The organism is Haloprofundus sp. MHR1, assembly GCF_005155585.1.
Taxonomy (GTDB): Archaea; Halobacteriota; Halobacteria; order Halobacteriales; family Haloferacaceae; genus Haloprofundus; species Haloprofundus halophilus.
In genome coordinates this window covers 2719053-2829667 of record NZ_CP039833.1, presented here as the reverse complement: position 1 = coordinate 2829667, position 110615 = coordinate 2719053, and the positions used below count along the sequence as shown (strand labels likewise).

Genomic DNA, 110615 nt, shown 5'->3' with positions numbered 1-110615 from the left:
CGCCGCCACGCACAGCGCGAAAAACAGGTACGCGAGTCCTTGCGGACCCATCACCGCTTGGGTCCCCAGAAGCGAGGCGAGGTACTGCTGAATCCAAACTAACCCGCCTCGGAGGCTTTCGATACCCGTTCCGAGATGTGGAATCGTGACAACAGTCCCGTCGACCTGCAGGGCGACGGCGACGATTTTCGTCTCCGGAACCGGTGGTTCCTCGCCTTCTTGGTCGACGAACGGGTTAGCGTCACCCTTCGTCACGTAGCCTCGGTCGCTCTCGCCGATGACGCGGTGGGTGGTCAACCCGCCGCCGTGGAGGTCCTCCGCCCGGAAGGTGACGACGTCACCCTCTTCGACGGGACCGGAGAGTTCTGCCGGGATAGCGATGAAGCCGTCGCCGGTCTGTATCGTCGGCTCCATACTCCCGGTCTCGACGTAGCTCAAGAGTATCGGTTGTCCGAGCAGTTGCCCAGCGAGCAAGCAGATGACGACGACCAGCAGAAGGAGTTCAACTGCCTGCGAGAGACGTTTACGACCGGGTGCCATCGCTCACCTCTCCGGACCTTCCGACGCTAATTTTCGATTGGTCGTCGCTCCTCGGTACGGTTCGCCGACGGCGAGGAGCGAACAGACTGATTTGGGGTATCGAGAACGTGGCCGTTCTCGCCTCTGGCAGTCCAGCGTCGGTGTTGGTTCGTCTCATCGGTCCGAAACCCACCGGCGGAATCGAACCACCGTGACGCGGCGATGCCGCGACGAGTGCGTGTCGCGTGCGCGCAACGCGAGACGCGAGCACCAGCGTGGGCCACTACGACGGGTCAGCCGTCGTGTGTGTCGTTCGACTACCCCTGCGATGCGTCGGCCTTGACGTTAATCGAGGTTATCTCATCCAGGCCTCCTTGGCCGAGCACCTCCATGTTGACGTACACCGTATTGCCACTGCCGAGCGTGTACGCATTTCCGGGCCCTTCTATCGACGTACTGAAATCAGATGAGTTAGCATTCGCCGTTCCGTACCAGTTGACGTCATTGGAGTCGTCATCTATCCAGACACCGACCGACTGTTCGCCTTGGTTCGTGATGTAGAACAGGCTCGTGAAGGAGTAGTCAGAGTTCTCGTTGATTCCCATGCCACCCTGCGGACTCTCGAAGTTGAGCGAGAGAGTTCCACCAGAAGTGTCGGCGTAGTCACTCTCCGAATCGAGCGCGAGTAGCGCGTTTGCGTCGTCGACGACGTTCAGACTGACATCACGCTGAATGTTAGCGAAGTTGAACGCGCCAGTTCCCATTGCGGCCGCAGAGCCTGCGGCGAGCGATCCGAGTCCGACCAAATACTTTCTGCGCTTCATGATTGGTCACTTCCTGTACACCCTGTGTCGGATGCACACGACTGCCGACCGGAGCCATGGTATTTGTATTGACACGACAGACGGACGTTCCGGACCACTCTGACCCGGTTCCGGGTCGGTCTGAAAGCCCGAGTTCGGGAGAAACGGCGGATTACCTGTCGAAAGTGACGGTCCTGACGCAGGTGAGTTTTCGACGTATCGAACTGTTACCGGCAACTGTCAGAGAAAACGGTCTTTATGCTTTATGTAGGACACCTAAGGACTCTCAGTCGGCACTATGGGGGTCACGACGAAACCAGTGGATTCGGGTGAGTCCACGACGGACGAGGAGGGACCGTCCGAAGACGAACTGTTCGACGTACTGTCTAATCGGCGACGACGGTACGCGTTACACGCGTTGCTGAACGAGGGGACGTGCGAACTCGGCGACCTCGCGGAACTGGTCGCAGCGTGGGAGAACGGGGTTTCAGTCGAGGACGTCAGTTCTACGGAACGGAAGCGAGTGTATACGGCACTCCAGCAGTCACACCTGCCACGGATGGATGAGTGCGGCGTACTGACGTTCGACAAGCGCTCGGGGAGCGTGTCGCCATCGCCGTCGCTCGACGAGTTCGAGGTGTACATGGACGTCGTCCGCGGCAATGACATTCCGTGGAGCGAGTACTATCTCGGATTGGCGGGCGTCAGTGTGGTCGTTCTCTCGGCGGCGTGGGTCGATGTGTATCCGTTGTCAGCCGTCTCCGATCTCTCGTGGTTCGCGTTCGTCGTCGCGGCGTTCTCCGCATCCGCGCTCACGCACGTCTACTTCACGAGACGAATGAAGCTCGGGACGAGAGAGACTCCGCCGGGAGCCGGACCGTGAGCCCAACCAAGGTGCTCGTTGTCGCATTCGGAATCCTCGCCGTTCTCACGACGGTCAGCGGCACAGCCGGATTCGACACCGCGACGGTCGAACGCGGTATCGACATCCGCGTCGCCGACGACGACCAGGCGTACATCGGAGTGGACGCCTGCGTTCGCGATCGCGGCGGTTCCGGTTCACCGAGCAACGAGAGCCGGTCGGTGCTGAGAGTGGAAGTCACGAACCGGTTTGCGGAAGCGGTCACGGTTTCGGTACTCGACGCGCAACCGCGCGGAAGTGATACGCTCTCACCGGGAGAGACGACGTCGTTCACCCTGCCGGTCGACCGCCCCGAGAACGACGAGGTCCGCGTCTCGGTCGAAGGGCAATCGGTCGAAGCGACACTCGTGAGCGAGACGACGCCGTGCGGAGAGGCGACAACGGACTGAACGGGCAGAACGCTCATACTTCCGGGGCCGGAATCTGGTCACGATGCCCCTCTCGACAGCCGTACGCTTCGAGAGGGTCTCAAAACCTTTACTTCACACCGAGTAAATACCAGACCATGACACGAAACTACGCAGAGCTCCACGACCCGAACGCGGAGTACACGATGCGGGACCTCTCCGCCGAGACGATGGGCGTCACCGGCGAGCGGGGCGGGACTCGCGACGTCGAGATCACGGACGTTCAGACGACGATGATCGACGGCAACTTCCCGTGGACGCTCGTCCGCGTCTACACCGACGCGGGCGTCGTCGGCACCGGCGAAGCCTACTGGGGCGCCGGCGTCCCCGAACTCGTCCAGCGGATGACGCCGTTCGTCATCGGAGAGAACCCGCTCGACATCGACCGAATCACCGAACACCTCGTCCAGAAGATGTCCGGCGAGGGCTCCATCGGCGGCGTCACCGTCACCGCCATCTCCGGCATCGAGATCGCGCTGCACGACCTCGCGGGTAAGATTCTCGACGTTCCCGCCTACCAGCTGCTCGGCGGAAAGTACCGCGACGAGGTCCGCGTCTACTGCGACTGCCACACCGAAGAGGAGGCCGACCCCGACGCCTGCGCCGACGAGGCCGAGCGAGTCGTCGAGGACCTCGGTTACGACGCGCTGAAATTCGACCTCGACGTTCCGTCGGGGCTGGAGAAGGACCGCGCGAACCGCCACCTCCGCCCGGGCGAGATACGCCACAAAGCCGAAATCGTCGAGAAGGTGACCGAGCGCGTGAAGGACCGCGCCGACGTCGCCTTCGACTGCCACTGGACGTTCTCCGCCGGCAGCGCCAAGCGCCTTGCGCGGGCCATCGAGGACTACGACGTCTGGTGGCTCGAAGACCCCGTGCCGCCGGAGAACCACGACGTCCAGCGCGAGGTGACGCAGTACACCTCGACGCCGATCACCGCCGGCGAGAACGTCTACCGCAAGCACGGCCACCGCCGACTCCTCGAAGAGCAGGCCGTCGACATCATCGCCCCCGACATGCCGAAGGTCGGCGGCATGCGCGAGACGCGGAAGATCGCCGACATGGCCGACACCTACTACGTCCCGGTGGCGATGCACAACGTCTCCTCGCCCGTGGCGACGATGGCCTCCGCGCACGTCGGCGCGTCCATCCCGAACTCGCTGGCCGTCGAGTACCACTCCTACGAGCTCGGCTGGTGGGAGGACCTGGTCGAGGAGGACGTCATCGAGGACGGGTACATCGAGATTCCGGAGAAGCCCGGCCTCGGCCTGACGCTCGACATGGACGTCGTCGAAGAGCGCATGGTCGACGGCGAAGAGCTGTTCGACTGAGCGAAGCGAAGTCGAGCACGTGACGCCCTGCGTCACGACGTTCGACGAAGCATAGCATCGTCGAGCCAGCGAATCTCCGATTTGCGGTCTGCAAGACGCTGTCGCGACGACAAATACGCTTCAATCACGTTCGAACCGTCCGATTTCGCGCGTTCACCGTGCTATAGCCGGCTCAAATCCCGATACGGCGTCGAAGAAACCTATGAAACGCTCGATTCGGGGCCCCGCTCGTCGCTATAGTGCACATCCGTCGGCGGCGTCGCAGAACGGACAGGTGGTCTGAACGAATCCGGCCGTCCCTTCGCGGACACTGTCCCGATTCCCGGAGTGTATTATTTAGCTGTCCGACGCTACTGTCACTGTATGGCGCAGCACGACTACACCGTCGACTACGAACTGAGCGACGACGACGAGAACATCCACAACGTCTGGGACAACAGCCTCGACCCGGTGTTGAGAGTCGAACCCGGAGAGGTCGTTCGATTCGAGTGCCGCGACGCCCTCGACGGACAGGTGACGCAGGACTCGACGGCCGAAGACCTCGCCAACGCGAGTTTCGACCCGGTGCATCCGCTCACCGGTCCCGTGGCCGTCGAGGGCGCGGAACCCGGCGACGTGCTCGTCGTCGAACTGCTCGACTTCGAGCACAAGGGCTGGGGGTTCACCGGCTACATGCCCGGCGAGATGGGTCTCGGCCTCCTCCCCGAGGAGTTCGAGGAGGCGGGGTTGCACATCTGGGACCTCGGCGAGGAGACCGCCGAGTTCGTAAACGGAATTGAGGTACCGCTCGACATGTTCCCCGGTATCATCGGCGTCGCGCCGGGCGAGGCGGGTGAGCACGATACGCTTCCGCCGAGTGCCACCGGCGGAAACATGGACGTCAAGCACATGACCGCCGGGTCTACGGTGTACCTCCCCGTGGAAACCGAGGGCGCGCTGTTCTCGACGGCCGACTGCCACGCGGCACAGGGTGACGGCGAAGTGTGCGTGACGGGCATCGAAGCGCCGATGTTCGTCACCGCCCGGTTCGACGTGCGTAAAGACATGGACATCGAGCAACCGCAGTTCGAGACCGACGGCCCGTTCACGCCGACGGGACAGGACGAACGGATGTACGGGACGACCGGCATCGACAGCGACCTGATGGAGGCGACGAAGAAGGCGGTTCGACACATGATAGAGCATCTCCACACCGAACGCGACCTGACGCGCGGGGAGGCGTACATCCTCTGCTCGGCCGCGGTGGACCTGAAGATAAGCGAAGTCGTCGACGCGCCGAACTGGACGGTGACGGCGTACCTGCCCGAGAGCATCTTCCCGCAGTAGAGCGGTTCTCCGGCTACAGACCCAACCGTTCGGCTATCTTCCGCCCCATCGTTCGGGGGTCCGCTTCGACGATTTCGAGGTCGTCGCCGGCGCGAATCGTTCCCGGCTGGACGACGTCGGCGCAGATTCCCCCGCGCTTGTTCTTCAGCGCCCGCGCGACGCCCTCCTCGCCGGCGACCTGCTCGACGTGCGCACACGGTGGTCGCGGGCGCGTCCCCCGGAGGAACGCGTCGCCGACGCGGAACGTGGTGTGTAGCAGGTCGTGGACCTCCACGCCGCGGGTGACGACGTTTCGGCGGTGGCGGCCGTCGGTGAGGTCGATGCCGAACTCGTCGCGTATCTCGTCGACGGCCTCGGCTTCGATGAGGGTCACCTCGCAGACGTCGTACGGCGAGTAGTAGCCGCGGCCGGTCTGGTAGCGGTCGCCGCTGAGACCGCCCTCGACGGCGTCGACGCTGTCGAGTTCCTCCATCGGTGCGCTGTCCTCGGGGGCGACGAAGACGCGTTCGACGTAAGCCATACGTTCGGTAGCGCCTCCACCGACAAAGCGGTTCGTCGGCGGGGACGTCTCGGCGATCCGCCGGCGAGCAGTGGACGAATCTCGTCGTCGACGAGAATCGACTGCACGGAGAAGGCGCGAGTTGCACGCCGTGCCACCGCCCGTCGCGTTTTATGTGCCGCACGGGAGTATCGGGAGACGTGACACGGGTCGTACTCATCACCGGTTGCGACGAGGGTATCGGACGACGGGCGGCGCGGACGTTCGCCGCCGCCGACTGGACCGTCTACGCGACGGGCCTCGACGAGGAGGCGCTCGAACCGCTCGAAGACGACGGCTGCGAGACGGCAGTGCTCGACGTGACCGACGAGGGTGCGGAGTCGGTCGTCGACGACGTCGTCGAGGAGGCGGGCCGACTCGACTGCCTCGTCAACAACGCCGGCGTCGGCCACGTCGGAGCCGTCGAGGAGACCGAGGCCGAGGACGTGGCCGCTCTCCTGGAGGTGAACGTCGTCGGGATGCACCGCGTCACGAGGGCGGCGCTCCCGCACCTCCGCGACTCCGAAATCGGCCGCGTCGTGAACCTCTCGAGCGTCGTCGGCCGCTACCCGCTGCCGGGGATGGCCGCCTACACCGCCTCGAAGTTCGCCGTCGAGGGGTGGACGGAGGCGCTCCGCGCCGAGCTCGAACCGTTCGGCGTCGACGCGATACTCGTCGAACCCGGCGTCGTCGGCACCGGATTCGTCGACGACCTCTTCTCGGACGTGGAGAACCGAGCCGCCGAGGACGGCCGCTACGCCGACCTCTATCGGATGCTCGACTACTGGCTACCGGACCTCGAAGACCTCGGCGGCGACGCCGACGAGACGGCGAACACCATCGTCCGCGCGGCGAGTGCGCCGAAACCGCGCGAGCGGTACCCCGTGGGGACGCAGGGCCGCGCGCTCGTCCTCGGCGGACACCTCCCGGCGTGGGTGCGCGACGCCGGGTGGCGCGTCGCTCGCAACGTATCGCGCGTGTTCGGGAGGTGAGTTCGCGACTCCCGGAGAGTCTCCCACCGTCGAACTACCGTTCGGGGATTTATCTCTTCGTCCGACGAAGCGCGGGTATGCAGTTCGACCACGCAGGCGTCGCCACCCGCGACGCAGACGCGCTCGCGGAGTTGTTCGGTCAGTTGTTCGACGCCCCGGAAGTCCACCGCGAGGAGTTCGACGGGATGACCGTCGTCTTCCTCGAACTCGACGACGGCTACTTCGAGTTGCTCGAACCGCACGCCGACGGCGCTATCGCGCGCTACCTCGACAGCACCGGACCCGGACTCCACCACTTCGCGCTCGCGACGGAGGATATCGAATCGGCGCTCGACACCGCGAGAGCGGCGGGCGTCGAACTCATCGACGAGGAACCGAGACCGGGTGCGTGGGGCCATCAGGTCGCCTTCTTGCACCCGAAATCGACCGGCGGCGTCCTCGTCGAGTTCGTCGAGCACTGACGAACCGCTCGCTTCGTTTCGTCCGATTCGGTTCCGTCTCGCCGGGTTCCGGCTACGCGGCCGAACCGAGCGGTGCGACCGACGACACCGGGGGCGGCCGATGCAAAGACAGTTGTGCCCCGCCCGCCATCCCGAGGTATGCGCGATTGGCTCTCGCACCGGGCACGGACGTCTCCGACGGCGACGGCGCTCGTCGTCGCCGACTCGGAGGCCGAGTGGACCGTCGCCGAACTCGACGCCGCCGTCGAGGAGACGGCGGGCCGTCTCGCGGCTCTCGGCGTCGAAGCTGACGACCACCTCGGCGTCCTCATGGACAGTCGGGTGGCGTACGTGCTGTTCGTCCACGCCTCGATGCGACTCGGCGCGACGCTCGTGCCGCTGAACGACCGCCTCACCGCCGCCGAACTCGGACCGCAGATAGCGCGCGCCGACCTGACGACGCTCGTCTGCGGCGAGACGACGGAGGAGACGGCCGTCGACGCGGTCGAGCGGGCCGACTCGACGGCCTCCACTCCGCTGGTCTCCGTCGACGAACCGCAGCACGACGCCGTCACGTCGTTCAAGGACGTGACCGCCAGGGGGTTCGTCCCGGCCGAGTGGGAGCGCTCGGACCCGCTCGTGCTCCTCTTCACCTCCGGGACCACCGGCGACCCGAAGGCGGTGATTCTCCGGATGGGAAACGTGCTGTCGAGCGCCGTCGCCTCGGCGTTCCACCTCGGCATCTCGCCGGACGACCGCTGGCTGGTTCCGCTGTCGCTGTACCACATGGGCGGTATCGGCCCGATTCTCCGCGGCCCGCTGTACGGCATCACCGTCGTCCTCCGCGAGGAGTACGACCCGGGGTCGACCGCCGACGACATCGGTCAGTTCGACATCACCTGCGTCTCGCTCGTCCCGACGATGCTCACGCAGATGCTCGACACGCGCGGGACGCTCGCCGACTCGCTACGAGTCGTCCTCCTCGGCGGTGCGCCGGCCCCGCGGTCGCTCGTCGAACGCTGCCGCGACTACTCGGTCCCGGTACACCCGACGTACGGGATGACCGAGACGGCCTCGCAGATAGCGACCGCTCGCCCGCAGGAAGCGTTCGACCACCCCGGAACCGTCGGCCGCCCGCTCTACTGGACGCGGCTGACCGTCGTCGACGAGGACGGTGCCGAGCTCCCGCCGAACGAGGTCGGCGAGCTGGTCGTCGACGGGCCGACCGTCTCGCCGGGCTACTACGGCGACGAGACGGCGACGAACGAGGCGTTCGGCCCGAACGGCCTCCACACCGGCGACGTCGGTTACCGCGACGAAGAGGGTCGCGTCTACGTGCTCAACCGCCTCGACGACCGGATCATCACCGGCGGCGAGAACGTCGACCCCGGCGAGATAGTCGAGACGCTCCGCTCGCACCCCGATGTCGCCGACGCCGCCGTCGTCGGCGTTCCCGACGACGAGTGGGGCGAACGGGTCGCGGCGCTTCTGGTGCCGAAGAACCCCGACCTCTCCGTCGAGGACGTCGACGCGTTCTGTCGGGAGCGACTCGCGGGGTTCAAGCTCCCGCGAACCATCGAGTTCGACCACGAACTCCCGCGAACGGTCTCGGGCACCGTCGACCGAGGGGCGCTCCGTGACAGGTTGGACGACGGTATTCGCATCGAGGACGCCGAGTCGGCGGAACCGACGCGGAAACTCGACGACGCGACCGATGCGGAAGGTGAAACCGACGCGACGGAAGTCGACGGGACGGTGACGCACGAGGGTGACGATTCGGTCGTCGAAGAAGCCGAATCGGTGGACGTCACTCCCGGCGACGATGGCGACAGTAGCGACGAGAGCAACAATGTCGGCGAAAGCGACGAGAGCGACAGTGGCGACGAGAGCGACAGTGGCGACGGAAGCGATAACGGCCACAGCACCGACGACACCGACGAAACTGATAGCGGGAGCGTCGGTGACGACGCCGACGACACCGACGAAGCCTCGTTCTGGGACGTAGACGACGACGCGGACGACGCTCGGGAGTCGGACCTCGACGAGTGACGCCAGCGCGGATATCGAGAAACCACCCGAGTCGGGTTTACTTCGTTTCCGGGGCTCGGTTTCGACGTGAGACGGGTCGAATCCGGGAACGTCGACGGATAAACCTCGCCGGCGTCGTTCCCCGAGTAAACCTCGCGCACGTTAGTTACCGTTCCACGAGCTATTTTACCACGTGCCACCGACGTGTCTCCATGGACCTTCTGGACGACAGCGTCGTCCCGGAGCACGCCCGCGAGGTCAAGCGGGCGGCCCGGGAGTTCGCCGAGGAACACATCGAACCGAACGCGGAGGAGTACTTCCGCACGGGCGACTACCCGTGGGAGATTCTGGAAGCGGCCCAGGACGCCGGCCTCATCGCCCAGGACATCGGCGAGGAGTACGGCGGCAAGGGCTTCGACATGTACCAGGTGCTCGCGCTCGCCGAGGAGTTCTACCGCGCCGACGCCGGTATCGGCCTCACGCTCATGCTCGCCAGTTTCGGCTGTGAGATCGTCGAGCACTACGGCAGCGAGGAGCAGAAGGAAGAGTACCTCCGCCCCGTCGCCGAGTGCGAGCAGATTTCGGGACTCGCCGTCTCCGAACCCGACACCGGCTCCGACATGGCCGGCATGACGACGACCGCCGAGAAGACCGACGAGGGCTACGTCCTCAACGGCGAGAAGTACTGGGTCGGCAACGCCGTCGAGGGCGACTGGCTCACCGTCTACGCGAAGACCGGCGACTCCGAGGACCGCTACTCGAACTACTCGATGTTTATCGTCGAGACCGATACCGAGGGGTACGAGGCCGAACACATCCCCGAGAAGATGGGGATGCGCGCCTCCAAGCAGGGTCACATCGTCTTCGACGACTGCGTCGTCCCCGAGGAGAACCTCGTCGGCAGCGAGGGCGGCGGCTTCTACATGCTCGCGGACTTCTTCAACCACGGCCGCGTCGCCGTCGGCGGTCACGGGCTCGGCCTCGCCGCCGCGGCCATCGAAGAGGCGTGGGAGTTCGTCCACGACCGCGAAGCGTTCGGCCGTAACGTCTCGGAGTTCCAGGCCGTCCAGCACATCCTCGCGGACATGCGCATGGAGTTCGAGGCCGCCCGCGCGCTCAACTGGCGCGCCGCGCAGAAGGTCGCCGACAACGAGGACGCCGGCTTCTGGGCGGCGGCGACGAAGACGAAGTCGACCGAGGTCGCCAACTTCTGCGCCGAGCGCGGGATGCAACTGCACGGCGGGCGCTCCATCCTGACCGAGCGCCGCATCGCCCGCGTCTACCGCGACGTGCGCATCCCGGTCATCTACGAGGGCGCGAACGAGATTCAGCGCAACCTCATCTACCGGCAGTCGAAGTAAGCGACCGTTTCGGTTCCTCTTTTTCTCTCTGTCTCTCTTCGCTACCTTCCAGCGAGCGCGACAAAACGCTTAGTCGCGTCCGTGTCGTCTCCGGCCTCGCCGAACGGACGTGACTCCCCTCACGACCGACCTTCGGCGAAGGAATCCGACAGTGCCGCTCGAACTCACCGCCGCTGACGCCGCTCGCTACCGCCTCCGCTCGCAACGACTCGCGCCGCGCACCGACGACGAGACATCGGTTTCAGAACTGCTCGCGTCGGTCTGCGGCATCCAAGCTCAGGAGAAACCCGCGGCCGCGCTCGGCGTCCGCGCCCGAAGCGAGTCGCTGACCGAAGCGGACCTCGAACGAGCACTGTACGAGGACCGGTCGGTCGTCAGGACGTGGTGCATGCGCGGGACGTTCCATCTCGTCGCCGCTGCGGATCTTCCGCTCTATCTCTCGCTGTTCGGCGAGACGTTCGCGTCGCGCGGGCCGGAACCGAAGCGACTCGAATCGATGGGACTCGACGAGAGCGATATCGCCCGGGCGATGGAACTGATTCGCGACGCCCTCCGCGAGGACGGGCCGCTCACCCGAGGGGAGATAGCGGGGCGGCTTCGACGGGGCGGCGTCGACCTCGACCCCGAGAGCCAAGCGCCGTACGTTCTCGTTCGCCGGGCCGCGCTGCTCGGAATCCTCTGCGAGGTCGCGCTGAAGGAGGGAAAGCCGGCCTACGACCTGCTTGACGAGTGGGTGCCGGTCGACGAGCCGCCGGACAGACAGGTCGCGCTCGTCGACCTCGCCCGCCGCTACCTCCGGGCGTTTCAACCCGCCTCCGTAGACGACTTCGCGGCGTGGTCGGGATTGTACGTGCGCGACGTGAAACTCGCGTGGGGGCTCGTCGCCGACGAGACGTCCGAAGTCGTCGTCGACGGCCGCGACGCGGCGATGCTCACCGAAGACCTCGAAGCGTACGAGTCGGCGACGGAATCCAACACCGAGACCGCCGACCGCGTCCGGTTGCTCCCCGGCTACGACTCCTACCTCCTCGGCTACGAGAAGGAGGTCCGGCCCATCCCGCGGGGGTACGAGTCGCAGGTCTGGCCGGGTGCCGGAGTCATCCGCCCGACGCTCGTCGTCGACGGCGAAGTCGTGGGAACGTGGCGGCTCGACCGCAACCGAGCGACGACGGCGCTCGTCGTCGACCCGTTTGAGTCGGTCGGCCCCGAACTCGAATCGCCGCTGCGGACCGAAGTCGAGGATGTCGGACGCTTTCTCGACACCGACGTCGAACTCCGGTTCGCCAACCGAGCGCCGTAATCCGACGGACGCCTCAATCGGCCGTCGCCGTCGCGCCCGCCGCTCCGTTCTCGGCGGGCGTCACCCGACGCTCCAGCGCTAGCACGCCGACGGCGAGACCTATGCAGCCGAGCGCGAGCGTCGGCCAGAGCAGATGTCCGATACCGAAATCGAAGAACGCGCCCCCGAGCGCCGCGCCGATACCGAAGCCGAGCCGCTTGGCGATTTCGACGAGCGAGAGCCCCGACCCGCGCTCGGCTTCGGGGGAGATGTCGCTGGCGAGCGAGGAGACCAGCGGCGAGTGCAGAATCTCGCCGAGCGTCCGGAGGACGAGAAACGTGCCGACGAGCCCGACGCCCACGACGACCGGAATCGACACGCCGACGAGCGGTCCGAGCGCGACGACCCAGACGGCGAGCATCGCTGCCGCCCAGAAGCCCGCCGAGGCGACCAGTCCCCGCGTGCGCCGCCAGTTGCCGATAGCAGCGACCAGCGGCAGCTGGAGCGTGACGATGACGAGCGGGTTCAGGACGTAGAGCGTGCCGAGTTCCGCCGACGTGAGACCGAGCGTCTCGGTGGCGACGACCGGAACCGTCGCCTGCATCTGCGCGTACATCACCGCGAAGCCGACGTTGAGAACGGCGAGAAAGACGATCCGCGGGCGCGTGACGGCGCGTCGCCAGTCGGCGAGCGCGGACGCGAGCGACGATTTGGCGTTCGCCCCGGCTTCCGAACCGGCGTCGCCGCCCCGTCGAACGCGCGGAAGCGTCGCCCAGAGCAGCACGGCGACGACACCGCAGGTGAGGCCGTCGGCGACGAAGACGGCCAACTGCGCGACGCTGTACAGGACGCCGCCGACGACGAACCCGAGACCGAACCCGGCGTTGTTGGCGACTTTGAGGAGTGCGAACGCCCGGTCGCGCTCGCTGCCCTCGGTCAGGTCGGCTATCATCGCCTGACTCGCCGGGGGGAACAGACCCAAAGTGAGGCCCGCGGCCGTCGCGACGGCGACGAATCCGGCGCCATCTGTCGCCGCGGCGTAGGCGGCGAGCGTCACCGTCGACAGCGCCATGCTCGTCACCATCACCGGCTTTCTCCCCACTCGGTCGGCGGCGAACCCGCCGACTGCCGTGCCGACGGCGGTGGCGACGTTGTTGAGAAGCAGACCGAAGCCGACGACTCCGAGCGAGATGCCGACTTCGAGGTGGAAGTGAACGGTTGCGAACGGGTAGACGAGGCCGGAGCCGAACAGGTTGACCAGTTGACCGAGCGCGACGAGATAGACGGGGCGACGAAAACCGCGCACGGCGTCCAACGAGGGGGTTCGCACGACGCCCGATTCTCCGGCGGCCCTCGTGAACGGTTCGGTGGCGGCCCGCGTTTCCGCGAGTTCTCACTTCGCCGACGCGAACACGCGATAGCTCTCCAGCGTCGCCCGCATCTGTTCGTCCCCTTCGGTCCCTTTCTGCTCGGTTCCGTAGTCCATCCAGCGCGCGCCGTCGTTGTCGCGGGTGTAGCTGTACATCCGGTACTCGTCGTCGGTTTCGAGTACGAGTTCGATGATGGCCTCGTCGGGGCCGGGGTCGTCGTCTCGAAGAACTACGCCGCGCGTCGCGGGTTCGTGGTCCATCACGTGTACGGTGGTGACTTCGGCATCTACCAGATTTCGGGTCTCGTCGCCGGTCAGCGGGCGGTCGGGCCACCCCTCCGCCGCGGTGGGTTCGTCCATACCTCCGTATTCGACGCGCGAGGGCTTGGCCGTTACATCTCCCGGCGTGCTGAACAGTTATCGGCGGGCCGACCCAACAGACGGTATGGTTGACGCCAGCATCCACCTGCTCGACCGGGGTCGCGTCCGCGCGGACATGAACTACGTCGTCGACGGCTACGCGATGGGAAGCGCCGACAACCCCGACCCCGAACACGAGATGACGGAGTTCGTCGTCTGGAGCGCCGTCGTCGACCACCCCGAGGCGACGGTGCTGTGGGACACCGGCTCGCACCCGGAGGCGGGCGACGGCTACTGGCCCGCGCCGCTGTACGGCGCGTTCGAACACTACGACGCCGCCGACCACGACCTCGAATCCGACCTCGACGCCGCGGGCTACGCGCTCTCGGACGTCGACGCCGTCGTGACGAGCCACCTCCACCTCGACCACGCGGGCGGCCTCTATCACTTCGCGGACACCGACGTTCCCGTCTACGTCCACGAGGAGGAACTGAAGTTCGCTTACTACAGCGCGAAGACGACAGAGGGCTCTGTCGCCTACCTCGCCTCTGACTTCGACTACGACCTGAACTGGGAGATAGTCCACCGCCACCGTACGACCCTCTTCGAGGACTTCGAACTCCTCCACCTACCGGGTCACACCCCCGGCGTGATGGGCGCGAAACTCGACCTCCCCGACGAAACCGTGCTCGTCGCCGGCGACGAGTGTTACGTCGACGCCAACTACGCCGACGAGGTGCCGCTCGGTCCCGGCTTGCTCTGGAGCGACCGCGACTGGTTCGACAGCCTCCAACTCCTCAAGGAACTCCAGCGCCGCCACGACGCGGACGTGCTCTACGGCCACGACCTCGAACGGTTCCAGTCGTTCGACGGCGGGTGGAACCGGTAGCGCGACCGACTGACCGACCGCGGCCGACGTATCTATCTCTGTAAATCTGTAAAGCTATCCAGAAATATTTCTGAATAGCCAAGCGGACCACGACTCGTGAATCGCCCACGCACTCCCCTCACCGTGGCGCTTACACGCCTTCGGCCCGAAGAGCACTCGCAATGAAAAAGCAGGAACTCGTCCAGTTCCACTCCCTGCTCGTCCTCCTCGGCCAAGAGTACATCCGCCGCGGCGACGCCACGCGAGCGGACTTCGAACCGTACCGAAAACTCGGCGTGACGCCGATGTCGCTGCAGTCCTCGCGTGCCGACCACGAGGAGGCGGTGATGACGTTGGCTCGCACCCTCGCTTCGCTCTCGGTGTCGGAGGCGACGAGAGAATCGACCGTCGCCTTCGACTGAACTCGCGTCTCCCGGCGGCGAACGGGTATCACTAAGGCGCGTCCGCGTCAGCCACGACCATGCGACTGCAGGAGTACTGGGGAGTCGGACCGAAGACGAGCGAGCGACTACAGGAGACGCTCGGCGTCGCCGCCGCCGTCGAGGCCATCGAATCCGCCGACGTGCGAGCGTTGACCGAAGCCGGAATCCCCGCCGGACGCGCGACGCGCATCCTCCGGCGTGCCAACGGCGACGCTGGGATGGCGACGCTCGGGACGCGCGACGCCCGCTCGGTCTACGACGAGTTACTCTCGCTGGCGGGCGACCACGCGGTGACGCGCCACGCGGGCGACCGAATCCGCGTGCTCACGCCGCTGCCGGAGCGCGCCGCCCGCGACGCGCGACTCGACGAAATCGAGGCCGCGCGGGAGGTGTGGGCCGAGTTGGACGCCGACGCCCGCGACCGGGTGCTCGCCGCCTTCGCCGCCTACGACGAGTCGGGCGGCACCGAGCGCGCCGCCGTCGAAACCGCGCTCACCCTGCGCGACATCGGTCTCGACACCGGACCGTTCGCGCCGCTCGCCGACGTCGACGAAGCGGCGCTCTCGGAGGCCGTCGGCGCGCTCGGTCACGTCGACGGCGACGACGTACTCGACGGTACCGACGAGAAGCTCGACCGCCTCCGCGACCAGTTAGACGCCGCAGAGCGCCTCGAATCCGGCGCGTTCGACCTCCTGGAGACGGTCCGAGAGGCGGGCGCGCGCAACCTTGACGACTTCGAGCACGCGGTGGCGGACTACGTCGCCGCCGAGACGGAGCTCTCTCGCGAGGACGTCCTCGGCGCGGCGGCCGACGACCCCGTCGACGCCGCCGACTTCGTCAGCACCACCCTTCGCGCGCTCGCGGCGGACCTCCGCGAGCGGGTCGACGAGCGCGAGGAAACTGTCGCCGCCGACCTCCGCGAGACCATCGAGGCCGCCCGCGACGACATCGACGCCGCCGTCGAGGCGGTCGAGGACAGCGCGTTCGCTGTCTCGCTGGCGCGCTTCGCCGAGGCGTACGACCTCGTCCGCCCCGAACTGGGCGGGGACGACGGCCCCTTCGGCGTCGCCGCCGTCGACGCGCGGCATCTGTTGTTGGACGACGACGTGCAACCGGTGACGTACGCCGTCGGCCACCACACCCTCTCGGCGGAGCCGCAACCGCCCGCGGACGAACGGGTGACCGTCCTGACGGGCGCGAACTCCGGCGGGAAGACGACGCTGTTGGAGACGCTGTGTCAGGTGGCGCTTCTGGCCGCGATGGGCCTGCCCGTCCCGGCGAGTCGAGCGCAGGTCGGCGACTTCGACACCGTCGTCTTCCACCGCCGTCACGCGAGCTTCAACGCCGGCGTGCTGGAGTCGACGCTGAAATCTATCGTCCCGCCGCTGTCGGGCGAGGGGCGGACGCTGATGCTCGTCGACGAGTTCGAGGCCATCACCGAACCGGGTCGGGCGGCGGATCTGCTGGGCGGGCTCGTCGGACTGACCGTCGACCGAAACGCCGTCGGCGTCTACGTCACCCACCTCGCGGAGGACCTGAGTCCGTTGCCCGCTGCCGCGCGCATCGACGGCATCTTCGCGGAGGGACTGACGCCCGACCTGAAGCTCCGCGTCGACTACCAACCGCGGTTCGGCACGATCGGGAAATCGACGCCGGAGTTCATCGTCTCGCGACTCGTCGCGAACGCGAAGGACAACGTCGAGCGACAGGGCTTTCAGACGCTCGCGGCGGCCGTCGGCGAGGAGGCGGTCCAACAGACGCTGTCGGACGCGCGCTGGCGGGAGTGAGCGTCGAACCCCGAAGCGGAGGCGAACGGACCCGAAAGCGGGAGCGGAACTAGCTCCGGAACAGGACGTGATCTGACTGCGACAGGACGTGAGACGGGGAAAACAACTATGAACCGGATAGCCCATTCTCGGCCATGACCGCGTACGAACCGGTTGAATCACCGGACGAAACGACGGTGTTCTCCTACCACGACCTCACACCTCCGACGCTCGCGGACGTCTTCAGAGCGCGACGAGTCACCGACCGCCACCTCCCGAAGACCCCGCTCGTCCGAAGTCAGTATCTCTCCGACGAACTGGACGCGGACGTGTATCTGAAGCGGGACGATACCCTCCCGACGGGCGCGTTCAAAGTTCGAGGGGGTCTCAACCTGTGCTCCCGACTCGACCCCGAGTTCCGCGACCGCGGCCTGATAGCGGCGAGTACGGGGAACCACGGCCAGTCCGTCGCCTACGCCGGACAGACGTTCGATATCCCCGTCGTCATCGCGGTTCCCGGAGAGCCGAACGAGGACAAGGTCGAGGCGATAGAGCGGTTCGGTGCGGAGGTTCACAGGGTGGGCCGCGACTACGACGACGCCCGGGAGTGGGCCGAGAAACAGGCCAGCGAGCACGGGTATCGGTACGTTCACTCGGCCAACGAACCGCTCCTCGTCGCCGGCGTCGGTACGGCGGGGCTGGAAGTCCTCGACGACCTCCCGGACGTCGACGCCGTCTTCTGTCCCATCGGCGGCGGGAGCAGCGCGTCGGGGTACTGCCTGACCGTCGGCGACGTGGCGGACGCCGACGTCGTCGGCGTCCAGTCGTCCAACGCGGACGCGATGTACCGAGCGTGGAAGGAGGGACATCTCGACCCCCAACCGACTGCGGACACCCTCGCGGAGGGGCTCCAGTCGCGCGTGCCGTTCGCGCTGACCTCCGAGATTCTCGGTGAGAAGCTCACGGACATGGTGACCGTCTCGGACGACGCGATACGGAGGGCCGTCCGGACCATGGTCGAACGAGAGCACATCCTCCTCGAGGGTGCCGGGGCCGCGAGCGTCGCGGGAGCGTTGGCGTCGGCCGACGAACTCGCCGGGAAGACGGTCGTCCTCCAACTGTCCGGCCGAAACATCGCCAACGAGAAGTTAGCGTGGGCGTTCGACGCCGACGCTGACGCCGACGCCGACGCTGACGCCGACGCCGACGCTGACGCCGACGCCGACGCCGATGCCGGGGAACTCGACGATGAGTGACGTGCCCGTTCGGGACCGACTGCGCGAGCTTCGCCGGCAGTTCCACCGGTACCCGGAGCCCGCGTGGTGTGAGTACTACACGACGAGTCGCATCGTCGACGAGGTGGAACGAATCGGCGTCGACCGACTCCACGTCGGAACGGAGGCGTACGCGAGCGAACACCGGATGGCCGTTCCGGACGACGCGACGCTCCGAGAGTGGTACGACCGCGCCGCGGACGCCGGAGCGCGGCCGGACGTTCTGGAATCGACGGCGGGCGGACACACGGGATGCATCGTGGTCCTCGAGAAGGGCACCGACGGCCCGACGGTCGCGCTCCGCGTCGACATCGACGCACTCCCTCAACGGGAAGCGGACGACTCGGAACACCTGCCCGCAGTCGAGGGGTTCCGGTCGACGAACGAGGGCGTGATGCACGCCTGTGGTCACGACGCGCACATCACGCTGGGGCTCGGCGTGCTCGACGCCGTGAAGCGGAGCGACGAGTTCGACGGGACGTTCAAGCTCATCTTCCAGCCCGCCGAGGAGCGCGCCGGCGGCGGAAAGCCGATGGCGCTCTCTCGACACGTCGACGACGTCGATTACTTCCTCGCGCTCCACGTCGGTCTGGGTCACCCGACGGGGGACGTCGTCGGTGGAATCGTGAAACCACTCGCCGTCGCGAACTTCGAGGCCCGATTCCACGGCGAGTCCGCCCACTCCGGAAAGAACCCGAATCGGGGGCGAAACGCCATGCAAGCGGCGTCAGCGGCCGTCCAGAACTTGTACTCGATAGCCCGCCACGCCGAGGGGATGACCCGAATCAACGTCGGCCGCATCGACGGCGGAACCGCGCCGAACATCATCGCCGAGGAGGTGCGTATCGAAGGGGAGGTCCGCGGAGAGACGAACGAACTCCTCCAATTTCTGCGCGCGGAGACGGAACGAATCGTCGACGCGGCCGCCGAGATGCACTCCTGCGTCGGCGAGTTCGAGGTCACGGGCGAAGCGCCACGAGCCGACAGCGACCCCGATTTTAGCCGGAGTATCGCCGACGTCGCGCGGAAACACGACTCCGTCACGAACGCCACGGCGACGAGCGAGTTCGGGGCGAGCGAGGACGCCACGTACCTCATGAAGGCCGTCGAGGAACGGGGCGGGACGGCCTCGTACGCGATCGTCGGTACCGACCACCCCGCGCCGCATCACTCGAGCAGGTTCGACGTCGACGAACGAAGCTTGAGTATCGGCGTCGAGGTCGTCTCCGAGGCGGTGACGGCGCTCGGTTCCTGACGGTTCGGCGTCCGGTTCGAAACGCGCTGGCGCGGCGACGACCGGTTAGCGCATCTCTTCGAGGCCGACGAACGCGTCGCGGTCGGCGGTGAGCCAGACGGTCACTCGCTCTTCGACGGGCGTGTCGCGGGGGTAGATCGTACACCGGTCGGGACCGCTTCCGTACCGAACGGTGACGCTGTGGAGACCGAACGAGCGGCCGTCCAGTTGGTAGTCGTGCGCAGCGGGAACGTCGGACAGGTCGTCGCTCGTGTGTAGGCTCATGGAGAGGTTCCCCGTTACCGGGTGTCAAGAACTCCCACAGTCGGGTACATAACCGCTGCTAAGACCACTCTATAGTGAGCAATATCGGTGAATAGAGGCCCGGAGCGGTTCTCACGGGCGAGAACTCGACGCCTCTGCCGTCGGCGTCGTCGAGACCGTCGTCTTCCGGCGCTGACTCGATATCTCCGCACGGGCGTCGGTACCCGACGCGCGTTCTCCGTTGAGCGCTATCCACCGCGCATCCGTTATCTCGGTCGCCGACGTATCGACGCTATGAGTTCGACCACACCGTCTCGCGAGCAACTCGTCGACGAACTGACCGCCACCGTCGCGACGTGGCCCGGCATCGAAGTCGCGCCGCACCGCTTCGAGGGCAGCGAGTTCACGCTCGGCCCCCGCGAGGTCGGTCACGTCCACCGATTCGGTATCCTCGACATCAACTACCCAAGACGGCTCCGCGACACCCTCATCGACGAGGGACGAACGGGCGAACACCACGTCGTCCCCGACTCCGGGTGGACGACGTTCCGCATTCGGACCGGCGCTGACCTCGAACCCGCGCGGTGGCTCCTGCGACTCTCGTATCTGTACCACGTGGCGACGTTGCGTCGACGGCCCGAACTGGCCGGCGTCGTCGGCGACGTAGACGTCGAGGGCGAACTCGACGCGATGAGTCCGAGTCCACGCGTGCGAGAGAGCTTCGATCGCGTGCTGGACTGAAGAGGGGGTGAATCGACGCTCGTCCCTCTGTCGACCCCCCGAAGACGGCGACGAGTTTCAACCTGACGACGACACTCCAGACCGTTCACTCTTATAGCCGGACCCACTGAAACGGATGTGTTCGAGGAGCGCTCCGACTTACTCGCGACTAATCCGTCGTTCAAGGGGTACGGCGCTGCGGTCACGGTCGGACCGCAGGGACCGCTCACGTACGTCACCTCCAGCAGCGGTGCGAACAGGCTGCTCAGATGCGACGCGGACGGGGGAGGCGACGGCGCGCTCGTCGATATCGCCACCGGCATCATCGCCGACAGACAGCGACGCGGCATCGCCGTCGCCGCCGCCGATGTCGACGGCGACGGCCGCGAGGAGGTGTACGTTCAGAACGCGGGCGGCTACGGCCGGATGGGCGGCGCGGTCGACCGCCTCTTCGACTGCGACGGCACCGAGTGGATCGACGCCTTCTCGCTGGAAGTCAACGCCGGACGGAGCAACCGACGAGACGGCTGGTCGGTCGCCGCCGTCGACCGGCACGGCACCGGTCGGTACGGGCTGCTCGTCGCGAGCGACGGATCGCCGATGCGCTGTTACGAACTCGGTGACGACGGGGAGGTGACCGACATGGCGGAGTCGGTCGGCCTGGATGTCGAAGCGAACGTCCGCGCGCTCGCGAGCGGGCCGCTCGTCACCGAGCGGATGGACGTGTTCGCGGCGACCGAACGCGGCCCGAACCGTCTGCTGCGAAACGACGGCGGTCAGTTCACCGACGTGGCCGCCGAGAGCGGCGTCGCCGACGCCACCTGCGACGCTCGCTGTCTCTCCTTCGTCGGGTCGGGTGCCGAGCCGACCGGTGAGTTCGTCTGCGGCAACTGGGAGGGACCGACGCGGCTGTTCGCTCGAACCGACGACCGATTCCGCGACGTCGCGCCGCCGGAACTCGCACAGCCGACCCGTACTCGTTCGGTCGTCGCCGCGGACTTCGACAACGACGGGTCGCTCGAACTGTTCGTCAACGCCCTCGGCGCACCGAACCGGCTGTTCGAGCGGTCGGACGGCACGTGGCGACGCGTCGGTACCGGCGAAGCGCTCGAACCGAAGGGACTGGGGACGGGCGCGACCGCCGCAGACTTCGACGGCGACGGGACGCTCGAACTGCTCGTCGTCCACGGCGAGGCCGGGGCGCAACCGCTCTCGATTTTCCGCGCGCCGAACGACAACGACTGGCTCAGAGTCCGACCGCTCACCGAGGCGGGCGCGCCCGCCCGCGGCGCGAGCGTCACGCTGGAGACGACCGACGGCGTCCAGTCCCGCCTCGTCGACGCCGGAAGCGGCGGCCACAGCCAGTCGGAACCCGTCGCGCACTTCGGTCTCGGCGACGCGACGCCGTCGCGTCTCGTCACGCGGTGGCCCGACGGCCGCGTCCGCGTCGACGACGACCCCGTCCCGCGTACCGAGCAAACCGTCGCACACCCGGCCGGGTGATGCCTCCGACGAGCGAGTCACGCGCCGCGAGGACGACGACCGTTCTGGACGTGTCTGCGACGGAACCGGCTCACCGCCCCGACCAGAATCTCTCTAACCCGAACCCGAGCATGTCGGGGCTCACCGGCTGAAACTCCTCGCGTTCGTACCCGGGGAAGTACTCGCGTACGCCGTTCCACGACTCGCGAGCGTAACGCGCGTCGACGAACACGCGAACCCCGACTTCGTCGTCGCCGCGGATGACGCGGCCGACCGCCTGCCGCGCTTTCCTGACCGCCGGCACCGTCAGCGCCGTCTCGAAGCCCGACCCCTCGAAGGCGCGGTCGTACGCCGTCTTCACTGCCTTCGTCCGCGGACTCGACGTGTTCACGAGCGGAACGCCGCAGACGACCGCCGCCGAGAGGCGGTCGCCCCGGTAGTCGACGCCCTCCGTCAAGGTCCCGCGGAGGCTGGTGACGAGCACTTTCCCCCCGCCGCCGAAGAACTCCGCCTTCAGCGACTCGGTCGTCCCGTCGTCGCTCGACTCGTCGAGGAGCACGGGCTTGTCGACGCGGCGGTCGAGCACTCCGGCCATCCACTCGGCCTCGCCGTAACTCGGCATGCCGACGAGAACGTTGCCCGGCGAGCGTGCAACCTCCGAGACGGCGTCCTCGTACGCCTGTCGCGTCGGATTCTCCTCGTCGGGTGCGCCGCGGTTCGCGTAGGTGAACTTCGGCGCGTCGACGGCGAAACTCGCCCGGTTCTCCTCGGGGAACGTCAGCCCGTACGTCCGCTCTTCGACCGGGCGGCCGGACTCGGCCAGCGAGTCGAGTCCCGAGACGGTCCGAAAGATATCCATCGGCGCGAGCGTCGCACTCATCAGGACGCCGCCGCCGAACTCGGCGAGTCGCTCGCCGATAGCGTCGGAGGGGACGCAGTTGTAGAGCGCGAGGCGCGCGTTGTACGCCCGCCGCCACGAGTCCGGCGGCTCCATCTCGTCCCACGTCCGCTCCAGTTCGAGTTCGCGGAAGTAGCGCTCGTGGTCGCAGCGGTACCACTCGCCGAGCACGCGGCCGACGCCCGGCGCGGCCCGCTGCTTGTCGTCTTCCTCGGCCGAGTTGAGGATGCGGCCGACGACGGCTCCCACGGTTTCGACGCGCACCCACGTCCCGCCGTCGTAGCCGGCCTCCTGGGCCCACTCGCTTATCTCGTCGACCGCGGGTGATTCGGGGTCTCGGAGCGGGATTTCGGCGTCGTCGAGCCTCGTGAGGTCCGCCCTCCAATCGGGCATCTCGCCGTCGAGGTGCTCGACGACGCGGCGGTCGAGTTCCTCGCGCAGGTCGCGGAGGAACTCGCGCGTCTCTTTCAGCTCTCGAAGCGTCACGTCGCTCTTCTTCAGTTCGCCGCGGACGAGGTCGGCGTCGGCGGTCGACCCGCGCGTCTCTCTGCCCGCGTCATCGAACTCGACGGGTTGGATGACGCGCGTCACCTCGTTCTCGGCGTCGCGGAGGCTCCGGTCGCCGACGCCCGAACTGACGAGGTCGCGGACGCGCGGTTCGAGCATGTGCGCCTCGTCGCAGACGAGAAACGTCGTCTCGTCGATCAGGGAGGCCGTAAACGTCGCCACCGTCGTCGGGTCGAACGCGTGGTAGTAGTTGCCGAGGACGACCTCGACGTGGGGGAGCACCGCGCCCATCGTCGAGTGGGGGCAGGTGCCGAAGCCCGCGGAGAGCGAGACGAGGTCGTCCGGCTCCAGCAGTCCGGCGTCCTCGAAGTCGAACGGCACCGCCTCGATCGGTTCGCCGTCCTCGGGCAGGTCGTCGAGGAACTGCGCGTAGAAGGGGCAGAACTCGGTGTCGCCGTGCTCGGGCAGCTCGGGGAGGTACGGCGTCGGTTCGTCCGCCGTCTGGAGGTACGAGGGACCGCCCGCGCCGGTGTCGGCGAGGCCGGTCTGGGCGCGTCGCGCCTCGCCCGCCAGCGCCGACGCGGTGGTCGGCCCGCTCTCTGCAGCGAGGTTTCTGGTTCGTTCGCGGAGGCCCTCGCAGCGCTCGTAGACGTTCGAGTCGTCGACGCCCGCGACGCGCTCTCGGCTGTACGGGCAGACGTCGGACTTGCCGACGAGCGTCAGCCCCGACACCGGTCGCCACTCGTCGGGGAGGTTCGCGTTGACGGTCCGGAGGTCGTCTTCGAACTGCCGGAGTTGCTGTTTGACGCTGGTGAGGACGACGACGCGCTCGAACGGCGAGTCGGGGTCGCGCACCCGGTCGATGCCCGCCGTCAGCGCGAGCATCGTCTTGCCAGTTCCGCAGGCGCCTTCGACGACGGTGAATCCGCCGTCTTCGGCCGTCTCGACGGCGGTTTCGATGCCGTCGGCCTGCTCGGGATACGGCTCGTCATGTCCGAACACCTCGCGCCAGGTCACGTCCGACTCTCGCCGGGGCGGACGCTTATCGGTGTCGGAGGGAGGCTGTGAGTCTGGAGTCGACACGGTACGAAGGGGTGGACTCGTCTTCGCACAAAAAGTCGAGGTGGCGTCGGCGGACGCCACGGTATCGACGCGGCGGTGTCGACGCGGCGGTGTCGACGCGGCAGTATCGACGTGACGGTGTCGACGCCGACGTGGAGTCACTCGGTGTCGTGACACTGGAAGGAACGCCCGTCGGGACCGGGCCGCTCCGCGGCTTCGACCGCTCTCGTCGCCTCGACGACGGCGAACGAGTCCGGCGTGTATCGGTCGTCGGTCGCAGAGTTCCGAAGCAGTTCGACGAGTTCGCCGGGTCGCCGTTCTCGCGTGCACGTCGAGGCGACGAGCGCCGCCGTCCCGGCGACGTACGGAGCGGCGGCCGACGTTCCTTCGAGCGTTCCGGACTCCGTTCTGACGGTCGCCGGCCCCCACACGTCGACGAGCGAGTCGCTCCGCGAACTGTACGGCGCGATTCGACCGCTGTCGGTGTCGACGGCGCCGACGGCGACGACGCCCTCGCCCGTCGCCGGGGCGACGACGCTCTCGTTCGAGACGGCGTGTTCGAGCGAGTGGCGACTCGACAGTAGCCGAAGACGGGTCGCGCTCGCGTTTCGACTCCGATTTGCGCTCGCGTTCGAACGTCGGTCGACGCTCAGATTCGCACTCTCGTTCGCGTCGTCGACGGTGGTCGTTCGATTCGCGTCGTACGCGTCGACGGCGACGTAGTACCGGCCGCGCGGCACCGACGCGTCGACGGCTTCCCACGCCTCCGCGGAGTCGTTCTGCCGGCGGACGGACTTGGCGACGACGGGGTCCGGACCGTTCGCACGTTCGCGGTACAGATAGAGGTCGTAGTCGGCGGACGTGTTCCAGGAGAGCCGCAGCGACACCTCTCCGCCGGTGACCGCTCCGCCGGCCAATCGGTTGCCCTGCGTCTCGTTCGAGAAGTTCACCCAGCCGTCGGCCGGCCCGTCGCCGACCCACTGGCTGTTCGCGTAGTTGCCCGCCGAGGTGACGAACGTCGTCCCGTTGGCGGTAGCGCGCTCAGCCGCGGCGGTGATGCGCTCGTTGGTCTCCGGGTTCGAGGCGAAGTAGCTTCCGGCGTCGACCACGACGGTCACGTCGTTGGCGACCAGCCAGTCGAGAGCCCGCTCGTACTCTTCGGGCGTCGGGTCGTCGCCGACGGCCGCGAGATACAGCTCGGCGTCCGGCGCGGTTTCGGCGACGACGGCGGCGACGGCGGTGTCGTGTCGGCCGTCGGCTCGTCGCTGCGGGCCGACGGACACTTCACCGGTCCCGCGTTCGTCGGGCGCGCGTCGATGCCCGGCGACCTGACCGTCGAGAGACGTCCCCTCCGGTTCGAACGAGGCGCCGACGACGCCGACGGCGACGCCGTCGCCGGTGATACCCCGCTCGTGAACGCGTTCCGTCGAGACGATGTGACCGCCGGTCCGGCTCACCTGTCCGAAGGGAGCCGTCGTCGCCGAATCCTCTCCGGGAAGCAGCGGAACCGTCGCGGCGACGGACCCGGCCAGTGGCGCGCTCGACGCGGTGACGAGCACGCAGACGGCCAGCACGCACGCGACGAGTCGTCGGTTCATCGGCCAGAGTCAGTGTGCACGCTCGCGGTGCCGGTCGCCGGGTCTGTTCACCTATCGACGACCTCCAGCACGAGGACTGCAGCGAGGACGAGTGCACCGCCGGCCAGAAACGCGACGCCGGGGGGCAGCGTCCCGAGAAGCGGGGCGACTCCGCCGGCGACGCTGTCGCCGACTCGCGGGGCCGTCCCCGGTCCGCCGGCGTCGGAGACGGTCACCGCCGCCCCGAACAGCCACTGGACGAGCACCGCGCCGACGGCCAACAACGCGGCGACGCCGACGAACTTCCGCAAGGAGTCGAGCACCGACGCGCGGTCGTCCTCCTGGCCGGCGCAGACGACGAGCGGGCTGTCGACGGGCGCGTAGACGTTCATCTCGCGTCCCTTCACGGAGTACTCCGTGTCGACGACTTCGACGAGGCCGGCGTCCTGTAAGTTCCCGAGGTGGTGCCGGACGTTCTGCAGAGACGTGTCGACGGCGTCGGACAGCTCCGAAGCCGTCGCGTCGCGCTCGTACAGCTCCGTGAGAACCGACCGAGCGGTCTCCGAGGAGAGCGACGAGATGAGCTGCTCCGCGTCGTCGTCGTCGAGCCACAGGACGCGGGGGGTTCGAGCCTCCCGCTCTGCGTCTCTGTCAGACGGGAGCAGACCTGACATGGATTCTCATTCCATGGACAGGTTAGTAAACCCTTCGACAGATTCAGTTACGTGTTCCGGTCAATCGGTTCGACGGTCGGCGCCTCGAATCAGGCGGAAGTCAGTCGGTCACGACGTCGAGACGCCGCGTGTCGCTCGGGAGTCGCCCCGCGGCGTAGAGCGCCAGAAGTGCCGCGAGTTCGACGCCGAGCGCGAGCGCGAACAGTCGGAACACGCTGTCGAACGGAACGTCCGCCCCCGTGAGGAACCCGACCGCACCGCTCCCGCCCGACTCGATGAGGAGAGCGACGCCGCTGAAGACGGCGTAGGCGCTCCCGCGGTTCTCCGCCGGGAGCGCGCCGAGCATGTACGTGTCGAGCGCCGGAAACAGACTGTGGACGACGTACCCGAGCGTCGCCGTCACGACTAACACCGGAACGAAGTCGGATACGAGCGTCAGGGCACCTAAGCACGCGCCGAACGCAGCGACGATGCCGAGAACGTATGGCAGGTGCGGCAGACGGTCTGCGAGGCGGCCGCTGAACCAGAACGCGGGGACGCCGGCGGCGAAGACGACGGTCAGCATCGTGTTCGCCTGCGTCGGGGTGAACTCCTTCGTCGCCGTGAGATACGGGACGTAGAAGTTGAATAACCCCTGCCAGGCGAACCCCACGACGGCGACCATCGCTACCCCCGTGAGGATGACGTGCCAGTGCGACAGCGCTTCGCGGAAGTTACGGTCGTCCCCGGCCGACGAGGGGACCGTCTCCCGCGTGCGGACGACCACGACGAGGACGGCGGTGAGCATCGCAGTACACGCCGCGAGTAGCCAGAACACGTGTCGCCACTCGCCGGCGGCCAGAAGCGTTACGACGACGGGGGCGGCGACGACGGCGGCGACCTGACTCGCCGTCCCGTGGATACCGACGGCCTGCCCGACGGCGTCCGGATACAGTTCGCCGACGAGCGGAACCGCGGCGACGAAGTACGCGCCGGAGGCGATGCCGATGGCGAACGCGCCGACCTGGAGTGCGAGCAGGGTCGTCGCCGTCGCGGTGAACGCCGCGGCGGTCGTCAGCAGCGCTCCGGTTCCCAACACGACGCGGTGACGGGGGACGCGCGTGAGCAGGTAGCCGACCGGAATCCGGGGGACGGCGGTTCCGAACCAGACGAGCGAGGTGACGAGTCCGATGGCTGCTGGACCGACACCGAACGCCGCCTGCAACGGTTCGACTAACGGAGCGAACGCCGTCCGTCCGAGGTTGACGAAAAAGACGAGCCCGCAGAGCGTTCCGAACAGACGGCGTGTCACTGCCGCGGATTCGTCGGCTGCCGGGTCAAGCGTTACGAAAGCGGACATCGAAGGTCTCCTCGGCGCCGTCGACAGCGGTTCGACCCTATCGCTTTTCGCCCGCGGCGTCGAACATCGACGCATGATAACGTCCCGTCGAATGGCGGCCGTCGACGAGAACGCGGAGGCGCTCGGCGTCCCACGGAAACAGCTGATGGAGTCCAGCGGTAACGCCGTCGCCCGCGAAGTTCGCGCCCTCGTCGACGAGGGAGCGTCGGTGGCCATCGTCGCCGGCCGCGGCAACAACGGCGGCGACGCGTTCGTCGCCGCCCGATTTCTGCAGGCGTACGACGTGACGGTCCACCTTCTCGGTCGCTCGGAGACGATTTCGACCCGCATCGCCCGCGAGAACTGGGAGGCGCTGCGGAACGCCGAGTACGACACCGAAGTCGTCTCCGACTCGACGACGCTGGACCTCGGCGAACCGGATCTGGTCGTCGACGGGATGCTCGGAACCGGCGTCACGGGCGAACTCCGGGAGCCCGAGGCCTCGGCGGCGAGAGCCGTAAACGACGCCGATGCGACGGTGCTCGCCGTCGACGTTCCTTCCGGCGTCGACGCCGACACCGGCGAGGCCGAGGGCGTCGCCGTCGACGCCGACCGCGTGGTGACGTTCCACGACGCGAAACCCGGACTCGACACCCTCGATTCGACCGTCACCGTCGCAGACATCGGGATTCCGGCGGCCGCCGAGCGGTTCGTCGGCCCCGGCGACCTGAACGTCGTCGTCCGCGACCCCGAGAGCCACAAGGGCGACAACGGCGACGTGCTCGTCGTCGGCGGCGGGCCGTTCTCCGGCGCGCCCGCGCTATCGGCGCACGCGGTACTCCGGGCGGGCGCGGACCTCGTCAACGTCGCGTGTCCCGAGAGCGTCGCCAACTCGGTGCGCGGCTACAGCGAGAACTTCATCGTCCACGGCCTCGACGGCGACCACCTCCGTCCCGACCACGTCGACGAACTGCTCGGCCGCGCCGAGAGCAAAGACGCCGTCGTCCTCGGTCCCGGACTCGGCGGGGCGGACGAGACGCTCGACGCCGTCCGGCAGTTCCTCTCGGCGTTCGACGGCACCGCCGTCGTCGACGCCGACGCCTTACAGGTCGTCCCCGAAGTCGACACCGACGCGACGCTCGTCTGTACGCCGCACCAGGGGGAGTTGCAGAAGATGGGCGGTGAGACGGCCGACGACTGGGAAGCACGTGCCGACCTGGTCGAGGAGTTCGCAGCCGACCTCGGGCAGACGCTTCTGGTGAAGGGAGCGTACGACGTGATATCCGACGGCGAGCGGACGAGAGCCAGTCGAACCGGCAACGCCGGGATGACCGTCGGTGGGACCGGGGACGTGCTCGCCGGGGTAACGGGCGCGCTCGCGGCGACCCAGGACCCGTTCGACGCCGCGTGCGTCGCCGCGTGGGCCAACGGTCGCGCCGGTGACCTCGCCGCCGAAGAACGCGGCTACGGCCTCGTCGCGACGGACCTCCCCGACCGCCTACCGAAAGCGATGAACCGCGGCGGCGAGGTTGGAGAGGTATGACCGAGAAAGGACGACCGACCGGGCCCGCCGACCACAGCGACCCGGCCGAGGCCGCCGGCGACGCAGACGCCGACCCTGCGGACCACAGCAACCCCGATGAAGACGACCCCGAAGCCGAGACGTACCGAACGAGCAGCCGCTCCGAACTGACTCACACCGACGAAGGAGGCAACGTCCAGATGGTCGACGTCGGCGCGAAACCCGACACTGCGCGCCGCGCGGAGGCACGGGGCGAGATTCGGCTGCGCGAGTCCACCATCGACGCGATCGGCGGCGACGAAATCGAGAAAGGCGACGTGCTGGCGACCGCCCGCGTCGGCGCGGTGCAGGCTGTCAAACACACCTGGGAGACGATTCCGATGTGCCACCAGATTCCCATCACGAACGTCGACACCGAGTTCGACGTGCGCGACGACCGGGTGGTGTTGACCGTCGGCGTCGAAACCACCGGCAAGACCGGCTGCGAGATGGAGGCGCTCGAAGGCGTCACCACCGGCCTAAACGTCGTCTGGGACATGGTGAAAGCCGCCGAGAAGGACGACGACGGGCAGTATCCCGACACCTCGATTCGTGACGTCGAAGTCGTTACGAAGGAGAAGCAGACGCTGGGGTAGGGGGCGAGCAGACGGCGTACCGTACTCTCGACCGTTCCGCGACCGGGTCGCCGTACTCCCGCCTCGCCCGAATCGCGGCGCTACTCAGCGCACGCGGCGGGATGGTTCCGTCTTCGGTGATAAACGCTCGGGACGGGAACAAACGGAAAACAACTCGACGCGACTACGCCGGGTGCTCGTGTTCGCACTCGCGGCGTTCTTTCGTGATGTCGTACTCGCTGGCTCTCGCTCTAATCTCGTCAGCGTCGACGCGGACGTGCTCGCCGTCATCGTAGAGCACTTCGCCGTCGACCATGGTGAACCGCACGTCGTCGCCGTGCGCCGAGAAGACGAGGTGCGAGAGCACGTCGTGCAGCGGCGTCGCGCGCGTGAGGTCGGTGGTGAGGCCGACGACATCGGCTTTCCACCCCTTCTTCAGTTTCCCGACCCTCTCGAACCCGGCCGCTTTCGCGCCGTTTCGCGTCGCCATCTCGAAGATAACTTTTGCAGGCGTCGTCGTCGGGTCCAGCGTCTGCACCTTCTGGAGGAGGCTCGCTTGCCGCATCTCGGTGAACGCGTCGAGCGTGTTGTTGCACGGCGGGCCGTCGTTGCCGAGCGCGACGTTGATTCCCCGGTCGAGGTAGTCGACGATGGGCGCGATGCCCGAGGCGAGTTTCATGTTCGACGACGGGCAGTAGGTGACGTTCGTGCCCGTCTCTTCGAGGATTTCACGCTCGACTTCGTCAGTGTGGACGCAGTGCGCGAGGATGACGTCTTCGCCTGTCAGTCCGACCTCGTCGAGCCACTCGATGTTCCGCATCCCCGTCTCGCGCTCGACGGTGGCTATCTCGTCGCGGTTCTCGCTTGCGTGTGTGTGGATGCGGACGCCGTCGTAGCGGTCGGCGAGTTCGCGCGACCCGCGGAGGCACTCCTCCGTACAGCTGACAGCGAATCTGGGAGTCACCGCGTAGCGGATGCGGTCCCCGAAAGAGCCGTGGTACTTCTGGATGAGTCGCTCGGTTTCGTCGAGGGCGGCCTTCGTGTCCTCGACGAGCCCCGGCGGCGACTCCTTGTCCATGAGCACCTTCCCGATGCGGCCGCGGATGCCCACTTCGCCGGCGGCTTCGAACGCCTCCTCGGCGTGCCGAACCGAGAGGTGGTCGATGGCCGTCGTCGTTCCCGACTCGACGAGTTCGAGGTAGCCGAGTTCGGCGGCGGTGCGCATCCCCTCGGCGTCGAGGTTCGCCTCCATCGGGAGCACGTGGTCGAACAACCAGTCGAGAAGTGAGGTGTCGTCGGCGATGCCGCGGCCGAGCGACTGCACCGAGTGGATGTGACCGCCGACGAGACCGGGTAGCAGCACGTCGTACGACCGCCGCTCGTGGTCCGGGTGGGTGTCGAGGAGGGCCGCCCGCTCGCCGACGGCCGAGATACGGTCGTCGTCGACGACGACGGCCCCGTCCTCGATGACGGTCTCCGCGTCGACGACGACGGTTCCTGAGAGTAGCATTGTCCCCGACAAGGGAGGGGAAGCCGAAACAATAAACCTCCGTTTCGTCGGTGTGGCGGACGAGTCGAAAACGCGAGCGACCGAGTGTGGACACGGGCCGACGCGAGCAGACTCGGACCGACGTAGGCTCACTCAGACCGACGGGAGCAGCCTCAGGCCGACTCGACGGCGGTCAAATCGGCGGCTTTCGCGCGCGCCTGCTCGACGATTGCGGGTCGCGCTTCGAACTCGACGAGCACGTGGTCGTCGTCGTACTCCTCGGTCTCGACGTGGCCGTGGTCGTGAATCCACGAGACGACGCTCATCGTCTCGTCCACGAGGGGTATCATCAACCGCTCGCGCTCCCACGAGGGGAGTTCGGCCTCGATGCGCGCCTGCAGTGCTTCGATATTCTCGCCGGTCTGTCCCGACACGGCGACCGGGTTCGGCGCGAGCGCCGTCAACGCCGCTTTCTTCTCTTCGAGTTCGTCGTCGTCGATTCGGTCTATCTTGTTCAGTACCGTCACGATGGGCGCTTCGTTGCGCTCGTACAGCGTGTCGTGACTCGTCACGAGTTTCTCGCGCATCTCCTCGACGGGTTCGGAGGCGTCGACGACCAGTAAGACGAGGTCGGCGCGGTACACCGAATCGAGCGTCGACTTGAACGATTCGACCAGCCAGTGGGGGAGGTCCGAGACGAAGCCGACGGTGTCGGTGAGGAGGACGTTCCGCTTTCCGGTTTCGGCGCGGCGCGTCGTCGTTCCGAGTGTCGTGAACAGGCGGTCCTCGGACTCTGCGGTCGCCTCCAAGTCGGGATGGAGGTCCTCGTTCTCGTCGACGTCGAGTTCGGCGGCCAGTCGCCGAAGCAGCGTCGACTTTCCGGCGTTGGTGTAGCCAGCGAGCGCGACCAGGTCGAAGCCGGACTCGCGGCGCTGCTCGCGCCGCGTCTCCTCCTTGTCGGCGATAGAGTCCAGTTCGCGTTTGATGTTGGCTATCTGGGCCTTGATGTCCCGTTCGCGGCTCTCGTCGTACTCGCCGAGGCCCATGAACCCGGGCCGTTCGTCCCGTTTGGCGAGACTCGCCTTCGCCTCCGCGCGCGGGAGTTCGTATCTGAGTTCCGCGAGTTCGACCTGCAGTTGGGCCTTGCGGGTCTGCGCGCGCTGGCCGAAGATGTCGAGGATGAGCGTGAATCGGTCGACGACTTCGACGCCGTCCGGGAGTTTCTGTCCGATGTTGTACGTCTGGTACGGTCCCAGTCGGTTGTCGACGATGACCGTATCGGCGTCGCTGCGGCGGACCAACGCCGCGAGTTCGTCGACCTTCCCCTCTCCGAACTCGTACGCGGGGTCCTCCTCGCGGCTCTGTGTGAGTTCACCGACCACTCTGTACCCGGCCGCGCGCGCCAGTTCCGTTATCTCTCCGAGGTCGGCGCTCCCGGAGTCGACGCGCTTTGCGACCACGGCGGTCCCGTCTTCAGGGATGGGTGCTCTCCACCTCTGTTCGCATGTGCGGGTGTATGTCGTGCGCACTTTTGTACTTTCCTGGGTCGGGGGTCGGTTCGACCCGAGGTTCGTCTCGCCGTGCCGACACGTATCCACAAAGGTAATAAGTTAGTTGTGAGGACTGTCGGTCGTTATGGAAATAGACGTACAACAACTCGCCATGGAAGCCGGCACCGGCACCGTTATCGGTGCGATAATCGGCTTCGCGGCGAAGAAGGTAGCGAAGATTATCGCCGTCCTCGTCGGTCTCGAACTCGCGCTGTTCAAGTTCCTCGAATCGCGCGGGATTCTCTCCGTCGACTGGGACAAACTGAGCGCAGGCTTCCTGAAGACCGGAGAAGCCGCGACGACGGGCACGCCGCCCGACTGGATGATGACGATTCTCTCGACACTCTCCATCTCCGCCGGGTTCACCGGTGGCTTCCTCGTCGGCTTCAAGAAAGGGTAACCCAGCCGATTCGCCGCTTCTCGTCAGTACGTCGTTCGAGCGCTCAGCGGGTCGCTAAATCGTCTTTATCCTTGATTATCTGCGTCTCCGCTTCGCCGCTCGTGTGTTCGTTGACGAGGTCGTAGAAGTCGTTCTGCATCCCCGCGGGGAACGTCATCACGCCGACCCACGACCCGTCGTTCTGCCACTCTTCGCGCTCTAAGTCACCGAACTGCCGGACTCGCGCCTGCGCGCTGCCGGCGTACTGTGCGGGGATGTTGACCGCGATGGTCACCTCGGCGAACCGTATCGGAATCACGGGCCGGAGCGCGTCGAGGGCGTCGTCGACCTGGGTCTCGACGGGTTCCATCGGGTCGACGCGGAAGCCCGCTTCCTCCAGCGCGCGCTCGATGCGCTCGGGCGGATGCGGCGCGTCGTCCATCTGCGGGTTGACCGCGTTGCGCGCGATGCGATTGATGAGTTGGCGTCGCTTCTGTTCTTGCATCTCGCGGCGCTGTTCGGCCGTAATCTGTATCTCACCGCGTTCGACGACCTCCGGAATGATCTGCATCGGATCGGTCGTGTCGAACACCTTCTTCAGGTCCTCTTCGGCGGGTCTGTCGCCGCGGGAGGCGTCCTCGAAGACGTCTTCGGCGGCGATGACCTCCTCCAGGTCGCCGTCGAACTCGCCGCGTTTCATCGCAAGTGCGGCGTCGGGGTCGATGAGCACCTCGAAGCGCGCTCCGTGTGATTCGAGTCGCGCGGTCACGGCGTCGTCAAGCGAAATCATACCACGGGATACTGTCTCTGGGGTTAAAAGCACTGCTTGCGTTCCGGTTTCACCAGTTGGATTCTCCAAAACGACGAATGTCGTATTTGTCCTGTTTACACGACAATTTCTTACGGAGTAAGACAAAATTCAGTCCAACATAACAGAATAAAAGACACAATTAAGTGCTTTGAAATGGTATTGGAAAATGAATGTCAGAGAAATTGAGAGCATTCATCAGCGGAACGTTGTATTGTGGGGCCTTCTTCGGTGGACTTTGGAAAGAAGTAGGTGACCCCTTCAAAATGATTCTGATAGAATTGCAATCGTTCCAATCGCAGGGTCCTTATGCATTTGATGCGCTTCAGAGCTATCAAGACGCCAAATTCCTCCTTATGGTTGGGGGTATTGTTGGTGCCTTCGTATTCCTTCGATTTCTTGGAGTACTGGCTTACGGAATCGCTCATGCAGCAGGCTTAGTAATTCTCTCAAATCTCGGGTTGGGAGTTGCTTTACTCACTATTTCAAGCCTAACTGCGCTCTTTGCATATTCTAAGCAAAAATCAAAAGAAGAAGCAAAATCCCTTCGAACCTATTCGTCTCTCACCTCTTCGGGGGGTTTTCGATGAGAAAGAGAGCAAAGGCAGACAGCGGCTTTCTAGTTATATTGCTGATTGCGTTTATCTTCTCCACACTTTTTGTATATGAGGTCTTTCTACCTACTCTATGCGAAATATTCCAGAGTGGTCCGCCGTTGTGTTGATTTAGCCAAGCCGATTCTAATTTCACTGCCTTAACGATATTCGGCCTTAGAAAATCAGGTACAAAACGCTATACCCCCTCACCCCTTCTCCCATCGTATGAGCACGATAGACGCCGAAAAGAGCCTCGAAGACCGCATCGAGTTGTTCATGATGCGCAACTTCCCACAGATTCAGATGCACGGCGGTAGCGCCGCTATCGAAGCCCTCGACGAGGAGAGCGGCGAAGTGTGGATTGCACTCGGTGGCGCGTGCTCGGGGTGTGGTATCTCGCCGATGACCGTTCAGGCGCTGAAGAGCCGGATGGTCTCGGAGTTCGACGAGATTAGTGCCGTTCACGCCTCCACGGGAATGGGTGGCTTCGGTTCGACTCCGGACGACGACTTCTCCGACGTCCCGTTCTGAGCATCCGGTAACGTGCCTCTACCGGGGCCACAGGCACTGCTCGGGAGTTGGAGCGAGACGGATAACTATGCAGTGGGTCGCAGACGACGCCGTAGATGAACGAGCGGGCGTACCACGTCATCTGTCGTGCCTGCCGAACCGAGCATCTCACCGCGAGTGAGTCCGCAGCGTCGAAACTGTCGGTCGAGCACGGCGCTCGTCTCGGTCATCGGATCACCTACTGGAGAATTGCATAATCCTTTCACTCTCGCCTTCGACGGAACGATATGGACGACCTCGAAGTGCGCGAACGCCTCGTCGTCGATGTCGCACACGAAGGCGGCGAGCTCGCGCTCGATTCGTTCCGACAGGAACTCGCCGTCGAGACGAAGGCGGGACCGCTGGACGCCGTCACGGCAGTCGACCGAGACGTGCAACGCCACATCGTCGAGCGAATCTCCGAACGGTTCCCCGAAGACGACATCGTCGGCGAAGAAGACGACGCGGCAAAACGCGTCCCCGAAGACGGTGTCGCGTGGGTAATCGACCCGATCGACGGAACGAACAATTACGTCGCCGGGGACAGACGGTGGGCGACGAGCGTCGCACTCGTGGAGGACGGTGAACCGCGTGCCGCAGTGAACTACCTTCCGGCGCTCGGAGAACGTTACGTAGCGACGGGCGACGAGGCGAGACGAGACGGCGACCCGGTAGGCGTGAGTGGCGCGTCCGACTCGGAGACGCTCGTCATCGACCCTATCTTCGGGCTGAGCCGCCCCGAACGCCGGGCGCTCGCCCGCGTCGCGGAGAAAATCGTCACCGAGTTCGGCGACCTTCGGCGAGTCGGGAGCGGCCAAACGACGCTGTCGATGGTTGCCAGCGGCGAGTTAGACGCCGCGGTTTCGACGGTCGAACTATCCCCGTGGGACACGATTGCGGGCGTCTTTCTCGTCCGACAGGCCGGTGGCGTCGTCACCGACCCGTCGGGTGACCCGTGGAGACACGACTCAGAGGGGTTGATAGCCTCGAACGGGGCCGCTCACGACGAACTCGTCGACGCGTTCGGAGCGCTCGGAAAAGTGTAAAGTTCGACTCGGCGGGCTCGTTACGACGAGAGCTGCGAAACCATCGATTCGAGCGAGGATTTCTCCTGGACGCCGACGACTCGTTCGGCAGCCTCGCCGTTCGCGTAGAACTCCAGCGTCGGCACGCTCCGAACGCCGGCCGACTGGGCGAGTTGCTGGTGTTCGTCGATGTCGAGTTTTGCGACGACGGCGTCCGTCTCGGCGGCCAACTCTTCGAGCGTCGGTTCGAGCATCTTGCACGGGCCGCACCAATCGGCGTAGTAGTCGACGACGACGACGTCGTTTTCGGCGACGAGCGATTCGAGGTGGCTCTGGTCCTCGACGTGTACTGGCTTCTCTGCGCTCTCTGGTGTACTCATCACCTCTGGTTAGCCGTCCACCGCTCATAAGCGTTGAGCAGTTTGTCTCGAAGTTCGCAATACCGTTCAGGGTACCGAGTATCGGAGCAGGACGCCGTCGTCGACGCGGTCGACGGAGTCGAGCGAGAGCGCGGGAAACTCGTCGACGAACCCGTCGCCGTCGACGAGCGTCGGGGCGTCGCGGCCGCCGATTACCTTCGACCCGACGTAGACCGAGAGTTCGTCGACGAGCCCGGCCTCGAACAGCGAGAAGATGAGCTCGCCGCCGCCTTCGACCATCAGTCGGTCGACGCCCTCGGCTTCGAGTGTGTCGAACGCGGCCGAGAGGTCGACTCGGTCGTCGCCCGCGACGACGATAGTCGCGCCTTGGGCGCGTAGATCGTCCAGACGACTCTTCGACGCTGCCTCGGAGACGAGTAGGTAGGTGCGAGCTTCGTCGTCGAGAATCCGGGCTTCGAGGGGCGTCCGCGCGCGCGAGTCGGCGACGACACGAGCAGGGTTCTCCGACCGACCGCTCTCACGGCGCTCGGTTCGGCGACGCTCGGCGTCGAGGACGAGATGCGGGTCGTCCGCGAGAACCGTGCCGACGCCGACCATGACGGCGTCGTTCTCGGCGCGGAGGCGGTCGACGCGGTCGAAGTCGTCTTCTCCGCTGATGACGACCTGCTCGCGTCGCCGCGAGGAGAGTTTCCCGTCGACGCTCGTCGCCGCGTTGACCACCACGTGCATGTCGTGTCACTGGGGTGGCCGATAAGATGCTCCTTTCGATGCGCGTTTTCGACGCCTCTCAGACCCGGTCGACCGTCGACGCGCCGCATTCAGCAAAACACTAAGTATCGCCTCTGAGAATCGTGTACAATGCCACCACGCGTTCTCATGCTCGGTTGGGGATTTCCACCGAACGTCGCCGGCGGCCTAGACACCCACGTCGGTGCCTTGTTCAACGGCCTCGAGGAGACCGACATCGAGATCGAACTACTGCTCCCGGCGGAGTACGCCCCGGAGGGCCGCGAGAACATCGTCGGCGTGCCGACGGGCGACGGCGACATCGTTACGCGAATCGGTCGTATCAGCAAGCGCTTCGCCGAGCGCGCATCCGAGTTCGACATCGTTCACACCCACGACTGGTTCGGCTACGGTCCGGCCTCGCGCGCGAAACAGCAGACCGACGTGACGTGGGTGACGACCTTTCACTCGCTCTCGTCCGACCGCAACATCGACCCACCGCAGCGCGAACTGGAGACCGAACGCCGCGTCACCGACCGCTCGGACCACCTCCTGTCGGTGAGTCATCTCCTCGCTCGTAACCTGAAAGAGGAGTACGGCGGCGAGTCGACCGTCATTCACAACGGCTTCTCGACGCCGGACACCACCGGCCGCGACTACAAGCAGGAGTTGGGAATCGACGGCCCGATGCTGTTGTACGTCGGCCGCCACACGGACCAGAAGGGTATCGCTCACCTGCTTTACGCCATCAAGAAGCTCCGCGACCCCGAGGTGACGCTCGTCATCGGCGGAAAGGGTCACCTGACCGACCAACTGGAGCGGTTCGCCGAACTGCTCGGCGTCGAAGACCAGGTGATATTCGCCGGTTACGTGCCCGAGGAGGCGCTCGGCGACTACTACGCGTCGGCGGACGTGTTCGTCTCGCCGTCGCTCGCCGAACCGTTCGGCATCACTATCACCGAGGCGCTGGAGGTGGGGACACAGGTCGTCGCCACCGAGTGCGGCGTCGCAGAGATACTGCCTGACGACTGTCTCGTCGAGGTCGAACCGGACTCGGACTCCATCGCCGACGGCATCGAGGAGGCGCTCTCGCGCGACGGACCGCCGCAGTACGAGCGTCGCGGGTGGGACGAGGTCGTCGAAGAGACCGCGGAGTACTACCGGGAAATCGCCTGAAACGGCTCCGAAACGCTCGAACGCTCAGTCGTCGCCGCGGCTTGGCTGCTCAGTCGCCGCCGCGGTAGAGTTCGACGTGGGTGACGGGTTCGGGGTGTCGAATCCGCAGTCCGTCGGCGGTCAACGAGACGCCCTTCTTCTTCGGCGCGCTACTCCGCTGGTACGGACTGTCGGCGCTGCTCTGGTAGGGGCTATCGCTGTCGGTGCTGCTCTGGTACGGACTGTCGGCGCTACTCTGATACGGGCTATCGCGCGACTGGTAGGGGCTGTCGTCCTGTCGCGGTCGGTCGAACCCCTCGGGCGGGAGGTAGATACGCTCTCCCGACTCCGAGCGAACGACGACGGCGATGGCTCGGTCTCCGACCACGTCGATGGTCGTGTCGCCGTCCTCGTCGATGTGCGTCTCGAACGTGAACTCGTCCATAGCGCACACTCTCGGCGACGTTACTTAGGCGTTCGTCCGATTTTCGCTCCGTCAGCTCTCCTTCGTCGCTCCGGGCGGCCGTCGTTCATCGCGCCCGTGCGACCATCTGGTTCCATCGCGCCCGCGCGTGCAACGGTTTTTAACACAGCGGGTCGAAACCTTCCCCGATGCAAGTAGACGACCATGCCGAGGAGCTCGCCTCCGCTCTCGGCGTCGACAAAGAGGAGGTCACACGCGACTTGGAGAACCTGCTGCAGTACAGCGTCCCCATCGAGGAGGCCAAACAGAGCATCCGCCGAAAACACGGTGGCGGCAGCGGCGGTGGCGGTGCGACGCCCACCTCGAAGAACGTCGCCGAAATCACCCCCGAGGACGGCAGCGTCACGGTTACTGCGAAAGTGCTCACCGTCGGGACCCGCTCGATTCGCTACCAGGGCAAAGACCAGACGATTCGCGAGGGCGAACTCGCCGACGAGTCGGGGAAAATCTCGTACACGGCGTGGACCGACTTCGGGTTCGAGGCCGGCGACACCGTCACCATCGGCAACGCGAACGTCCGCGAGTGGGACGGACGACCCGAACTGAACCTCGGCGAGAGCAGCAGCGTCGCCGTGGCCTCCGAGTCGGTTTCGACCGACTACGAGGTCGGCGGCGACTCGACCCTCCTCGACCTCGAACCCGGCGACCGCGGCCGCAACGTCGAGGTACAGGTGCTCGAAGTCGAAGAGCGGACGATCGACGGACGCGACGGCGAAACCGAGATTCTCTCGGGCGTCCTCGCCGACGAAACCGCCCGACTGCCCTTCACCGACTGGAACCCCCGCGACGAGGTCACAGAAGGTGCGAACCTCCGAATCGAGGACGTGTACATCCGCGAGTTCCGCGGCGTGCCCTCGGTGAACCTCTCGGAGTTCACCACCGTCACCGAACTCGCCGACCCCGTCGAAGTCCGCGACGCGGCCCCCCGGCTCCCCATCGACGAGGCCGTCGACGCCGGCGGCATGTTCGACGTCGAACTCGTCGGCAACGTCATCGCCGTCCGCGACGGCTCCGGCCTCATCGAGCGCTGTCCGGAGTGCGGCCGCGTCGTCCAGAACGGCCAGTGCCGCAGTCACGGTAACGTCGACGGCGAGGACGACCTGCGCGTGAAGGCGATTCTCGACGACGGCACCGACACCGTCACCGTCGTCCTCGACGCCGAGGCGACGAGCGAGGTGTACGGCGGCGGTATCGACGACGCGAAGCAGGCCGCCCGCGACGCGATGGACAAAGAGGTCGTCGCCGACGACATCCGCGAGAAACTCGTCGGCCTCGAACACCGCGTCCGCGGCAACCTCTCGGTCGACGAATACGGCGCGAACCTCGACGCCAGCGAGTTCGAGGAGACCGACGACGACCCGGCCGAGCGCGCCCGGACGCTGCTCTCAGAGATTCCGGCCGCCGACGAGGAGGTGGCGCGATGAGCGCCGATGCCCCAGGACGACGCGAGGTCGCCTACCGGCTCTTCGCGGCCGAGTACGACGACGCGTCGCTGTCGTACTCCGAGAGCGACGAGGAGCGCGCGCCGAACTACGTGGTCACGCCGACGGGGGCGCGGGTCAACCGCCTGTTCGCCGTCGGCGTGCTGACCGAAGTCGAACAGGTCAACGAGGAGGTGCTTCGGGGCCGCGTCGCCGACCCGACGGGTGCGTTCGTCACCTACGCCGGGCAGTACCAACCGGAGGCGATGGCCTTCATCGACCGGACGACGCCGCCGGCGTTCGTCGCGCTCACGGGGAAAGCCAGAACGTTCGAACCGGAGGACTCCGACCGCGTGTTCACCTCGGTCCGCCCCGAGAGCGTCAACGCCGTCGACGCCGACACCCGGGACCGCTGGGTCGTCTCGACCGCCGAGGCGACGCTCCGTCGCGTCGCCGCCTTCGACGCCGCGCTCGCCGACGACCGACGTGGCGACGACCTCGAGCGCGCGCTCCTCGCCGCTGGCGTCGACGAGACGCTCGCCGCGGGCATCCCGCGCGCCATCGACCACTACGGGACGACGACTGCGTACCTCGAAGCGATTCGGCAACTGGCCGTCGACGCGCTGGAGGTCGTCGCCGGCGACCGCGACGAGGTCCGCCCGCTGACCGTCGGTCCCGCGGAGGGTGAACCGACGGAACTCGGCCCGCTTCCGGCGGGTATCGAGCGCCCCGACCTCTCGGACGTCGCCGTCGAGGAAGCCGGCGAAACGTCCGAAGCCGAGGAAGCCGAGGAAGCCGGGGAAGCCAGCGACCCCGAGAGCGACGACTCCACAGAACCTGCGGAGACCGTCGAAGCGACCCACAGCACCGAGTCGAGTACCGAAACTACCGCCGGTACCGACCCCGAGGCCGCCTCGACTGAGACGACCGAATCAACCGAATCGACCGAATCGACCGAATCGACCGAATCGACCGAATCGACCGAATCGACCGAATCAACCGAGCAGACTGAACCAGCCGCCGAGGAGTCGGCTGCCGCAGCGTCCACCGAGACGATGGTCGGCACGAACGAATCGACGGCTGACACCGCCGCCGAACCCGCCGAGGCGACCGCTCCCGACAGACAGGAGACGACCGCCGCGTCGACGGAGGCTGAATCAGACGCGACCGACTCCGGGTCCGCTGAAACCGTCGACACTGACTCTGAGACCGACTCCGAGCCGACCGAGACCGACAGCTCGGGCGGGCTCGGCGACTTCGACGACGCGTCGAGCGACTTCGACCAATCGACCGAGTCGACCGACGAAACCGAACCGACCGACGAAACCGGCGGAGAGAACCTCGACGACTTCGACGACGGGATGTACGAACTCGACGAGGACGAGCGCCAGGAGGTCGAAGAGGAGTTCGGCACCGAGTTCACGAGCGGCGCGGAAGTCGACGACCCCGGCGACGCGGATATCGACGTGCCGACCGACGAGGCGGGCGCAGAGAACGCCGAAGAGTCCGTCGCCGCCGAAACGAGCGCCGCCGGTTCGACCGGTTCGGTCGTCGACGAAACTGCCGAGGAGGCGGACGACGTCGCGGCCGAACCCGCCGAGGCGGCCGCCCCGGAGACGGACGCAGCGTCCACCGACACGGACGACGGAACCGACGCCGAGGAGGCGGACGAACCGCTCGACGAGGCGGACCTCAAAGCCGCGGCCGTCGACGCCATGTCCGAGTTGGACGACGGCGACGGGGCGGACCGCGAGAAAGTCGTCGCCGCCGTCGTCGACGAACACGGCGCGGACCCCGGAAACGTCGAGGACGCCATCCAGGACGCGCTGATGAGCGGACAGTGTTACGAGCCCGCCGACGGGAAGCTGAAAGCCATCTGATGACGCGACCCGCGGTCGAACCCGTGCCGGGCGAACCGGCGGCGACCGCCGACCTCGGCGACGAACGAGCGCTCGTCGTCGCCGACTACCACGCTGGCATCGAAGTCGGACTGCGTTACGAGCGCGGCGTCGAACTCGCGAGTAACGCCGACGCTCGCCGCGAGCGGCTGCTCTCGCTTCTCGACCGCACCGGGGCGAGCCGCGTCGTCGTCCTCGGCGACATCGGCCACCGCATCGGCGACCCGAAAGGCGAGGAACACAGGGAACTGGAGGCGCTGTTCGACGCGCTCGACTCTCGAAACGTGCCGCTGACGCTCGTCACCGGAAACCACGACGGCGGCGTCGCCGACGCGTTCGAGGACCGCATCGACGCGACGCCCGGCGACGGCGTACGGATGGGAGAGGTTGGCTTCCTCCACGGGCATACGTGGCCGAACCGGGCGGTGCTCGGCGCCGAGACCATCTGCATGGGTCACGAGCACGTGACGGTGAAACTGCAGGATTCGGTCGGCGGCGGGCGCGTCGAACCGGCGTGGCTCCGCGGACCGCTCCGCCGCGACGTGTTCGCCGAGCATCTCGGCGTCGAAGGCGACGATTCCGACGACTTCGAGTGGACGGACCCGGAACTCGTCGTCTTCCCGGTGTTCAACGAGCGCTCCGGCGGGACGTGGGTGAACGTCGAGGGGCAGGAGTTCCTCTCGCCGTTTCTGCCCGGGGGGTTGGAGTCGGGGGAGCTGTACCTGCTCGACGGGACGCGGTTGGGCGACTATCGGTCGGTGTGAGCGAGACCGGATTCCCCCACAAGCGTAGGCCTTAACCCCCTCGCGCCGCTAATCTGGTTAATGTCCGAGTCGGAGGCCGCGACGGGGATTCGGGCCTTCACCGCGCTCGGCGACGCCGTGCGCGAGGCCCTCTCCGAACGCGGCTTCACCACGCCGACGGAGCCGCAGCGCCGGGCGATTCCGCCGCTGGCCGCCGGGAAGAACGCGCTCGTCATCGCCCCAACCGGGACTGGCAAGACCGAGACGGCGATGCTCCCCGTGTTCGATTCAATAGTCGAGCACGGCGAGAAACCGTTCGGCATCTCCGCGCTGTACGTTACACCGCTCCGGGCGCTCAACCGAGACATGCGCGAGCGCCTCGACTGGTGGGGCGAGACGCTGGACCTCGACATCCAGGTCCGCCACGGCGACACGACGCAGTACCAGCGCGGCAAGCAGGCCGACGACCCGCCGGACGTGCTGGTGACGACGCCGGAGACGCTGCAGGCGATGCTGACGGGGAAGAAACTCAGAAAGGCGCTGGCGGACGTCGAACACGTCGTCGTCGACGAGGTCCACGAACTCGCCTCCTCGAAGCGCGGCGCGCAGTTGACGGTCGGCCTCGAACGCCTCCGCGAGGTCGCGGGACCGTTCCAGCGAATCGGGCTGTCGGCGACCGTCGGCTCGCCCGAGGAGGTCGCGAAGTTTCTGGTTGGGGTCGGCCCGTCGACGGAATTCGGCGACCGCGACTTCGAAATCGTCGAAGTGGATGTCGGAAGCAAAGTCGAGTTCACCGTGACGCGTCCGGAGGTAACGCCCGAAGACGAACGTCTCGCGGGGAAGCTCGCTACCGACGCCGAGATAGCGAGTCACGTCCGGACGATCCGTGACCTCGTTCGTGACCACGAGTCGACGCTCGTCTTCGTCAACACTCGACAGACCGCCGAGGCGCTCGGCTCTCGGTTCAAGACGCTCGGCGCGAACGTCGGCGTCCACCACGGGTCGCTCTCGAAGGAGGCGCGGATCGACATCGAAGACCGGTTCAAAGCCGGCGACATCGACGGGCTCATCTGCACGTCGTCGATGGAGCTCGGTATCGACGTGGGCCGGGTCGACCACGTAGTCCAGTACGGGAGCCCCCGAGAGGTCGCCCGCCTGCTCCAGCGCGTCGGCCGGGCGGGACACCGCCGCGACGCCGTCTCCCGGGGTACTATCGTCACCAGCGACCCCGACGACACGTTCGAGGCACTGGCTATCGCTCGCCGCGCCGTCGACGGCGACGTCGAACCCGCCGAGATTCACCACGGCAGTCTCGACGTGCTGGCGAACCAGATCGTCGGAGTCGTCATGGACACCGGCGAGGTGAGCGCCCGCGGCGCGTACGAGTTGGTTCGGCGGGCGTACCCCTTCCGCGACTTGGAGGAAGAGCAGTTCCGGCAGGTCGTCCGCGAACTGTCGGGCAACCGTCTGCTGTGGGTCGACGAGGAGAAGGACCTCCTGGAGAAATCGGGCGGGACGTGGCAGTACTTCTACGCGAACCTCTCGATGATTCCCGACCAGGAGACGTACGAGGTCCACGACATGAGCTCCCGAAAACAGATCGGGACGCTCGACGAGCGGTTCGTCGTCAACTTCGCGCAACCCGGCGAGGTGTTCATCCAGCGCGGCGAGATGTGGCGCATCAACGACATCGACGACGAGGAGACGCGGGTGAACGTCGCGCCCATCGAGAACCCCGCCGGAGAGGTTCCCTCGTGGACCGGCCGCGAGATTCCCGTGCCGATGGCCGTCGCCCAGGAGGTCGGCGAGATGCGCGCCGTCGCCGGGCCACAGTTCGAGTCCGGCGCGTCGGTCGAGTCGGTCGCCCGCGATTTTCTCGGACGCTATCCGACCGACGAACACACGGTGACGGAGGCGATGACGCTACTCGACCGTCACGCGGAGACGGGGGAACCGCTGCCGACGGCCGACCGAATCGTCGTCGAAGGCCAGGGGAGAAGCGTCGTCGTCAACGCCTGCTTCGGCCATCAGGTCAACGAGACCCTCGGGCGGCTGCTGTCGGCGCTCGTCGGCCAGCGAACCGGGTCCTCCGTGGGGATGGAGGTCAGCCCGTATCGCATCGAGTTCGAGGTACCGCCGAAGGTTCGACCGGCCGATTTCGTCGAGGTGCTGGAGTCGACCGACCCCGACCACGTCGAGGGGCTGTTGGAACTCGCGCTGAAGAACTCGGACACCCTGAAGTTCACGCTCGCGCAGGTCGCCGCGAAGTTCGGCGCGCTCAAGCGCTACCAGGGGAACAACCGCTTCGGCGCGGACCGCCTGCTCGCTGCGCTCGAAGACACGCCCGTCTACGACGAAGCCGTACGGGAGGTGTTCCACCGGGATTTGGACGTCCCCGGCGCGGTCGAGGTGCTCCGGCGCATCGAGTCGGGCGATATCGAACTCGCCGTCGCCCGTGAGCGAACCCCCGTCGGCGCCGCCGGACGGTCGAGCGGCCGCGAGTTCCTCGTCCCCGAGAACGCCGACGCGAGCGTCATCAAGGCGATTCGGGAGCGTATCCGAAACGACCGCGTCATCCTCTTCTGTCTGCACTGCACCGAATGGCACCGCAAGACGAAGGTGCGACGCGTCGCCGACCAACCCGAGTGTCCGAACTGCGGGTCGACGCGCGTGGCCTCGCTGAACCCGTGGGCCGACGAAGTCGTGAAGGCGGTTCGCTCGAACGACAAAGACGAGGAACAGGAGAAGATGACGCGACGAGCGTACCGGTCGGCGAGTCTCGTCCAGAGTCACGGCAAGCGCGCCGTCGTCGCCATGGCCGCCCGCGGCGTCGGCCCGCACAACGCCGCCCGAATCATCGCCAAACTCCGCGAGGACGAGGACGACTTCTACCGCGACATCCTCGCCCAGGAGCGCCAGTACGCCCGGACGCAGTCGTTCTGGGACTGACTCCGAACTCCGTCTCGGACCTTCGTTTCTCGTCTCACCTCTCAGGTTTGCAAACTGGCCCCGTCGAATCAGACGGCGATAACCGCGGCCGGAGGCCGCGTAACCGTCTCAGACCCAGTCTTCGAGAACGGGCTCGACGGCCGCCGCGAGCGACTCGAAGTCCTTCATCGTGATGCCGTCGGTAGTGATGAACACACCCGTGTTCTCGGTGGTGATGCGGACGAGAAAGCCGTTGTCGAAGACGCGAATCGTGTATCGATACTCGCCCAACTCGGAGTTGTGGTAGGCGTCCTGCGTCGTCTTGAAGTCGTGCCACTCGTTGCCGATGAACGAACTCAGGTCGGCGTCCTGCTCCAAGTCACTTCGGAGATACACTTGCTCGTAGTCGAATCGGCTGAAGAACGTCACCGACCGCAAACTGTCGCCGACGGCCGTTCGACAGGTCGTCGTGAGTCTGTCCCGCGCTTTTTCGGTGAGCAAGCCATCACTCATACCCGCCTCTGTGACACCAACTCACAAATAAGCGACGACGAGCGCAATCGACCGGCGCGACCACGGGAGCCGGTACCGAATCTCGTTGCGTATTTATCACAGATGGTAGTCTGTGACATATTGTGACGGAACGCGATTCGAGCCCTGCGATGCCCCTCGACGGAGTTGACGAGCAACCGATCGAGGCCGACCCTCTCGGACGCGCGATGCTCGACTACCGACGGGGTGGCCTTCGCGGCGTCTGCGAGTACGTCGACGGCGCGGAGCGGACCGACGCGCAGGTCGCCGACCACTACTTCGCGCCGCCGACGGAGTGGCCCGAGAGATGGCAATCACTTCTCGACTCGCTCGACGGTCCAGTGCTCGATGTCGGCTGTGGTGCCGGACAGTACGCGCTGTTTCTCCAGGACGACCGCGAAGTCGTCGCCGTCGACGCCAGTCCGGGAGCGGTCGAAGCCGCCCGCGAAGGCGGCGTCGTCGATGCCCGTGTGATGGATATGTTCGCGCTCGACTTCCCCCGCGACCGATTTCGGTCGGCGCTGGTCAACGGCACGCAACTCGGCCTCGCCGGGTCGTTTGCAGGTATCCGAGCGTTCCTCTCGGACCTCGCGGGCGTCACCGACGAGTCGGGCGTCGCTGTCGTCGACAGCTACGACCCGACCCGTCTCGACGCCGAGTCGTTCTTCGGCTACCGGTCGGACCCGAGGCGGGGCGTCGCTCGACGGGCGTTTCACGTCGAGTACCGAGACAGCGAGAGCGGAGAGTCCAGCGGGGCTATGCGAGAAGTCGGCCGGGCGCTCTCGTTTCTGCTCTTTTCACCCGACCGACTCGCCGACGCGCTGGTGGGGACGCCGTGGCACGTCGTCGGGGTTCGTCGCCGCGACGGCGACCCGTACTACAGAGCGGTGCTCGAAAAGCGAAGGTAGTGTTCGATGCTCACCGGAGAGACGGTTCGACCGTTTCCAGCGCCGCGTCGAAGTGGTCGTCGGTGACGAGCACCTCGTCGGCGTGTTCGTTCGCCTCCGCACCCTCGTACCGGTCGGCGACGTCTCGAATCGCCAACAGCGTCGCTTCCCGACAGACCGCCGCGATGTCCGCGCCCGTAAAGCCGTCCATCCGCGAGACGACGGCGTCCAAATCTACCTCGTCGTCGATTGGCTTGTCTCGGACGTGGACGTCGAGAATCGCGCGCCGACCCGCCTCGTCGGGCGCGGGAACCTCGACGTGCGACTCTAGTCGGCCCGGTCGGAGCAGCGCCGGGTCCAGCGAGTCGCGGCGGTTCGTCGCCGACAGCACCACCAAATTCGGGTTGTCGCTGAGGCGGTCGAGTTCGGTCAGCAGTTGCGAGACGACGCGCTCGCCGACGCCGGAGTCGCCGCCCGCCATGTCTCGGTCGCCGGCGATGGCGTCGATCTCGTCGAAGAAGACGATGGCCGGGGCAGCCTGTCGAGCGCGTTCGAACACTTCTCTCACCGACTTCTCGCTCTCGCCGACGTATCTGTCGAGGAGCTCCGGCCCGGCGACGTGGATGAAGTTGACGCCGCTCTCTCCCGCAATTGCCCGTGCGAGAAGCGTCTTCCCGGTCCCCGGCGGGCCGTAGAGGAGGACGCCCGACGGCGGCGCGGTGTTGGCCGCCTCGAACAGCGGGGCGTACGTCAGCGGCCACGTCACCGCGCGTTCGAGCACGGCTTTCGCCTCGTCGAGACCGCCGACGTTCTCGAACGTCGTCGTCGGCGTCTCGGCGACGTACTCGCGCATCGCGCTCGGGTCGACGGCCGCCATCGCGCCCTCGAAGTCCGCGCGGGTGATTTCGAGGTCGTCGAGTGCGACGGGGTCCGTCCCCTCCCGCGAGCGACGGAGCGCGATCATCGCCGCCTCCTTGCCGAGCGATTCGAGGTCCGCGCCGACGAAGCCGTGGGTCCGCGACGCGATGCGGTCGAGGTCCACGTCGTCGGCAAGCGGCATGTTCCGCGTGTGAACGTCGAGAATCTCGCGCCGACCCGTCTCGCCGGGGACGCCGATTTCGATTTCCCGGTCGAACCGCCCGCCGCGGCGCAGCGCCGGGTCGAGGTCGTCGACGCGGTTCGTCGCGCCGATGACGATGACCTCGCCGCGGGCTTCCAGTCCGTCCATCAGCGAGAGCAACTGGCCGACGATGCGGTCCTCCACGTCGCCGCCCTCGTCGCGTTTGGGGGCGATGGAGTCTATCTCGTCGAAGAAGACGATTGCGGGCGAGCTGTCGCGGGCCTCCTCGAACGTCTCGCGGAGGCGCTCCTCGGACTCGCCTTTGTACTTCGACATTATCTCCGGGCCGGAGATGGTGACGAAGTGCGCGTCCACCTCGTTGGCGACGGCCTTGGCGATGAGCGTCTTGCCCGTTCCGGGCGGGCCGTACAGCAGGACGCCCTTCGGCGGTTCGACGCCGAGGCGAGTGAACACCTCCGGCTCGGAGAGGGGGAGCTCTATCATCTCGCGGACGAGTTCGAGTTCCTCGTCCAGCCCGCCGATGTCCTCGTAGTTGATTCCGGTTGCCGGCTTGACAGGCGCGGGTGCGGCGCTCGCGCCGGTGTCGGAATCCGCGTCGGAGCCGGCTCCGGCTCCCGAACCGGCTGTGCGCCCGGCGTCGCGGTCGGTAGGACGGTACACGTCGCTTCCGCTCTGGTCAGCTTCGACGTCGACGCGAACGGTCGTGGAATCGGCGATGCGGACGGTGCCGTCGGGACTGGTCTCGCTGACGACGAACGGCGCGTCGCCGAGCTGTTCGACGTGCACCTGCTCGCCTTGGAGGAGGGGGCGGTCGAGCAGTGCGCGCTTGAGGATGCGGCGGAGGAGGTCTTCGTCGTCGGTACCGACGCTCGCGGCGGCGGTGATAGTCACCGAGCGGGCCGTCTCGACGGCGACCTTCCGTACGCGGACGGTCTCCCCGACTTTCGCACCGGCGTTGGTGCGGGTGTCGGCGTCGACCTGGACGGTGCCGGCGGGGGCGGTCGGACCGGCGGGCCACACTTTGGCGACCGTCTCGCGTTCGCCTTCGATGACGACGGTGTCGCCGCTGAGAACGCCGAGCGTCCGTCGAGCGGAGTCGGGAAGGCGGGCGATGCCACGGCCGGCGTCGCGCTTCTCTGCGGCGCGGACCGTGAGTTCGATGCCCGAGTCGTCGCTCATGTAACCGCCTTTGCAGTGACGGCTCTTTACCCTTCCTCACGGGTGGCCGTCGAAACGACCGGTCACCGGCGTCGTCGGCGCCGACGGCGGGACTGTCGCGCCGCGGTATCGTGACTCCCGCCGAGTAACGCATTTGTCTATTGCTACCCTCTCTCAGCGTATGGTCGCCACGACAGAACGCGACGAGATGACGTGGTACGAATGCGAGATGTGCGGGTTCCTCTTCGAGAACGAGACGGACGCGAAACAGCACGAGTCGAGTTGCGACGCAGAGGAACCGTCGTACCTGCAGTGAACCGCCGTACCTGCAGTGAACCGCCGTACCTGCAATGAATCGCCGTACCTGCAGTGAACCGCCGCGCCTGCAGCGAACCGCCGCAGCTCCGGTTGTCGGGCCGACTACTCCTCCGAAACTAACTCGAAGCTCTGCTCGCCCCAGTCGTCCTCGACGAAGACGAAGACGCGGCCGCGGGCGACCTCCGGGTCGGCCTCGACCTCGGTGCGCATCCCGCCGACGCGGCGGACGACGACGCCCGGGAACAGCTCCTCCTCGTCGCCGTCGCCGAGGATGATTCGACCGACGCCGCTGTCGTCGAGGATGTCGTCGTGCGTCTTCAGGTCGTTGACGTACATCATCACGCCCTCGGTCTCGGTGGGGTCGGTGACGAGGACGTGCGTCTCCTTTCCGGGACCGGTGCGGAGCGGCCCGCCGTGTTTCTTCGGGACGCCGCGGTACAGCGTCGTTCGGCCGTCGAGATACTCCACCTCGATGCCGATGTCGAGGAGTTCGACGCCGAGCGTACTCGGAGGGACGTCGTTTCGCGCGCTCATACCCGAGGTAGAGACGGAGGTGGGAAAAGCGTCGCGCCTCGGCGGCGCGGTTCCCCCGGATAGAAGCGAAATCAGCATCGACCGCCACACCTAATGCGGTTCGTCGCCGCCTCTCGCTATGCACGGCCGTGCGTCCGCCCTCGGGGCGGGAACCGTCCTGAACGCGCTCGCGACGGGTGTCGGCTCCGCGTTCGCTATCGACGTCGAGACGCGCGCGTCCGTCGAACTCGACGACTCCGGCGTCGTCCGCGGAGCCGTCGCCGAGGACCCCGACGCCGACACGCGACTCGTCGAGCGCTGCGTCGAACGCTGCGTCGACGGGTTCGGCGACGGCGAGGGCGGAACCGTCCGCACCGAGAGCGACGTTCCGATGGCCGCCGGACTGAAGAGTTCCAGCGCCGCCGCCAACGCGACGGTGTTGGCGACGCTCTCGGCACTCGATGTCGAGGTCGACGACGGTGGCGACGCGGATAACTCGACGGTGACACGGCTCGAAGCCTGCCGAATCGGCGTCGAGGCGGCCCGCGACGCCGGTGTGACGGTGACCGGGGCGTTCGACGACGCCTCCGCGAGCATGCTCGGCGGCGTCACCGTCACCGACAACCGCGAGGACGAACTGCTCGCCCGCGACGAGGTGGACTGGGACGTTCTCGTCTGGACGCCGCCGGAACGCGCCTACAGCGCCGACGCCGACGCCGACCGCTGTACCCGAATCGCGTCCGTCGCCGACACGGTAGCCGACCTCGCGCTCGCGGGCCGGTACACCGAGGCCATGACCGTCAACGGCCTCGCCTTCTCGGCGGCACTCGGATTCTCGGCCGAACCCGCGGTGGAGGCGCTGCCCGACGCGGCCGGCGTCTCTCTGTCGGGGACCGGCCCCAGCGTCGTCGCCGTCGGCGACGCGGCGGCGCTCGAACGCGTCCAGAAGCGGTGGGAGGAACGGCCCGGAACGACGATTTCGACCGGAACACGACCTGACGGAGCACGCATCCATGACTGACGAACTCACAGAGACCGACCCGACCCGACCGCAACCCGACGAGATGAACCTCGACGAACTCCGCGAGGAGATAGAGGATATCGACCGCGAACTCGTCGAACTCATCGCCCGGCGAACGTACGTCGCCGACACCATCGCGCAGGTCAAAGACGAGCAGAATCTGCCGACGACCGACGAAGCCCAGGAGGACAAGGTGATGGAGCGCGCCGGCGAGAACGCCGAGACGTTCGAGGTGGACGCGAATCTGGTGAAGGCGATCTTCCGGTTGCTCATAGAGCTGAACAAGGTTGAGCAGCGCGAGAGCAGGTAGCATATAACAAAACGTTCGCCCGATTCTCGAATCTAGCCGAAACGGTACCGCGACGGCGGTCAGAGTACGCCTAACTAACGCAGTAATCGTCTCGAACTTTGTTCAAAACGGGCGGTATAGTGATTCAATTTTAAGGTATCTACTCTCGACCGCTAGTGCATGTTAGAACCAAGCACCGTCCTTGCGTTCATTTCCGTCGCAATCGCTCTCATCGTTTCACCCGGGCCAGATAGTATCTACACGCTAACTCGGAGTATCAGCGACGGACGCACCGCCGGTGTCACGGCCGCGCTCGGGTCTTCGACGGGGAGTATCGTACACACGGCGGCCGCCGTGCTCGGGCTTTCGGCAATTCTGCAAACGTCCGCGTTGGCGTTTACTGTCGTCAAATTCGTCGGTGCGGCGTATCTCGTTTATCTCGGCGTTCAGGCGTTCAGGAGTTCGGAAGAATTCGAAATTACACCAGACAGCACCAGCTACACGCCGAGCGAGTCGTTCCGAAGCGCCCTGCTGATTAACGTCTTGAATCCGAAGGTGGCAGTGTTTTTCCTCGCCTTCCTTCCACAGTTCGTTCAGCCGGGAAGTTCTTCCGCCCTACAGATTTTCTCGCTTGGCGTGTTGTTTGCGAGTCTCGGATTCGTTTATCAAGCGATACTCGCGGTCTTCTCTGCGCGAGCACGACGAGTGATTACTGAGCGTGAATTCGTGAAAACTGTCCTTCGCGTGGCCAGCGGCAGCGTTCTCGTCGGATTTGGAGTTAAACTGGCGCTCGAACGGCGAACCCCATCGTAGGTTCCAGAGAGAACTTGCGTTACCCACCGTCATTTCGGACGCTGGGAAGAAAGCGGCAAAATAGCTAAAATCTGTAACACCAGTTGAGAACCTGAACAAGGTGGAGCAACGGAGCAGTAGGTAGCCGAACGCGAGCGTTTCGTATCCTCCGACACCGGGTGATTGGCCGATTCTCCTTCCGGCTGTCGTCTTTCCGTTCCTCGGTTGGTGAAACGCAGTCACTGACGGAGTTATCCCCACCGGCAACCTACAACTCGGATGGAAGAACAGAACCTCGGCGCCGAGACGGAACGTGTAGGGAATCGTCTTATCGAGAGCTCTGCTACAAGCGAGTCGGGAACTGTTCGAACGAACGACATCGAGACGTACTACGTGCGTCGCGGGGACGGTCCTCCCATCGTTTTCATCCACGGCATGGCGATGAGCGCCAGCGAGTGGGAACCGCAGATGGAGGCACTCGGTGACGAGTACACCGTGGTCGCGTACGACGTGCGCGGTCACGGGCACACCGGTGGCTCCGACCGCGACTCGTACACCATGGAGTTGTACGCGGCGGACCTCGATGCGCTTCTCGCGGCGCTAAACGTCGAGAACCCGGTTCTCTGTGGGCTCTCGATGGGCGGCTGTATCGCCCAGATGTACGCCGCGACGTATCCCGAAAAGGTGGCCGGCCTCGTGGTGTCCGATACGTTCACCGCGGCCCCGCTCCCGTTTACGGGTCGGCTGATATTCGCCAATCTCCGATTCTTCGGCCTGCTCGACCGGTTTATTCGGTACACGACGCTGAACCGGTTCCAAACCTGGGTGGGCAATCGTTTCTCACCGGGGGTCGCCGGTGACGGCACGACTACGCAGCGGCTCATGGAAGCAGCGCCGACGATATCTCACGGGGAGTTCGTCAAAATCGCCAATTCGATGGCGCGCTTCCCGAACAGTGACCTCGACGCGTCACAGATTACTGTCCCGACATTAGTTATGCACGGAGAGGATTTGCCAGCGGTGCTTCGGGACATGCACGGGAGACTCGCGGAGGAACTCACCAATGCAGACGTCGAGTTCACCGTGATTCCGGACGCTGGTCACGCTTCCAACATCGACAACCCCGACTTCTTCTCGACGGCGGTACGGGAGTTCCTCGCCCGGATCGCCTCGAAACGTAGCCAGTAGCGGCCCGACTTCGGCTCCGCTCTCGTTGCAGGGGAGTCGCGTACGGTGGAACGCGACAGTCTCGACGGGCCACGACGCTGGTTCACCCGCGGAACGACGGGAGGTTCGGGTCGTCCGCGAGGGGTGTCGCTCATCCGTCGACTGTTTAGATAGTTTTTGTCCTTGGAACGAGATACGTAGCTATGGACACGCTACAATCGAACAGCAGTACGTTCCGGAGGCCCCGATGGTAGACGTCGTGCTCTCGGTGACACAGCTCGTACTTGCGCTGCTTCTCGTGGTGCTGAACGGCTTTTTCGTCGCCGCCGAGTTCGCCTTCGTTCGGATTCGAGGAACCTCGGTCGACCGGCTCGCCGAGGAGGGACGGGCCGGTGCTGGGACGCTCCAAGAAGTGATGACGAACCTCGACGACTACCTCGCGACGACGCAACTCGGCATCACCATCGCCTCGCTCGGACTGGGGTGGGTCGGCGAACCCGCCGTCGCGTCGCTCATCGAACCCGTGTTGGAACCGGTTCTCCCGGCGGGTCTCATCCATCTCGTCGCCTTCGCGGTCGGCTTCAGTTTCATCACGTTCCTCCACGTCGTCTTCGGGGAACTCGCGCCGAAGACGCTCGCAATCGCCAAGACGGAGCGACTCTCGCTGTTCCTCGCCCCGCCGATGAAGTTCTTCTACTACGTCCTCTATCCGGGGATCGTCGTCTTCAACGGAGCGGCCAACGCGTTCACGCGGTCGATCGGTGTACCGCCCGCCTCCGAAACGGACGAGACGCTCGGCGAGCGGGAGCTTCTTCGGGTACTCACCCGGTCCGGCGAGGAAGGAAACATCGACGTGGCGGAGGTGACGATGATCGAGCGCGTTTTCGACCTCGACGACATCGTAGTACGGGAGGTCATGGTCCCACGACCGGACGTGGTGAGCGTTCCGGCGGACGCCTCGTTACCCGAACTTCAGTCGATCGTCTTCGAGGCCGGTCACACGCGTTACCCGGTTCTGGACGCCGACGACGGCGACCAAGTGGTCGGATTCGTGGACGTCAAGGACGTGCTGCGAGCGGAGGTGGACGGCGGGGACGCCGAGAGAGTCGGCGACATCGCCCACGAGATTCTCATCGTTCCGGAGACGATGACGATCAGCGACCTCCTGAGACAGTTCAGGGATGACCGCCAGCAGATAGCCGGCGTCATCGACGAGTGGGGAGCGTTCGAGGGGGTTGCGACCGTCGAAGACATCGTCGAGGCCCTCGTCGGGGACCTCCGGGACGGGTTCGACCTCGACAAGCGCGAGCCTTCGATACGCCCGCGCGACGACGGGGGGTACGACATCGACGGGGGCGTCCCGTTGTCGAAAGTCGACGACGCTCTCGAAGGGAACTTCGAAAGCGAGGAGGTCGAAACGATCGGAGGGTTGGTGCTCGGACGACTCAACCGCGCGCCGGCGCTCGGCGACCGCGTCGAGATCGACGGCTCCGTCGTCGAGGTGACGAGCGTCGAGGGGGCCCGTATTTCGACGGTACGAGTCCACGGAAAGGATATCGATGATTCGACCGTCGACTGAGTGAAAGTCGGGAACGAAACGTCCACCCTCGAACCCGAAGAGTCCGCTTCGGAGGCGTTCGACCTACGAGGCGTTCGACGAACTCCGAACGGGGACGAGCCACGCCGGGACGGCGCGCGTGAGCACCACCATTCCGACTAGTTCGACGAGCGTCTGCGTCACGACGACGGCCGGTGCGAGTCCGTAACCGGCCGGGAGCGCGAGCGCGAGCGGCAGTACGACCAGCGAGTTACGGGTGACCGACGTGAACACGAGCGCCCGGCTCTCGCCGACGTCCATCCGGAGGCCCTCCGCCGCGAGTCGTCCGAGTACCGGCATAATCAGAAGGAAGACCACGTACACCGGAATTACGGACGCAATCTGGTCGATGGAGTTGCGCACCCGAGGCAGTTGCGAGGCGATGACGACGAACAGCGTCGCGCCCATCATCGGCACCGGCAACCACCCCATCGTCTCCTGCCATACGGCTCCCTTCGACGACCGTTCCGCCCAGAGTTCGGTGAGCCACGCGAGCGTCAGCGGGAGCGCGATGATGACGAGAAACGCCTCGACGAACGGCCCCGGTTTGATGACCTCCGCGACCTCCTCTCCCATGAACAGCCACAGGAACGCCGGGAGTAACAGCAGTTGGACGAGCATCAGGGCGGGCGTCGTCGCGGTGATCTGCTCGGCGTCGCCGCCGGCGAGTTCGGTGAAGGTGATGACGTAGTCGATACACGGCGTCAGAAGTACCATAAACACGCCGACGAGGACGACTGGCCGCTGCGGGAGGAATCGAGTCAGTCCCCAGACGACGACAGGGACGACGAGGAAGTTCAACCCGAGTGCCGCCGCGACGAATCGGCCGTTCCGAAACGCCCGCCGGAGCCGAACGAACGGGATTTCGAGAAACGTCACGTAGAGCAGGAGGGCCAACACCGGGTCGATGAGCCGTTCGAGGAACGGAACCGAGTCGGGGCGACCGAGTCCGACGGCGACCGCGAGGAGAACGAACACCGCGTAGACGGCGACCTGATTTCGCTGGAGCCACCGTTTCGAGGACATCTACCCCCTACTCCGCACGTCCCCGGTAAATCGCCGTCGCTCTTGACGTGCGTGAGCGCGAGCCTGCCGCTACGCCGGCAGGCCGAAACATACCCGTTCCGCCGCACGTGTGCCGGAGTCGGTCGTACTCAGTACTCCCACAGACGGTCGATACGCGATTCGACGTCCGGATGCTCCCGTTTGAGCGTCTCGACGTCCGTCTCGCCGTCGACGTTGACGACGTGGACCTCGCCGCGTCGTTCCGAGTAGACGTCCTGGAAGTCGTAGACGACGCCGACGACATCGACGCTCTCGGGCACGTCGTCGCTCTCGACGAGGAACTCGACCTGTCTGTCGACGTTGTACTCGACGAGTCGGTTTATCGCCTCCGCGCGCTCGACGTCCGAGGGAAGCGCGTCGACGCCCGCTTCGAGGCGCGGTTTCAGAACGTCGAGGCAGTGTTCGATGCCGGGAGCGTCGGAGACGCCGTCGGTCAGGGCGTCGTACGTCGCCGTGACCGCGCCGCACCCGGTGTGGCCGACGACGACCGCGAGCTCGGTTCCGGTGTGGGCGATGGGATAGAGCACGTCGCCGGAGACGACGTCGCCGGTGTCGGTCCGCTGAACGACGCGGTTGCCGATGTTGCTGCAGGTGAAGATGTGGCCGGGTTCCTCGTTCCCCCAAATCTGGTCCTGGAGGACGCGGGAGTCCGAACAGCAGACGGTGACCGCCTCGGGGTGTTGGGAGTCCTGTACGTCGTCGAACCGTGACCGGAACGACTCCGCGTGGTTTGCGTTGCGCTGTAACAGGTGAACGAATCGCCGCTGCATACCGGTTAGTCGGATTCCGGTCCGAAGAACCTCGGACAATCCGGCAAACCGTGCCTGTGGTCGCCGTTGCCGAGAGCACATTCCGCCGCAGCCAGAACTGGTAACTACCGGCTCTCCGTCTCGTCCGCATGGAACTTCCGCCGTTCGAGTTGGAGCGTTGGCTCGACGAGTACGAACCGCAAGCTGACCTGATGCTCGCCGAGAGCGGCGTCAGAAGTCTCCCAGTCGACCGATTCGACCTCGACGTGGGCGAACTCGGCTACGTCATCCCCACCGACGGCGACCCGCAGTTCCGAGCCGATATCGCCGAGCGGTACGGCCGAAGCGCCGACGAAGTCGTCCTGACCTGCGGCACGCAGGAGGCGGACTACCTGACGTTCATGGCGCTGTTGGAGGAGGGCGACCACACCGTCGTCGTCTCGCCGACGTACCAGTCGCTCAAGAGCGTCCCCGACTCCATCGGGTCGGTGACCGAACTTCGAACCGAACCGCCGGAGTGGGACCTCTCCGTCGACGCCGTCGCCGACGCGATGCGAGAGGAGACTCGACTCGTCGTCCTGACGAACCCGAGCAACCCGACGGGCAAGTACCTCGGCTCGGAGACGATGCGGGCACTGTACGACCTCGCGGCCGACAACGACGCCTACCTGCTCGTCGACGAGGTGTACCGGATGCTCGCCGACGACCCTCATCCCCCGGCCGCGGCGCTCGGCCCGCGCGCGATCTCGGCCGCGGGCGTCTCGAAGTCGTACGGCCTCGCGGGAGCGCGACTCGGCTGGGTCGTCGCCCACCCCGAACTCGCCGACGCGGTCCGGAAGTGGAAGGATTACACGACCATCTCGCCGCCGATGCTCGGCCAGCACGTCGCCAAGCAGGCGCTCGGCGAACAGGAGGACGAGATTCTCCGCGAGAACCGCGAGCACGCGAGACGGAACCGAGAGCGCGTCGCGGCGTTCGTCGAGGAGTACGACCTGGAGTGGTTCGAACCGGTCGGCGTCAACGCGTTCCCGACGGTTCCGGACGGGTTCGAATCGGGCAAGGAGTTCTGTCGGTCCGTCTTCGAAGCCGAGAGCGTCGTTCTCGCGCCGGGTGACGTGTTCGGTTACCCCGACCGATTCCGACTCGGCTTCGGCCTGCACACCGACGAACTGGAGGAAGGGCTCGAGCGTATCGGCCGACACGTCGAACGCGTTCGAGACGAGTCTCTGTAGGCGCCGCCTCATCTGCCGCCTCAGAGTCGTCCAGGGATGTCACCGCCGATACGACACCGCTAACCCGTCGAGCGATTCGTGGCGTTCGGTCGTGTGCGGCGCGGTCAGCGGCGAGACGCTGACTTTCCCGTCGACGATGGCGCGCCGGTCGGTGCCGTCGGGGTCCGGAATGTCGTCGTTTCGCATCCGCGTCCAGACGTTGTCGGTGAGGGTGATGTGCCCGTTCTCGCTGTCGTGGTCGGCGGTCATCTCGTACATCGTCGACGGGCGGGTGACCTGCATCGGCGCCGGGTCGTCGCCCGGCAGCGGCGCGTTGACGTTCAGGTACTCGGCCTGTTCGAAGACGCCCGCCTCGGGCGCGTTCTCGACGAGATAGACGGCGGCGTCGGTCGCTTCCCGGAAGTCGTCGGGTTCCGTCGCAGCCTCCTCCCACGACACTTCGCCGGCGGGGATGTACAACGAGACGGCGATGGCCGGCACGCTGAAGAACGCGGCTTCGACGGCGGCGCTGACGGTTCCGGAGCGACCGAGGACGTACGCGCCGAGGTTCGCGCCCTTGTTACAGCCGGCGACGACCATGTCCGCGTCCGGACAGAGCGATTCGAGGCCGACGACGGCGCAGTCGGCGGGCGTTCCCTCGATGACGTAGCCCAGTTCGTGTTCGGCCACGTCGACGCGACGTGACAGTTGCCGACCGACCGCGCTCTGGTCGTCGGCGGGAGCGACGGCCGTGACGTCGGCGACCGTCGAGAGCGCGTCGTACAGCGCGACGAACCCGACGCTCTCGATGCCGTCGTCGTTCGTCAACAGGATGCGAGGCCTATCCATGGCGAACACTCACGCGGCGGTCGCAAAAGCCCTCCGCTCGTCGTTCTCGGCGTCATCGAGGGCGGGGAGACCGACGCGAGTCGGAACGCACACAAAGCAGCGGACGCATGAACACCGTATGGGACTCGGAAGTACGGCACGAACGCTACAGAAAGTCGCCGACATGGGTGAGGACGTGTACAAACGGCTCAACGAGGTCCGCGAACAGGTGAAAGCCACGCAGGACACCGTCGCCGAGACGAAGGCTCGCGTCGCCAGTCTCGAAACGGAAGTCGCCGAACAGCGCGCGATTCTCGAAGCGGTCGCCGACGAACTGGACGTCGACGTGGACTCGGTGACCGCCGAGGCGCACATCACCGAAGCCGAACGCATCGCAAACGCCGAGGCCGAGCAGTCCGGCGACGGGACGTCGGACTCCGACGAGACGGAAGTCCCCGACGACGACGCCTCCGCCCAGGAGAACGGCGCGACCACCTCCGACAGCGCGTGAGCCGTCCGAAGGCGTGACGCTATCCGAGGGTGCCACCCGTACGAAGGTGTCACTCTGCGCGTCGCCGAGCCGCCGCATCGCCGGACCCCCGTATCTTCGAACCGCCCCATCACCGGACCGTCGCACCGCCGCACTGCCGAACCGTGAGCGATAACAACACTAAGGTTCGGGGGCAACTTTTGCCAGCGCATGACGAACCACGCCGCTCCGCTCGATTCGGTGCTGGAGGCCATCGGCGAGACGCCGCTCGTCTCGGTGCACGCCGCGCCGGAGACGGTGCCCGTCTACGCCAAACTGGAGTCGTTCAACCCCGGTGCGAGCATCAAAGACCGCATCGGCAAGTACATGCTCGAACGGATGCTCGAACGCGGCGACGTATCCCCCGGCGGGACGGTCGTCGAACCGACGGCGGGCAACACCGGCATCGGCATCGCCGTCGCCGCGGGGCAGCTCGACCTGAACGCCGTCTTCGTCGTTCCCGAGCGCTTCAGCGTCGAGAAACAGCAGTTGATGCGCGCGCTCGGTGCGGAGGTCGTCAACACCCCCAGCGAGGACGGGATGGGTCGCGCCATCGACCGCGCCCACGAACTCGCCGAGGAACTCGACGACGCCGTCGTCCCCCAGCAGTTCTCGAACCCTCTCAACGCCGAAGCCCACTACGAGACGACGGGTCCCGAAGTGTACGACGCCCTCGACGGCGAAATCGGCGCTATCGTCGCCGGCTGCGGCACCGCGGGGACGCTCATGGGGATGGCCCGGTACGGTCGCGAGCTGCACCCCGACACGTACGTCGTCGCCGTCGAACCGCAGGGGTCGCTCTACCGGACGTTCAAAGGGATAGCCGCCGAGGAAGGCGAGTACAAAACCGAAGGAATCGGCACGCACGACCCGAGCACGAACGAACTGTTCGACCCCGAACTCGTCGACGACGTGGTCGCCGTCGCCGACCGAGACACCCACGCGGAGATGCAGCGACTCGCCGCCGAGGAAGGGCACCTCGTCGCCTCCAGCGCGGCCGCCAACTCCCTCGTCGCGCGCGACGTGGCCGAAGGAATTCGGTCGGGTGAAATCGACGCGCCGTACGACTCCGTCGTAACCGTCTTCCCGGACTCCAGCGAGCGCTACCTCTCGAAGGGCGTCTACGGGTCGTTCGAGGAGTGGGAAGGCTGACTCGCTGACCGTTCCGTTGTGTGGTTTTCTGCTGCTGACCTATCGGGGCGTGCGATTTACCGACTCGCCGTCCGTTGAGAACATTCATTCTTCTGGTGGGCGATTCTCTCTCTGGTATGACAGGACGTACTCTCCAACGACAGCGGAGGGTACAGTCGGTCTCCGCGCAGGAGTTGCCAATGTGTGACTTCGAGCGTGGCATCGAAGGGGATCTCGACGACGGACGCTTCGGACCGACTGCCGAATCGGAGCGACCCGAGGACGGCCGATGAGCCTCGTCACCGTCCTTCCGCTCGCAGTCGTGATGGTGGCGGGTCCACAGATACTCAGCGCAATCTTTCTGGCGACGAGCGAGCAGTGGCGACGAAATTCGGCGGCGTTCGTCCTCGGGGCGTCGCTCTCTATCAGCCTCGTCGTCGTCGTCGCGTACTTACTCGGAAGCAGGGTCAGCGGCGGTGGGAGTCTCCTCGGGACGGGAGCGCGGACCGTTCTCAACGTCGTCGTCCTCGCCCTCCTCGTGTACGTCGCGTTCGACACCTACCGAACGCGCCACGTGTCGGAACCCCCGAAGTGGATGGGGACGCTGGCGACTGCGACGCCGCGTTTCTCGCTGAAACTGGGGTTCCTTCTCTTGGGCTTCTTTCCCACCGACATCGTCACCTCGGTGACGGTCGGTACCTTCCTCGCGGCGAACGGCGCTCCGGTGACCGACGCGGCGGGATTCGTCGCGGTCACCCTCCTGTTGCTGGCGCTTCCGTCACTCAGCGTGCTCGCACTCGGCGACCGAGCGGAGACCGCGCTGCCGAAGGTCCGCGATTGGATGAACGACAACTCGTGGGTCGTCTCGGAGGCGGTGCTTCTCCTCTTCGTCGTCTTGACGCTCGACAATCTCCTCGGGTGAACGGGGAACCGTCGTCGGGTCGAAAATCGGCCGCGACGAGCGTCCGTATCGACCGACACGGAACGGCGACAGTCTCGAAGAAGTGGCAGATTGTTGATTGTTGTGGCCGACGTAGTGACGGCAACTACACAGACTTCGGTGGGACAGAATACGTGTTTCCCGGAATCTGGTGGAGGATACTCGTCGATGAGTCAGCAATTGCAACCGAACTGGTTCGTGAGAAGCACACGGGCGAACGCGATACTCGCGTGGCTGCTCGTCGGGCTTCTCGCCGTGACCGTCGTCGGAAGCGTCTTGCAGAACCTGTTCGCACAGGCAGCGATAGCCGGTGTCGCGGTCGCGGTCGCAGTAGTGCCCGCGCTCGTCGACCGCTCGTGGACGCACGCGATGCCGTGGCCGCTGGTGTTTCTCGCGTCGCTTCCGCAGGCGCTCGGCCTGTTCGGACTCGACTTCGTCGCAGACGTTCTCGTCGGCGTCGGTCTCGCCACACTCGCGCTGCTCGGCGTCGTGGCGCTGCAGATGACGACGACGCTTCGGATGACGCCCTCGTTCGCCGTCGTCTTCGTCACCATCGCCACGCTGGCGGTGACCGGACTCTGGGCCGTCGGGTCGGCGGCGTCGGCGTCGGTGTTCGGGACGGCGTTCGTCGACTCGAACGACCAGTTGATGACGGTTTTCACCGCCGCGGCGCTCGGTGGGGTTGGCACCGGACTGGCCTTCAGGCGGACGTTCCGGCGGCGACTCGGACGCGACCAGACCGACGCTGCCGAGACAGCCGTCGCAGATGCCGGCGGTGAGTTCGCATGAGCGTCCGGACTCGGCTGCACCTCTCGACGCGGAACCAAGGCGTTCTCGTCAGGGTACTCCAGTTGTGTATGGCACTCATCCTCGCGCTGGGTCTCTGGCTGGGGCACTCCGGCATCACCGTCAACGCAGGCGTCGGCCTCGCGGTCACGTTCCTCCCGGCGGCGCTGAACCGCCGGTACGACTTCACGATGGACGTCGCCCTGGTGCTGTGGATTACCGTCGCCATGTTCCTGCACGCGTTCGGGACGGTTCCCCTTCCGGCGCTTGACTTTCTCAGCCCCTACGGCGCGACGTGGTGGTGGGACCACATGACGCACGCGCTGTCGTCGTCGCTCGTGGCCGGTGCCGCCTACGCGACGCTTCGAGCGTTCGACGAGTACACCGACGCCATCAGCATGCCCTCTCGATTCCTGTTCGTCTACTTGCTGATGTTCGTCATGGCGTTCGGCGTGCTCTGGGAACTGCTGGAGTTCTACATCTCCGTCGTCGGCTACCTCCTCGGGGGTGGCACCATCCTCACCCAGTACGGCCTCGACGACACGGTGTTGGACCTCTTCTACAACACGCTCGGCGGCGTGCTCGTCGCCGTCTTCGGCACCGCCCACCTGACGGGTGTGAGCGACGAGTTGGTCGAACGTCTCGAACTGCGGTCGACGGAGTAGGAGGTCGGTAAAATAGGCGGTCGCCGGAGCGGTCAGTCGACGTGGGTCGCGTCCCGATACACGCCGTCGGCCCACCCGCGGAGGACGTCGCGCACCGCTTCGAGGTCTTTCGGGTCGTCGGCCCGTCGTTCGGTGACGACGGTCCACCCCTCCTCGGGGTCGTACCCGAGTCCGTACAGCGTCTCGTCTCGCTGGAGCGCGAGCAGTCTAATTCCGGGTTCGTGGGCGACGAGCGCCATCGGGGCCGCCTCGGTGATGGCGTCGCTCTCGCGGAGCGCTCGCAGTTCGGCGTCGGTCAGCGCCCGGTCTGGCAGCGACTCGAACGGTCTCATACTGGACGGTAGCGTCGGCGGGAAGATGAGCGCGGTGGTTCCGCTTCCGTCGCCCGCGGCCCGCGTTTACGCCACCAGTCTGCCGTGTTCGACTTTCATACAGCGGTCTTGGGTGATTTCGAGCCCCGCCGATTCGGCGCGGGCGGCCGCCTCGTCGTCGGTGATACCGAGCTGCAGCCAGACGGCTTTCACGTCGCCGCGTTCCTCCTTGCGGGCGACGACGTCGTCGACGATACCCGCGACTTCCTCGCTCGGGCGGAACACGTCGACGAGGTCGACTTCCTCCTCGACGTCTGCCAGCGAGTCGTACGCCTCCCGGCCGAAAATCTCGTCGGCGTAGGGGTTGACCGGAATCACGTCGTAGCCGTGGTCCCGGAGGTACGCCGGGATGTCGTGGGCGTCTTTCCCGGGCGTCGACGAACACCCGACGACCGCGACGGTGTCGTGTTCGAGTAGCCTTCGCAGTCCCTCGTCGTCGGTGATGGGCATAGATAGACGGTTGCCGCCCTGCGAGCAAAAGCCTTGGCGCAGAGGAGACGCGATTCAGAGACGGAGCGTCGGCGGTGCGTCCTCGCTGGTGACGACGATGCCGTCGAACAACTGCTTGAGCGTGTTCAGCGTCCGGTCGTCGTGAACCGTCGAGTCGATGCAGAACAGCCCCAGACCGTCGACGCTCTGAATTCGCCCGGTGAAGACGTGCAGGAAGCGAAAGACGGTCTGGAGGTTCGAGTACATCAGGAGCGTCGAGAGCGAGTGGACGCCGATGCGGTTTCGCTCGACGTGCTGGTCGGCGTAGAACGTCTGGAGGAACTCGGAGAGCTTGATACCGATGCCCGTCATGTCGACGGGCGAAGAGGTGTACTTCACCCGGCCGTCGTCTCGGACGTCACCGACGCCGCGCTGCCGGGTGACACAGTCGACGACGGCGACGGGGCGGTCCTCGTAGACGGCTCTGTCGCCGAACTCATCGAGGACCCGCGCGGCGCTGTCTTTGGTGGTCACGAAGATGCTGCCGTCGCCGGCGTCTGCACCGGCGGCGAGGATATCTAGCGTGAGCGCGCGCTTCCCGGTGAGTGGCGGCCCCGTAACCAACAGGTTCGTCCCCGGGTCGACGGCCCCGTCGAGTGCCGGTGAGAGGTCATACATCCGCGCCGCTCACCACCGGACGTTCGAGTCGGGGGTCGCTGTCGGCAGGGCGCAACACCTCACCCGGAGTCATAAGATGGTGAGACCATATAGTGTGCCGATATTATTCTTTTTGATTGGAACCACCGCCCCGCCGTTCACAGCAGCGACCCGGTCGCTCGTCCGGCGATGAACGCGCCGGCGGCCAGAAACATCCCGAGTTTCAGCCGTCGCTGTCCGGCGCTGGGGTCGCGAAACGACTGGAGCGCGGCCCCGAGCATGAGCGCGTCGGCCGGGACCACGAGCACGAGATAGACGATTCCGAGCGTCCCGGAGACGTACGGAACGGGGCTGGCCAAGATGGCGAGCGCTATCGCCGCGACGCCGATCCACAGCGCGCGCCGCTCGCCGACGACGATGGGGAGCGTCCGGAGCCCCTGCTTTCGGTCGCCATCGACGTCTTCGACGTCCTTGACGACTTCGCGGGTGAACGTCGCAACCGCGGCGAGCAGAAACAACACGAGGGCGTCGGAGACCCATCCGACGGACGCCGCGCCGAACAGGAACGTGCTTCCGGTGAGGTACGCGACGACGGCGTTGCCGACGCCCGGAAGCCCCTTGAACAGTTTCGTGTACGCGACGAGCGCCAGTAAGTTCGTCACCGCGATGGCGATGGCGACGAACGGGAGCGCGGCGGTGGCGACGACGGCGGCCAGAAACAGTGCGAGGCTGAAGACGAGCGCACCCCGGGGCGACACCGCCCCGCGCGGAATCGCTCTGTCGGGGCGGTTGATGCGGTCGATTTCGCGGTCGAAGTAGTCGTTGACGGCGTTGCCCGCGGCGGTCGCGCAGGCCGTCGCCGCGACCGCAGCCAACGCCTCTCGCTGCCCGCCGAGTATCGCTTCCGGGGCGGCGACGAACACGCCGGTCACCGTCAGCAGGGCGGCCGCGACGGTGTTGCCCGGTCGGGTAAGGTCGAGCAAACCGCGGAGGCGCTCGCCGAGAGACATAGCATGGACTGTTACACCGGCGCTGATAAATCGCGCGAAGTGAGCGTGACGGCAAACCACGGCATTTAAACACTCCGCCGTATTCGAGTAGAGTGAAGGGCGCTTAGCTCAGTCTGGACAGAGTGCTTGGCTTCGGACCAAGTTGCCGTGGGTTCAAATCCTGCAGCGCCCATGGTTCTTCCGCGAACGAAGTACGCGGAGAAGCATCTACCGCGAAGGGTTTGAATCAGGGAGTGAGCGAAGCGAGCGGAACGACCGTGGTTCAAATCCTGCAGCGCCCATCCACCGTTTTACTTCGTCGGGTCCCGCGAAGCGGGACCGCTCCTCGCAAAAAGCTGGACCGAAAACGGCCGCTCGTTCGGCCTTCGGCCTCACTCGCGGGACGACATCTCGGCGCTGAGTCGATTCGTTCGACAGTCGAGCGTGCGACCGCGGCGTACGGGATGTCGACCTACTGGTTTTCGAGGGCGTCGAGGATGCACGCGGAGGCGACGACCGCCTCTTTCGGAACGTCGCTGGCGTCGTCGATACTGACCGTGTAGGCGTCTCGCAGCGAGAACTTCCCCTCGATATCGCCGACGTGGTCGCCATCAGCATCGAATATCTCGTACTTGTTCGGGACGAGATTCGCGACGGAGACGAGGTGCCGGAGCGCCGAGAGGGGCTTGCTCTTCGACCGAATAGTCGCCAGAGCCTCCCCCGTGTCGGGGTCGCGAACCGTCCAGTTCTCCACGAACAGCGAGAAGTCCTCGTCGAGGACGACGACTTCCTCGCCGGTGCCCGCGTCCGTGATGGCGTAGTTCCCCGCGATATCGATGATGCCGCCGGCCTTCACGGTGAACGCGTCTTCGCCGTCGCCGGTGACGAACGGGAACTCCTCTTTCATCTTGAACAGTTTCTGCTTCCCGCGCAGGACGACATCGCCGGCGCTGTCGCGGACGACGTACTTGTTCCGAATCACCGACTGCGTGACTTCGTAGTGGTCGTCGTCGAGTTCGACCGTGGAGATATCGTAACGGTTCGACGGCGAATCGGACGCGGAGGGCTCAGACATCGGTAACACGTGGACCACGTTCCGGGAAAAAACTTCTGTCGACGCTACCGGACCACTCGACGGCAGGTGCCCCTCGTTCTGCTGGACGACCGAGTCGGACAGAGGGTGAAACGGTCGGCGAGACACGGTTCGAGTGCGTGGTGAGGGTACGAGACCGAGTCGGGTCGGGACGTGCGCAACTCAACCCCGCGTCCGAGCGACGTACTGACCGAGAACGACCACGGAAAACACCAGCAGCACCACCGAAACGCCCCACAGCGTCGGATACTGCAACTGGTTGACGAGTAGTTCGTAGCCGGCGTAGCTCGCGAGAAGCGTACCGAGTAGCCACAGCGTCGCGCCGACGTACGGCGCGTCGACGGGACGAAAACCGGAGGCCGCGGCGAGCGTCTCCGTCGGGTCGGAGGCGGTCATCTGTCGTTTCCGACTCCGAGAGTGCCGGTGTAGCTCTTTCGGTGTCCCCGTACTCCATCCCGTCTGACAGTATTCGCCCCACGACTCTCCGTTAAGTTGCGCATACTATTGCCCGTCGGTCGTCTCCACCGACCGGGGAACACAACATGCCCCGAGCACGAAATAGCGGAGACGGACGGAACGACGCCCGTCAGTCCGGTACCGCAGACAACCAAGCAAACGCCGACAAAACGGCCGATGCTCGCGCGTCAGCGACTACGGAACGACGGACGGAGCGTCCGGGTGCGCTCGAGCGCATGTCGTCGTGGTTCGCGGAGGCGGCACTTCGGAGCGGCCTCGCGATTATCGGCTTCGTGCTACTGCTGTTCGCACTCGGACAGGCGGTCGGGTTCGACCTCTTGGGGGTCGTCGCCGACGCCTTGACGTCGCAGACCGGCCAGTGGCTCGTCGTTGCCCTGTTCGCGGTGTTCATCATCGCGGCGTCGGCGCAGCGCGGTCTCCCGAGCCGGTAACACTCCCTGTTTCGGCTTTTTCGCGGCGAGACGACCGGCGGGAGACGGGACTTCGTCGGTTCTGAGACCTCGACGACTAATTGACACCCTGACGACTAAGAGCGCCGCCCGTGAGCGCGAGATATGGGAGAACGGCGAGACGTGCGAGAGGCCCGACAGAGACGAGACGCACTCGACCCCCAGGTCGAAGCCGTCGTCGAGGATATCGAGCGACTGGGCGTCCCCCGGTGGCACGCGATGTCGGTTGACCGCGCCCGCCGCGTCGAAGACGACCTGTTCACGCCCGACGGACCGCCGAACGACGACGGCATCGAGTTCGTCCGCAACCTGGGATTCGACGGACCTGCCGGGGAGATTCCGGTGCGCATCTACCGACCCGAGGGCGAGGGACCGTTTCCGACGCTCGTCTACTACCACGGCGGCGGGTGGACGCTCGGGACGCTGGACTCCATCGACGGCGTCTGTCGGGCGATCGCCCGGCGGGCGAACTGCGTCGTCGTCTCCGTCGACTACCGCCTCGCGCCGGAACACCCGTTCCCCGCGGCCGTCGACGACGCCTACGCCGCCGTCGAGTGGGTCACCGCCCACGCGGGGACGTTCGGCGGCGACCCCGACCGACTGGGCGTCGCCGGAACCAGCGCGGGCGGCAACTTGGCGGCGGTGACGACGCTGCGCGCCCGGGAGTTCGACGGACCCGAAATCGGCCACCAGACGCTCCTGTACCCGATGATATCGCGAGCGTTCGACCGCGGCTCCTACGCGGAGAACGCCGACGGGTATCTGCTCTCTACGCGGGACGTTCGCTGGTTCTGGGAACAGTACCTCCGAAGTCCGGTCGACGCGCACAACCCCTTCGCCGCACCGATTCGCGCCGCCGACCTCTCGGACCTGCCGCCCGCGACGGTCGTCACCGCCGGCTTCGACCCGCTGCGAGACGAGGGGGTCGCCTACGCCGACCGGCTCTCGGCGGCCGATGTCGACGTCGAACACCGCCACTACCCCGGGATGGTCCACGGGTTTCTCAGTCTGACCGACGACGTCGACGTCGCCGACGAAGCGATGACCGCGGTAGCGAGAGACGTTCGGCGGGCGCTCGGTCAGTAGCCCGGAATCGTCCCGGTAGCGACAGCGTTTATGTAATCGGCGCAGAGCGGGCTACTGTGACGAACGACGTTATCCACACGGCGCTTCGGGTCTCGGACATCGACGCGACGCTCGACTTCTACGTCGACGGCCTCGGTCTCGAACTGAACTGGGAGTTCACCAGCGACGGCGTTCGGAACGTCTACGTCGGCGGCGACGACGGCGAGTTCCAGTTCAAGTACGACCCCGACAGTGACGAGTCGGTCGGTCCCGCCGGCGGCTTCGACCACCTCGCCGTCGGCGTCGACAGCACCGACGAGACGTTCGAGCGTCTCGTCGACCACAGCGACCCGTCGGTCGTGACCGAACCGACGACGATGGAGGAGATCGGCCGCCGCGTCGCCTTCGTCGAGGACCCCGACGGCTACGTCGTCGAACTCGTCGAGCGGGTCTGAGCGGCGGTCGCCTCGCCGCTGCCCCTCGCTACTGCTCCTCCTCGGGCGACCACTCGCCGCCGACGCGGTCGGCACCCATCAGGTCGTGGCCCTCGTGTTCGGTGAAGACCACCTTCGCGTTCGGACGCGGAACGCCCCACGCCGCCTCCAGCCAGTCGACGACCGCGAGCGCGAACGCCCGACGGCGCTCGAACGAGCGACCGCGTCGGATGTCCGCGTTCAACACCGCTATCGGCCCGTCGACCGCGCGACCGAGTGACATCGCCGTCGGCGGGTGTTCCCTGACGACGACGGCGACGTGGCCGGCGGTCGTCGACATCTTCTCGGCGTACAGTTCCGTCAGCGACTCCGTGCAGGCGCGTCGTTCGTCGTCGGCCGGTTCGTACGTGGTGTCGAGTGCGAGAGACGGCATCGACGGTCCGTCACGCTCCGCCCGAATAACGCTTCTGCGGGTCGAGGTAGAGACTCAGTCCGCGGCGGCGGCGGCGACGTCCGCCGGCGGTTCGGTCCGGATGACCTGCACGACGAACACGGTCGCCGCGAGCGCGAGCGCCGCGAGCATGAGCCAACTCGCCCGGTAGCCGAACGTGTCGGCGAGGTAGCCGAACGCCGGCGGCGCGACGAGCGCGCCGGAGGTCAGTGCCAGCTGTCCGCCGCCGGTCGCTCCGCCCATCTCTTCGGCGGAGACGACCGTCGCCATGCAGGAGTAGTAGACGCCGGTGAAGCCGAGCACGAAGAAGCCGAGAACGACGAACGCGACGGCGGCGGCGGCCGTCGTGTCGACGAAGGCGACGACGACGAACAGCGCGGCGCTCCCCACCGTCTGGACGAGCAGAATTTTAGCGATGCGCCGCCGGGGGTCGCCCGAGAGCGCGTCGCTCAGCCACCCCGTGACGACGCGCCCGACGCTGCCGGAGACCTGTAACGCCGCGAGAACGAGACCGCCGAGAGCGATGGACGCCCCGATGGACTCCTCGACGTAGAGAATCGTGTACCCGGTCGTCGTGAACAGTCCCGCGCCGAGGAACGCGCCCGCTACCGTCAGCGAACGGTACGGTCGGTTGCGGAGTAGTCGACGGAAACTCGGAAACTCGGCGTCACCGCCGGTGTCGGCACCCCGGTAGACGAACCAGAAGAGCGCGGCGACGAGCAGGCCACCGCCGGCCGCGATATAGAACCCGGCCTCCCAGAAGAGCACGCCCGCGATACCCGTGACGAGTAGCGCGCTGACGCCGCTTCCGGCGGTCACGCCGACCTGCTTGACGCCGACGGCGAGGTTCTGTCTGCCGGTCGGAACGCTGTCGAATATCGCCTTGTTCGTCCCCGGCATCGCCGTCCCGTACAGCGACCCGAGCAGGAACGCGCCGACGAGCAGCGTCGCGTACGACCACGCGCCGGCGACGAGCAGCGCCCCCACTGAGAGGCCGAGGAGGCCGACCGTCAGCGTTCGACGCTCGCCGACGCGGTCGGTGAGCGCGCCGAGCGGGAGCAGAAACACCGCGTAGCCGAGCGTCAGCGACGTCACGACGAGGCCGACGGCCGTCCCCGAGAGGCCGAACTGGTCGCGGAAAAAGGGCGTCGCCGCGAAGACGGCGTAGTAGCAGACGCTCGCCGCTAGCTGCCAGAGGAAGACGAGCGAGACGACGCGGCGAACATCCATTTGGTCTCCGGAGATTCGGCGGCGAACTATAACGGTGGGTGTCGCGGCAACCGTCCGCCGCGTGTCGCCGCGCACCGTCACGTCTCTCACCTCAGTCGGACTCGCCTTCGGCGAACGCCTCGTACACCGCCCACGAGGGGTCGACCCGCGGGTGTTCGACCCGCTCGCCGTCGAGGTAGACACCCTCACCCGCCGACACCGTTCCGGCGACGCCGACGGGCGTTCCCCGCGCTTGGAGCGCCGAAACCACGTCGTCGACGGCGGACTCCGCGACGGTCACGACGAGCGTCCCCGAACTCGTCGCGTGCCACGGGTCGATGTCGAGATACTCGCAGGTCTCGGCGACGCCCGGCCGCAGCGGTACCGCGTCGCGCTCGACGTCGAGACGGACGCCGGCGCTCCCGGCGACTTCGCACAGCGCGCCCTGGAGGCCGCCCTCCGTCGCGTCGTGCATCGCGGTTACGCCGCCCACGTCGGTCGCGTCGCCGCTGTCGTCACCCGCGCCGCTCGCGTCGACTGCGTCGACGATAGCACGCGTGTCGCGCACCGTCCGCGTCTCGTCGAGCCGATTTCGGGCCTCGTCGAGCGTCTCCTCGGGCAGCGCCATCCGGTCGCCGAACAGCGTCGTGAGCAGTCCCGTCGCCTCCACGGCCGGCCCTTTCGTGACGAGTACGACGTCGCCGGGACGCGCGCCGTCGGGGCGAACGACGTCGTCGTGGTCGCCGACGGCCAGCGCCGTCGCCGCACCGACCCACGGGAACGAACACCCGGTGTAGCGGGCGGTGTGGCCCGTGACGATGCCGATTCCCAACTTCTCGGCCTCGTCGTCGATGGCGGCCCAGAGTTCGGCGAACTCCCGGTCGGACATCTCGGGCGGGAGCGAGAAACTGATGGCGAGGTGCGACGGCGCGAGCCCCGACACGGCAACGTCCGAGAGCACGATGTGGAGCGCGAACCGTCCGGCGCGCTCGAAGCCGAGGTCGGGGAGCACGGAGAGGGGGTCGGTGGCGAGGACGACGGCGGTGCCGTCGACGTCGAGCATCCCGAAGTCGACGCCGTGTTTCGGCCCGAGCGCGACGTCGTCGCGGGTCGCCCCGAGTCGGGGGTACAGGAACTCGTCGAAGAACTCCGGGTCTATCTTCCCGAGGTCGGACATACCGGGCGTGCGAACGCCGCGAGTAAAACTAATCCGATGCCGTCACCGGTTCGCCGCGGCCGTCCGGCTTTCCGCATCGGCCATCTCTATAGTCACTGACACACAGGTTCGTCCATGACCGACTTCCCGCCCCGCCGGACGGCCCGCGAGTTAGACCGCGACGACCCCCTCTCGCGGTTCGCCGACCGCTTCGAGATTCCCGACGGCCAGTACATGGACGGCAACTCGCTCGGTCCCATCTCCGAGGACGCCGAACGCAGCCTCGACCGCGTCGTCGACGAGTGGCGCGAACTCGGCATCCGCGGGTGGACCGACCCCGACGAACCGTGGTTCACCTACGCCGAGCGACTCGGGTCGATGACCGCGCCGCTCGTCGGCGCCGACGAGGCGGAAGTCGTCGTCGCGAACTCGACCACCGTCAATATCCACACGCTGGTCGGCACCTTCCTCGACGTCGTCGACTCGCCGACGGTGCTCGTGAACGACCTCGACTTCCCGACCGACCACTACGCGATTCGCGCGCAGGTGCGTCAGCGCGGCTACGACCCCGACGAGCACCTCATCGCCGTCGAGAGCCGGGACGGCCGAACAATCGAGGAAGACGACGTCGTCGCCGCGATGGACGAACACGACCCGGGTATCGTCTTCCTGCCGTCGGTGCTCTACCGAAGCGGTCAACTGCTCGACGTAGCGCGAATCACCGAGGCCGCTCACGACCGGGGTATTCTCGCCGGTTTCGACCTCGCGCACTCGGTCGGTGCCGTCGACCACGACCTCTCGGGCGTCGGCGTCGACTTCGCGGTCTGGTGCGGCTACAAGTACCTCAACGGCGGTCCCGGCGCTATCGCGGGGCTGTACGTCAACCGCGAGCACTTCGGCGAAACGCCCGCCCTCGCCGGGTGGTGGGGTCACGACAAGGAGACGCAGTTCGATATGAACCTCACGTTCACGCCCGCCGCAGACGCCGGCGCGTGGCAGATCGGGACGGTGCCGATGCTCAGCGCCGCGCCGTTGGAGGGTTCGCTCCGGATGTTCGAAGAGGCAGGTATCGAGACCGTCCGCGAGAAGTCGGTCTCGCTGACGACCCACCTCGTCGATCTCGTCGACGCGCTCTCGGAGGCGGGCTACGACTGCGACGTCGGCACTCCCCGAGACCCCGACCGCCGCGGCGGCCACGTCGCCGTTGAACACCCCGAAGCGTATCGGGTGAGCCTCGCGCTCAAAGAGCGGGGCGTCGTCGTCGACTACCGGCCGCCGAACGTCGTCCGAATCTGCCCCGCGCCGCTGTACAACAGCCACGAGGACGTCTGGGAAGTCGCCGACGAACTCCGAACGATTCTGGACGAAGCGGCGTACGAGCAGTTCGACCGACAGGACGGCGGCGTGACGTAGCCCTGTCGGTCGAACCCGATTCGACTGTGACGGGCGCCGACCGCTACCACCAATCGAGCGTCTCGTTGTGTTCGGTGAGGTGAGCCGCCGAGAGCCCTGCCGACTCCGGCACGTCGACTCGTTCGCCGTCTCTGTCCACGAGCGTTCGCCGGAGAACGTCGCTCTCGCTGGTGAAGTTCGGCGCGACGTGGAGTCGGTAGTCGCCGTTGAGGGTGAACAGTCCGGCGTCGAAGGCGGCGTGGTGCGTCTTGCTCAGGAGCAACGTGTTCTCGGGGTCGGTCCGAACCGATTCGTAGTCGCTCCACGGGAGGACGTGTGCGACATCGAGAAGCGCCGGCCGGTCGACGCCGGAGACGGGACACCGCTCCGCGTATCGTTCGAGAATTGCCTCGCGGAACGCGGCCGGCATCGAGCGTGCGCCGACGGTCGTCCGGTACGTTCGTGCCTCGTACGCCGGAAACTCGGCGTCGACGCCGTCGCTCGGCTCGGGGGTCGAAGCGGTCTCTTCCGCCGCCCTGCCGAGGTCGGCGACTCGGTAGACTCCGGGGGTTAGAAAGTCGACCTCCCCTCGGTCTCGCAGCTCTTGCATCACGCGGCTGAGCGTCTGTCCGGGCGTCGCGGCATCGGGGAACTCCGCTCGAAGAACGGGGAGCGATTGGTCAAGCAGGTCCTGCCGCGAGACGACGTCGGTTCCCGTCTGGTCGCGGTATCTGCGAAGCTCTCGTCGGACGACGCGTCTCCATCGGGACACGTCCGACCCCGACGGATCCCCGGATCTTGATCGTATCGGCTTCGCCGCCCCGTCCGCCGAATCAGAACGTCGCTTCCGGAATCGACGGATACAGCGACCGAATCTTCTCGTGCGGTTGGTACACCCCGACGGTGGTGTTCTTCGTCGACGCGGTCATGTCCGCGAGGTGGACGAGTCGCTGCAGCGGCGTCTCCGGTTCGGGGCCGTCGTACCACGGGCCCATGTGTCGCTCGACGGCGTCGGCGACGCGCGGGTCCAACTCCGTCTCGGCTCGGAGCAGATCGGCCGCCTGCACGTCGTGGTCGCGGTCGGCGCGGTCGCCTTCCTCGTACGTCTCGCCGTACTTCTTCACGTCGTGGAGCAGGCAGGCGACGCGACCGAGGTCCCGCTCGAATTCGCTGACGAGTCCCTGTTCGAGATACGAGTCGACGAGGCGCTCGTACGCGGCGAACACCATCTTCGTGTGGATCCAAAGGCCGCGCTCGCCGCAGCAGTAGAGGTTGTGGTGGGCGTGGCTGGAGGCGGCGGGCGCGGTCCAGAAGTAGTCCTCGTGACCCTCGAAGAAGGCGGCGGCGGCCTCGCGCATCAACTCCGTGTCGTCGACGAGCGCGAGTTCCGGCAGTCGCTCGCAGACCGCGGTGAACGCGTTCTCCTCGAATCGAATCGTCTCGGCCATCGGACAGTCGTCTCTCGAAGCGCGAATTATACGCGTCGGTTCGACCCGACCGGCGGCCGGAACTCGCCGCCTCTTTGAGGCCGCCCGTCGAGCGACGCGTATGAACGACTTCCTCGCGCTCGACGCGCCGATAATCGGCATGGTTCACCTCCCGGCACTCCCCGGAGCGCCCGAGTTTGCGGGCGACCGCGACGCACTCCGAGAACGAGCGCTGTCCGACGCGACGGCGCTCGAATCCGGTGGCGTCGACGCCGTCATGGTGGAGAACTTCGGCGACGTTCCCTTCTATCCCGACGGCGTGCCGAAGCACACCGTCGCGTCGATGACGGCGCTCGTCGGCGCGGTCTCCGAGGCGGTGTCGGTCCCCGTCGGCGTCAACGTCCTCCGCAACGACGCGGAAGCGGCGCTGTCGGTGGCGGCCGCGACCGGTGCGTCGTTCGTCCGCGTGAACGTCCATACCGGTGCGCGGGTGACCGACCAGGGCGTCGTCACCGGTCGGGCCCACGAGACGGTGCGCCTCCGCGAGCGACTTGACGCCGACGTGGCGGTTCTCGCCGACGTCGACGTCAAGCACTCCGCACCGGTGACTCCGAGGGAGACGGACGAAGTCGTCGCCGAAACGCTCGAACGCGGCCTCGCCGACGGCGTCGTCGTCTCCGGCGTCGGCACTGGCGAAGCGGTCGACCGCGAGGGCCTCCGCGACGTGGTGGCTCGTCGCGACGAGCTCGGTCTCGACGCGCCGGTCGTCGTCGGGAGCGGAACGACCGTCGAGAGCGTGGCCGACCTGCTCGCCGTCGCCGACGGGGCCATCGTCGGGACGGCGCTCAAGTCGGGCGAAGAGACGACGAATCCGGTGGACGAGAGCCGAGTCCGAGAGCTGGTCGAGGCGGGACAGTCGTAACTCGGCGCTTCGAGCGAGTGGGCGAACAGGCGGCCGTTCGAGCGGTCGACGACCCGCCGGCGGGTGGCCGCACACCCGCTCACCGCCGACGGCCGGTAGTCACGTCACCCGACGAAGTGGTCCCGGCATCGGGTATGAACTTTCGCCGACCGGGTCGGTTCCGGGTTTACGCGTCCAGTTCTTCTTCGACCAGTTCGGCCGCTTTCTCGACCGCCTTCACCGAACTCAGATAGCCGGCTCCGACGGTCGTCTTCATCGCTTTCGCCGCCGCCCCGGTGACGACCGTCGGTCCGACCTGCGCCACCGCGCCGTCGCCGACGGAGACGATCCACCCCGGCACCTCGAAGCGGTACGGTTTCAGTCGCGGGGCGAAGTCGGCGCCGTCGCCGTCGAGTTCGTGAGTCACGAGTTCCGCCATATTTCGAGCGGCCGCTCCGGCTTCTCGAATCGCCGCGGAGGCGCTGGCGGGGACGGCCTCGCCGTCGGCGTCGACGGCGCGGGCGGCGTCGCCGACGACGAACGTGCTCTCGGTGAGCCGGAGGTCGTTGCGGACGACCGGACGCTCGCCGCCCATCGCGTCCGCGCCGCGGATGCCGCCCGTCCAGACGAACAGGTCGTACGGCTGGGCACCTGCGGCGAGTTCGATACTGTCGGCGTCCGCCCGCTGAACCGGCGTGTCGGTCCGTATCTCCACACCGCGGGCTTCCAGTTCGTCGTGAACCGCCTGCTGGAAGTTCTCCGGGAAGTTCGGCGCGACGCTGTCGAACTGTTCGAGGAGGACGACGTCGACGCGGTCGGTCGCGTCGCGTTCGCCCGCGAGGGCGGCGAGTTCGCCCGCCGTCTGCACTCCCGACAGCCCCGCCCCGCCGACGACGACGGTGCCACCGGCCTCGCAGACGTCGAGGAACCGCGTGCGAATCGCCTCGGCGTGGCGGACGCGCTTCAGCGGCAGCCCGTGTTCTTCGACGCCCGGCAGGTCGTAGAAGTTCGTCTCCGACCCGAGACAGACCGCTCCGAAGTCGTAGTCGAGCTCCGTCCCGTCGGCGAGTTCGGCGAGGCCCGCCTCGGCGTCGACGTGCTCGACGCGCTCGGTGACTATCTCGGCGCGGTCGAGAGCGTCGTCCAGCGGGAGGGTGATGGCGTCGGCGACGCTCGGGCGGCGAATCACGCGGTGGACCTCGTGTTGGACCAGGTGCGTCGGCGACTCGTCGACGACGACGATGTCGACGGCCGCGGGGAGTCGACGTTCGAGACGCTGCGCGAGGACGAGACCCGCGTAACCGGCACCGAGTACGGCAACTCTCATACTCGGCGGTTGGGACCACGAAGCAAAGAGGATGTGGGCCCCTCGTGACCGTCCCCGGCGTCGAGTCGTTCGATGCAATCCGTGTACTGTTGTAATCTACACACGTTATCTCCGTGCGTGCCGTTACCACACCTTGGGGAGTGCCTATGGCCGACCGACAGTACACACACGTTTGTCGACACTGCGGTGTCGTGATGGCGACTTCGTCGCCCACCCCGCCGCGACGTTGCGCCGTCTGCGAGGACTCGAACTTCTCGACGCTCGCGACGGCAACGATATAGCGGTGCATCGACCGACCCGCTCGAACCCTCTCTCCTCGCTCTCCTTCCGTACCTCTCACTTCTCGTGTCGGCCCCGCCGTTCCGACGCTACGTTCGGCCGTTTCCTACAGCAGTTTCGGACAGTCACGTTCTTCAACCAACTATTATTTGCCCCTCGTCACGGTAACGTGAGACAATGATCGTCAGATGTGCCGAGTGCAAGAACCGCTTCGAGGTACCCGAGTACGTTCGCGCGAACGTCCAGTGTCCGAAATGCAACCACTACTTCCGACCCGGTCGGTTGACTCGTCGCCGCGAACGGTTCGTCTGACCGACGCCGCCCGCGCACAGATGAACGGACTACCGACCGATACTGGCGCACTCCTGCACGTCTCGTCTCTCCACTCTCGTCTCTCCCGCCCCTCGACCGACACACGTCTGTTCTCTCGCCTCTCCCGCCCCTCAGCCGACAAGCTCCAGTAGCAGAGTCGTCCGATAAAGACCACTCCGACTTAGCGGCTCTCGGCTCAGAACAGCGCGTCGGACTCGGGGAGAATCTCGGCGGGGCCGCCGACTTCCCACACCATCGTCTCGACGCCGCAGTCCGAAATCGCCCGCTCGACCTCGTCGACGTACTCTGCTTTCGTGTTGACGTAGACGCTCGCGCCGGTGTCCGTCGAGAAGTACACCGGAACGCCCTCGTCGCGGAGGTCGCGGACGGCGTTGAAGATGGCGATGGTCTCCGGTTGCCAGTACACCCACCCGGAGGGACCCGTCATCGTCGTCGCCGTCAGCGACAGCGAGTCGTGCTCGGCGAGTTCGAACGCGCGGTCGAACTCCGCGTTGCGGAGCGCGTCGCGCATCTCGGCGATCTGGCCGTGGATGTGGGCCATCCGCGCCTGGAACATGTGGCTCTCGGCGGCCTCCTCGTGGGCCTGTTCGGTCTCCTTGTACGCCGGCACGAGTCCCGCGACGATGCGGAGTTCGTCTTCCAGCTCCGTGTCGATACGCCGGGAGAGGCAGTCGTCGTCGTTCAGTCCCGTGTACAGGTGCGAGAACGCGCCCGTGACGGCGCGGGCGGCCGAGGAGGAGCCGCGGCGGGCGATGGTCGATATCTCGGGGCGCGTCAGGTCGAGTCCGGCGGCCTCAGACAGCGCCATCGCCGCGGCGGCGAAGCCCGAAGAGGAGGAACCGAAGCCCACGTTCGCGGGGAAGTTGTTCTCGCTCTCGAAGCGGACGGCGTGGTCGACGTCCGCGAGGTCGCGGACGTGGTCGACGACGGCCTGGATACGCTCGGCACCGCGGCCCTCGACTTCCTCGCCGTCGATGAGGAACGCGTCTTCGTCGGCGTCGGGGTCGAACTCGACGGTCGTCGTCGTGTTCGAGGGGGCGGTGCAGACGCTGATGCTGTCGTGGTACGGCAGTCGAAGTTCCGGGTCGCGCATCCCGTGGTACTTCACGAGGCCCTGAATCGGGTGTGCTCGCGCGGTGGCTTTCATGCCAGAAGGCGTGCGCGACTCCGGGTTAAACGTCCCGGAAGTCCGCTGCGTTCGACGCCCCCCGGTCGCGACGCTCAGTCCGCCTGTTGGGCGACGCGGTGGTACGGCGCGCGAGCGATGGCCTCGCGGAGCTCCGCCAGCGAGTGTCGTCCGCCGCTCGTCATCGCGCCGACGACGGCGAACACCTCCTGCCGGGACACTTTCACGCCGCGGCCGGTGAGCGCGTCCTCGGGGTTCGCCGACAGCTCGCGGAGCGTGCCGACGGCGAGGAGGAACGGAATCGCCCACGCGGCGAGGGTGTTGCCGTCGGTCGTCGGAACCGTCTCGAGGTACGTCTGCGCGTCGTCGAGGAACGACCTGGCGTGGTCCGCCGTCCGGCGGACGACGGTGGTCGAACCGGCTTTGTTCGCGGGGTCGACCACGTCGTCTTGGGGGATACCCTCGTCTTCGAGCCACTCCGCCGGGAGGTAGACGTTGTTCTCCTCGGTGTAGTCGTCGTAGACGTCTTTGGAGATGTTGACCAGTTGGAGGAGGAGGCCGAACTCCTCGGCGGTGTTGTAGAGGCGCTTGCGGCGTTCGGAGTCGATGTCGCCGCGGGTGACGAGATTCGTGATGAGGTTGCCGACGGTTCCGGCGGCGTAGTAGCAGTACTCTTCGAGTTCCTCGCGCGACTGGATGCGGAGGCCATCCGTGTCGGCGTAGCGTTCGACGAACATCGCCATCCCCTGGACGAGTTCGCGGGCGGGCGGCGTCACGGCTTCTCGGACGTCGGCGGGCAGCGCCTCGAACGTCCGGAAGACGCGGGGTGACTCGGCGACGACCTCCCAGTCGTCGTTTCGAGCGTCCGGAGCGGGCACCCACGGGCTGACCGCCTCGGTGAACTGGTCGATGGTCGTTTCGTCTGCGGGGTCGAGCGCCGCGTCGTACAGACGGAGCAAGCGGGCTTGCTCGTCGGCGGGGATGTGCTCGGCGTCCTCGACGGTGTCGGCGATACGGCAGACGAGGTAGCCGAGACAGATGTACGATGACATCGGCTCGTCGAGGACGCGCACGGTGAGTGCGAACGTCCGCGAGACGCCTTGGACGGCGTCGTGACACCACTGCAAGTCTGCGTCGTTCCCGGGCGGGCGGGCATCTGCGTCTTCAGGCATCCGAAGTAACCGTGCTTACGGAAGGAGACATAAAAAGCCTCGTGGCACTTCCGTCAAATGTGAACAGCTCACGCTCTACACCCGGAAAACCTAAACGGTCGACGGTGAAAAACCGGAGTATGGACTTTCAGCTCTCCGCGGAGCAGAAGCAGATCCGGGACATGGTCGCGGAGTTCGTCGACGAGGAGGTTCGGCCCGTCGCCGCCGACATCGACGAATCTGACGAGTTCCCCGCCGACCTCGTCTCCGAGATGGCCGAGCTCGGCCTGATGGGGATGCCGTTCCCCGAGGAGTACGGCGGCGCGGGCCTCGACTACCACTCCTACGCTATCGGCCTCGAAGAGATTTCACGCGGCAGCGGCGGCCTGGGAACCGTCGTCGCCGCCCACACGAGCCTCGCGGGCAACATGGTGTACGCCTTCGGCGACGAGGAACAGAAACGGGAGTACCTCACGCCGCTGAACACCGGCGAGGACATCGGCGCGTTCGCGCTCTCGGAGGCGGGTGCGGGCAGCGACGTGCCCTCGATGACGACAACAGCAGAAAAGGACGGCGACGAGTACGTCGTCGACGGCGGCAAACTCTGGATCTCGAACGGTTCGGTCGCCGACACGGTCACGCTGTTCGCGAAGACGGACCCCGAAGCGGGCAACAGAGGAATTAGCTCCTTCATCGTCCGTCCCGAGGAGGACGACGGCTTCGTCGTCGAAGGCACCGAGCACAAACTCGGCGACAAGGGCTGTCCGACCGCCGAACTCCGCTTCGACGACATGCGCATCCCCGAGGACCGCCTGCTCGGCGAGGAGGGCGACGGCTTCGTCCACGCGCTGAAGACGCTCAACGGCGGTCGCATCACCATCGCCGCGCGTTCCATCGGCATCGCTCGCGCCGCCCGCGACGACGCCCTGCAGTACGCCCAGGAGCGCGAGCAGTTCGACCAGCAGATCGCGCGCTTCCAGTCCATCCAGCACAAACTGGCCGACATGGACACGAAGATACAGGCCGCGAAACTCCTGATGCACCAGGCTGCCGACAAGAAGATGCGCGGGGAGAACTTCATCAAGGAGGCCGCGCAGGCCAAGTTGTACGCCAGCGAAATCAGCCGCGAAGTCGCGAACGAGGGCATCCAGATTCACGGCGGCTACGGGTACACCAAGGACTTCCCCGCCGAGCGCTACTACCGCGACGCGAAACTCAACGAGATTTACGAGGGGACGAGCGAAATCCTTCGTAACACTATCGCGGCGCAGATGCTGGACTGAGCGCCGCGTTTTCTCCCTCAGATATCCGTCTCTCTCAGCGGACACTCGTGTCAACTACAGATAATCCTTTTCAGCGGTCGCCGCGCACGCTAGTCGACGGAGACGAGTCGCCGACGGCCCTCGGTCGTCCGAGAACTGCTCGAAGTCAGGTCGTCAGCGCCCGGGAGACCACCGATGACACGACGCAACTCAGAACCGCCGTGTTCGCGGCCGAACCGACGTACCGCGCGACCGAGTAGAACCGCGACGGGTGGTGCGTCGGCATGAGTCTCGAAGAGTCACAGCCGGAGGCGACGACGCCCGCCGTCGAGCAGACCACTGAGGAAGAACTCGCCGACCTGCTCGGCGACCTCGTCGTCGACCGCGACGACCACAAGAACGCCCCGGCGTTCGTCATCCGGCCGGACACGGTCCAAGAGACGCTCTCGACGCTGAGGGACGAGGCGGGATTCGACCACCTCTCCTGTCTCTCCGCGCAGGAGTACGGCGACCGCTACGAGTCCATCTACCACCTCAAGAAGTACGCCGACCCGACCGACGAGGTGAGCATCGTCGTCCCGACGCCGAGCGACCGCCCGGTCAGCCAGTCGGCCGAACCGGTGTTCCGAACGGCCGACTGGCACGAACGCGAGGCGTACGACCTCGTCGGTATCGAGTACGAAGGCCACCCCGACCTCCGGCGCATTCTCCTGCCGGAGACGTGGCAAGGTCACCCGCTGTCGCTCGACTACGACCAGAACCGACCCCAGATAGTCACGCTCCGCGAGAGCAGGAACCCCCTACAGCCGGACCGCCGCGTTTCCGGCGAAGACGACCAGGAGACGGACACGATGCTGCTCAACATCGGGCCGCACCACCCGGCGACCCACGGGGTGCTCCACCTCAACTGCATCCTCGACGGCGAACAGGTCGCCCACGTCGACCCCGACATCGGCTACCTGCATCGGTGCGAGGAGCAGATGTGTCAGAACGGGACGTACCGCTACCAGATAATCCCGTACTCGGACCGCTGGGACTACACGGCGAACATCCCCAACGAGTGGGCTGTCGCCCGCGCCATCGAACACCTCGCGGACCTCGACGTGCCCGAGTACGCGGACGTCCTCCGGACGATGTCGGTCGAACTCGGGCGGATGCTCGGCCACTTCCTCGCCGTCGGCACGTTCGCGCTCGACGTTTACGGCGACTTCACCGCTATCTTCATGTACGCCGTCCGCGACCGGGAGAAGGTCCAGAACATCATGGAGGACCTCACCGGCCAGCGGATGATGTTCTACTACTTCCGTCTGGGGGGTGTCGTCTGGGACCTTCCCGAGCCCCGAGACGAATTCTTCGAGAAAGTCAGGGATTTCCTCGAAGAGCTCCCCCCGACGCTCGAAGAGTACCACGACCTCATCACCGGCAACGAGATTCTGCAGTCGCGCACCGTCGGTACCGGGGTGTTGCCGCCGGAGGTCGCCAAGGACTACGGCGTCACCGGTCCCGTCGCCCGCGCCTCCGGCATCGACTACGACCTGCGCCGAGACGACCCCTACGGGTACTATCCGGAACTCGACTGGAACGTCTGCGTCGAAGACGGCTGCGACAACTACTCGCGGTTGCTCGTCCGCCTGCGCGAGGTCGAGGAGTCGGCGAAGATCGTCGGCCAGTGCATCGACCTGCTCGAAGACTGGCCCGAGGACGAACGAAACATCCAGTCGAACGTGCCGCGGACCCTCCGTCCGGAGGACGACACGGAGACGTACAAGGCGGTCGAGGCGGCCAAGGGGGAGATGGGGATATACGTCCGCGCCGACGGCACCGACTCGCCCGCGCGGTTCAAGATTCGGAGTCCGTGTTTCAACAACCTCCACTCGCTGCCGGAGATGTCGAACGGCGAGTACGTCCCCGACCTCATCGCGTCGCTCGGCAGTCTCGACATCGTCCTCGGATCCGTAGACCGATAGGGAGCAAGAGAGCGCGGGCGGACGCTCCGACGCCGATTCAGTCGTCGGCGCTGGCCATCACGCGGTCTAACCCCTCGATGTCGAGAGAGCCGGAGAGGGTGCGGTTCGGGAACGGGATGTTGATTCCCTCGGCGTCGAACCGCTGTTTGACCGAGGTGACGTACTCGCCGCGGGTCTTCACGAAGTCGGCGCGACTCGGTTGCGAAATCCAGATGCGCGACTTGAGGACGACCGCCGAGTCGCCGAGTTCCGTCAGGCGGACCGACGGTTCGGGGTCGGCGAGGATATCGTCGCGCTTCCGGGCCTCTTCGAGAATGATCTCCGTCGCCTTCTCGATGTCGTCGCCGTAGCCGATGCCGAACGGCACCTGCAGGCGGAGTTTGTTCTTCGCGACGGGGTTCTTGATGACGCCGTCTGTGAGGTGGGAGTTCGGCACCGTCAGCAGTTCGTTGTCGAACGTCCGAACCCGAGTGACGCGGAAACTGATGTCCTCGACGATGCCGGAGTTGCCGTCCCACTCGATCCAGTCGCCGATGCGGAACGGTCTGTCGGTAAAGATGAACACGCCCGCGACGAAGTTGGCGATGACGTCCTGCATCGCGAACCCGATGGCGAGCGTCGCCGCCGCACCGATCGTCGCCAGCGCAGTGAGGATGTTGCCGAACCCGGCGGCGGCGAAGGCGACGCCGACGGCGACGAAGACGATGACGACGCCGAACAGTTTCCGCAGCGGTTTCTGGGCGTGCGCCTCCAGCCCTCGGTTGTCGAGCAGGCGGCCGACGACCGGCAGGAGGAGGAGTCGGCCGATGAGGTACACCGCGACGAAGACGATGAGAAACGTAATCGCCGAGTCGACGGTGTTGGCGTACGCGACACTCTCGTCGAGGCCGAACGTGTTGACGAGAAATCTCGAAATTGGCCCGCGCGGATCGACCTGCAGCGGGATTCCCATCAGTGGTACACCGCCGTGTTCCCCCGCGTCTCCACCAGTTTCGCGTTCACCGCCTCAGCGAGTTCGTCGGCGAGTTCGTCGGTCGACGTTCCACCGCGGGCCGCCCGCAGGAACTTCACCTTCACGAGTTTCCGGTCGTCGAGTTGGTCGCGCAGTTCCTCGGTCACCGCTTCGATGCCGCTCTTGCCGACCCAGACCGTCACGTCGAGGTCGTGGGCCTCTTTGCGTAACTCGTCGTCTACCATCTGTCCCGTCGTAACGACGCGGGAGGTTTGAACCTTTAGTTACGGACCGACGTTACCGGTCGCTGAAAGCCATCGAGACTGCACTCAGTCGCGGTACGGATAGCGGGCGATGTGACCGCAGTCGCAGCGAATCACCACGTGGCCGTCCTGGAGGCGGACGCGAGCGTTGACGCTCGGCACGAGATAGACGTCGCAGGCGTCACAGGAGAAGCGCTTGAACTCGCGGGGGAGGCCGCAGCGGTTCCGTTCGGAGAGGCGGCGAGCGAGGCGGACGTACTCGCGGGAGCGGTCGAACTCGCGCTCTTTGGTCGCCTCGCGGGCGAGTTCGTGTAATCGCGCGATGCGCTCCTCGGCGATGCTCGGCATTCGTCCTGTAGTGGGTCGGGGTTTTCTGAAAGGTGTTCCGAAGCGTTCGTCAACTGGTGGAACTGCACCCAATGGTGGTTCGTCCGGCAATCGCTGGTGGGATTTTCGAGGTCTCGTCAGAACGGGACTACTCCCTCGTACTTCCCGCTCCACCTCTCACCCACCCGAAGCCGCTACACTAAAAGCCGTCTCCAGCGAACCGACGGAGCAGTGCGCGTCCTCAACTACCTCGAACTCGCTTCACGACTCCACCGAAGCGGCATCGGCACGTCGACGGACCACCAGCGCGCCGCGCTCGAAGCGACCGACGTCGAGGTCGTCACCTCGCCGTGGCGCGGCGGGTCACCGGCCCGAATCCCCCTCAGCGCGCTCGGCGGTCGAAACCCCGTCGTGGAGTTCGACGTCGCCCACTGCAACCTCATCGGACCAGGGAGCCTCGCCGTCGCTCGGCACGCCAAACACTACGACAAGCCGCTCGTGCTCCACAGCCACGTCACGAGCGAGGACTTCGCCGAGAGTTTCCGGGGGTCGAACCTCGCCGCGAAGCCGCTGCGGCGTTACCTCCGGTGGTTCTACTCGCAGGCGGACCTCGTGCTCTGTCCCAGTCAGTACACGAAAGGTATCCTCGAATCGTACCCTGTCGACGCCCCCATCCGGCCGATATCGAACGGTGTCGACGTCGAATCGCTCGACGGGTTCGAGGGGTTCCGCGAGGAGTACCGCGAGCGGTTCGGACTCGACGGCCTCGTCGTCTTCACCGTCGGCAACGTCTTCGAGCGCAAGGGGCTGACGACGTTCTGCAGGCTCGCCGAGGAGACCGAGTACGAGTTCGCGTGGTTCGGCCCGTACGACTCCGGGCCGCAGGCGTCGACGGAGGTGCGGCACTGGACCGAAAATCCCCCGGAGAATGTCACCTTCACCGGCTGGGTCGACGACAAGCGCGGCGCGTTCGGCGCGGGCGACGTCTACCTCTTCCCGACGAAGAACGAGAACCAGGGTATCGCCGTCCTCGAGGCGATGGCCTGCGGGAAGGCGGTCGTCCTCAGAGATATCCCCGTCTTCGAGGAGTTCTACACCCACGGCCGCGACTGCCTGAAGTGCTCGACCCGCGCGGAGTTCCGCCGCGCGCTCGACCTCTTGGCGCGAGACCCCGACCTCCGGGAGCGACTCGGCGAGAACGCGCGAGAGACGGCGGCCGAACACAGTCTGGAACGCGTCGGCGAGGAACTCGTGCGAGCGTACGAGGACGTGTCGGCCGGGCGGGTCTGAGCGTCGCCGACGGCTCTCGGTCGACGGCGAAAAGTCACAACGACTTAACCGCGAGTCTCCGAATCTCGTGACAATGCACTCGGTCGTCGCGTTCACCGACACCTACCTGCCCACCGTCAACGGCGTCACCTACACCGTCGAGTCGTGGCGCGACCGCTGGCAGGCCCGCGGCGGGCGGATGGACGTGGTCTACCCCGGTTCGGACGGCTACGACCCGGGAGACGGCGAGTACCCCATCCGGAGCCTCCCGTTTCCCTTCTACGACGGGTTCCGGTTCGGACTCCCGCGCGTCCCCCGGGCGGTGCGAGACGTCGACGTCGTCCACGCGCACACGCCGTTCGCGCTCGGGCTCGGCGGCCTCCGCCTCGCCCGCCGCGAAGACCTGCCGTTCGTCGTCTCCTACCACACGCCGAGCAGCGAGTACGCCTCGTATCTCACCTCGCGCGAGCGCCTCGAATCCGGCATCGAGCGCCTCTCGGAGTCTTACGAGCGGTGGTTTCTCGGTCACGCGGCGGCCGTCGTCGTCCCGAGCGAGGCGACGAAGCGCGACCTACAGAGCCGTATCGCCGACGACGCACCCATCCGCGTCGTCCCCAACGGCGTCGACACCGACCGCTTTCGCCCCGTCGACGCGACGGCGTTCCGCGAGCGACACGGTCTCACGGATGCGGGGACGCTCGTCGGCTACACGGGCCGACACGGCTACGAAAAGTGTCTCAGCGACATCGTCGAGGCCGTCGACGGACTCGACGCGACGGTCGTCTTCGGCGGCGACGGCCCCGCGCGCGAGCACCTCGAAGCCAGGGCGCGCCAACGCGGCGTCGACGCCCGCTTCTTCGGCTTTCTCGACCGCGAAGAGCTCCCGGCGTTCTACAGTTCGCTCGACGCGTTCCTGTTTCCGAGTCCGGTCGAGACGCAAGGATTAGTCGCGCTCGAAGCCAACGCCTGCGGAACGCCCGTCGTCGGCGTCGACGAGGGCGCGCTCTCGGACACTATTGAGGAGGGCGTCACCGGCTATCACTACGACCTCGGCGACACGGCGGGGTTCAGAGCGGCTATCGAGCGGACGCTCGCCGAGGCCGGAGAGCTCGAACGGCGGTGTCTCGACCGCCGGGAGTCGATGAGCGTCGAGCACGCCGTCGACCGCCTCGCGGACGTGTACGACGGAGCCACGGCGGAGGCGTAGCGAGAAAAGTCGGCGTCGGAAGTCGGCCTACCGGTCTTCGAGCGCGTCGGCGATGCGCTGGAGCTGTCGGGTCTGGTCGCGGACCTCGTCGCGGAGCTGTCGAACTTCGCGGACGAGCGCCTCGTTGTCGTCACTTTTCTCCTCGGACCGACCGCCGGGGCCGCCGCCCATACCGCCCGGACCGCCGCCGCCCATCATGCCGCTCATCATCTGCGCGAACGGGTTGCCGCCGCCGCCCATGCCGCCGGGGCCGCCGCCCATACCGCCGGGGCCGCCGCCGCCCATCATCTCGGCCATCGGGTCCTCGCCCTCTTCCCCGCGCTCCTCTCGCTCCTGGGCGCGCCGCTCTCGAATCTCCTCGACGCGCTCGCGGAACGATTTCTCTTCCTCCTCGGAGTCGCCGGAGTCGGCGTTGACGTTCTCCTCGGCTTCGACGTTCACGTCCTCAGATTCTGTCGACTCGTCGGGTTCGTCTTCTGGCATGAGTCGCCGTTCGCACGCCACGCCGAAAAGCGTTGGCACTCGGGCGACGGAGCGGCGGCGTCTGGCGATTTCGACGGACCAAGAGAGCCGGTCGACGGCGGACACACTGACGCAGTTGGCCTCGGTACCCTCCGCAAAGGGGGACGAGAGAGCGAGTCACTGTTTGAGATGCGGCGACTCCCGGACTCGGGCCAGTTTCGGACGGTAGGCCGAGATGCCGCCGCTCGGTTTGAGTACGCGCCACGCGATCGCGGGTCGAAACAGCGTCGTCGGCGGTTGCTCCATCATCACCACGCGAAAGTGGGCGTCTCGCAATACGCCGTCGGTGTGAGCCCTCCGGAACAGCCGGGAGAGATACCGACCGACGAGGTCGTTTCCCCGAGGTTTCGGTCCGGTCGTCTCCGGGAACTGGAAGTCGCCGCCGACGGCCATCGTCCACGCGATGTCGACGACGTCGGACGCCCGCGCGAAGAAGCGTCGGGCGAGGTCGTCGCGGCCGCCCGCCGCGAGCGCGTGATGGAGGAGGACCGCCTCCAGCGAGGCGACCGACATTCCCTGCGCGTATATCGGATTGAAACTCGCGATCGCGTCGCCGACGACGACGAGGCCGTCGGGGAATCGGTCGAGGTCCTCGTACCGGCGTCTCCGATTTGACGGGAACCGGTAGTGGACGACGTCGTCGGCCGTCTGGTCGTGTTCGCGGAGTATGTCGGCTACGTCTGAGACGGGAAGCGTCGCCGCGTACGCCTCGAACTCCTCGAACGTCGTCGGGGGTCGCTCGCCGTGGACGCCGTACAGCGTCACCAGCCACTGGTCGCCCTCGATAGGGACCATCCCGGACCCACGGGGACACGCCGGCGAAGCCGCGACGACGTACGAACGACGCTCGGAGGGCGGCCGTTCGATGAGGGTCGTGCTGTACGCGAGGTCGATGTACACCTCGTCCACGGGAGGTGACTCGTACCCGATGCGTTCCAACCACGCCGGCGTTCGGCTCGTCCGACCGGAAGCGTCGACCACGAGGTCGGTAGCGAGCACCGCTCCGCCCGACTCCTCGTCTTCGACGGCGACGCCCGTCACGGTGGTCCCTCGGTCGTCGAGGCGGTAGTCGACGACTCGGCAGTTCGGTCGGAGTTCGACGCCGTCGAGGTCGGCGACGCGACGGCGGAGTAACTGCTCGTACAGCGAGCGAGTCGCCCCGTACTGGGGGATGCGCTGCGGACCGTCGGCGAGGTACTCTCCTTCGAGGTAGAAGTGGACGTCCCGAGAGCCGTCGAACACGACGCCGCCCGACGAGAGCAGCTCCTCGCCGTAGCCCAGGAAGAGGTCTTCTATCGTCGATTCGCCTCCTTTCAGGAGAACGTGGACGTGGCGCGCTTGCGGCACGCCGCGACGGGCGACCGGTTCGTCCGGGAGCGAGTCTCGCTCGACGACGACCACCTCGTCGAACCCGTCGGCGAGAACGCGCGCCGCGAGTAGTCCCGCGACGCCCGCTCCGACCACTACCGCCCGTTCGCCCCACTCGGGTGCCCGTTCTCCCCACTCGGACGCCCGCTCGCTGTCGTACCGTGGGACCGTTGCTAAGGTCATCGTCGTCACTCTCCAAAGCGTGAGTTCGCGCAGTGATGTGTTAGCTGTTACCACGCAGCACTAAAGGCGGGACATACCCGGAAAACGGCCGGTTCGCCTCTCGAACCGCCGGTGCGGTAATCACCCGAACGCGCCGAGGCTCGACTGTAGCTCTCGGTCGCTCTCGCCCTCGCGGAGCTCGTAGCCGACGAGGTCGCGCATGTCGACGGCGTACGTCGTCCTCGCGTTTTCGAGGACGAGCAGTCGCCCCTTCGTGCCGATGACGCGCCCGGCGGCGATGGTCTCGCCCATCGGTCGGCTGTCGAGGCTGAAGCCGTAGTCGAACGAGAAGGTGTCGAGCGGGTCGAACTCGGCGAGAAGCGATTCCCACTGCTCGGCGTCGACTCGTCGGTGGAGACCCGCCCGTTTCGTCGGGACGCGCACCCGGTCGGTCAGCTCTCGGGCGAGTTCGGACTCGATTTCGCGGGCGATGCGGCCGTTTTCGACGGTTCGGAGGTGGGCGGCCCTGTCGGCACCCTGCTCTCGAAGGCGGGTGTCGAGTCGCCACTCCTTGGTGACGCCGACCTTGAACACGTCCGGCGCGAACGCCGCGAGGTAGACGGCGTGGTCGTCGAAACAGTCCATCTCGTCTTTGAGACACGTCCCTCGGCAGCGCGCGCAGACCCACGTGCTCCGGTGGTACTCGCAGTGGGGGGCGTCGTCGTTCTCGCAGGCGTAGTGGCCCTCGTCGGCGACGGTGCCCGCGCAGTGTCGCCCCCCGAGTCGGTACGCGAGTTCGTCGCCGGCGTCGAGCGGGAGATACTCGACTTCGGTCGGGTCCGTCGGTGTCCCGTCACCGAGTGTCGCCCCGCCGCTCAGCGCGAGATAGAGTCCTCCGTCGAGTGAATCGTAACCGACGACTTGCACGGTTCCCAGTATCCGGTCCGACGGTAAAAGCGTCTCTCTCGGCGGCGCGTACCGTCGCACCCGACGCAGTTTCGGCCGCGTCTCTCTCCCTTCGATCAAGTCTCTCCCCCATCTGACAGTCTGGTGTCGGAGAGAGAACGGCCCTCACGACGGTCGTGTCGGTCGAAATTAGAGATAAGCGACAGTGGTCCGAACCACTCGAAGGATGTCGAGACAGTCAGCGGCGACGCGCAGAGGGGTGTTGCGGGCGGTCGGCGGGGGCGCGGCGACCGGACTCGCGGCGGGGGGCGCTCGGAGGGGAGGCGGAAACGCCGGTGACACCGCCGTGGTGAACGTCGGGATAGACGCGACAGTCGGAGCCCCCGGTTGCGACGTCGTCCGCCGGGTCGCAACCCGAGTCGTCCGGCAGTTCGCCTTCGACGCGCTGACGGTCGAACTGCCGCGGGAGGCCGTGGCGACGCTTCGGCGACGCCCCGAGGTCAGGTACGTCGAACCCGACAGGACGATGCGAACGTATCAGCAGTCGGCGTCTCAGACGGTTCCGGAGGGCGTCTCCCGTATCGGCGCGCGACTCGCCCACGAGGCGGGCGTCACGGGCGACGGCGTCGACGTCGCTATCGTCGACTCCGGCGTCGACTCCGACCATCCGGACCTCCGCGAGAATCTCGGGGACGGGCGGGCGTTCGTCAACTGCCGGGGTCGGCCGCGACTCTGCCGCGTCACCGGCAACGGGAACGCCTGCAAGACCAACTGGGACGACGACGACGACCACGGAACCCACTGCGCGGGCGTCGTCGGAGCCCTCGACAACGACGAAGGAGTCGTCGGCGTCGCTCCCGAGGCGACGCTCCACGCGGTGAAAGTGATATACTGCGCCGGGGTCGGGCTGGTCTCCGACATCGCCGCCGGAATCGAGTACGTCGCCGACAGGGGCTGGGCCGTCGGGAGCCTCAGTTTCGGCTCGCAGCGTCCGACGAACCTCGTCCGCGACGCCTGTCGGTACGCCGCCGACGAAGGGGTGTTACTCGTCGCCGCCGCCGGAAACGGCCGTTCACGGCCGAACACCGTGGGGTTTCCGGCGACGCTGCCGACGGTGTTGGCGGTGAGCGCCGTCGACCGTAACGGCGGGTTCGCGGGTTTCTCGTCGACGGGACCCCGAATCGACATCGCAGCTCCCGGCACGGGCGTTCGTTCGACGGTTCCGGGCGGCTACAGGACGTACTCTGGAACGTCGATGGCGTGCCCGCACGTCGCCGGGGCCGCGGCGCTTCTCGTCTCGACCGGGCTCTCGACGACCGAAGCCCGCGAGCGACTCGTCGGAACCGCCGACGACCTCGGGCTCGGACGGGTCGAACAGGGTGCCGGTCTGCTAAACGTCGCGGCCGCGCTGGACCTCGGTGACGACTGATTCCTCAGCTCAATACTGTTAGTAAATATCTACATCAAGAGTGTAATTTATCGGCAAAATAGTTCAATTCCTGAAGTTATAAAATAGATTAATTCTTCTGACTGTTCGCAATGTCGGATGATACCACGGGTGTAACTCGGCGTAACGTGCTGAAGACGACGGGCGTAGCGGTCGGTGTCGGCGGACTCGGCGGACTGGCGACGGCGAAAGGTAACGACAACCTCGTCGAAGTCAATCTCGGATATAGCGAGCGGAGCGGCAGACGAGCGGCTGAAAACGCCGCATCGAGCGTCGTCCGACGGTTCAACTTCGACGCGATGACCATCGAGGTCGACGAGAACGCGGTGAAGGGTCTCCGGAAACGCGGAGACGTTCGCTACGTCGAGGCCAACGGTCAGATGCACGCGTTCGCGCAGTCGACGCCGTACGGAATCGACCGCGTCGACGCGGACGTCGCCCACGACAGCGGCGAGACCGGCGCAGGTGCCGACGTGGCTATCCTCGACACCGGTATCGACTCCGACCACCCCGACCTGCAGGCGAACCTCGGCGAAGGCAAGGCGTTCGTCTCGGCGAAAGGGCCGTACGACGAGTCGTGGGACGACGACAACGACCACGGCACTCACTGCGCCGGGACGGCCGACGCTGTCGACAACGACGAGGGCGTCGTCGGCGTCAGCACGGAGGCGACCCTCCACGCGGTGAAGGTGCTCGACAAGCGCGGCAGCGGGTCGTTCTCCGACATCGCGGCGGGTATCGAGTACACCGCCGACCAGGGCTGGGACGTCGCCAGCATGAGCCTCGGCGCGTCCAGCGGGTCGCAGACCATCAAGGACGCCTGTACCTACGCCTACGACCGCGGCGTGTTCCTCGTCGCCGCCGCCGGCAACGACGGGCCGTGCAGCGACTGCGTCGGCTACCCTGCCGCCTACTCGGAAGTCGTCGCCGTGAGCGCCACCGACAGCAACGACGACCTCGCCTCCTTCTCCTCGACCGGGTCGGAGGTCGAGATCGCCGCGCCCGGCGTCGACGTGGAGTCGACGGTCCCCGGCGGCGGCTACGACGTGTTCTCGGGTACGTCGATGGCGTGCCCGCACGTCGCCGGCGCGGGTGCGCAGCTGATGGCCAACGGGTACACCAACACCGAGGCGCGCGACCGACTCGCCTCGACGGCCGAAGATATCGGTCTCGCGTCGAACGAACAGGGCGCCGGACTGCTCGACACCGCGGCGGCGCTCGGTCTCGACTCTTCCGACGACCTGTAAACCCGAACGTTATTCCTCGCTTTTTCGTACCCAACGTATGTTCACAGCAACGCTCACCGCGACGCCGCGAGACGACCTCGTAGAGTTCGGACTGACCGTCGAGAACCGGGGAGACGAGCGCGCGACGCTCTCGTTCCGTGACGCTCAACGCGCGGAGTTCGTCGTCAGCGACGCCAGCGGCGACGGCGAAGTGTGGCGCTGGAGCGACGGCCGCATGTTCGCGCAGATGCTCGGGAGCGAGACGCTCGACCCCGGCGAGTCGACGACGTTCGAGGGCCTCTGGAACGACCCGGAACCGGGCGACTACGTCGCCGTCGGCGAACTGACGGCCGTCGACGCCGACGCGGAGGCGCAGACGAAGTTTTCGGTGGAGTCGGTGTGACCGACGGGCCGACTACGACTCGCGCTCGGTGCGAAGTTCGTCGTACAGTTCCTCTGCGGCACGTTCGACCGCCTCGTCGCTGGCAGTCGACGGCTCCCACCCGAGCGCGGAGAGTTTCTCGATGGAGAGGCGCATCTTCGGCACGTCGCCTTTCCACCCGCGCTCGCCGCCGGTGTACTCGTACTCGGGGTCCAGTCCCATCACGTCGGCGACGATGTCGGCGATGCGGTTGACCGAGGTGGTCGTCCGCGTCCCCAGATTGTAGGTGTTCATCGATTTGTCCGCGTTTTCGACGACGTGACAGATGGCGTCGACGCAGTCCTCGACGTAGAGGTACGACTTCTCCTGGCGGCCGTCGCCGAGAATGGTGAGCGTCTCGGGGTCGTCGAGCAGTTTCTCGATGAAGTCCGGGATGACGTTGCCGCGCTGCTTCGGCCCGACGATGTTGGCGAAGCGGAACACCCACGCGGTGAAGCCGTGCGAGTGCGCGTACGTCGACATCAGCGCCTCGTCGGCCAGTTTGCTCGCGCCGTAGGCGCTGATGGGTTCGATGGGCGCGTAGTCCTCGGGCGTCGGCCGCGGGGCCTCGCCGTAGATGGTCGAGGAGGAGGTGAACGCGACGTCGTCGACGCCGGCCTCGTCCATCCGTTCGAGGACGTTGTACGTCATCTCGGTGTTCTCCTCGAACAGTTTTCTCGGGTCCTCGTAGTTCGTGTCGGTGTACGCCGCGAGGTGGAAGACGACGTCGACGTCCTCGGTGATTACCTCGGCCACGTCGGCCGATTCGCGCATGTCCGCCTGGACGAACTCGACGTCGTCGGGGACGCGTGACTCGGTTCCTTTCGAGAGGTCGTCGGCGACGACCACTTCGTTCTCGGTCGACAGTTTCGCCGCGAGGTGCGACCCGACGAGACCCGCCCCGCCGGTGACGACGACTCGCTTGTCTACGAGGTTCATACTCCAACCTCCGCCGACGGCAGTAAGTCGATTGTGGTCGCTCGCGCGTTACGAGAGTCGGTCGGAGCCGTCGTGGCGGCGTCGGGACCGTCGCGGGGGCATCGGAGCCGTCGTGGCAGCGCCGAAGTCGTCGCACCAGCATCGCAACTCGTCGAGTTCCGAAACCCCCTAACCGACGGCTCGCCTCGGACAGCGCATGCAAGACGAATCCGAAGTCGTCGTCCTGCGACTCGGGCACCGACCGGGCCGCGACGACCGGATGACGACGCACATCGGGCTGACGGCGCGGGCGCTCGGCGCGGACCGCGCGCTCCTCGTCGGCGACGCGAGCCAGTCGGAGACGACGGTGCGAGACATCACGACGAGATTCGGCGGCCCGTTCGAGGTCGAAGTTGTCGACTCCTACCGCGATATCGTCCGCGACTGGAGGGGGACGGTCGTCCACCTCACGATGTACGGCGAGCGCGTTCAGGACGTAGAGGACGACGTCAGAGCCGCGCACGCCGAGGAACCGATTCTCGTGGTCGTCGGCGCGGAGAAGGTCCCGTTCGAGGTGTACGACTACGCGGACTTCAACGTCGGCGTGACGAACCAACCTCACTCGGAGGTGGCGGCGCTGGCGGTGTTCCTCGACCGCCTGTTCGAGGGCCGGGAACTCGAACGGGAGTGGGAGGACGCCGAGCGCGAAGTGATTCCGATGGAGACGGGCAAGCGCGTCGAAGAGGTGGAGTGAGGCCGTCGGCGCCGACGCGCCCGGGGGTGACTCACCGCGTGAACCGAATGGCGGACAGCCGGCGCTGTAGGGTTCCGCGGCGGCGCGCCGGACACCCGCCTCGACCGACCGCGGACGGCGTTCAACTCACGGCGCGAACTGGTCCCGTCACCGCACAAAAACCTCGGCCCGGGCACCTCGGGGGCGTCTAAAACCGACGCGTCGCCGAAGCGTCCCGTCGACGCCGCTATCCGGTGCTTTTAAACGATTCTGCGACAGAGGATAGGGTAATGGCTTTTGAGGACCTGCTGGGAGACCCTGTCATTCAGAAGTACCTCCACGAGCTGGTCGGTCCGACGGGAATGCCCGTCGCCGCCGCGCCGCCGGACGGGGAGGTCACCGACGAGGAGCTCGCCGAGGAGCTCGGTCTCGAACTCAACGACGTTCGTCGCGCGCTTTTCATCCTCTACGAGAACGACCTCGCGACGTACCGCCGCGTCCGCGACGAGGACTCCGGGTGGCTCACCTACCTCTGGACGTTCGAGTACGACAACATCCCCGAGAACCTCGAAGAGGAGATGCACCGCCTGCTCGACGCGCTCGAAGAGCGCCAGGAGTACGAACAGACCCACGAGTTCTACCTCTGCGAGGTCTGTTCGATCCGCTTCGAGTTCGGCGAGGCGATGGACTTCGGCTTCGAGTGTCCCGAGTGCGGCTCCCCGTTGGAGTCGATGGAGAACAACCGCCTCGTCGACGCGATGAACCGACGAGTCGACGAACTCCGCGAGGAACTGAACGCCGACGTGACCGGCTGATGGTCGTTCTCGCAACCAAATGTTACGTCGAAGGTGACGCCCGCGAGCGGACGCTCGACAGTCTCCGGTCGCTCGTCGCGAACGAGATTGGCTCGCTGGACGTGGAGTTCACCGTCGGCGTCCGCCACGACGAGTTCGTCGCCGTCACCGTCGAAGGCGACGACGAGACGGTCGCACGCAACGCGCTCCGCGAGGAGTGGGGCGAAATTCCGACGCATCTCGACGCCGGAGAGACGTACATCGGCACGCTCGAATCGTGGGACGACGACGGGTTCGCCCTCGACGTGGGCGAAGAGATTCGCATCCCGAGCGCCGAGATCGGGCTCGGGCGAGGTACCCCCTCACAGATTCGCGAGCGGTTCGGACTGGTCCAGCACCAGCGCCTCAAATTCGTCTACGGCGGCGACGACGAACCGTCGCGGCTGGCCGACGAGACGCGCGACCAGTTGTACGACTGGCGGCGCGGGGCGGGGCGGGTCAACGTCAACAGCGCCACCCGCGGCGAGGTTCGCGCGACGGTGAACCGCGCCGGACACGCGAACGACATCGTCACCGTCGAACGACTCGGCCTCCTCGAGCAGAGCATCATCTGCGCCGAGGGGACCGACCCGCCGGGGCTTCTGGCAAGCATCGGCTCGTATCTGCCGTCGGAGCTGCGCTGTGTCATCCCATGAACCGTCGACTGCTTTTGGCCTCGGCCGCCGTCGTCCTGCTCGTCGCCACCTCGGGGTGTCTCGGCTTCTTCGGCGACAACGAGATTCCGCCCGACCGCCTCGACGGCAACGTCACCGGCGAGTACAACTGGGACGCCGACGCCGACGTTTACATCAACGTCTCCGAGCGGGCGACGTACCAGGCGGTGTACCGCTTCGAGGGCGACGAACTGAGCCTGTACCGCAACGACGGCCTCGGCACCGAGAGTCCCCTCTACGTCGAGGCGGTTCGCTACCGTTACCCGAACGGAACCGTCGTCAACGGGACGACGCTCATCGAGCGCGGCGGCTCCATCGAAGAGCAACGAGACGCCGTCGTCGTCGAACCGCCGGCGGACGCGCCGTCGAACGAGGCGGGCCAGTTAGCGTTCACGGGCCAGAGCACCCCGAAGCAGTTCTCGCTGCCGACGTTCGTGAAAGGCTCCTACGAGATCGTCCTGCCGGAGGACCGCCGCGTCGACGTACCGATTCTGAGTAGCACGCGGCCGAGTGCGGACCGACAGAGCCTCGAAGACGGTCGCGTCCACCTCCACTGGGACGACGTTCAGCGCGACGTGATCTCGGTCCGGTTCTACCTCGAACGCGACCTCTACATCTTCGGCGGCATACTCGGCGTCTCCACGCTCGTCGCGCTCGTCGGCGGTCTCTACTACCGCCGGCGTATCGCGGAACTCCGGCGACAGCGCGAGGAGCTCGGACTGGACGTCGACACGTCCGACGACACCGGTCGTCGCCCGCCACCGGGGATGTGACGCCGTCGCTGCGAAACTCCGGAACCCCGAAGCTCGCATCGACGCCGTCGCCGACGAGAACGCGGGACTTTTCGACGCGCCGCCCCTCTTTCGAGCGATGCGAATCGCAATCGTCAGCGTCGGCGACGAACTGCTCGTCGGCGACACGGTGAACACGAACGCCGCGTGGCTCGGCGAACGACTCGACGCGCGCGGCGCGACGGTCGAACGCGTGACGACGGTGCCCGACCGCCTCGCCGACATCGCCCAAGTGGTCAACGAGTCGCTGGCCGCCTACGACGCGGTCGTCGTCACCGGCGGTCTCGGACCGACGCACGACGACGTGACGATGGAGGGCGTCGCGGCGGCGGTCGGCAGGTCGCTGGAACCGCACGCGGAGGCGTCGGCGTGGCTCGCCGACCGCGGTGGCTACTCGGCGGACGACGGCGACCCGCGAACGGTCGAACTCCCGGCGGGCGCGCGTTTTCTCCCGAACGACGAGGGCGTCGCGCCGGGTGCCGTCGTCGAGTCGGTGTACGTGCTGCCGGGCGTCCCCGCGGAGATGAAGGCGATGTTCGGACGCGTCGAAAACGAGTTCACGGGAACCGAGACGTACGTCGAGCGCGTCCTCGTCGACGAACCGGAGAGTGCACTCGCCGACAGGTTAGCCGACTTACAGCGTCGCTTCGACGTCACCGTCGGAAGCCATCCGGGCGACGGCGTCCGCGTGAAAATCAGCGCTGCCGACGCGGGGGCGGCGAAGGACGCGGCCGGATGGCTCCGCGAACACGCGAACGTCATCGACGTCGACGCCGCGGACGACTGAGTCGCAGTCGCACACGGCGTCGGCTCAGCGGTAGAGGTAGAGCAGCCAGCCGACGGTGATGAGCAGGCTCAACAGGAGCACGACGCCGCCGGTTTCGGCGATGGGCAGCGACTGTTCGGACGCGAGTACGTACATGAGCGACACGTTATCAGGCACGCCGTTTAACTGTTCGCGGTTTGCACTCGTAGGTATCGGACGACACAGCCGTCGAGCCGAGACCGGGGACACGAACCCGAGAGTGTCGGATTCGAGCGAATCAGTCTACCGAGAGCCAACAGACATGGGAAACTTGAACTACGTTGCCGAGGTGCGCTACGACCATGGATGACCGTGCGGCGTCACTGACGGAAGTGGCCGTAAACGCCGCCTCGTGGGACGAGACGATGCCCCCGAGCACCGCCGCCGTGGTGGCCGTGGCCGAAGTGAAAGACGTCGACCCCCGCGAGATGCAACCGCTCTACCGGGCCGTCGACCCGGACGCCCTCGACGCGTTGTTCGCTAAGCAGTCGGCGTCGTCCGTCGCGTTCGACCTCTCGGGATACGAAGTGCTCGTCACGAGCGGCGGCCGAGTGCTCGTCTTCGAGAGCATCCCGGAGTACGGCCGATAGCGGGCGGAACGACGCGACCATCGGTTCGACATCGTAATCGTCGATTCGACATCGTAACCACCGATTCGATATCCGAGCGCCGAGTCGACATCGCGAGCGTCGATTCGCCAGTGCGGTAGACAGTCACCGATTCGTCCGCGGAGTCGACACGGTTCGTCCGCGAAATCGACACGACTCGTCCGTGGAGTCGGCGTGCTTTTGGCGTCGCCGCCGCAGCCTTCGAGTATGCGCATCGGCGTCGTCGTCAACCCGATCGCCGGGATGGGTGGGCGAGTCGGACTGAAAGGGACGGACGGGAAGGTCGCTGAGGCGAGAGAACGAGGTGCGGAGCCGCGCGCACCGGAGCGAGCGCGCCGCGCGCTGACCGAACTCCGCGAACGCGTTCCCGACGCGGCGCTCGTCGTCTACGGCGGCGAGATGGGCGAGGACGCCGCCCGGGCGGTCGGCTTCGACCCGGAGGTCGTCGGCGCGCCGAGCGACGAGGAGACGACGGCCGACGACACCCGGCGCGCCGTCGAAGCGTTCGTCGCCGCCGGCGTCGACCTCGTCCTCTTCGTCGGCGGCGACGGTACCGCGGCCGACGTCGCCGAGGCTCTCTCGGAGGCGGGGAGCGAGACGCCGATGCTCGGCGTCCCCGCGGGCGTCAAAGTGTACTCGTCGGTGTTCGCCGTCTCTCCGGAGGACGCCGCGGGTATCGCCGCCTCCTTCGAGCGCACCGAGCGCCGCGAGGTGATGGACATCGACGAGGACGACTACCGCGAGGGCGAGGTCCACCCCGAACTCCGCGCCGTCGCCGTCGTCCCCGTCGCCGACGACTTGCAGTCCTCGAAACAACTGGGCGGCGGCACCGTCGAGGCGCTCGCCGAGGGCGTCGCCGCCGACGTGAAACCGGGCGTCACCTACGTGCTCGGCCCCGGTTCGACCGTCGGCGCGGTGAAGGAGGCGCTGGGGTTCGAGGGGTCGCCCATCGGCGTCGACGTGTGGCGAGACGGGGAACTGCTCGTCCGCGACGCCGGCGAGTCGGAGATTCTCGACGCGCTCGGCGAGGAGAACGTCGTCGTCGTCTCGCCCATCGGGGGACAGGGGTTTGTGTTCGGCCGCGGCAACCCGCAGTTGTCGCCCGCGGTCGTCCGCCGCTGTTCGGTCGAAGTCGTCGCCTCGCGCTCGAAACTCGACGGTATCTCGGTGCTGCGCGTCGACACCGACGACCCCGAACTCGACGCGGAGCTGCGAGGCTGGACGAAGGTCCGCGTCGGCCGCTTCGAGCGCCGGATGATGAAGGTCGTCTGAGCGCCCGCGCTGCCTCCATCACCCGTCGAGTCCCGTCGCGACTCCGAGCCGAATTCTCCCGATTTATGATGTATTATCTCCCTATAGTGAAGATTAAGGTCATAGAAGGGATACGGAATGCCATGGAGACGCGGAAAGTCCAGCGGCTCGGTCCCTCGACGCTGGCGATGACGCTCCCGGCGGAGTGGGCGAAAGAACACGGCGTGAACAAAGGCGACGAGGTGTCGATTCGGATGGGCGGCAAGGGAACGCTCACCGTGTTGCCGGAGTCGGCGTCGACGGAGGACTCGGAGGCGGTCATCCACGCCGACAACCTCGACGCGGACGGACTCGAACGCGCTATCGTCGCCCAGTACGTTCTCGGGCGACGCGTGATTCACGTCGAGAAGTCCGAGGGCGCGCTCGACAGCGAACACATCAACGCCGTCTACAAGGCGGAGACGCAGCTGATGGGCCTCGGCGTCATCGAGGAGACGCCCGAGCGAATCGCCATCCGGTGTTCGGTCGACCCCGAGGACTTCACGCTCGACAACCTACTCGAACGCCTCGAAAACACCGGGAGCACGATGCGCGGCGAGGCGGTGAAGGCGCTGGCGCACGGCAACCCGGACCTCGCACAGCGGGCGCTCAACCGCGAGCGACAGGCGAACAAGATTTTCGTCCTCGTGCTCCGCCTCATCTTCACGGCGTACCAGAACCCGAACCTCTGTCGGGCGGTCGGCCTCGAATCGGGCTTTCCGCTCATCGGCTACCGCTCGGTGGCGAAGAACCTCGAACTCACCGCCGACAACGCCGAGGACATCGCCGAAATCGTCCTCAACACCGAAGGACACACCATCGACGTCGACTCGGCGACGATGCGCCGCATCCGCGAGTTCACCGACCAGGTCGACGACATCACGGTCAAAGCGGTCCGGTCGGTCGTCGACCGCGACTACGACCTCACCATCGAGGTGCGAGAGCAGTTCCGCGAACTCACCGACCGCGAGCAGGACATCCTCTCGGAGATTCCGGAGGTGTCGAACGAGGAGCTCCTTCGAATCCGCGAGGTGCTCGTCAGCCTCCAGCAGACCGCCCAGTACGCGATGCGAAACGCCGAAATCGCGGCGAACCTCGCGCTCAACGCCGAATCCGAACACGTCACGATTTCCTGAGAGACGAGACGGGGGGAGGTCGGCCGGGCTCTCTCCGGTCCCGCCGCGACCACCGACTCAGTCGGCCGTCGCGTCCGCCTCGGTCAACACGTCGCCACCGGCGTTTCCGGCGTCGGCATCGACCCGTTCGGCGGTCAGCGGATTCCGCCGGGTGATGCGGCAGTCGAAGGCGGGATGTTCGCCGAAGTGCCGAATCAGCATGTGGCGGCGCGACCCGGTGATACCGGTCCGACCGACGTCTTCGGCCGTGAACTCGCGGGGGAGACGGTCGTACAGGCGGCGCAGACTCTCGAAGCTCTCGAACACTTTCGCGTTGCCCGCCGACTCCGCGCTGCGCCGCGAGACGACGTAACTGCCGTCGTCGCGGTGCTCGCCCGCGGTGCGGAAGAACTCGCGTTTCTCGGTCAGCGCGGTCCCGATGCTGTCTTGCAGTTCCGCAGCGTCGGCTCTCGACAGTTCACACGTGCGGTCGCCGATGCGCAGCAGAATCGATTCGTCGTCGCTCGTCACCGAGACGGCGTTCTCATCGCGGGAGAAGAACTCGACCAGGAGAGTGGGTACTCCGTTGCATGTACTCGATACACGGACGGACGGGGTAAAAACGTTGTCGGCAGGTGCAGGTTTGGCGAGACGAACGCGACCAGCCCACCCTCGCCGGTTGGCGAGCGATTTCGGCCTGCGGTCGAGTGACTCCCGTCCGCGGTCGGACGATGCCCGTCTGCGGTCGCCAGATTTCTTTTTGCTTCGGTGCTGTTTCCGGTCGATCCGGTGCTGTTTCCGGTCGATTCGGTACCGTTCGACCGCCCGACGTTCGTCTCCGTTCCGAACACGTCGGTCTGAATCGTCTGCGTGTACCGGACGCCTTGGAGGGGGAGGTCGAGTCTCACACCGCCGGGCAGGCGGACGACGGCGGAGAAATCGATGGCGAGCGTCGTCACCTCCCCGCGGCGGACGTGCGTCACCCACCACTCGTCGAGTCGGTCGTTTTCGATGACGGCGGTCGCCTCGATACGCTGGGTCTGCTTCGGCCCGACGACGTACTCGCGGTTCGTCGACCCCCGTCCGACGCGGACGCCGTTCATGTGGATGTCGTAGCCGAGTTCGCTCAGCGTCAGCGGGACCGGCTTCGGGTTGTAGACGACGAACGAGGTGCGAATCGGCGTCGCCGACTCGTTGGCGTCGCCCCACCGTGCGCTCGTCTCGTTGACGTAGAGGACCGGGTCCGAGACGAGCGGTCGGTTCGCGTCGATGGCTCGGGTCTCCGTCGAGTTGAACGCCGAGACGATGTCGGTCCGGATATCGCGCTCGACCGTGGGCCCCTCGAAGGTGGCTTCGACGCCGCGGTACCCGGCGTCGGCGTCGACTCGGAGCGTCGTTTGCTCGCCGTTTTCGACGTGCGTCACCCACCACTCGGAGATGCGCTCGTTTCGCATCTCGGTCCGGAACGAGAGCGTCGTGTTGCCGCGGCCGATGCGGAGGCCGTTCTTGCGGTTCGAGGCCATCGGCACGTCGTTCATCCGCACGCCGTAGTCGATAGTCGCGCCGTCGATGCTGACCCCGAGCGGGTTCGGATTCCGGACGGTGACGTTCGTCTCGATAGTCGTCGTGTCGTTGTCGACGGCGACGATTCGATTGCTGATTTCGGTGACTTCGGGGGCGTCGACGAAGCCGAGCGCGGAGGCGACGACGAGGGCGACGGTCACGGCGACGAGCACGACGGCGATTCGACCCGACCGGCCCCTCGAAATGCGCGACCGCAACGTCTCCGGCACGCTCGTCGCGTCCGGACGGTCCGCCGCACTCGGTTCCATACGAGGCCAGTGTCCGCGGGCTACTTAGCCGATATGGCTCGGTGGGAGAGACCGACCACTGTCGAATAAACTAAGTGGACGCCACCGAACCGGGTGGTATGGCAACGCAGACGACTCAGACGGACATGGGCATCGGCGTGGCGATGCTGTTTTCGGTGCTCGCGCTCGTCGGCGCGGCGGTGATGCTCGTCGGACCCGATCAGTTGACGCAGGCGTGGGGATTCGCCGGCGCGATGGTCGCCGCGTCGCTGGCGGTCGTCGCCGTGCACGTGTACGCTAACTAACCTACCTAACTGCGGTTCGCTCGTCCGACCGAGTAACCGTTATTATCGTCAGACACGTAGGAGGAACGTCGATGACCGAATACACCGACGAGGAACAGCGGATTATCGCCTACCTCCGGGAGAGCGTCACTCGCGGTGAGCGGTACTTCCGGGCGAAGAACATCGCCGAGGCGATCGGCCTCTCGGCGAAGCAGGTCGGGTCGCGCCTGCCGCGTCTCGCGGAGAAATCCGAAGACGTCGAGATCGAGAAGTGGGGTCGCGCGCGCTCGACGACGTGGCGTGTCACCCGCAGTTAATCCACGGATTTTTGCCCTCTCCGCCTGATATGACCCCATGACTGTCAGGGTTACGCGGACCTTCGAGTTCGACCACCCACCGGAGGCCGTGTGGGCGTTCATCTCCGACCCCGAGAAACGTGCGGGCGCGATAAGCGTCGTCGAGGATTACGACGTTCACCCGACCGACGAGCGGAAAGCGACGTGGCACGTCGCGCTCCCGATTCCCCTCGTCCGGTCGACGATACCCGTCGAGACCGAAGACGTCACCCGCGACGCGCCGCGGTACGTGAAGTTCGTCGGCCGCTCGCGCGCGCTCCGCGTCACCGGCGAACACACCGTCGAGGGGACGGAGAACGGCTCCCGCCTCGTCAACGAGTTCGTCGTCGACGGCAGTTTGCCCGGGGTCGAGAGCTTCTTCAAGCGAAATCTCGACCGCGAACTCGACAACTTAGAACGGGCGCTGCGACGCGAACTCGCCGAGGCGGAGCGCTGACCGATGCGTCTCACCCTCGCCCAACTCGAACAGGACGCCGGAAGCGTCGAGAGCGCCCTCGAAGCCGCCGAAACGGCCGTCGAAGCGGCGGCCGCCGACGGGGCGGACCTCGTCGCGCTCCCGGAACTGTTCGCCGTCGGCTACTTCGCGTTCGAATCGTACGCCCGAGTCGCCGAAGGTCTGGACGGGACGACGTTCGGCCGACTCCGCGATATGGCGGTCGACCACGACGTCGGCCTCCTCGCCGGCAGCCACGTCGAGGACCTCGAAGCGAGCGCCGCCGCGGGCTACGACGTCCCCGCCGACGAGGGGCTGGCGAACACGACGACGTTCTTCGACCGCGACGGCTCGCTGCGGACGACGTACCGCAAACACCACCTGTTCGGATACGAATCCGCCGAAGCCCGTCTGCTCACGCCGGGCGAGCGTCTCGAACCGTTCGAGTTCGACGGCTTCACCGTCGGGACCTGTACCTGCTACGACCTCCGCTTCCCGGAACTGACGCGTCGACTCGTCGACGACGGTGTCACCTTACTCCTCGTGCCGAGCGCGTGGCCGTACCCCCGCGTCGAACACTGGCAGACGCTGACGCGAGCGCGGTCTATCGAGAACCTCTGGTATCTCGGCGCGATAAACGGCGTCGGCGCGTTCGAGTCGGCGACGCTGCTCGGACGGTCGACGGTGTACGACCCGTGGGGGACGGCGTTGGCCAGCGCGGGCGACCGTCCGGCGCACGTCACTGCGGACCTCGACCCCGACGAGGTGACGCGGGTCCGCGAGGAGTTCCCGGCGCTCGCGGACCGGCGGTGACGAGACGAGGGCCACGTTCCACGGTACCGTGAGACCCGTTAGCGGCATCAGTTCACCGTGTCGATGCCTTTATTGAGGCGTACTCCTTAGGCGAATTCGCCGACGATATCGACGCTTTTCTCGTCGACGACTCGGCACAAATCAACCGCCGCACCACGCTGCAGTGAGGGGTCCACTGTGGCCATCGCCGCACCGCTCCCCTAGCCCGGTGGGGGAGCGCTCCCGCCTCGTCTTCCGAAGTTCCTCACGACACCCGACTTACGAGTACCGTATCTCGACGCGTTCGCCGGTTTCCGCGGCCTCGTACGCCGCCGTCGTCACCTGTACGTCCCGCAGCCCCTCCTCTCCGTCCGGGCCGATCTCCCCGTCGGTCAGTATCGCGTGCGCGAAGTAGTCGAACTCCTCGCGTATCTCGCCCGTCTGTGGTCCGTCGACCGTCGTCCGCACGTCGTTTCGGTGGACGGTCACTCGTCGCGGGTCCTCCGTGCCGAACGCGGAGTCGCTCAGTTCGACGTAACCTTCGGTCCCCCGAATCGAGAGGTGGCTCCTGGTGTACCCGGAGAACCCGGCGGTAAAGGAGGCGGTGACGCCGTCGGGGAACTCCAGTTGGAACGCGATCTGCTCGTCCACGTCGGCGAAGACGCCCTCGCCGCGCGTCGTCGCGGTGACCGCCACCGGGTCGGCGTCGACGAGATACCGCGCCGCGTTCAGCGGATAGACGCCGACGTCCATCAGCGCGCCGCCGCCCGCGAGGTCGGCGTCGAGACGCCACTGGTCGGGGCCGCGACCGCCGCCCATCACGTCGAAGGCGAACCCGCCGTGCAGCTGGAGCGCGTCGCCGATACCGCCCTCGCCGACGAACTCGCGGAGGCGGCGAACCGCGGGGTCGAACTGCATCCGGTAGGCGACCATCAGCGGCACGTCGGCGTCCTCGCACGCGGTGACGGCGCGTTCGGCCCCCTCGACGGTCGCCGCCAGCGGCTTCTCGGAGAGCACCGCCTTTCCGTTCTCCGCCGCCGTCTCGATGGCTTCGGGGTGGAGCGCGTTCGGGGTGACGACGTAGACGGCGTCGTAGGCGTCGGTCGCCGCGCCGTCGTGGTACTCCTCGTAGGTGAGGACGCTTTCGATACCGTGTTCGCTCGCGGCGTCTTCGGCGTTCTCGGGCGACCCGGTGACGAGCACCGTCGCCTCGGCGTAGTCGGCGTCCGCGAGGGCGGGGAGCGCCGCCTTGCGGGCGAACCCGCCGACGCCGACGACGGCGAACCGAACGGTTCCGTCCGCGCCGGTGTCCCAATCGCGTCGTGCGAACTCGTCGAAGTACTCGTGAATCTGCATACGCCGCGTACGGGGGCCAGTACAAAAGTGATACTTCGAGGACCGGTCGGACCGACTCGGTTGTCGAGACGAACGACGCGTAACGCCGGAAAAATCCGGTCGGCTCGGTCAGAAGTCGGCGCGAAGCAGATTGTACGCCACCAGTAGCCACGCCGTCGCGTACGCGCCGACGAACAGCAGGCCGCCGAAGAGGCCGTTGAGTCCGAAGAAGATCGCCCCCTGCGAGATGGAGGGGCCGGTGCCGGCGAACGCGATGCCCGCGAGTCGGAGTTCGGGTGCCTTCGCCCACCCGCTCAGCAGCAGCGCGATGCCCAGCGGCAGCGACGCTCCGATGAAGCCGACGTTACCGGCGAGGAAGCCGTAGGCGGCGTACTGCGCGAGCGTCGCCATCCCGGCCATCTCGAAGGCGAACTGCGCGCCGGCGCTGGCGAGGCTGAACGCCATCCCGCCGCCGGTGCCGAGCACGCCCAACCACCAGTAGATGCCGCCCGCCTCCTCGTGGTACAGGACGAACCCGACGAGCGCGACGAACAGCAGGAGGATGCCCGCGACGAGCGCGAGTTGGTCGACGAGGAAGACGGTGTTCTGCACGTCGAACACGACGTCGCCACCGGCGGTCACGTCGGTGAGCGCCTGCTGGAGCAGGCCCGCGGTGACGAGGAGCGTGCCGAGCAACGCTGCGGCACCCCCGATGCGCCGCGACGTCGGATTCGACCGGCGGTTCTCCCTGTCTGAGATGGTTGTATTGGCCACGGTGTATCAACCGAATCACTCGGTGGGAACTACTCGAACGTTGGGCTGGTAGGACCATAAATCCGCGACCGATTCGCCCGGTCGGCGTGGTCGGCGCAGTCGGTGTGGTCGGCGCGGCCGGCGTGGTCGGCGCAGTCGGTGTGGTCGGCGTGTCGAACGTACGGTGAGACCTCAGACCGGACGCACCGAGAGACGGGCCGTCTCGGACGGCGCTCGACTTCGCGTCTCCGCCTTCGGTCGTACCGTCTCCGTCGCTACTCGTCTTTCGTCTTGATGTCGGCCGACAGCCCCTGCGCCATCTGGATGTCGTAGGAGTTGTTGAGCGTCCACGCGGTGCGCTCGGTGACGGCCTCGATTATCTCGCGGGCCGATGGGTAGCCGTTGCCGGACTTCTTGACGCCGCCGAACGGCAGGTGGACCTCCGCGCCGATGCACGGGAGGTTGCCGTAGGCGAGACCGACCTCCGCGTGGTCGCGGAAGTAGTTGATCTGGCGGTAGTTCTCGGAGATGATGGCTCCGGCGAGTCCGTACTCGGTGTCGTTCTGAATATCGACGGCCTCCTCGACGTCACCGTCGTACTTCAGGAGCGCGACGTGGGGACCGAACACTTCCTCGTGCGTGCAGCGCAGGTCGTCGTAGGGGTCCGCCTCGTAGACGAACGGTCCGATCCAGTTGCCGTCCTCGTGGCCGTCGGGAATCTCCGACTCGTCGAGTTCCGTGCGGTCGACGAGGACGTTCACGCCCTCCTCCTTCGCCAGTTCGTTGTACTTCGAGACCTTCTCTTTGTGCTCCGGTTCGATGAGCGGCCCCATGAACGTGTCCTCGCTCAGCGGGTCGCCGACGGCGACGTCCTCGGCGATGTCGACGAACCGCTCCTTGAACTCGTCGTACACGTCGGCGTGGACGACGAGGCGTTCGGAGGAGACGCAGCGCTGGCCGGTCGTCTTGAACGACGACATGACGGCGGAGTGGACGGCGGTGTCCATGTCCGCGTCCTCGGTGATGACGATGTTGTTCTTGCCGCCCATCTCGGCGGCGACGAGCTTACCCGGTTCGCCGCCGACCTTCGAGGCGATCTCGTGGCCGACTTCGGCGCTGCCCGTGAAGAGGACGGTGTCGACGCGCGGGTCGTCGACGATGGCCGCGCCGGCGTCGCCGAAGCCCTGCACCATGTTGAACACGCCGTCGGGAATTCCGCTCTCCTCGAACATCTCGGCGATGACCTGGCCGCACCACGGCGTCTGCTCGGCGGGCTTCCAGACGACCGTGTTCCCCTCGACGAGCGCGACGGCCATGTGCCAAAACGGGATGGCGACGGGGAAGTTCCACGGGGTGATACAGCCGATGACGCCGCGCGGCTTGCGGCGCATGTAGGCGTCTTTGCTCGGGATTTCGGAGGGAACGACGTCACCTTTCGGGTGCCGAGCGTCGCCGGCGGCCCACTCGACCATGTGGGCGGCCTCGACGACGTCGGCTTTCCCCTCCGAGATCTCCTTCCCGCACTCCTTCGTGATGATCTCCCCGAGTTCGTCGGTGCGCTCGCCCAGTTCGTGGTAGATGTCCCACAGGTACTCCGCGCGGTCGATGTGCGAGAGCGCGCGCCACTCGTCGAACGCCTCCTCGGCGGCTTCGAGCGCGCGGTCCACGTCCGCCTCGGTGCCGCGCCGGAACTCACCGAGCGTCTCGCCCGTCGCCGGGTTCGTGCTCTCGAACGTCTCCTCTCCCTCGCCGTCGGTCCACTCTCCGGCGATGTACTGCTGGCGGATGTCGCCCGTCTGTTGGCTCATACTGTGACAAAATTTGCGAAGGGACAGCTTAAAAATACACCCGGTCACGGAAGGGGTCGCCGGGTCGCCGGACGAACGGTCCGCCCGTCGGACAAGTCGGACAAGTCAGACAACGAACAAAGTTGTGCGTTGAACAGTCCTCTCGGCGGACGGATCGCGCACTGAACAGGCATAGCCGTCATACGTCTGGGCGACGACTGTCGGAACATGGACGAACACTCCATCGAAAACGCGCCGGACTCGCTCGACGAACCCGCCTTGAGACGGATTCGGGCGGTCGCTACCTTCCTCGACGAGTCAGTGAGGATTCCGGGAATCGGGTACCGAATCGGGGCCGACCCCATTCTCGGCGCGCTTCCGGTCGCCGGCGACCTCGTCTCGGCGGGGCTCTCGATCTACATCATCGCGGAGGCGGCGAACCTCGGCGTGCCGCTGAACCGACTCATCCGGATGTTGGCCAACGTCGCCGTCGACACAGTCGTCGGCTCGGTTCCGGTCCTCGGGACGCTGTTCGACGCGGTGTGGAAGGCGAACGTGAAGAACGTCGAGATAGTCGAAGACCACCTCGAATCGATGGCGGAGTCCTCGGGCTTGGACGGTCGTGGGCGCGACCCGGTGAAGATAGAGATCGACGAGGAGTAGTCGCGCTCGGCCGGACTCCTTCGAGTCGCCGTCGAGCGTCGAGGAGAACGGTCACAACGGTCACGACGCGCGTTTTTCGATCTCGCCTTTGACCGCCGCGGCGTCGAAGTCGTGGTCCGGGCGGATGTTGACGAAGTCCAGAAACTCCAGCGCCGCGAGCACGTCCTCCGTCGAGTACGCCGAGAGCGCGGCGTCGACGGTCTCCTGCGCGCCGATGAGCGGTTCCAGCGCGGCCAATCCACAGGCGATGTCGTACGAGCGGGCGTCGTCGCGGCCGTCCTCGCGGACGCTCGTCGCGTCGATGAAGTAGAGTTCGCCGTCGAGGATGAGCACGTTTTCTCCCCGCAAATCCCCGTGAGCGAGTCCGTTGTCGTGCAGTTCCTTCAGCGCCGCGAAGAGGTCCGGGGCGAGCGCAGCCTCCCGCTCGCGGTCCAGTTCGTCGAGCGACCGAAATTCGGGGAGATACTCGAGGACGACGACGCCGAGACCGTCGATTTCGAGCGCTTCGACGGGTTCGGGCGCGTTGATACCGATCTCGCGCATCCGCTTCGTCGCTTCCAGTTCGTGTTCGGCCATCTGGTACGGCGTCCCGAAATGCTCGAAGAATCCCTCCGTACCGCTCGAAAACGCGCCGAGATTTCGCCCCGTCGTGAAGATGGCGTGGACCAGCGAGTTCTGTCGGCTGATGACCTTGACGAACCACTCGTCGTCCAGAACGAACGGCGTCGACAGCCAGTTGTCCGCGTCGAGAAACCGGACGTGGACCTCCTCTCGGTCGAGTCGCTCCGCGAGCGTGCGGACGACCCCTTCGAGACGGTCCCAGTCGATTCGGCCGCGGACCAGACGGCGAAGTTCCATCGGCGTGTGAGACGCGGGCGAGCGCAATAAGTGGCGCCCTGTGTGCAGGCGAGACGGGACTGAATCGAGTAGCCGAGCCGACAGCTTCGAATTCCTCACGGTCGTTCGCTGACTTTATCACTCGTCTCCCCGCAGTCGTCGGTATGGACTTCGAACTCTCTGCGGAGCACCGGATGATTCGCGACAGCGTCCGGGAGTTCTGCGAGGAGGAGATCGCCCCCATCGCCCAGGAGGTCGAGAACGAGCACCGCTTCCCCGCGGAGGTGTTCGAGGAGCTCGGCGAACTCGACATGATGGGCGTCCCCATCTCCGAGGAGTACGGCGGCCTCGGCGGCGACCAGCTGATGTACGCGCTCGTCACCGAGGAGCTCGGCCGCGTCTCCGGCGGTATCGGTCTCTCCTACGCCGCACACGTCTCGCTCGGGTCGAAACCCATCGAGATGTTCGGCACCGAAGCGCAGAAGGAGCGGTGGC

General features: G+C 66.4%; 116 protein-coding genes and 1 tRNA gene (2 of these 117 cut by a window edge). 68 read left to right on the top strand and 49 right to left on the bottom strand.

From position 1 onward, the window contains the following. Both FCF25_RS14360 and FCF25_RS14355 read right to left on the bottom strand, forming a co-directional pair. Positions 1-540, bottom strand: the 5' end (the start) of a protein-coding gene (locus tag FCF25_RS14360) for a signal peptidase I (RefSeq protein ID WP_137049170.1). Its footprint begins 621 nt before the window's first position; the window shows 540 of its 1161 coding nt (coding positions 1-540); its start codon is at positions 538-540; the stop codon falls past the left edge of the window. A gap of 296 nt (positions 541-836) precedes the next feature. Beyond that, positions 837-1343: a DUF1102 domain-containing protein gene (locus FCF25_RS14355; protein ID WP_137049169.1), complete on the bottom strand. Its 507-nt coding sequence runs from the start codon at positions 1341-1343 to the stop codon at positions 837-839. Between the two features lie 298 nt (positions 1344-1641). On the opposite strand from FCF25_RS14355, the gene FCF25_RS14350 reads away from it, so the two are divergent. From FCF25_RS14350 to FCF25_RS14335, 4 genes are all read left to right on the top strand, one after another. Beyond that, positions 1642-2205 (top strand): hypothetical protein, encoded by a 564-nt coding sequence (locus tag FCF25_RS14350; RefSeq protein ID WP_254425863.1) that lies wholly within the window; start codon positions 1642-1644, stop codon positions 2203-2205. Further along, a complete protein-coding gene (locus FCF25_RS14345; RefSeq protein ID WP_137049167.1) occupies positions 2202-2633 on the top strand; it encodes a hypothetical protein in 432 nt (143 codons plus the stop codon). The genes FCF25_RS14350 and FCF25_RS14345 overlap by 4 nt, the downstream gene beginning before the upstream one ends. Before the next feature lie 116 nt (positions 2634-2749). Further along, positions 2750-3982: a mandelate racemase/muconate lactonizing enzyme family protein gene (locus tag FCF25_RS14340; protein ID WP_137049166.1), complete on the top strand. Its 1233-nt coding sequence runs from the start codon at positions 2750-2752 to the stop codon at positions 3980-3982. 363 nt (positions 3983-4345) lie between these two features. Further along, positions 4346-5308 carry an acetamidase/formamidase family protein gene (locus FCF25_RS14335; protein ID WP_137049165.1) on the top strand — a complete coding sequence of 321 codons (963 nt, stop codon included), beginning with the start codon at positions 4346-4348 and terminating at the stop codon, positions 5306-5308. A 13-nt stretch (positions 5309-5321) separates the two neighbouring features. Here the strand turns inward: FCF25_RS14335 and FCF25_RS14330 are convergent, their stop codons facing one another. Then, positions 5322-5828 carry an MOSC domain-containing protein gene (locus FCF25_RS14330; protein ID WP_137049164.1) on the bottom strand — a complete coding sequence of 169 codons (507 nt, stop codon included), beginning with the start codon at positions 5826-5828 and terminating at the stop codon, positions 5322-5324. A 179-nt stretch (positions 5829-6007) separates the two neighbouring features. Between FCF25_RS14330 and FCF25_RS14325 the strand changes: the two genes are divergently transcribed. The 5 genes from FCF25_RS14325 (at position 6008) to FCF25_RS14305 (ending at position 11967) form a co-directional block, all read left to right on the top strand. After that, the gene (locus FCF25_RS14325) at positions 6008-6838 is read left to right on the top strand and encodes an SDR family oxidoreductase (RefSeq protein WP_168191265.1); all 831 of its coding nucleotides are present in this window, start codon (positions 6008-6010) and stop codon (positions 6836-6838) included. A 77-nt stretch (positions 6839-6915) separates the two neighbouring features. Beyond that, positions 6916-7299, top strand: a complete 384-nt coding sequence (gene mce / locus FCF25_RS14320; protein WP_137049162.1) for a methylmalonyl-CoA epimerase — start codon at positions 6916-6918, stop codon at positions 7297-7299. 138 nt (positions 7300-7437) lie between these two features. Then, positions 7438-9327, top strand: a complete 1890-nt coding sequence (gene menE, locus FCF25_RS14315; RefSeq protein WP_137049161.1) for an o-succinylbenzoate--CoA ligase — start codon at positions 7438-7440, stop codon at positions 9325-9327. 191 nt (positions 9328-9518) lie between these two features. Then, positions 9519-10667: an acyl-CoA dehydrogenase family protein gene (locus FCF25_RS14310; protein ID WP_137049160.1), complete on the top strand. Its 1149-nt coding sequence runs from the start codon at positions 9519-9521 to the stop codon at positions 10665-10667. A 109-nt stretch (positions 10668-10776) separates the two neighbouring features. Continuing rightward, complete coding sequence (locus FCF25_RS14305) at positions 10777-11967, top strand: winged helix DNA-binding domain-containing protein (RefSeq protein WP_217353075.1); 1191 nt, start codon at positions 10777-10779, stop codon at positions 11965-11967. A gap of 13 nt (positions 11968-11980) precedes the next feature. On the opposite strand, the gene FCF25_RS14300 is transcribed toward FCF25_RS14305, so the two are convergent. Together FCF25_RS14300 and FCF25_RS14295 are read right to left on the bottom strand one after the other, a co-directional pair. Further along, a complete protein-coding gene (locus tag FCF25_RS14300) occupies positions 11981-13276 on the bottom strand; it encodes an MFS transporter (RefSeq protein ID WP_137049159.1) in 1296 nt (431 codons plus the stop codon). Positions 13277-13339: 63 nt separating this feature from the next. After that, positions 13340-13675, bottom strand: a complete 336-nt coding sequence (locus FCF25_RS14295; protein ID WP_137049158.1) for a hypothetical protein — start codon at positions 13673-13675, stop codon at positions 13340-13342. Positions 13676-13760: 85 nt separating this feature from the next. Here FCF25_RS14295 and FCF25_RS14290 point away from each other — a divergent pair, with 85 nt between their 5' ends. From FCF25_RS14290 to FCF25_RS14270, 5 genes are all read left to right on the top strand, one after another. Then, positions 13761-14564 (top strand): N-acyl homoserine lactonase family protein, encoded by an 804-nt coding sequence (locus tag FCF25_RS14290; protein WP_137049157.1) that lies wholly within the window; start codon positions 13761-13763, stop codon positions 14562-14564. A 161-nt stretch (positions 14565-14725) separates the two neighbouring features. Continuing rightward, positions 14726-14965 carry a UPF0058 family protein gene (locus FCF25_RS14285; protein WP_117591187.1) on the top strand — a complete coding sequence of 80 codons (240 nt, stop codon included), beginning with the start codon at positions 14726-14728 and terminating at the stop codon, positions 14963-14965. 59 nt (positions 14966-15024) lie between these two features. Then, on the top strand, positions 15025-16773 hold the full coding sequence (locus FCF25_RS14280) for a DNA mismatch repair protein (protein WP_137049156.1): 1749 nt from the start codon (positions 15025-15027) through the stop codon (positions 16771-16773). A gap of 134 nt (positions 16774-16907) precedes the next feature. Next, on the top strand, positions 16908-18008 hold the full coding sequence (locus tag FCF25_RS14275; RefSeq protein WP_137049155.1) for a threonine/serine dehydratase: 1101 nt from the start codon (positions 16908-16910) through the stop codon (positions 18006-18008). Next, positions 18001-19281 carry an amidohydrolase gene (locus tag FCF25_RS14270; protein WP_137049154.1) on the top strand — a complete coding sequence of 427 codons (1281 nt, stop codon included), beginning with the start codon at positions 18001-18003 and terminating at the stop codon, positions 19279-19281. Before FCF25_RS14275 ends, FCF25_RS14270 begins: the two co-directional genes overlap by 8 nt. A 45-nt stretch (positions 19282-19326) precedes the next feature. On the opposite strand, the gene FCF25_RS14265 is transcribed toward FCF25_RS14270, so the two are convergent. Next, positions 19327-19545: a hypothetical protein gene (locus FCF25_RS14265; protein WP_137049153.1), complete on the bottom strand. Its 219-nt coding sequence runs from the start codon at positions 19543-19545 to the stop codon at positions 19327-19329. A 273-nt stretch (positions 19546-19818) separates the two neighbouring features. Here FCF25_RS14265 and FCF25_RS14260 point away from each other — a divergent pair, with 273 nt between their 5' ends. After that, complete coding sequence (locus FCF25_RS14260) at positions 19819-20265, top strand: luciferase family protein (protein ID WP_137049152.1); 447 nt, start codon at positions 19819-19821, stop codon at positions 20263-20265. A gap of 117 nt (positions 20266-20382) precedes the next feature. After that, positions 20383-21747 carry a CRTAC1 family protein gene (locus tag FCF25_RS14255; RefSeq protein ID WP_137049151.1) on the top strand — a complete coding sequence of 455 codons (1365 nt, stop codon included), beginning with the start codon at positions 20383-20385 and terminating at the stop codon, positions 21745-21747. 70 nt (positions 21748-21817) lie between these two features. Here FCF25_RS14255 and FCF25_RS14250 read toward each other — a convergent pair whose 3' ends face one another. The 4 genes from FCF25_RS14250 to FCF25_RS14235 form a co-directional block, all read right to left on the bottom strand. Further along, positions 21818-24148 (bottom strand): ATP-dependent DNA helicase, encoded by a 2331-nt coding sequence (locus FCF25_RS14250; RefSeq protein ID WP_137049150.1) that lies wholly within the window; start codon positions 24146-24148, stop codon positions 21818-21820. Between the two features lie 203 nt (positions 24149-24351). Next, positions 24352-25791: a S8 family serine peptidase gene (locus FCF25_RS14245; RefSeq protein ID WP_137049149.1), complete on the bottom strand. Its 1440-nt coding sequence runs from the start codon at positions 25789-25791 to the stop codon at positions 24352-24354. 47 nt (positions 25792-25838) lie between these two features. Then, positions 25839-26444 carry a helix-turn-helix domain-containing protein gene (locus FCF25_RS14240; RefSeq protein ID WP_137049148.1) on the bottom strand — a complete coding sequence of 202 codons (606 nt, stop codon included), beginning with the start codon at positions 26442-26444 and terminating at the stop codon, positions 25839-25841. A 100-nt stretch (positions 26445-26544) separates the two neighbouring features. Continuing rightward, a complete protein-coding gene (locus FCF25_RS14235) occupies positions 26545-27735 on the bottom strand; it encodes an MFS transporter (RefSeq protein WP_137049416.1) in 1191 nt (396 codons plus the stop codon). A 121-nt stretch (positions 27736-27856) separates the two neighbouring features. On the opposite strand from FCF25_RS14235, the gene FCF25_RS14230 reads away from it, so the two are divergent. Both FCF25_RS14230 and moaC read left to right on the top strand, forming a co-directional pair. After that, positions 27857-29305 (top strand): NAD(P)H-hydrate dehydratase, encoded by a 1449-nt coding sequence (locus tag FCF25_RS14230; protein ID WP_137049147.1) that lies wholly within the window; start codon positions 27857-27859, stop codon positions 29303-29305. Beyond that, complete coding sequence (moaC, locus tag FCF25_RS14225; RefSeq protein ID WP_137049146.1) at positions 29302-29919, top strand: cyclic pyranopterin monophosphate synthase MoaC; 618 nt, start codon at positions 29302-29304, stop codon at positions 29917-29919. Before FCF25_RS14230 ends, moaC begins: the two co-directional genes overlap by 4 nt. A gap of 163 nt (positions 29920-30082) precedes the next feature. Here moaC and FCF25_RS14220 read toward each other — a convergent pair whose 3' ends face one another. Continuing rightward, positions 30083-31408, bottom strand: coding sequence for a 5'-deoxyadenosine deaminase (locus FCF25_RS14220; RefSeq protein ID WP_137049145.1), 1326 nt, complete (start codon positions 31406-31408; stop codon positions 30083-30085). A 152-nt stretch (positions 31409-31560) separates the two neighbouring features. Beyond that, the gene (gene hflX, locus FCF25_RS14215) at positions 31561-32847 is read right to left on the bottom strand and encodes a GTPase HflX (RefSeq protein ID WP_394347879.1); all 1287 of its coding nucleotides are present in this window, start codon (positions 32845-32847) and stop codon (positions 31561-31563) included. Between the two features lie 175 nt (positions 32848-33022). Between hflX and FCF25_RS14210 the strand changes: the two genes are divergently transcribed. Next, complete coding sequence (locus FCF25_RS14210; protein WP_232819684.1) at positions 33023-33337, top strand: FUN14 domain-containing protein; 315 nt, start codon at positions 33023-33025, stop codon at positions 33335-33337. A 43-nt stretch (positions 33338-33380) separates the two neighbouring features. Here FCF25_RS14210 and FCF25_RS14205 read toward each other — a convergent pair whose 3' ends face one another. Continuing rightward, positions 33381-34106, bottom strand: a complete 726-nt coding sequence (locus FCF25_RS14205) for a ribosome assembly factor SBDS (protein WP_117591201.1) — start codon at positions 34104-34106, stop codon at positions 33381-33383. Between the two features lie 191 nt (positions 34107-34297). Between FCF25_RS14205 and FCF25_RS14200 the strand changes: the two genes are divergently transcribed. The 3 genes from FCF25_RS14200 to FCF25_RS14190 all read left to right on the top strand — a co-directional run bounded on the left by FCF25_RS14200 (position 34298) and on the right by FCF25_RS14190 (position 36315). After that, positions 34298-34714 (top strand): hypothetical protein, encoded by a 417-nt coding sequence (locus tag FCF25_RS14200; protein WP_137049144.1) that lies wholly within the window; start codon positions 34298-34300, stop codon positions 34712-34714. A gap of 231 nt (positions 34715-34945) precedes the next feature. Then, a complete protein-coding gene (locus FCF25_RS14195) occupies positions 34946-35251 on the top strand; it encodes a NifU family protein (protein WP_117591203.1) in 306 nt (101 codons plus the stop codon). A 266-nt stretch (positions 35252-35517) separates the two neighbouring features. Beyond that, a complete protein-coding gene (locus FCF25_RS14190) occupies positions 35518-36315 on the top strand; it encodes an inositol monophosphatase (protein ID WP_117591204.1) in 798 nt (265 codons plus the stop codon). A gap of 20 nt (positions 36316-36335) precedes the next feature. On the opposite strand, the gene trxA is transcribed toward FCF25_RS14190, so the two are convergent. Both trxA and FCF25_RS14180 read right to left on the bottom strand, forming a co-directional pair. Continuing rightward, positions 36336-36674 (bottom strand): thioredoxin, encoded by a 339-nt coding sequence (trxA, locus tag FCF25_RS14185; RefSeq protein ID WP_117591205.1) that lies wholly within the window; start codon positions 36672-36674, stop codon positions 36336-36338. Positions 36675-36740: 66 nt separating this feature from the next. Further along, a complete protein-coding gene (locus FCF25_RS14180; protein ID WP_137049143.1) occupies positions 36741-37403 on the bottom strand; it encodes a 2,5-diamino-6-(ribosylamino)-4(3H)-pyrimidinone 5'-phosphate reductase in 663 nt (220 codons plus the stop codon). A 147-nt stretch (positions 37404-37550) separates the two neighbouring features. On the opposite strand from FCF25_RS14180, the gene FCF25_RS14175 reads away from it, so the two are divergent. Continuing rightward, a complete protein-coding gene (locus FCF25_RS14175; RefSeq protein WP_117591207.1) occupies positions 37551-38576 on the top strand; it encodes a glycosyltransferase family 4 protein in 1026 nt (341 codons plus the stop codon). Between the two features lie 49 nt (positions 38577-38625). Here the strand turns inward: FCF25_RS14175 and FCF25_RS14170 are convergent, their stop codons facing one another. After that, positions 38626-39000 carry a hypothetical protein gene (locus FCF25_RS14170; RefSeq protein WP_117591208.1) on the bottom strand — a complete coding sequence of 125 codons (375 nt, stop codon included), beginning with the start codon at positions 38998-39000 and terminating at the stop codon, positions 38626-38628. 167 nt (positions 39001-39167) lie between these two features. On the opposite strand from FCF25_RS14170, the gene FCF25_RS14165 reads away from it, so the two are divergent. From FCF25_RS14165 to FCF25_RS14150, 4 genes are read left to right on the top strand one after another with little or no spacing between them, the layout of a single operon-like run. Next, positions 39168-40463: a Single-stranded DNA binding protein gene (locus FCF25_RS14165; protein ID WP_137049142.1), complete on the top strand. Its 1296-nt coding sequence runs from the start codon at positions 39168-39170 to the stop codon at positions 40461-40463. Beyond that, positions 40460-42340 (top strand): hypothetical protein, encoded by a 1881-nt coding sequence (locus tag FCF25_RS14160; RefSeq protein ID WP_137049141.1) that lies wholly within the window; start codon positions 40460-40462, stop codon positions 42338-42340. Before FCF25_RS14165 ends, FCF25_RS14160 begins: the two co-directional genes overlap by 4 nt. Then, positions 42340-43122 carry a metallophosphoesterase gene (locus FCF25_RS14155; RefSeq protein ID WP_137049140.1) on the top strand — a complete coding sequence of 261 codons (783 nt, stop codon included), beginning with the start codon at positions 42340-42342 and terminating at the stop codon, positions 43120-43122. The genes FCF25_RS14160 and FCF25_RS14155 overlap by 1 nt, the downstream gene beginning before the upstream one ends. Before the next feature lie 60 nt (positions 43123-43182). Further along, positions 43183-46050: a DEAD/DEAH box helicase gene (locus tag FCF25_RS14150; RefSeq protein WP_137049139.1), complete on the top strand. Its 2868-nt coding sequence runs from the start codon at positions 43183-43185 to the stop codon at positions 46048-46050. A gap of 108 nt (positions 46051-46158) precedes the next feature. Here FCF25_RS14150 and FCF25_RS14145 read toward each other — a convergent pair whose 3' ends face one another. Then, a complete protein-coding gene (locus FCF25_RS14145; protein ID WP_117591214.1) occupies positions 46159-46542 on the bottom strand; it encodes a hypothetical protein in 384 nt (127 codons plus the stop codon). 149 nt (positions 46543-46691) lie between these two features. On the opposite strand from FCF25_RS14145, the gene FCF25_RS14140 reads away from it, so the two are divergent. Beyond that, a complete protein-coding gene (locus FCF25_RS14140; protein ID WP_137049138.1) occupies positions 46692-47468 on the top strand; it encodes a class I SAM-dependent methyltransferase in 777 nt (258 codons plus the stop codon). A 10-nt stretch (positions 47469-47478) separates the two neighbouring features. Here the strand turns inward: FCF25_RS14140 and FCF25_RS14135 are convergent, their stop codons facing one another. Next, positions 47479-49707, bottom strand: coding sequence for an AAA family ATPase (locus FCF25_RS14135; protein WP_137049137.1), 2229 nt, complete (start codon positions 49705-49707; stop codon positions 47479-47481). A 160-nt stretch (positions 49708-49867) separates the two neighbouring features. Here FCF25_RS14135 and FCF25_RS15950 point away from each other — a divergent pair, with 160 nt between their 5' ends. After that, positions 49868-50002 (top strand): hypothetical protein, encoded by a 135-nt coding sequence (locus tag FCF25_RS15950; protein ID WP_256360026.1) that lies wholly within the window; start codon positions 49868-49870, stop codon positions 50000-50002. Between the two features lie 104 nt (positions 50003-50106). Here FCF25_RS15950 and FCF25_RS14130 read toward each other — a convergent pair whose 3' ends face one another. Beyond that, complete coding sequence (locus FCF25_RS14130) at positions 50107-50538, bottom strand: DUF5796 family protein (protein ID WP_117591217.1); 432 nt, start codon at positions 50536-50538, stop codon at positions 50107-50109. A 118-nt stretch (positions 50539-50656) separates the two neighbouring features. On the opposite strand from FCF25_RS14130, the gene FCF25_RS14125 reads away from it, so the two are divergent. The 5 genes from FCF25_RS14125 (at position 50657) to FCF25_RS14105 (ending at position 55365) form a co-directional block, all read left to right on the top strand. Next, the gene (locus FCF25_RS14125) at positions 50657-51538 is read left to right on the top strand and encodes a shikimate kinase (RefSeq protein WP_137049136.1); all 882 of its coding nucleotides are present in this window, start codon (positions 50657-50659) and stop codon (positions 51536-51538) included. Beyond that, the gene (locus tag FCF25_RS14120; RefSeq protein WP_117591219.1) at positions 51531-51848 is read left to right on the top strand and encodes a chorismate mutase; all 318 of its coding nucleotides are present in this window, start codon (positions 51531-51533) and stop codon (positions 51846-51848) included. The genes FCF25_RS14125 and FCF25_RS14120 overlap by 8 nt, the downstream gene beginning before the upstream one ends. A gap of 159 nt (positions 51849-52007) precedes the next feature. Next, positions 52008-52640: a LysE family translocator gene (locus FCF25_RS14115; protein WP_137049135.1), complete on the top strand. Its 633-nt coding sequence runs from the start codon at positions 52008-52010 to the stop codon at positions 52638-52640. A gap of 372 nt (positions 52641-53012) precedes the next feature. Next, a complete protein-coding gene (locus FCF25_RS14110; RefSeq protein ID WP_394347888.1) occupies positions 53013-53807 on the top strand; it encodes an alpha/beta fold hydrolase in 795 nt (264 codons plus the stop codon). A gap of 226 nt (positions 53808-54033) precedes the next feature. Then, the gene (locus tag FCF25_RS14105; protein WP_137049133.1) at positions 54034-55365 is read left to right on the top strand and encodes a hemolysin family protein; all 1332 of its coding nucleotides are present in this window, start codon (positions 54034-54036) and stop codon (positions 55363-55365) included. A 63-nt stretch (positions 55366-55428) separates the two neighbouring features. Here FCF25_RS14105 and FCF25_RS14100 read toward each other — a convergent pair whose 3' ends face one another. Further along, complete coding sequence (locus tag FCF25_RS14100) at positions 55429-56409, bottom strand: arsenic resistance protein (protein ID WP_137049132.1); 981 nt, start codon at positions 56407-56409, stop codon at positions 55429-55431. 128 nt (positions 56410-56537) lie between these two features. Beyond that, complete coding sequence (locus tag FCF25_RS14095) at positions 56538-57218, bottom strand: carbonic anhydrase (RefSeq protein WP_137049131.1); 681 nt, start codon at positions 57216-57218, stop codon at positions 56538-56540. Between the two features lie 128 nt (positions 57219-57346). Between FCF25_RS14095 and FCF25_RS14090 the strand changes: the two genes are divergently transcribed. Further along, entirely contained in the window at positions 57347-58429 is a 1083-nt protein-coding gene (locus FCF25_RS14090) for an aminotransferase class I/II-fold pyridoxal phosphate-dependent enzyme (RefSeq protein ID WP_137049130.1), read from the top strand. Between the two features lie 39 nt (positions 58430-58468). Here the strand turns inward: FCF25_RS14090 and surE are convergent, their stop codons facing one another. Next, positions 58469-59257, bottom strand: a complete 789-nt coding sequence (gene surE, locus FCF25_RS14085) for a 5'/3'-nucleotidase SurE (RefSeq protein WP_137049129.1) — start codon at positions 59255-59257, stop codon at positions 58469-58471. Between the two features lie 118 nt (positions 59258-59375). On the opposite strand from surE, the gene FCF25_RS14080 reads away from it, so the two are divergent. From FCF25_RS14080 to FCF25_RS14055, 5 genes are all read left to right on the top strand, one after another. Next, entirely contained in the window at positions 59376-59747 is a 372-nt protein-coding gene (locus FCF25_RS14080; protein ID WP_117591227.1) for a DUF5798 family protein, read from the top strand. A 189-nt stretch (positions 59748-59936) separates the two neighbouring features. Further along, positions 59937-60917, top strand: a complete 981-nt coding sequence (locus FCF25_RS14070) for a PLP-dependent cysteine synthase family protein (protein ID WP_137049127.1) — start codon at positions 59937-59939, stop codon at positions 60915-60917. 268 nt (positions 60918-61185) lie between these two features. Beyond that, the gene (locus tag FCF25_RS14065) at positions 61186-61818 is read left to right on the top strand and encodes a GAP family protein (RefSeq protein ID WP_137049126.1); all 633 of its coding nucleotides are present in this window, start codon (positions 61186-61188) and stop codon (positions 61816-61818) included. 186 nt (positions 61819-62004) lie between these two features. Beyond that, positions 62005-62625: a hypothetical protein gene (locus tag FCF25_RS14060; protein WP_174786385.1), complete on the top strand. Its 621-nt coding sequence runs from the start codon at positions 62005-62007 to the stop codon at positions 62623-62625. Further along, entirely contained in the window at positions 62622-63287 is a 666-nt protein-coding gene (locus FCF25_RS14055; protein ID WP_117591231.1) for a hypothetical protein, read from the top strand. The genes FCF25_RS14060 and FCF25_RS14055 overlap by 4 nt, the downstream gene beginning before the upstream one ends. 32 nt (positions 63288-63319) lie before the next feature. On the opposite strand, the gene FCF25_RS14050 is transcribed toward FCF25_RS14055, so the two are convergent. The 4 genes from FCF25_RS14050 to FCF25_RS14035 all read right to left on the bottom strand — a co-directional run bounded on the left by FCF25_RS14050 (position 63320) and on the right by FCF25_RS14035 (position 65754). After that, on the bottom strand, positions 63320-63619 hold the full coding sequence (locus FCF25_RS14050; RefSeq protein WP_137049125.1) for a hypothetical protein: 300 nt from the start codon (positions 63617-63619) through the stop codon (positions 63320-63322). Between the two features lie 66 nt (positions 63620-63685). Further along, the gene (locus tag FCF25_RS14045; protein WP_137049124.1) at positions 63686-64108 is read right to left on the bottom strand and encodes a CoA-binding protein; all 423 of its coding nucleotides are present in this window, start codon (positions 64106-64108) and stop codon (positions 63686-63688) included. Positions 64109-64162: 54 nt separating this feature from the next. Then, positions 64163-64765: a recombinase RecA gene (locus FCF25_RS14040; RefSeq protein WP_117591234.1), complete on the bottom strand. Its 603-nt coding sequence runs from the start codon at positions 64763-64765 to the stop codon at positions 64163-64165. A gap of 137 nt (positions 64766-64902) precedes the next feature. Then, positions 64903-65754 (bottom strand): geranylgeranylglycerol-phosphate geranylgeranyltransferase, encoded by an 852-nt coding sequence (locus tag FCF25_RS14035; protein ID WP_137049123.1) that lies wholly within the window; start codon positions 65752-65754, stop codon positions 64903-64905. 97 nt (positions 65755-65851) lie between these two features. On the opposite strand from FCF25_RS14035, the gene FCF25_RS14030 reads away from it, so the two are divergent. After that, positions 65852-65926 (top strand) — tRNA-Arg (locus FCF25_RS14030). Positions 65927-66205: 279 nt separating this feature from the next. On the opposite strand, the gene FCF25_RS14025 is transcribed toward FCF25_RS14030, so the two are convergent. Continuing rightward, positions 66206-66808, bottom strand: a complete 603-nt coding sequence (locus tag FCF25_RS14025; protein WP_117591236.1) for an LURP-one-related/scramblase family protein — start codon at positions 66806-66808, stop codon at positions 66206-66208. A 180-nt stretch (positions 66809-66988) separates the two neighbouring features. Next, complete coding sequence (locus FCF25_RS14020) at positions 66989-67222, bottom strand: hypothetical protein (protein WP_137049122.1); 234 nt, start codon at positions 67220-67222, stop codon at positions 66989-66991. Between the two features lie 296 nt (positions 67223-67518). Here FCF25_RS14020 and FCF25_RS14015 point away from each other — a divergent pair, with 296 nt between their 5' ends. The 3 genes from FCF25_RS14015 to FCF25_RS14005 all read left to right on the top strand — a co-directional run bounded on the left by FCF25_RS14015 (position 67519) and on the right by FCF25_RS14005 (position 69272). Continuing rightward, positions 67519-67734: a hypothetical protein gene (locus FCF25_RS14015; RefSeq protein ID WP_174786384.1), complete on the top strand. Its 216-nt coding sequence runs from the start codon at positions 67519-67521 to the stop codon at positions 67732-67734. 123 nt (positions 67735-67857) lie between these two features. Beyond that, positions 67858-68838, top strand: coding sequence for an alpha/beta hydrolase (locus tag FCF25_RS14010; RefSeq protein WP_137049121.1), 981 nt, complete (start codon positions 67858-67860; stop codon positions 68836-68838). 56 nt (positions 68839-68894) lie between these two features. Continuing rightward, on the top strand, positions 68895-69272 hold the full coding sequence (locus FCF25_RS14005; protein ID WP_137049120.1) for a VOC family protein: 378 nt from the start codon (positions 68895-68897) through the stop codon (positions 69270-69272). A 28-nt stretch (positions 69273-69300) separates the two neighbouring features. Here the strand turns inward: FCF25_RS14005 and FCF25_RS14000 are convergent, their stop codons facing one another. The 3 genes from FCF25_RS14000 to FCF25_RS13990 all read right to left on the bottom strand — a co-directional run bounded on the left by FCF25_RS14000 (position 69301) and on the right by FCF25_RS13990 (position 72088). Then, positions 69301-69684: a tautomerase gene (locus tag FCF25_RS14000; protein WP_137049119.1), complete on the bottom strand. Its 384-nt coding sequence runs from the start codon at positions 69682-69684 to the stop codon at positions 69301-69303. 54 nt (positions 69685-69738) lie between these two features. Further along, the gene (locus tag FCF25_RS13995) at positions 69739-70932 is read right to left on the bottom strand and encodes an MFS transporter (protein ID WP_137049118.1); all 1194 of its coding nucleotides are present in this window, start codon (positions 70930-70932) and stop codon (positions 69739-69741) included. 91 nt (positions 70933-71023) lie between these two features. Continuing rightward, positions 71024-72088, bottom strand: coding sequence for an AIR synthase family protein (locus FCF25_RS13990; protein ID WP_137049117.1), 1065 nt, complete (start codon positions 72086-72088; stop codon positions 71024-71026). A 114-nt stretch (positions 72089-72202) separates the two neighbouring features. Here FCF25_RS13990 and kynU point away from each other — a divergent pair, with 114 nt between their 5' ends. After that, positions 72203-73480 carry a kynureninase gene (gene kynU, locus FCF25_RS13985; RefSeq protein WP_137049116.1) on the top strand — a complete coding sequence of 426 codons (1278 nt, stop codon included), beginning with the start codon at positions 72203-72205 and terminating at the stop codon, positions 73478-73480. 43 nt (positions 73481-73523) lie between these two features. Here kynU and FCF25_RS13980 read toward each other — a convergent pair whose 3' ends face one another. Next, positions 73524-74231: an HNH endonuclease gene (locus FCF25_RS13980; protein ID WP_137049115.1), complete on the bottom strand. Its 708-nt coding sequence runs from the start codon at positions 74229-74231 to the stop codon at positions 73524-73526. Between the two features lie 61 nt (positions 74232-74292). Next, positions 74293-74907: an HD domain-containing protein gene (locus tag FCF25_RS13975; protein WP_168191264.1), complete on the bottom strand. Its 615-nt coding sequence runs from the start codon at positions 74905-74907 to the stop codon at positions 74293-74295. Between the two features lie 100 nt (positions 74908-75007). Here FCF25_RS13975 and FCF25_RS13970 point away from each other — a divergent pair, with 100 nt between their 5' ends. Beyond that, positions 75008-75808, top strand: coding sequence for a BtpA/SgcQ family protein (locus FCF25_RS13970; protein ID WP_137049113.1), 801 nt, complete (start codon positions 75008-75010; stop codon positions 75806-75808). Positions 75809-75974: 166 nt separating this feature from the next. Here the strand turns inward: FCF25_RS13970 and FCF25_RS13965 are convergent, their stop codons facing one another. Continuing rightward, the gene (locus tag FCF25_RS13965; protein ID WP_137049112.1) at positions 75975-77114 is read right to left on the bottom strand and encodes an NAD(P)/FAD-dependent oxidoreductase; all 1140 of its coding nucleotides are present in this window, start codon (positions 77112-77114) and stop codon (positions 75975-75977) included. Between the two features lie 456 nt (positions 77115-77570). Between FCF25_RS13965 and FCF25_RS13960 the strand changes: the two genes are divergently transcribed. Beyond that, a complete protein-coding gene (locus FCF25_RS13960; protein ID WP_117591248.1) occupies positions 77571-77705 on the top strand; it encodes a zinc-ribbon domain-containing protein in 135 nt (44 codons plus the stop codon). 196 nt (positions 77706-77901) lie between these two features. On the opposite strand, the gene mvaD is transcribed toward FCF25_RS13960, so the two are convergent. Beyond that, complete coding sequence (gene mvaD, locus FCF25_RS13955; RefSeq protein ID WP_137049111.1) at positions 77902-78873, bottom strand: phosphomevalonate decarboxylase MvaD; 972 nt, start codon at positions 78871-78873, stop codon at positions 77902-77904. 74 nt (positions 78874-78947) lie between these two features. After that, positions 78948-80024 (bottom strand): phytoene/squalene synthase family protein, encoded by a 1077-nt coding sequence (locus FCF25_RS13950; RefSeq protein ID WP_117591250.1) that lies wholly within the window; start codon positions 80022-80024, stop codon positions 78948-78950. A gap of 119 nt (positions 80025-80143) precedes the next feature. Here FCF25_RS13950 and FCF25_RS13945 point away from each other — a divergent pair, with 119 nt between their 5' ends. Both FCF25_RS13945 and FCF25_RS13940 read left to right on the top strand, forming a co-directional pair. Then, positions 80144-81286 carry an acyl-CoA dehydrogenase gene (locus tag FCF25_RS13945; RefSeq protein ID WP_137049110.1) on the top strand — a complete coding sequence of 381 codons (1143 nt, stop codon included), beginning with the start codon at positions 80144-80146 and terminating at the stop codon, positions 81284-81286. A 263-nt stretch (positions 81287-81549) separates the two neighbouring features. Then, positions 81550-83232, top strand: coding sequence for an NADH-quinone oxidoreductase subunit D (locus FCF25_RS13940; protein ID WP_137049109.1), 1683 nt, complete (start codon positions 81550-81552; stop codon positions 83230-83232). A gap of 37 nt (positions 83233-83269) precedes the next feature. Here FCF25_RS13940 and FCF25_RS13935 read toward each other — a convergent pair whose 3' ends face one another. From FCF25_RS13935 to FCF25_RS13925, 3 genes are all read right to left on the bottom strand, one after another. Beyond that, positions 83270-84184, bottom strand: a complete 915-nt coding sequence (locus FCF25_RS13935) for a mechanosensitive ion channel family protein (protein ID WP_137049108.1) — start codon at positions 84182-84184, stop codon at positions 83270-83272. Further along, positions 84184-84429, bottom strand: coding sequence for a YhbY family RNA-binding protein (locus FCF25_RS13930; RefSeq protein ID WP_117591254.1), 246 nt, complete (start codon positions 84427-84429; stop codon positions 84184-84186). The genes FCF25_RS13935 and FCF25_RS13930 overlap by 1 nt, the downstream gene beginning before the upstream one ends. A gap of 84 nt (positions 84430-84513) precedes the next feature. Then, a complete protein-coding gene (locus tag FCF25_RS13925; RefSeq protein WP_117591255.1) occupies positions 84514-84795 on the bottom strand; it encodes a ribonuclease P protein component 4 in 282 nt (93 codons plus the stop codon). 210 nt (positions 84796-85005) lie between these two features. Between FCF25_RS13925 and FCF25_RS13920 the strand changes: the two genes are divergently transcribed. Both FCF25_RS13920 and FCF25_RS13915 read left to right on the top strand, forming a co-directional pair. After that, entirely contained in the window at positions 85006-86064 is a 1059-nt protein-coding gene (locus tag FCF25_RS13920) for a glycosyltransferase family 4 protein (protein ID WP_137049107.1), read from the top strand. 73 nt (positions 86065-86137) lie between these two features. Next, complete coding sequence (locus tag FCF25_RS13915; protein WP_117591257.1) at positions 86138-87250, top strand: glycosyltransferase; 1113 nt, start codon at positions 86138-86140, stop codon at positions 87248-87250. 27 nt (positions 87251-87277) lie between these two features. Here FCF25_RS13915 and FCF25_RS13910 read toward each other — a convergent pair whose 3' ends face one another. The 3 genes from FCF25_RS13910 to FCF25_RS13900 all read right to left on the bottom strand — a co-directional run bounded on the left by FCF25_RS13910 (position 87278) and on the right by FCF25_RS13900 (position 90229). Then, on the bottom strand, positions 87278-87733 hold the full coding sequence (locus tag FCF25_RS13910) for a hypothetical protein (RefSeq protein WP_137049106.1): 456 nt from the start codon (positions 87731-87733) through the stop codon (positions 87278-87280). Between the two features lie 156 nt (positions 87734-87889). Next, positions 87890-89323: an NAD(P)/FAD-dependent oxidoreductase gene (locus FCF25_RS13905; protein WP_137049105.1), complete on the bottom strand. Its 1434-nt coding sequence runs from the start codon at positions 89321-89323 to the stop codon at positions 87890-87892. Between the two features lie 120 nt (positions 89324-89443). After that, positions 89444-90229 carry a DUF2797 domain-containing protein gene (locus tag FCF25_RS13900; protein WP_137049104.1) on the bottom strand — a complete coding sequence of 262 codons (786 nt, stop codon included), beginning with the start codon at positions 90227-90229 and terminating at the stop codon, positions 89444-89446. A gap of 205 nt (positions 90230-90434) precedes the next feature. Here FCF25_RS13900 and FCF25_RS13895 point away from each other — a divergent pair, with 205 nt between their 5' ends. The 3 genes from FCF25_RS13895 (at position 90435) to FCF25_RS13885 (ending at position 93284) form a co-directional block, all read left to right on the top strand. Next, on the top strand, positions 90435-91637 hold the full coding sequence (locus tag FCF25_RS13895) for a S8 family peptidase (RefSeq protein ID WP_137049103.1): 1203 nt from the start codon (positions 90435-90437) through the stop codon (positions 91635-91637). A gap of 110 nt (positions 91638-91747) precedes the next feature. Beyond that, complete coding sequence (locus FCF25_RS13890; RefSeq protein WP_137049102.1) at positions 91748-92902, top strand: S8 family peptidase; 1155 nt, start codon at positions 91748-91750, stop codon at positions 92900-92902. Between the two features lie 37 nt (positions 92903-92939). Further along, the gene (locus FCF25_RS13885) at positions 92940-93284 is read left to right on the top strand and encodes a BsuPI-related putative proteinase inhibitor (RefSeq protein ID WP_137049101.1); all 345 of its coding nucleotides are present in this window, start codon (positions 92940-92942) and stop codon (positions 93282-93284) included. 12 nt (positions 93285-93296) lie between these two features. On the opposite strand, the gene FCF25_RS13880 is transcribed toward FCF25_RS13885, so the two are convergent. Next, positions 93297-94241 (bottom strand): NAD-dependent epimerase/dehydratase family protein, encoded by a 945-nt coding sequence (locus tag FCF25_RS13880; RefSeq protein WP_137049100.1) that lies wholly within the window; start codon positions 94239-94241, stop codon positions 93297-93299. 196 nt (positions 94242-94437) lie between these two features. On the opposite strand from FCF25_RS13880, the gene FCF25_RS13875 reads away from it, so the two are divergent. The 8 genes from FCF25_RS13875 to FCF25_RS13840 all read left to right on the top strand — a co-directional run bounded on the left by FCF25_RS13875 (position 94438) and on the right by FCF25_RS13840 (position 101090). Continuing rightward, on the top strand, positions 94438-94974 hold the full coding sequence (locus FCF25_RS13875; RefSeq protein WP_117591264.1) for a tRNA (cytidine(56)-2'-O)-methyltransferase: 537 nt from the start codon (positions 94438-94440) through the stop codon (positions 94972-94974). Positions 94975-95243: 269 nt separating this feature from the next. After that, positions 95244-95768 (top strand): transcription factor, encoded by a 525-nt coding sequence (locus FCF25_RS13870; protein WP_117591265.1) that lies wholly within the window; start codon positions 95244-95246, stop codon positions 95766-95768. After that, on the top strand, positions 95768-96442 hold the full coding sequence (locus FCF25_RS13865) for a DUF2110 family protein (RefSeq protein WP_137049099.1): 675 nt from the start codon (positions 95768-95770) through the stop codon (positions 96440-96442). Before FCF25_RS13870 ends, FCF25_RS13865 begins: the two co-directional genes overlap by 1 nt. Further along, positions 96439-97233 (top strand): DUF5803 family protein, encoded by a 795-nt coding sequence (locus tag FCF25_RS13860; protein WP_117591267.1) that lies wholly within the window; start codon positions 96439-96441, stop codon positions 97231-97233. The genes FCF25_RS13865 and FCF25_RS13860 overlap by 4 nt, the downstream gene beginning before the upstream one ends. Positions 97234-97330: 97 nt before the next feature. Further along, entirely contained in the window at positions 97331-98038 is a 708-nt protein-coding gene (locus FCF25_RS13855) for a molybdopterin-binding protein (protein WP_137049098.1), read from the top strand. Between the two features lie 320 nt (positions 98039-98358). Further along, complete coding sequence (locus FCF25_RS13850; protein WP_198665627.1) at positions 98359-98646, top strand: HalOD1 output domain-containing protein; 288 nt, start codon at positions 98359-98361, stop codon at positions 98644-98646. 225 nt (positions 98647-98871) lie between these two features. Beyond that, on the top strand, positions 98872-99936 hold the full coding sequence (locus FCF25_RS13845) for an ATP-NAD kinase family protein (RefSeq protein WP_137049097.1): 1065 nt from the start codon (positions 98872-98874) through the stop codon (positions 99934-99936). A 122-nt stretch (positions 99937-100058) separates the two neighbouring features. After that, the gene (locus FCF25_RS13840) at positions 100059-101090 is read left to right on the top strand and encodes a PhoU domain-containing protein (RefSeq protein WP_117591270.1); all 1032 of its coding nucleotides are present in this window, start codon (positions 100059-100061) and stop codon (positions 101088-101090) included. Between the two features lie 57 nt (positions 101091-101147). Here the strand turns inward: FCF25_RS13840 and FCF25_RS13835 are convergent, their stop codons facing one another. Both FCF25_RS13835 and FCF25_RS13830 read right to left on the bottom strand, forming a co-directional pair. Continuing rightward, positions 101148-101546: a hypothetical protein gene (locus FCF25_RS13835; protein ID WP_137049414.1), complete on the bottom strand. Its 399-nt coding sequence runs from the start codon at positions 101544-101546 to the stop codon at positions 101148-101150. 50 nt (positions 101547-101596) lie between these two features. Further along, positions 101597-102901, bottom strand: coding sequence for an LEA type 2 family protein (locus FCF25_RS13830; RefSeq protein WP_137049096.1), 1305 nt, complete (start codon positions 102899-102901; stop codon positions 101597-101599). A 98-nt stretch (positions 102902-102999) separates the two neighbouring features. Here FCF25_RS13830 and FCF25_RS13825 point away from each other — a divergent pair, with 98 nt between their 5' ends. The 4 genes from FCF25_RS13825 (at position 103000) to FCF25_RS13810 (ending at position 104766) form a co-directional block, all read left to right on the top strand. After that, positions 103000-103185, top strand: coding sequence for a hypothetical protein (locus FCF25_RS13825; protein WP_117591272.1), 186 nt, complete (start codon positions 103000-103002; stop codon positions 103183-103185). Between the two features lie 71 nt (positions 103186-103256). Further along, a complete protein-coding gene (locus FCF25_RS13820) occupies positions 103257-103481 on the top strand; it encodes a FaeA/PapI family transcriptional regulator (RefSeq protein ID WP_058581661.1) in 225 nt (74 codons plus the stop codon). 37 nt (positions 103482-103518) lie between these two features. After that, the gene (locus FCF25_RS13815; protein WP_117591273.1) at positions 103519-103956 is read left to right on the top strand and encodes a CoxG family protein; all 438 of its coding nucleotides are present in this window, start codon (positions 103519-103521) and stop codon (positions 103954-103956) included. A 3-nt stretch (positions 103957-103959) separates the two neighbouring features. Beyond that, positions 103960-104766, top strand: coding sequence for a nitrilase-related carbon-nitrogen hydrolase (locus FCF25_RS13810; protein ID WP_137049095.1), 807 nt, complete (start codon positions 103960-103962; stop codon positions 104764-104766). 258 nt (positions 104767-105024) lie between these two features. On the opposite strand, the gene gfo6 is transcribed toward FCF25_RS13810, so the two are convergent. From gfo6 to FCF25_RS13795, 3 genes are all read right to left on the bottom strand, one after another. Beyond that, on the bottom strand, positions 105025-106101 hold the full coding sequence (gfo6, locus tag FCF25_RS13805; RefSeq protein ID WP_137049094.1) for a D-xylose 1-dehydrogenase Gfo6: 1077 nt from the start codon (positions 106099-106101) through the stop codon (positions 105025-105027). A 108-nt stretch (positions 106102-106209) separates the two neighbouring features. Then, complete coding sequence (locus tag FCF25_RS13800; protein ID WP_137049093.1) at positions 106210-106854, bottom strand: hypothetical protein; 645 nt, start codon at positions 106852-106854, stop codon at positions 106210-106212. Between the two features lie 254 nt (positions 106855-107108). After that, positions 107109-108641, bottom strand: a complete 1533-nt coding sequence (locus FCF25_RS13795) for an aldehyde dehydrogenase family protein (protein ID WP_117591277.1) — start codon at positions 108639-108641, stop codon at positions 107109-107111. Between the two features lie 207 nt (positions 108642-108848). On the opposite strand from FCF25_RS13795, the gene FCF25_RS13790 reads away from it, so the two are divergent. Then, positions 108849-109283, top strand: a complete 435-nt coding sequence (locus FCF25_RS13790; protein WP_137049092.1) for a DUF4112 domain-containing protein — start codon at positions 108849-108851, stop codon at positions 109281-109283. A gap of 60 nt (positions 109284-109343) precedes the next feature. On the opposite strand, the gene FCF25_RS13785 is transcribed toward FCF25_RS13790, so the two are convergent. Then, positions 109344-110141, bottom strand: coding sequence for an RIO1 family regulatory kinase/ATPase (locus tag FCF25_RS13785; protein ID WP_117591279.1), 798 nt, complete (start codon positions 110139-110141; stop codon positions 109344-109346). 143 nt (positions 110142-110284) lie between these two features. Here FCF25_RS13785 and FCF25_RS13780 point away from each other — a divergent pair, with 143 nt between their 5' ends. Continuing rightward, on the top strand, positions 110285-110615 hold the beginning of the coding sequence (locus tag FCF25_RS13780; RefSeq protein ID WP_137049091.1) for an acyl-CoA dehydrogenase family protein. The gene runs 812 nt beyond the window's last position; 331 of the gene's 1143 nt are visible here — the first part of the coding sequence; the start codon lies at positions 110285-110287; its stop codon lies beyond the right edge, outside the window.

Coding starts and splice junctions, on each gene's coding strand:
- FCF25_RS14355 (WP_137049169.1), bottom strand. CDS start 1,343: ATGAAGCGCAGAAAGTATTTGGTCGGACTCGGATCGCTCGCCGCAGGC.
- FCF25_RS14340 (WP_137049166.1), top strand. CDS start 2,750: ATGACACGAAACTACGCAGAGCTCCACGACCCGAACGCGGAGTACACG.
- FCF25_RS14335 (WP_137049165.1), top strand. CDS start 4,346: ATGGCGCAGCACGACTACACCGTCGACTACGAACTGAGCGACGACGAC.
- FCF25_RS14330 (WP_137049164.1), bottom strand. CDS start 5,828: ATGGCTTACGTCGAACGCGTCTTCGTCGCCCCCGAGGACAGCGCACCG.
- mce (WP_137049162.1), top strand. CDS start 6,916: ATGCAGTTCGACCACGCAGGCGTCGCCACCCGCGACGCAGACGCGCTC.
- menE (WP_137049161.1), top strand. CDS start 7,438: ATGCGCGATTGGCTCTCGCACCGGGCACGGACGTCTCCGACGGCGACG.
- FCF25_RS14310 (WP_137049160.1), top strand. CDS start 9,519: ATGGACCTTCTGGACGACAGCGTCGTCCCGGAGCACGCCCGCGAGGTC.
- FCF25_RS14295 (WP_137049158.1), bottom strand. CDS start 13,675: ATGGACGAACCCACCGCGGCGGAGGGGTGGCCCGACCGCCCGCTGACC.
- FCF25_RS14290 (WP_137049157.1), top strand. CDS start 13,761: ATGGTTGACGCCAGCATCCACCTGCTCGACCGGGGTCGCGTCCGCGCG.
- FCF25_RS14285 (WP_117591187.1), top strand. CDS start 14,726: ATGAAAAAGCAGGAACTCGTCCAGTTCCACTCCCTGCTCGTCCTCCTC.
- FCF25_RS14280 (WP_137049156.1), top strand. CDS start 15,025: ATGCGACTGCAGGAGTACTGGGGAGTCGGACCGAAGACGAGCGAGCGA.
- FCF25_RS14275 (WP_137049155.1), top strand. CDS start 16,908: ATGACCGCGTACGAACCGGTTGAATCACCGGACGAAACGACGGTGTTC.
- FCF25_RS14270 (WP_137049154.1), top strand. CDS start 18,001: ATGAGTGACGTGCCCGTTCGGGACCGACTGCGCGAGCTTCGCCGGCAG.
- FCF25_RS14265 (WP_137049153.1), bottom strand. CDS start 19,545: ATGAGCCTACACACGAGCGACGACCTGTCCGACGTTCCCGCTGCGCAC.
- FCF25_RS14260 (WP_137049152.1), top strand. CDS start 19,819: ATGAGTTCGACCACACCGTCTCGCGAGCAACTCGTCGACGAACTGACC.
- FCF25_RS14245 (WP_137049149.1), bottom strand. CDS start 25,791: ATGAACCGACGACTCGTCGCGTGCGTGCTGGCCGTCTGCGTGCTCGTC.
- FCF25_RS14240 (WP_137049148.1), bottom strand. CDS start 26,444: ATGTCAGGTCTGCTCCCGTCTGACAGAGACGCAGAGCGGGAGGCTCGA.
- FCF25_RS14230 (WP_137049147.1), top strand. CDS start 27,857: ATGATAACGTCCCGTCGAATGGCGGCCGTCGACGAGAACGCGGAGGCG.
- moaC (WP_137049146.1), top strand. CDS start 29,302: ATGACCGAGAAAGGACGACCGACCGGGCCCGCCGACCACAGCGACCCG.
- FCF25_RS14220 (WP_137049145.1), bottom strand. CDS start 31,408: ATGCTACTCTCAGGAACCGTCGTCGTCGACGCGGAGACCGTCATCGAG.
- FCF25_RS14210 (WP_232819684.1), top strand. CDS start 33,023: ATGGAAATAGACGTACAACAACTCGCCATGGAAGCCGGCACCGGCACC.
- FCF25_RS14205 (WP_117591201.1), bottom strand. CDS start 34,106: ATGATTTCGCTTGACGACGCCGTGACCGCGCGACTCGAATCACACGGA.
- FCF25_RS14200 (WP_137049144.1), top strand. CDS start 34,298: ATGTCAGAGAAATTGAGAGCATTCATCAGCGGAACGTTGTATTGTGGG.
- FCF25_RS14195 (WP_117591203.1), top strand. CDS start 34,946: ATGAGCACGATAGACGCCGAAAAGAGCCTCGAAGACCGCATCGAGTTG.
- FCF25_RS14190 (WP_117591204.1), top strand. CDS start 35,518: ATGGACGACCTCGAAGTGCGCGAACGCCTCGTCGTCGATGTCGCACAC.
- trxA (WP_117591205.1), bottom strand. CDS start 36,674: ATGAGTACACCAGAGAGCGCAGAGAAGCCAGTACACGTCGAGGACCAG.
- FCF25_RS14180 (WP_137049143.1), bottom strand. CDS start 37,403: ATGCACGTGGTGGTCAACGCGGCGACGAGCGTCGACGGGAAACTCTCC.
- FCF25_RS14175 (WP_117591207.1), top strand. CDS start 37,551: ATGCTCGGTTGGGGATTTCCACCGAACGTCGCCGGCGGCCTAGACACC.
- FCF25_RS14170 (WP_117591208.1), bottom strand. CDS start 39,000: ATGGACGAGTTCACGTTCGAGACGCACATCGACGAGGACGGCGACACG.
- FCF25_RS14165 (WP_137049142.1), top strand. CDS start 39,168: ATGCAAGTAGACGACCATGCCGAGGAGCTCGCCTCCGCTCTCGGCGTC.
- FCF25_RS14160 (WP_137049141.1), top strand. CDS start 40,460: ATGAGCGCCGATGCCCCAGGACGACGCGAGGTCGCCTACCGGCTCTTC.
- FCF25_RS14155 (WP_137049140.1), top strand. CDS start 42,340: ATGACGCGACCCGCGGTCGAACCCGTGCCGGGCGAACCGGCGGCGACC.
- FCF25_RS14150 (WP_137049139.1), top strand. CDS start 43,183: ATGTCCGAGTCGGAGGCCGCGACGGGGATTCGGGCCTTCACCGCGCTC.
- FCF25_RS14145 (WP_117591214.1), bottom strand. CDS start 46,542: ATGAGTGATGGCTTGCTCACCGAAAAAGCGCGGGACAGACTCACGACG.
- FCF25_RS14140 (WP_137049138.1), top strand. CDS start 46,692: ATGCCCCTCGACGGAGTTGACGAGCAACCGATCGAGGCCGACCCTCTC.
- FCF25_RS14135 (WP_137049137.1), bottom strand. CDS start 49,707: ATGAGCGACGACTCGGGCATCGAACTCACGGTCCGCGCCGCAGAGAAG.
- FCF25_RS15950 (WP_256360026.1), top strand. CDS start 49,868: ATGGTCGCCACGACAGAACGCGACGAGATGACGTGGTACGAATGCGAG.
- FCF25_RS14130 (WP_117591217.1), bottom strand. CDS start 50,538: ATGAGCGCGCGAAACGACGTCCCTCCGAGTACGCTCGGCGTCGAACTC.
- FCF25_RS14125 (WP_137049136.1), top strand. CDS start 50,657: ATGCACGGCCGTGCGTCCGCCCTCGGGGCGGGAACCGTCCTGAACGCG.
- FCF25_RS14120 (WP_117591219.1), top strand. CDS start 51,531: ATGACTGACGAACTCACAGAGACCGACCCGACCCGACCGCAACCCGAC.
- FCF25_RS14115 (WP_137049135.1), top strand. CDS start 52,008: ATGTTAGAACCAAGCACCGTCCTTGCGTTCATTTCCGTCGCAATCGCT.
- FCF25_RS14105 (WP_137049133.1), top strand. CDS start 54,034: ATGGTAGACGTCGTGCTCTCGGTGACACAGCTCGTACTTGCGCTGCTT.
- FCF25_RS14100 (WP_137049132.1), bottom strand. CDS start 56,409: ATGTCCTCGAAACGGTGGCTCCAGCGAAATCAGGTCGCCGTCTACGCG.
- FCF25_RS14095 (WP_137049131.1), bottom strand. CDS start 57,218: ATGCAGCGGCGATTCGTTCACCTGTTACAGCGCAACGCAAACCACGCG.
- FCF25_RS14090 (WP_137049130.1), top strand. CDS start 57,347: ATGGAACTTCCGCCGTTCGAGTTGGAGCGTTGGCTCGACGAGTACGAA.
- surE (WP_137049129.1), bottom strand. CDS start 59,257: ATGGATAGGCCTCGCATCCTGTTGACGAACGACGACGGCATCGAGAGC.
- FCF25_RS14080 (WP_117591227.1), top strand. CDS start 59,376: ATGGGACTCGGAAGTACGGCACGAACGCTACAGAAAGTCGCCGACATG.
- FCF25_RS14070 (WP_137049127.1), top strand. CDS start 59,937: ATGACGAACCACGCCGCTCCGCTCGATTCGGTGCTGGAGGCCATCGGC.
- FCF25_RS14065 (WP_137049126.1), top strand. CDS start 61,186: ATGAGCCTCGTCACCGTCCTTCCGCTCGCAGTCGTGATGGTGGCGGGT.
- FCF25_RS14060 (WP_174786385.1), top strand. CDS start 62,005: ATGAGTCAGCAATTGCAACCGAACTGGTTCGTGAGAAGCACACGGGCG.
- FCF25_RS14055 (WP_117591231.1), top strand. CDS start 62,622: ATGAGCGTCCGGACTCGGCTGCACCTCTCGACGCGGAACCAAGGCGTT.
- FCF25_RS14050 (WP_137049125.1), bottom strand. CDS start 63,619: ATGAGACCGTTCGAGTCGCTGCCAGACCGGGCGCTGACCGACGCCGAA.
- FCF25_RS14045 (WP_137049124.1), bottom strand. CDS start 64,108: ATGCCCATCACCGACGACGAGGGACTGCGAAGGCTACTCGAACACGAC.
- FCF25_RS14040 (WP_117591234.1), bottom strand. CDS start 64,765: ATGTATGACCTCTCACCGGCACTCGACGGGGCCGTCGACCCGGGGACG.
- FCF25_RS14035 (WP_137049123.1), bottom strand. CDS start 65,754: ATGTCTCTCGGCGAGCGCCTCCGCGGTTTGCTCGACCTTACCCGACCG.
- FCF25_RS14025 (WP_117591236.1), bottom strand. CDS start 66,808: ATGTCTGAGCCCTCCGCGTCCGATTCGCCGTCGAACCGTTACGATATC.
- FCF25_RS14020 (WP_137049122.1), bottom strand. CDS start 67,222: ATGACCGCCTCCGACCCGACGGAGACGCTCGCCGCGGCCTCCGGTTTT.
- FCF25_RS14015 (WP_174786384.1), top strand. CDS start 67,519: ATGTCGTCGTGGTTCGCGGAGGCGGCACTTCGGAGCGGCCTCGCGATT.
- FCF25_RS14010 (WP_137049121.1), top strand. CDS start 67,858: ATGGGAGAACGGCGAGACGTGCGAGAGGCCCGACAGAGACGAGACGCA.
- FCF25_RS14000 (WP_137049119.1), bottom strand. CDS start 69,684: ATGCCGTCTCTCGCACTCGACACCACGTACGAACCGGCCGACGACGAA.
- FCF25_RS13995 (WP_137049118.1), bottom strand. CDS start 70,932: ATGGATGTTCGCCGCGTCGTCTCGCTCGTCTTCCTCTGGCAGCTAGCG.
- FCF25_RS13990 (WP_137049117.1), bottom strand. CDS start 72,088: ATGTCCGACCTCGGGAAGATAGACCCGGAGTTCTTCGACGAGTTCCTG.
- kynU (WP_137049116.1), top strand. CDS start 72,203: ATGACCGACTTCCCGCCCCGCCGGACGGCCCGCGAGTTAGACCGCGAC.
- FCF25_RS13975 (WP_168191264.1), bottom strand. CDS start 74,907: ATGGCCGAGACGATTCGATTCGAGGAGAACGCGTTCACCGCGGTCTGC.
- FCF25_RS13970 (WP_137049113.1), top strand. CDS start 75,008: ATGAACGACTTCCTCGCGCTCGACGCGCCGATAATCGGCATGGTTCAC.
- FCF25_RS13965 (WP_137049112.1), bottom strand. CDS start 77,114: ATGAGAGTTGCCGTACTCGGTGCCGGTTACGCGGGTCTCGTCCTCGCG.
- FCF25_RS13960 (WP_117591248.1), top strand. CDS start 77,571: ATGATCGTCAGATGTGCCGAGTGCAAGAACCGCTTCGAGGTACCCGAG.
- mvaD (WP_137049111.1), bottom strand. CDS start 78,873: ATGAAAGCCACCGCGCGAGCACACCCGATTCAGGGCCTCGTGAAGTAC.
- FCF25_RS13950 (WP_117591250.1), bottom strand. CDS start 80,024: ATGCCTGAAGACGCAGATGCCCGCCCGCCCGGGAACGACGCAGACTTG.
- FCF25_RS13945 (WP_137049110.1), top strand. CDS start 80,144: ATGGACTTTCAGCTCTCCGCGGAGCAGAAGCAGATCCGGGACATGGTC.
- FCF25_RS13940 (WP_137049109.1), top strand. CDS start 81,550: ATGAGTCTCGAAGAGTCACAGCCGGAGGCGACGACGCCCGCCGTCGAG.
- FCF25_RS13935 (WP_137049108.1), bottom strand. CDS start 84,184: ATGGGAATCCCGCTGCAGGTCGATCCGCGCGGGCCAATTTCGAGATTT.
- FCF25_RS13930 (WP_117591254.1), bottom strand. CDS start 84,429: ATGGTAGACGACGAGTTACGCAAAGAGGCCCACGACCTCGACGTGACG.
- FCF25_RS13925 (WP_117591255.1), bottom strand. CDS start 84,795: ATGCCGAGCATCGCCGAGGAGCGCATCGCGCGATTACACGAACTCGCC.
- FCF25_RS13915 (WP_117591257.1), top strand. CDS start 86,138: ATGCACTCGGTCGTCGCGTTCACCGACACCTACCTGCCCACCGTCAAC.
- FCF25_RS13910 (WP_137049106.1), bottom strand. CDS start 87,733: ATGCCAGAAGACGAACCCGACGAGTCGACAGAATCTGAGGACGTGAAC.
- FCF25_RS13905 (WP_137049105.1), bottom strand. CDS start 89,323: ATGACCTTAGCAACGGTCCCACGGTACGACAGCGAGCGGGCGTCCGAG.
- FCF25_RS13895 (WP_137049103.1), top strand. CDS start 90,435: ATGTCGAGACAGTCAGCGGCGACGCGCAGAGGGGTGTTGCGGGCGGTC.
- FCF25_RS13890 (WP_137049102.1), top strand. CDS start 91,748: ATGTCGGATGATACCACGGGTGTAACTCGGCGTAACGTGCTGAAGACG.
- FCF25_RS13885 (WP_137049101.1), top strand. CDS start 92,940: ATGTTCACAGCAACGCTCACCGCGACGCCGCGAGACGACCTCGTAGAG.
- FCF25_RS13880 (WP_137049100.1), bottom strand. CDS start 94,241: ATGAACCTCGTAGACAAGCGAGTCGTCGTCACCGGCGGGGCGGGTCTC.
- FCF25_RS13875 (WP_117591264.1), top strand. CDS start 94,438: ATGCAAGACGAATCCGAAGTCGTCGTCCTGCGACTCGGGCACCGACCG.
- FCF25_RS13870 (WP_117591265.1), top strand. CDS start 95,244: ATGGCTTTTGAGGACCTGCTGGGAGACCCTGTCATTCAGAAGTACCTC.
- FCF25_RS13865 (WP_137049099.1), top strand. CDS start 95,768: ATGGTCGTTCTCGCAACCAAATGTTACGTCGAAGGTGACGCCCGCGAG.
- FCF25_RS13860 (WP_117591267.1), top strand. CDS start 96,439: ATGAACCGTCGACTGCTTTTGGCCTCGGCCGCCGTCGTCCTGCTCGTC.
- FCF25_RS13855 (WP_137049098.1), top strand. CDS start 97,331: ATGCGAATCGCAATCGTCAGCGTCGGCGACGAACTGCTCGTCGGCGAC.
- FCF25_RS13850 (WP_198665627.1), top strand. CDS start 98,359: ATGGATGACCGTGCGGCGTCACTGACGGAAGTGGCCGTAAACGCCGCC.
- FCF25_RS13845 (WP_137049097.1), top strand. CDS start 98,872: ATGCGCATCGGCGTCGTCGTCAACCCGATCGCCGGGATGGGTGGGCGA.
- FCF25_RS13840 (WP_117591270.1), top strand. CDS start 100,059: ATGGAGACGCGGAAAGTCCAGCGGCTCGGTCCCTCGACGCTGGCGATG.
- FCF25_RS13830 (WP_137049096.1), bottom strand. CDS start 102,901: ATGGAACCGAGTGCGGCGGACCGTCCGGACGCGACGAGCGTGCCGGAG.
- FCF25_RS13825 (WP_117591272.1), top strand. CDS start 103,000: ATGGCAACGCAGACGACTCAGACGGACATGGGCATCGGCGTGGCGATG.
- FCF25_RS13820 (WP_058581661.1), top strand. CDS start 103,257: ATGACCGAATACACCGACGAGGAACAGCGGATTATCGCCTACCTCCGG.
- FCF25_RS13815 (WP_117591273.1), top strand. CDS start 103,519: ATGACTGTCAGGGTTACGCGGACCTTCGAGTTCGACCACCCACCGGAG.
- FCF25_RS13810 (WP_137049095.1), top strand. CDS start 103,960: ATGCGTCTCACCCTCGCCCAACTCGAACAGGACGCCGGAAGCGTCGAG.
- gfo6 (WP_137049094.1), bottom strand. CDS start 106,101: ATGCAGATTCACGAGTACTTCGACGAGTTCGCACGACGCGATTGGGAC.
- FCF25_RS13795 (WP_117591277.1), bottom strand. CDS start 108,641: ATGAGCCAACAGACGGGCGACATCCGCCAGCAGTACATCGCCGGAGAG.
- FCF25_RS13790 (WP_137049092.1), top strand. CDS start 108,849: ATGGACGAACACTCCATCGAAAACGCGCCGGACTCGCTCGACGAACCC.
- FCF25_RS13785 (WP_117591279.1), bottom strand. CDS start 110,141: ATGGAACTTCGCCGTCTGGTCCGCGGCCGAATCGACTGGGACCGTCTC.